Genomic DNA, 90,948 nt, shown 5'->3' with positions numbered 1-90,948 from the left:
ACTGGCCACATGAGGCGACAACGGGCATCAGGCATGCATTCCATTCGATCCGAAGGGGTGGGCGCTCAAGGGTCTCAGTCCCATAGACGGGAAACCATTCCCCATCGGTGACTTCTTCAGCGGCCTGCTAATCCCGCGCACAGGAAAAGGTTCGGAGTTGGGCCGAGACGATCTTGTTCCTGTTGGAGTGGACATCGAAATTAACTCTCACGGTGCGCCCCAATCGGTCGTTGCGCGCGATGCTTTGCCGTTCGACAGCAACGATACGCTGCGCGTGACGATCATTTTCGGTGCGATAGGATATCGCGCCGCGACATGCGATCAACACGCTGTCACTGCGGTTGGGATCATATTCTTCGGGGGACAGCTGGACACGGACGCTTACGCCACATTTTGTTATGCCGCTGTTGCCAAAGAGGGGTCGACGGCAATCGAAGTCGAGCTTGCTGACTCTGAGCGGCCCGGCCCGATTATAGGATGGATAGTGACCTGCCGCTGATCTTTCATCCAGCCGCGACCGGAGCCCGGCTATTGTATCCGCAGGTCTGCCCAAGAACTGCGTCGACAGCCACCCTTCGGCGGCGCCTCCATTGCTGTCCTGAACAAAGACCCACGCCCAATCCCCCTTGCGCTCAAGAATACTGACAACCGTTCTGCGGGGAAGGGTACGAATAACAGACGCCTCGGTATTCGGTGACGTGCGCAGATTCAGCGCCCGAGCGTCAACAAACGCGTATGTACCGATGTCCCGCGCAGAGGCCGTGATGCCGAAGCCCAAGTATGCGCAAACGGTAAGCGCCGCGACAAACCCGCGTGCAATGCTGGAACCTCCGCTCTTTTTCTCAGTCTTGCTACTCAACCAGACCATCTAAATCGGTCCCCACGTCAACGTGAGAAACTGCGCCGCCGCATTCGTTTCCGGGGCCTGCTTCCTGTATTGCGCAGAATGGTATTTCTGCGAGTCCGCAGAGGAGATTACATGCCCGTCCGGCCCGATCTGTAGCGTGAGCCGGCGCGTGTCCGCACTGTGGTGATTCCCGGAGATGTAGTCGTCCAGCGACCGGTCCACCTCCGCGGGGATTTCAGGCAGAAGGTCCATGACGGCGTCCTGGGCTGTCGCCGCGTTGATCCCCGGCTCGTCGTCATCTTGCGCCTGCGCGAAAGCGGGCATGGAGGACACAAGGAGCGCGCCAACCAAAGGGGCCCCGGCAAGCGCAATCAAGTGTTTCAGCATCGCTTTGCAGTATTTCAATGTCATAGCGCTTTCCTACCTTGGTGATGCGTCTTGAATGCGCTCCGCAGTCGATACTGCTGATCGCAACGGGAGGTGTTTTCTTGCAATGGCGGTCAGGGGCACAAGCCACCATCGGGCGGGAATTGCGGACCGCGCTGGCATTCGTAAGCCTCTGCACGGTATACTGTGGGCGTCTGAGCGTTCTCCCCCATCGGAATGACGATCAGCCGCCGCCAGATTGCGGCGACCGAGTCGTCCTTCATCCCGCCCCGGTGCAAAGCCGCATCCAGGACAGATTCCTGTGCAAGATCGATCTCGATCACCGCCTCAAGGAAGGGATCGGGCAAAGCGGGCGACTCGCGAAATCGCCCTATCTCGCGAAAATTGCTCTCAAGCGCCAGCTGGTCGATGGCAGCCGCGGGGGTCAGCAAGCCTGCGCGCGCGAACTGAAAGGGAACGGGTTCGCCATTCAGCGGCGCTTCCTGCGCCACGCTCCAAGGGGCGGCGCCGTCAATGTTCATGCCGGTCGAAAGGCAAGGACTCTTCAGACACCTCATATCCTGCGCCTGCGCGTCGGACAGCTCGGTCCGGCCCGCAGCTATTATGTCGGTTCGCGTCCCCTGGACCGGCCTGGTGACGAGGCGCCAGGACACATGCGGGCCGACGTCGAACGCTTCGGGAGGGCCGGCGTGTTCGTTCTCATATGAATTGAGGGCGTCCTGACGGATGGCCGATCCCAGGCTAAAGCGGTCGACCTGAATGAAGCTGACAGGATAGGGCTCGCCGCTCGCCCCATCCGGGTATTGCTCAATACCATAGGTGATGCGATAGCGGACCCGATCGCGCACGCCTTCAGTAGCTTCGAGAGCCAGAACCGCCATCGTCATCGGCCTGATCCGTGCGCTCGGCAAGAACACCGAGGCTTGCGAATTCGCCGGGTCGAGCGTGGAGAGGATCTGGTCGAGCACTTGCAGGGTATCCTGCGATTCATACCCCTCGAGAAATTGGGCAGACAACCGATCCAGCGGATCGTCCTCGCTCGATTGACCCGAAGTTTCAGGCAAAGCGGGCGCGGCATTATCGGCGGTGATGAAGCGTTGCGCGACCCAGCCGGCGCGCTCTGTGCCGGCATCGCGCATCAGGCACAATGGGGTCGGCAGAGCCTGCACCTGTGCGTCGGTCATCTTTATAAGGTGGCGCGGCGCATAGAAGGGTACGCAGGTGACCTGCTCCAATCCGCGTGCGTCGGGTGCGAATTTCTCGATCACCGGATAGTCGGTGCCCGGTCCCATGCGGACGTTCAGCACGTCATCTGCCGCGACACCGGTGACGTGCCATGAGTCCGGGCCGTGACCGTTTGTCTGTGCCGACGTGACACGGGCCACCGCGATAACAGCGACGATGGCAATGGAGAGACCCCGGCGTATCATCTATTTCACCTCCACGATGGACCGACCAAGCAATTCATGATCGGAAACATCCAGAAACCGGACTTCGTAAAGGCCCGCCTCATCCGGCATCGTTAGATCGAGGGCCTTTTCTACGCCGACCTTCTGGACCGAGATCCAGCTGAAATCCGGCTGATCTTTTCGGGCAAGCGCGATCCGCTGATCAGTGCTGTCGCTCTCCCCGGTCCATGTGACCTTGATTGTCGCGCCTGGCGCAGCGGTTTCCGGCACCGACAGACCCGCGCCATCGTCGAGTGGCGCATCGGCGCCAACCACTTCCAAAGGCGCGCTCGCCAGCGTGCGACGGCCCTGCTCGAGCACATAGCGCAACTCGTAGAGGCCCGGAGTGTCGGGGGCAGTCAGGCGGCCTTCGCTTGCCTCCTTGACGCGGATGTAATCGTTTGCCGTGCCTTCGTCTGCACCCATCGGAACGATCGTGACAAAGTCCCGCCCGTTGATCGAGCCCGACCAGCTTACATCCACGTCCGACTTGGCGCGCACAGTACCGGGTCCAGCGATTCCGACCTCGGCCTCGACCACCTCGACCGGAGCGCTTGCCAGCGTGCGGCGGCCCTGTTCGAGCGCATAACGCAGCTCGTAAAGGCCGGGTGTGCCGGGGGCGGTCAGGCGGCCTTCGCTGGCATCCTTGACGCGGATGTAGTCGTTTGCCGTGCCCTCGTCCGCACCTGCCGGAACGATGGTGATGAAGTCGCGCCCGTTGATCGAGCCCGACCAGCTGAAATCAAAGATGGCGCCGGTGGTAACCTGCTCGGGGCCGGTCAGCGTGACCTCGGCCTCGACCACCTCGACCGGAACGCTTGCCAGCGTGCGGCGGCCCTGTTCGAGCGCATAACGCAGCTCGTAGAGGCCGGGTGTGCCGGGGGCGGTCAGGCGGCCTTCGCGGGCATCCTTGACGCGGATGTAGTCGTTTGCCGTGCCCTCGTCCGCACCTGCCGGAACGATGGTGATGAAGTCGCGCCCGTTGATCGAGCCCGACCAGCTGAAATCAAAGATGGCGCCGGTGGTAACCTGCTCGGGGCCGGTCAGCGTGACCTCGGCCTCGACCACCTCGACCGGAGCGCTTGCTAGCGTGCGGCGGCCCTGTTCGAGCGCATAACGCAGCTCGTAGAGGCCGGGTGTGCCGGGGGCGGTCAGGCGGCCTTCGCTGGCATCCTTGACGCGGATGTAGTCGTTTGCCGTGCCCTCGTCCGCACCTGTCGGAACGATGGTGATGAAGTCGCGCCCGTTGATCGAGCCCGACCAGCTGAAATCAAAGACGGCGCCGGTGGTAACCTGCTCGGGGCCAGTTAACGTGACCTCGGGCAGGTCTGGTTCCGGGTCTGGTGTGGTCGACGGCACTTCTTCTATCTTTTCCGTCACCTGCGTCAGGGCATCGTTCAATTCAGCCGCATTTCTGGCGGAGACAAACATGCCGCCCGTGTTTTCGGCGATGCATGAAAGATTGGCGTTCTCATCCTTCTTCAGATCGAAGCCGACGACATGGGCGGTAAATTTCACGCCCTGTTTTGCAAGCCCCGCCGAGAGCGCACAGGGGTCGGCGTTGCAGGTCTCGACGCCGTCGGAAATCAACACGACGGTCGCAGGATTGTCGCGATAAGACATCAAATCGGCGGCTCGCTGCACGGCAGCGGAAATCGGCGTCTTGCCCACTGGTTTGATGTTGCCCACGGTATCGATGAAGCTCGCCTTGTCGAGCGGGCCAGGCGCGATCAGCGTCTCGATATCGGTGCAGTCGCCTTGACTGCGATGGCCATAGGCGACAAGGCCCAGATTTGTGCTTTCGTCCCAGTTGTCGACGAGATCGCCCAGCACGTCGCGGGCAATTTCCATCTTGCTGGTGCCATCTATCTGGCCCCACATGGAGCCAGATGCGTCATAGACGATGACAACGTCGTCCGCCGCCTTCAAGGGGGCGGCGGATGCCATGGTGCCAGCCATTGCCATCAGGGCCAGTCTCGGTGCGGTCAGTTTCATCTTCCGGTTCTCCATGTTCTGTTCGGCCAAGAGCGTCTTCGAAATGCTCACAGGGCACCATTGCGCCTTCAGGTCCGGTCCATTGCAGGACCGGACGCCGACGTATCTCCAACGGAGGCGTCGCCATCCCTGAGGTTCAGGTAGCCGTCGAGTTCGTCTCGGATATCGGAGGTAAGGGCGTCCGCGTGGGCAATGCGAGTGTAGAACAGGGTGAAGTAGATCACCTTGATCGCCGTCACCAGCCGCGCGAGGATCGCGTTGCCGATGAAGGTGAGGAAAATCAGCATAAAGAGCGGCAGCCAGTTGAACAGCGTCTGTTCGTCGAACGGCAGCGCGCTTGGAATGCTCCCGAACAGGTCCCCCAGCGGGCCGGCGGAGAACGCAGTTGGCATGACACCCCCGAATGCAAGGCCAAGGATGATGCCGAGGATGATCGCGATCAGATAGAGGGGGCCCAGAATGCTGCGCACGACTCCGGCCATGATGTCGATCCCGAAGACACCGGCCAATGTCTCGGGGACGTGATCCTTCAGCGAGCGGAGACGCTCGCCCCCTTCGCGGAAACTCAGCTTGTCGATGGCGAACACGGGCAGGAGGAAATGGTTGACCAGATCCCAGATCTCGACCAGCGCGCCAAGAACGAGCCGGACGAAAAGCCCGCCGTTCCCGCGCTTCAGGGCCACCCACGCGCCCGCCATGTCGATCAGCCCAAGGATCCGGGTGCGGCCTTTCAGGTCGGCGAGTTCCTTGCGTGCGTTCTGCACCGTCGCATCCCGTCCGCAGGCTGTGTCATAGACCAGTCGGCTCAACCGCAATTCCTGATGGTTGTAGTAGAAAAACTTGTAGATGAAGGCGACCACCATTGCCAAAAGCAACAGGGTGCCCGTCCCGCCCATGCCGGCGACGATGGCGGAGGTCCCGGCGAAGAATAGCACAACCACGAGGACAGCATACACGCTCATCCGGATGATGGGTGACAGGATGTCCTTGTCGCGACCAATAATGGTGAATGTGTTCTTGAGCAGGTAGCCCAGTTGTAAAAACTGCGCTCCCATTCCCGGTTTCTCGAAATCCATGAGGTATCCTCCGTCGCTTCTGTATTCTTTCACCCGGCGCATTGCGGCGGACTCAGGGCAGGTTGTGCCGCCCCGTTACTGGCGATCCGATGGCCCTGTAGGCTTCACCGGCAGCTTCTGACCGGCCCCGGTGCCCCTGGTATTTCCCCTCGGCGTAATGGGCTTTCTTGAAAATATCAGTATCCGAGTCGAAAAGACCGGCCTGAACATCGTTGATGCCGTCTTCATCGATCGCGAAGAACTTGAACCGGAGGCGCCTCTCGGCCTGGGGCAGTTTTGTCTCCGGCGCGTCCGACGCGCAGAAATCGGTGGTTGTGGCACCAGAATTGTCGACGCGGACGCGCCGCGTGGCAGAGCCTTCTGTCGTGACAGGCAGCAGGCGACCGTCCTCGTCGAGCAGGAGATTGACTTCGACGACCGTCGTGGTGTCGGGCGGAAAGACCCGGCAGGTCTTCACGCCCGTCAGTTCGATGGGGCAGCCCGGCTCACCTGGTAGAATTTCGGTTACCCCTTCGTCCGACTGGCGGGTTTTCGCCACGGATCGCAGAGCCGAGATATAGCGCCCGGCCTGATCCCTTGGCACGCCCAACTCGTCGGCGACAATGCCGATCACCTCGCGGCGCAGCGCCGGATCCACGGTCAGCCGGTCGTCGTCGGGTGAGCCGCTCTCTTGCTCTGGAGTGCTGCAGCCTTCCATATCGGGCGCGTGCCCGTCCACAAGCGTCATCTCGAAAATGACGCCGCCGTTCGAGCCCGGAATCAGGATCTGCCCCGTCAGGCGATCGGGGCTCCAGACATCAAACACGGCCGGCGCACCCTGATGCGACCCGACATAATGCGCGGGGTCGTTGGCACTTTGCTTGAGGGGAATCGCCCCATCGCCGTGAATCACCAGCGTGCGTCCGCAATCTTTCACGCCGATGCGAACCGGTTGCTTGCGATAGGGGTTGGGCACGCCCGTGACCTTGCCCTGGACGGGAGGCGACGCGCCGGTCACGGCAGATATATATTCCCCTTCGCAAACAGGCGTCGCTCCGGCGGCTTGGGACACCAGCACGGATGCAGAAAGTGTCAGAAATACCCGGCTGAATGTGGTTATCGTCATTTTCTCTTTCCTGTCTTGTCGTGGCGCGGTTTCTGACCGTGGGGCCGACCGGGCATCATTCGCCGTTCGAGGCACCGCTGCAGTCGTCGAGGACGGACTGGGCCAGCTTCTTGGCGACGGCTTTGTTCTTTTCGTTGTCAGCGCTTACGTCCACTTGTACGCTGAATTCGGTCGCTCCGGTCAGGACGTCGAGTTCCTTGGTGCGGATGTTCCACGCTGCGGCATCGCCGATATCGGTAACCGGCTCGAACATGATCCGCGCAGTGGCGGCACCCAGCAGCTTGTTGGCGATCTTGCGTGTCTTTTCATCCTCGTCTTTCATGTTTTCTTTGATCGCAGCCCGGGCTTTCTCGCGCTCCGCGGCAGTCATGTTGTGATGTGCGCGCTGGAACCGTTTGACGGGGTCGTTCGCATCACGGTCGTAGTAATCCGAATCCGTGTAGGCCTTGATGCCGCCCAGACTGATCATGTTCGGGATCGGGATTTCGATTTTCATGGTCGATCCACTCATCGTTCGAGTGCGATCACCGGGCCAAGAGTAGGAAAGCTCGTTCGAGCGCTCCTTGTCATAGTCGACCTCCACTTCTCCGGACGCGCCTTCCACATAGGGCACGATGAGCGCCATCGTAAGCAGTGTATCCAGCTCGCCAACGTGCTGTTGCAAGCAAACCTCCGTAGCAGAGGATGTTGCTGCCTGCGCTGCGTCCGATGGAAAACTACAGGCAGCAACGCTTGCGGCAATGGTAAAGGGTGCGATGAAATTTCGGTAGGTCATGGATTGTTTCCTTGTCGTTGCATGTGGATCTCGGCAACTTTCTAAAAGTCGCTCAGATCGAGGCTATCGAGGGCGTCGTACAAGGCACCGTTCGAGCCGCCTGTCGTCTCGAAGATCGGTGCGCCGGGTCTTATCGCGGCGGCCGCAGCGCCACCCTTCAGGCCGGCAGGGACACCGCTGATGGCCGGTCCGCCAAACAAGCTGTCGTCGTCGTAGCCGTTGTCGGTTGAATGCACGTTGAAGTGCCCCACCACCTTGTCGCGGCCCAGCGGGATGTCACACCGGCCGGAAGTCCGTTCGCGGAGGACGTCAAACTCGAACGTCCCCGCAATTCGGCCTTGTTCGGCCGCTTCCAGCGTCAACCGGCCCTCTGTGCAGAGGACGGGCTCGCATCCGGCCCGCGCGGCGCGCTTTCGGACCTCCTGCTGCTCTTCGACCGTCATGGTGCAGGCAATCCAGCTTTCAAGCTCTTGATCGGAGTCCGTCTGAAACCCACGGCGGGCCGCGTCGAAAAATGCCTTTGGCAAAACCTCCACATTGAACACCGGTGCCTCATTCTTGGGGAAGAGATCCCTGTTGACCGCACCGGGCACGCTTTGTGGACCACCGTTGCTGCCCTTCAGCGTGGCCGAAAGGAGCATTTGGCACATCTCGCCCTCGTTCTGGCCCACGAACGTTGCCTGGATGTCCGTACTCTGCCGGGCACGCGCTTTGGCGGCGGCGCGGTCCAACCCCGGTGTGGCGTCGGCGGTTTCAAGCGCGGCGCGCCTCTTTTCCAGCTCATTGCGCAACTGCACCGCCGTCCCGCCGTCCAGCACGCCCCCGCGCTCCGCCCTTTGGGTGATGATATCCAGTTTGTCCGCGGCCCCCTCCATGCTGCGGGAAAAATCGGACGTCGCTCGCTCAAAGTCGCGGCCCCTCTCGTGGGGGGTGACGAGATCGAAGAGGGCCCGCGCTGTCGCGTCTCCGCTGCAGGACCATTGCTTTGGGCCGCGCACGGCAAAGCCCGGCGGGAGCTCGTCGGCAATGGCGCCGATATCGCCGGATGACAACCCGCCGGTCACGTCGTCGCCGTAATAGCCTTCGACCTCCATGCGCAGGGAAAATTCGGCGCTTATCGTCGCGGTCGCGTCCTTGGCGACATTGGCGACGCGGACGAGGTATTCAGCGATGCCGCCCTCGGTCGGGTGGATTTGCTCAACATCCGTGTAGGGCGCGCTCCGGTCACTGGGTTTCTTGACGACGGTATCTTCGACGATGAGGTGCAGATCGTCACGATCCGTCCCGTCTGGTGTGTCAAGCGTGAAGCGGACCTTGTAGGGGATCGTACTGACATCCTGCGGGAGGCGTACCCTCACGCGCCACGCGCGCGATGCAAGCGGCTCCAGCGGGCCACCCGAGAGCGAGCTCGTCGTCGTGTGCAGGTCCGGCGTACCGAGTTCGACCTCCTGAAGGTCGCCATAGAAACGCTCTTCGGTGAGGTGCTGCGCCACGAACTGCGGATAAAGGTCATAGAGGCCATCGCGATACGCCCGGATTGCGTTGTATTCCGCTGCCGCCGCCTTCAGCCCGCTGTCGATATTGGCGATCCCGCCGTTGCTCCAGGGCTTCGTCCCTTCGAAGATGTATCGGGTATAGCCAACCCTCTCGCCATCGGTTCGCCCGATCATGTCGCCGATGGCATACCAGAAATACCATGTGCCATAGTCGCAGAACCAAGAGACCGTTTCCAGCGCCGTCATCGCGGGCCGCTTTGCGCGTTCTATGTGCGCGGCTGGCAGCGCGCCCATGTGAAGCGATTGATCGAACGTACGAACCCATGCGGCTCGATTCGATCCTTTGAACGGGTGGCCCCAGGAAACACCCTCCGTCCCTTCCAGCCAGCGGATCTGGACCATCGCTGCCGTCCCCTCGACCAGCCAGCTGAGATCGGTATCCTGCCTACCCCGGGGGCTGGGGCATTGCGGGATTTCGGGTGCCACTCCCATGGCCGGGTCGAGCGACGGGCTCATCCTGTCCTGAATCGCATGATAAAGCTCGTGGACGGCCGAGGCCTTCATCAACCTCCAGATCGGCGTATCGGCAGATAGCAACTTCGGGTTCGAGGTCAGCATCATCTCGCCATCCGCGCCGTGATAGGAGCCTGTGCCATCCGGATCGCGCTTTAGGCGGCCCAGATATGCCTCGCCCGGCCCTACGTTCAGGTCGTCATCCTCGGTTTTCTGGACTGGTTCCGGAAAGCCGAGGGATTGATACCAGATACTCGCCGCCTTCAGGGTGGTGCGGTGCGTCTCTGCCAGTTCGCCGCGCTCGCCGAGCGGCGGGACGTAGGTGTCCCATTCCTCGTATTTCTTGTGTGGCTTTTCGATCTCTGCGTTCATCACCACCCACTCGGTTGTGGGCCATTGCGCCCGGGCGGACGAGGAGATCATGAGCGTGAACAGAACCAGTGATAGAAGGCACTGACAGCGGCGCCTGAAGAGAGGGACGGGGTGTGTGTTCATGTCTTTATCTACCAAAATCCGGACTGCTTCCGTCGGGCCCATGCTCGATGAGATGCCGCCATCGACCGGGATCGCCGCCCCGGTCCGAACGAACTATTCATATTGCGGCTGGCCACCCTCTGCTCTGTCACGATCTCGCAAAGCTGGTCTTCCATCTCGTTGTCCAACATCGATCTACCACCTTAGGCTGGGTTTGCCTCTGTGTGGGCAGCCGCTGCCACGTTCCCGGCCCCCAAAGAACGCTCTTTCAACTTGCGGAACTTGGCCGACAACTGCTCCAGCTTGGCCTCCCACTCGGGATTGGGCTGCTGGCCTTCGATGGTTTTGAAATAGACCTGCATCATGCAGGTGATGGCGAAGGGCTCCAGCACGGCGGCCTTGACGCTCCAGGCAAAGAGCAGGGCAAAGACGACGCCCCCTGCGGCCCATGCGCCGGGCATGAGGTAGACGACCAACGCCGCAGGGGCGAGCATGACGATGAAGACAAGAAAGCTGAGGCCATAGACGACGATCGCCAGCCAAGCCGCGTTTTTTAACATCACCTTGTAGTTCTGCCCGTAGAGCACCAGCGCTTCCTTGGCCGACATCCAGGCGTTATTCGACCGGGTGCGAATCGCATAGGCGAGGATGACCTCGTCGATGAACCCGACCGCGATCTTCAGGAATGCGGCGAGGATACCGCCCAGTTGTTGCACACCGGGGATCGGCAGGATGGTCAGGATACCGCGCACCAGCCCGGTAATGGCCTTGATCACGCCCTTGATCAGTTGGTCGATGGCAAAAAGGACGCTGGCCTGTGCGAACCGTTCCTTGACCACCGCCGTCGCGTGGTGGATCTGGCTGCGCCCTTCGGGCATGGGCTGGTCATCGATTAATTCGATCAGCACCGCGACATGCCCGGCCTTGACGACATAGAGGATGTATTCGCGCGCCCAATACATGACCGCGCCGAAGATCCCGAAGCCTGCAAAGCCGCCCCACATCGTGCTGCTGGCGCGAAATCCCTCGTCGCCGAAGCCACCCACACCCCAGCCGACACCGGCCCCGACGCCCGTAACCAGGATGTATCCCACCGAGATCCCGAAATAAACGGCGATGCGCAAAAGGATGAATGGCAAGGTTCGCACCATCATCCCCAGCGCACTGCCTATGCTAAAATCCCACATGAAAAACTCCTTCCTGAAAATTTCTCTTTGAAATTCCGGTGCCGGTCCTGTCGGCGTATTCCTGATGCATCACGTCTCGCATTTGCTGTTGCCATATTTCGCCGCGCAGGCCCGCGCGGCGCAGGAGGCAATCTGCGGATCGCGCTGCCGCGCCTTGATGTCGACCGTCTCGATGTCAGTATAGGGGACCGACACGGTCTCCATGACCTGCTGGCAAGTAGTGACCGTTCCTGCGGTCGTGCAGGTTGATCGGCCTGTCGGACGCTCTTCGCTGCGGTATTTCGTGACGGCCTCCTGGCGGTAGACCGGCGGAATCTTCAGCAGCCATTCCGCCTCGCAATGCTTGCGCTCGGCCTGGTACTCGGGCGTGCCGCAACTGGACAGCGCGAACAGCCCGGTGACGCAAAGATAGAGGACGGATTTGTTGACTGCCGACATATGTTCTCTCCGGTATTCTGGCCGCGCTCGCTTCATTCGCGGATTTGAGCGATATTCAAATATGACCTGTCCGCATTCCGCCCCGTTCGTTCAGAGGGGGCGGCCAAATATTTTCACGCGTAAATTGTTTGCACAAACAAGCGCGTGCTGGTGAACTATTGCCGGACAACATGGGAGAAACGATATGCGGAGCCACGCGCATGCGGCGGTATGTGGTTTGATAGTGATGAGCGGAGCGGCCATGGCGGATCAGGACGATGTGATCCTTGAGGTGACGGGTAAAATTGCGGATGGCCCCGCCACGCTGGATCGCGCCGCTTTGCAAACCCTGCCGTCTGTCACGATCAACACCTCGACCGTCGTGACCGACGGCGTCCACGCCTTCTCGGGTGTTCTGATGCGTGATCTTCTGGATAGCCTGAATGCACAGGGCGATCAGGTGATGGCGATTGCCCTGAACGAGTATGCCGTGGGCATCCCCATGAGCGATTTCTACGACTATGACGTGATCGTCGCCTCTACCATGGATGGCAAGGCGCTGACGCGCGACGGAAAGGGGCCACTCTGGATCGTTTATCCTCGCGACGATCACGAGGCGTTGCAGGATATTCGCTATGATTATCGCTGGGTCTGGCAGCTCTGTCGACTTGATGTGCGATGAGACGGCGTCGCAGCCTCTGGCTGATTCTGCCGCTGGCCGCTGTCCTTGTGTTCGCGGTTCTGCTGTCATTTTCTCTCGTGCGTATGTTCGCCGTCCAGAACGCCATGCGTGTCGACGCGGAAAAGAACATGCTCTGGGTGTTTCACCAGAGCGACGTGGCCGCCCTGCGCCTAACCAAGACGGTTGCGCTGGTTGAACTGGGAGAGGCAGCGCAAGATGATCTTGCACTCTGGTTCGACATCTTGTCCGGTCGTATCTCCTTGCTCAATGACGGTCCGCAACGACGTTTCGTCGAAAAAATCGGATTTGGAGACGATCTGGACCGGCTGACCGACGCCCTTGTCACGATTGCGCCAATGATCGACGGCTTCACGCCCGAAGATGGCCCGCGTCTGCGCTCAGCACTGGCACCCTTTACGGCGGTCCTGGGCCGGGCGGCGAACGCATCGATGATCGCGGAATGGGACGAATTCGGCGGGCGGCTGGAGGTCTACCGCAAACAGCTACACCAGAACATCCTGTCGCTGATCGGGATCATGGTCGCGGGCGGCATCCTGACGGTCACGCTTGTCCTTGCGCTGCGTCAGTCGCGCGTGCGCAATCACATGTTGCGGCGCGAGCGGGATTTTTCTGGTCTGCTGATCTCGTCCAGCGGGGAAGGTATCCTTGCGGTGGACAGGGCTGCACGGTGCTCACTTTGGAACGACGCGATGGCGGGGATGGTGGGCAAAACGGCGGAGCAGGTCGAGGGGCGCCGCCTGTCCGACGTCGCTGGCTTCTTTGACATCCCGCCGGTGCGGGACGGCATGGCGGGCGCCCTTGCCGGAGAATCCTCACGGCTGACACTTCAGCCTCTGTTTTCCGGAGGGCGCGGCACGCCGCTTCATGTCGACCTGAGGTTTTTCCCAATGCGCAACGACGGCGTGATCCTTGGTGCGATCCTGTTCATGCATGACGCATCCGACCGCCATGCGGCCCAGCAAAAGGATGCCGAGGACCGCGACCGCCTGGAAGAGCTGGTCTCCGAACGCACGCGCGATCTGGACAGCGCGCTCAGGCGCGAAAGATCGGCAGCCGATCTCTATCACGATTTCGCCGCAATGGTGTCGCACCAGTTCCGCACGCCGCTGGCGGTAGCGGATTCGGCACTGCAACGTCTGATCCGGCGTGGCCCGCGCGCCGACGCCCGTGAAATGGCTGAACGTGCGGGCCGCGCACGCACCGCCATCGCCGGCCTCACGCGGCTGGTGGATAGCACGCTGGACGCCGCACGGCTGGACGCGGGTCAGATCGGTGCCCACCGGGAGGAATGCGACTTGAATGAGATCATGCAGATCGCCTGCAAACACCAGCGCGACGCCGCGCCGGACCGGCGGATCGAGACCAGACAAGCCCCCCCGGGACAGGCCACCGTGTTCTGCGATCCGGCCTTGGCCGAACAGATTTTGGAAAACCTGTTGTCCAACGCCGATAAATACGCCGTTCCCGAAACCACCTTATTCGTGACCCTGCACGGCGACGGTGAAAGCCTTTTCTGCGATGTTCACAATACTGCAAACCCCATTCCCTCCAAAGATCGGGCACGGTTGTTTGAGCGTAATCATCGCGGATCGAACAGTGTAGGCGTCGCAGGCACCGGCATCGGGTTGTTTATGGCGCGCACCTTGGCACGCATGCAAGATGGTGACGTCATCTTGCTGTCAGATGACGACGGTGTGACCTTTCGCATGACACTGCCCCGAGGCAGGGAGCCGCAGACATGATGCGTGCCGCGAGTTCCGCCCTGATCCTGGTTATCGAGGACGAAGAGGCGCTGCGGTGCGATCTCATCGAGGAATTGCAGGAGGCCGGATATCGCACCCTGGCTGCAAGGGACGGTCAGGTGGCACTGGATCTATTGGCCAGCACCGCGCCCGATCTGTTGCTCTGCGACATATCCATGCCTGGCTTGGACGGTTACCAGGTCCTGCGCTGGATGCGCAACGAGCGTCCCGAACTGAGCGCCACGCCATTCGTCTTTCTGACAGCCTTATCGGACCCTCGGGAGGTCATTGACGGCAAACGTCAAGGGGCTGACGACTACCTGGTCAAACCTATCGATTACGACCTGATGCTGGCCACTGTCGCGGCCCGCCTGCGTCAGGTTGATCGTATGCGTAGCCGCCATGAGGGCGAGATGGAAACGCTGCGCCAAGCGCTGACGGGATTGTCGGGCGACGATGTCAGCGGCGGCGCGGAGGCAGCGCTCGACCTCATTTCACTCGGGGTGGTGTTACTGGATGGGCGCGGGAAGCCGGTTCATATCAACCGCGCGGCTCATAAGATGGGCACCGATCCGGATTTCATTCAGACGGGGCCGGACGCGCTTAGCTCGCCTGATCCACTGTCTGATCGGGAATTGCAACGAGCCCTGCGTGAGGCGCTGAACACTGCAAAAGCCGGGAACGAGACGGTCGTCGGCGTGATGCTGCACCGACCGCAGGATGCCAGATACATCCCGGTGCTTATCTGCTCGCTTGCAGTGGAAAGAGACACACCGCCCGATCAGTCTCATGTCGCGCTGTTCCTTTCCGCCCCGGACCGTCGGAAACGCGTTCCAGGAACGCTGCTGATGGACCTGTTCGGCCTGACACCGACCGAAGCGCGGGTTGCCGGCGCGCTCGCCCACAGCACCCGTGCGGCCGATGTCGCAGCGGAGTTGGGCGTGTCGCAGACGACGATCTCATTTCACATGCGCAATCTGTTCCAGAAGACCGGCACAAACCGGCAGGCCGATTTGATCGCCCTGATCCTCGCAGGCCCAATGATGATACAGTCGGAATGAAATAAAAGCCGATCCATCATGGAAGTTGATTCGTAAATCTGAAGCCCCCCTTGAACTTAAAGCGGCGCTGTCAGACCAATTCGAACTCGTCTCAGGAAGGGCAGGGTTGCTGCCCCTTACGCCGTGCAGAGATTGCGCCACTCGGCAAGAGCGAGGGCGCGGTTCCGTTTGAAATTTGATCTTGAGTAGAGGCTGCGCTCCGAGTTGAACAGATTGTAGATAGAGGCGTGGATGGCGGCGAATTTCTGCAAACTTCGCACTCGTCTGAACCGCAACATCGCTCGCTCACGCCTTCGGAACGGCAGGTGCGAATTCTCGGCTCGATTGTTCAACCAACGCCGCGTTTCCTGTCGATCGGCATTTCCTATTGCCTTCATCGCAGCGCCGTACGAGCGCAGTCGGTCCGTGACAATGATGTCTGAGCGACCGTGCTTGCGCATTGCTTTCTTTAGGAATTTCAGCGCGGCTTTCTTGTCGCGTGTCTTGGTCACGAAACTTTCCAGAACTTCGCCTTCGTGATCAACGGCTCGCCACAGATAATGTCTCTCACCGTTGATTTTCACGAACATCTCATCCAGGTGCCAGCGCCAGCGGCTGGATTTCAATCCGGCCACACGGCGTTTGTTGATCTCGGCTGCGAACAGTGGACCGAGCCGATGCCACCAAAACCTCACAGCTTCATGGCTTACATCTATGCCGCGCTCATGCAGCAGATCCTCGACGTTCCGGAGAGACAAAGGGAACCGCACATACATCATAACCGCCAGGCGGATGATCTCGGGGCTCGTCTTGAAGTATTTGAAAGGGTCTCGGTTTTTCATCCGAGCAGGGTGGGGCGGCGCCAATTGTGTCTCAACCCGGTTTCCTCTGACAATGCCGTTCGTTTTGTTTCGTGACGTGATGGTTGCCATTTTCAACCCTTTCCTGTTGGGAAGGACGATGGGGTCGGCCGATTTTGCCCGGAAATCGGGGAGCAAAAAAATCTTGTTGGCGTTCCCGCAGGCTGGTGCGTGACGTCCTCCGACGCCGGTGCTACAAAACGCTCCTCGAGTGCTACAATTGTAGCACCGGCTGTCGAAATCGCCGCCAATAGTGGCGAATGATCGCAAATCGTAGCCGCTATCGACGGAGGACTATTCAGTGAAACAAGGGATTCGCAGCACGACTGATGCTTCCCGCCTGTCCGTCGCCCCGATGATGGACTGGACCGACAGGCATTGTCGGTACTTGCACCGGCTACTCAGTCGGCATGTGTTGCTCTACACCGAGATGGTGACTGCGCCTGCCTTGGTGCGTGGCGGTGCCTTGCATCTGCTTGAGCACAATCAGGAGGAGCGCCCGGTTGCGTTGCAGCTGGGCGGGTCGGACCCGAAAGAGCTCGCGCAGGCGGCGCGGCTGGGGGCGGCGGCGGGTTATGCCGAGATCAACCTCAACTGCGGCTGTCCGTCGGACCGGGTGCAGTCGGGCACGTTCGGGGCGATTCTGATGAGGGATCCGGGGCTTGTGGCACAATGCGTGACAGAGATGCGCGAAGCGGTCGATTTGGATGTGACCGTGAAATGCCGGATCGGGGTGGACGATCAGGACCCCGAGGAGGTGCTGCCGGAGTTTCTCTCACGGATCGTGGCGGCGGGTTGTGAGCGGGTGCAGATCCACGCGCGCAAGGCTTGGTTGCAGGGCCTCAGCCCCAAGGAGAACCGCGATATTCCGCCGCTCGATTACGATCTGGTGCAGCGAATGAAGGGGCTGTTTCCCAATCTTCACATCTCGATAAATGGTGGTATCACCCATCTGGATCAGGCGGTTAGCCTATTGGATGCAGGTCTTGACGGGGTGATGGTGGGGCGCGCCGCGTATCATCAACCCGCGGATATTCTCTGTGCGGCGGATCGGCGGATCTTTGGCACAAAGGGCCCGGACAGCACTGCCGAAGGGGCCGTACGCGCCATGCTTCCCTATATCGAGGGGCATCTGTCCAACGGTGGCAGGCTGAACCAGATCACGCGGCACATGTTGGGGCTGTTCGCAGGACGGCCGGGCGCGCGGAGTTGGCGCAGGACGTTGTCGGAGGGGGCGACACAGCCCGGCGTGGGGCCGGAGTTGGTCGAACGCGCGCTGTCCGACATCGAGGCAGCGGCGCGGGTTACGGCGTAACCATGGTGCGTCGAGGCCTCAGAATTCCGCGCCGCCGCCCTGTTGCCAAGGTTTCACGAGATTTCCGAACCGGGTGAATTGCGATTCGAAGCTGAGCTCGACCGTGCCGATGGGGCCGTGGCGCTGCTTGCCGATGATCACCTCGGCCTTGCCGTGCAGCCGCGCCATGGCCTCTTGCCATTCGGCCATCTTTTCCATCTCGTGATCACCCGGTTTCTCGCGTTCCTTGTAGTATTCTTCGCGGAACACGAACATCACCACGTCGGCATCCTGTTCGATGGAGCCGGATTCGCGCAGGTCCGAGAGTTGCGGGCGCTTGTCCTCGCGGCTCTCGACCTGACGCGAGAGCTGAGACAGGGCAAGGACCGGAATATCGAGTTCCTTGGCGATGGCTTTGAGGCCCATGGAAATCTCGCCGATTTCCTGAACGCGGTTTTCGGACGAGCCGCGCACAAGCTGAAGATAATCGACGATCAACAGGTCGAGCCCGTGGGTGCGCTTGAGCCGCCGGGCGCGGGCGGCAAGTTGCGAGATCGGGATTGCGGCGGTGTCGTCAATGAAGAGCGGGCAGGATTCGAGCGATTTGGCGGCCTCGACAAAGCGGCGAAACTCCTCTTCGTCCATGTCGCCCTGCCGGATCTTGTGTGAGGAAATCTCGGAGGCTTCGGCCAGGATTCGGCCCGCCAATTGCTCGGCGCTCATTTCCAGCGAGAAGAAGCCGACAACGCCACCATCCACCGCGCCTTGCGTGCCGTCGGGCCGGGTGCCCTTCTTGTAGGCGCGGGCGACGTTGAAGGCGATGTTGGTGGCCAGCGACGTCTTGCCCATCGAGGGACGTCCGGCAAGGATCAACAGGTCGGATTTGTGCAACCCGCCCAGCTTGCCATCCATGTCGAGCAGACCGGTCGAGACGCCCGCGAGCCCGCCTTCGCGCTGATAGGCCGCGTTTGCAACATTAACTGCGTCTGTTACCGCCTTGAGAAAGCTTTGAAAACCGGATTCAGACTGTCCCTGTTCGGCCAATTGGTAGAGCTTTTGCTCTGCCTCGACGATCTGGTCCTTGGGTTCGCTGTCGACATGGACGCGGGCGGCCTTGCCCGCGATGTCATGTCCGAGAGCGATCAGCTCGCGGCGGATCGCGAGGTCATAGATCATCTGCGCATAATCGCGCGCGGCATAGGTCGAGATCGCGGCCCCGGCAAGTTTCACAAGGTAATTCGCGCCGCCCAACTCCTGCAGACCCTCGTCATCGTCGAGAAAGGCGCGCAGGGTGACGGGCGAGGCAAGGTTGTTCTTGGCGATGCGCGCGGCGGCGGTCTCGAAGATGCGGGCATGGACCGGGTCATAGAAATGCTGCGGCCCGATGATGGCGGCGATGCGGTCATAAACATCGTTATTGGTCAGGATCGCGCCGAGGATCTGCTGCTCGGCCTCGATCGAATGGGGCATCGTCTCGGCGGCCTGAATCTCGGTGCCGGTTGGATTGAATACGCTGACCTCGTTCATGCCTACTGTCCCTGTCGTCTTTGTCTTTTTGGCGTTCGGGTGTTCTAAGCCAAAGCTTGCGCGCATGCCACATGTATAAGCCTGTGGAGGGTTGCCGGGATAACCCTCTGAACAAGCCGCCCCTGCATATTCTTGCCCCGCATTCTGTGGTGCGTGGCTGCTATGCTACCATATCTGGAAGGCGATTTCGATTCGCGATGCAGGTTATCCACCGCGCCGAAACAGGATTTTATTTCTTGTTTGCTTCCTGCCACTTACGGGGATCGCGCAGGAATTCCTCGACCTGATCGAGGGTGGCGGCGCTGAATGACGTCTGCTCGCGGGCCTCTGCCAGCACGTCCCACCAGGTGCACAGATGGTGAAGGGCGACACCGTGATCGCCGAGCGTTTTCTCGGTGTCGGGGAAGATGCCGTAATAGAAGATCACCGCCGTGTGCGCGCAACGGGCACCGGTCTCGCGGATGGCATCGACAAAGCTGAGTTTCGAGCCGCCATCAGTGGTGAGGTCCTCTACCAGAAGAACCCGCTGGCCTTCGTTCATCGCCCCTTCGATGCGGGCGTTGCGGCCGTAACCCTTGGGCTTCTTGCGGACATAGGTCATCGGCAGGGCCATGCGCTCGGCCACCAGTGCGGCAAAGGGAATGCCCGCCGTCTCGCCGCCCGCGATATTGTCGAACGCCTCGAAGCCTGCCTCGCGCATCACGGTGACGGTGAGAAAGTCCATCAGGGTGCTGCGGATGCGCGGGTAGGAGATGAGCCGCCGACAGTCGATATAGGTGGGCGACGGCAGGCCGGAGGCCAGCGTGAACGGCTCGTCCGCATTGAAATGCACCGCGCCGATCTCGAGCAGCATGCGGGCGGTGAGGCGGGCGATTTCGGCTTTGGGAGGGTAGGTGGCAGGGATCATGGCGTGGTCCTTGGGTTCGGCGCTGCGCTGAAGAGATTTGATGCCTCCGGCGGGAGTGTTTCGTGAACAGTGAAGATCAGTCCACCCGCCAATGCAGCGCATAGCCGGGGTTGAACACGCTGACGGGGCCGTCGCCGGTGTCGATCTTGTCGGGGTAGGGGACGGGGTCGTCCTTGGTCAGGGTGATCCGTGCCTCGTTCGGGGGTAGACCGTAGAAGGCGGGACCATTGAGCGAGGTGAAGCCTTCGAGGCGATCCAGCGCATCCTCCTCCTCGAATACATGGGCGAGGATCGACATGGTGTTGGGCGCGGTAAAGCAGCCGGCACAGCCGCAGGCGCTTTCCTTATTGGGGTCGGTATGGGGTGCGCTGTCGGTGCCGAGAAAGAAGCGTGCGTCGCCTGAGGTGGCGGCGCGGCGCAGGGCGAGGCGGTGGGTTTCGCGTTTTGCCACGGGCAGGCAATAATAATGCGGTTTGATCCCTCCGACAAGGATATGATTGCGGTTGATCACGAGGTGATGGGTGGTGATGGTGGCGGCGAGATCCTGCGCGTTGGATCGGACGTAGTCCACGCCGTCCCGCGTCGTGATATGCTCCATCACCACACGCAGCCCCGGCGTGGCGCGGCGCACAGGGTCGAGCACGCGGTCGATGAACACCGCCTCGCGGTCGAAGATGTCGATCTCCGGCTCCGTCACCTCGCCATGCACGCAGAGTGGCAGGCCGATCTCGGCCATCTTGTCGAGCACGCCGCGCACCTTGTCAAAGTCGCGCACGCCCGAGGCGGAGTTGGTAGTGGCCCCTGCGGGGTAGAGTTTGACCGCCGATATGAGGCCGTTTGCATGGGCGGCGGCGACGTCGTGCGCGTCGGTCTGCTCTGTCAAATAGAGCGTCATCAGGGGAGTGAACTCCATCCCTTCGGGCAGCGCCGCCATGATCCGGTCGCGATAGGCGCGGGCGTCGGCGGACGTGACCACCGGCGGTACGAGATTGGGCATGATGATGGCGCGCGCAAAATGGCGAGCGCTTTCGGGCAGGACGGCGCGCAGCATCGCGCCATCGCGCAGGTGCAGGTGCCAATCGTCGGGACGGCGGAGGGTCAGGGTCTGGCTCATGGCTTATGCGCATACACAATCGTGCGGGCCAAGGCCAGAGCGCAGGAGGCGTCAGGTGCCGCGCTCTTCGAGACGTGCTTCGGCCATGGCCAGAGCCTTGCGGAAGCGTGGCCCACCCACCCGACGTGAGAGCGCGTTGCGGCAATGCAGAATCGTCAGGCGATCGCGCTCATCGGCGACAAGGCGGCGCATCACATTGGCGAGATAGGGGGTCTCATCCCGGCGGGCGCGCCACATCCGGGCAAGAGCGAGCGGGGTGAGGTGATCTTCGCTCAGCGCCCCGATTACATGCGCAATCAGCCCCATGCGCGCAAGGCTCTGTTCGATCTGGTAGCCAAGGAACCGCGTGCGGAATTTCATCACATTCGCACGGGTAAAGAGTGCCGCGTGCATCGCGTCAAGCTCCACGTCCGGGTCGTAGAGCAGCACCGCCGTGCGGGCGGCGTCGAGCATGTCGGGGGCATAGCCATATCTGTCGGTAAAGGAGGTACGGCGCATATTCAGGTAACGGTCGTCCCATTCCGCAACGCGCGGGTCGAGCGTGGCCTGTGGGCTGAGCATGACCACCTTCGCCCCCGGTGCCGCCACAGAAAAGGCGGCCGCCGCATAGCCGCAGGGCCCCGCGCCGTAAAAGATCACCTGCTCGAACTCGTCGAAAAAGCCGTCATCTACAAGCCGGTCGAAATAGCCGTAGACCCGGGCGTCGCGGAACCAGGTCGCGCCATTGCCAAGCAGGCACAGATGCGACCAGCCCCGCGCCTTCGCGAGCGACCAGCCGAGCGGCTGCGCGCTATTCGAGGTGTCGGACAAGCGGTTGAAATTCTCGAATGTCACCAGAAGGGTCGGCTTGCGTTCAATCAGCAGGGCAGCATGTCGATCGCCCAGGGGCTGGCAATAGCCGTCATCACCTGCGAGCGTGTCGGTGCGCTCGATCCAGGCCTCCCAGTGCAGTCCGGAAAGGTCAGCCTCGAAAATGTCGGCGCTGTCGTGCATGTTTGTCCGAACCCTTGTTCTGCCCGGCGGGGCCATGCCACGCCTCAACATGGTAAACCTTGGTCCTGCAATGGGGCGAAACTTGGGAAAATCCAAGAGCTTTCCGCGCGGATTTGCGACCTTTGTGTGAGGTCGACGGCCTTGACCGCGGCGCAGTTGCGATGCACTTGATGAGCGCAGCCAAGATGCAGCGGAGGCGAAAGCGTGCAAAACCCCACATCCATCGGCGCAGTACAGGACATGCTGGCGGGACAGAATTATGTCTGCGGCCGCGCGCTCGGCACGGTGACGTATCTCTCGCTGACCCTGGGGCGGCCGCTGTTCCTAGAGGGCGAGGCGGGCACCGGCAAGACCGAGATCGCCAAGGCCATCGCCGCCGGCCTCGGACGTAGGCTGATCCGGCTGCAATGCTACGAGGGGCTCGATGCGGCCAGCGCCGTTTATGAATGGAATTTCGCCGAGCAGATGATCGCCATCCGCACCGCCGAGGCTGCGGGCGGCGTGGATCGCGGGCATCTCAAGGATGAGCTCTTCACTGAGGACTATCTGGTCGAGCGTCCGCTCTTGCAGGCGATGCGCCCACAGTCAGGGGGGGCGCCGGTGCTGCTCATTGACGAAATCGACCGCACCGATGAGCCCTTTGAGGCGTTCTTGCTGGAGGCGCTTTCGGATTTCCAAGTGACGATCCCGGAGCTTGGGACGATCCATGCACCCGAGCCGCCGATCGTGATCCTGACCTCGAATCGCACCCGCGAGGTGCATGACGCCCTCAAGCGCCGTTGCCTTTATCACTGGGTGGAGTATCCGACATTCGCGCGCGAAATCGAGATTCTTCAGGCCCGCGCACCTGAAGCGGCGGAGCAACTCAGCCGCGAGGTGGTGGCGTTCGTTCAGGCCCTGCGCACCGAGGATCTTTTCAAGAAACCAGGCGTGGCCGAGACCATTGACTGGGCCAAGTGCCTGCTGGCGCTCGACGTGATCAGCCTAAGCCCCGAGGTGATCGCCGACACGCTCGGTGCGATCCTGAAATACCAGGACGATATCGCGCGCATGCAAGGCTCCGAGGCCAAGCGCATCCTCGACGAGGTGCGCAGCACGCTGGCCCCCGCCTGATGTTTCTTTTTGGCAGAAATACTCCGGGGGTGTGGGGGCAGCGCCCCCACGTCATGCCATGACAGATTACGCCCCGCTCGAACTGCCCGACGACCCCAAGCTCACTCATAACATCGCCCATTTCGCGCGGGCGCTGCGGGCGGCCGGTCTGCCTATCGGCCCCGGTCGGGTGATCGATGCGGTGCGCGCGGTGGCCGCCGCCGGGTTCAGCAGCCGCGAGGATTTCTTTTACACATTGCGCGCCTGTTTGGTCACGCGGCCTGAGCATCTGACAGTTTTTGCGCAGGTGTTTCGCCTCTACTGGCGTGATCCGCGCTACATGGAGCATATGATGGCGATGATGCTGCCCGCCATCCGCGGCGTGCAGGAAGACCGCCGCGCGCAGGCCGCCGAAAAGCGTGCGGCTGAGGCGCTGCTCGATGGTGTGGCGCGCGACGCGCCCGAGATCGAGGAGCATGAGGGCGACGAGGTGCAGATCGATATCGACGCCTCGGCGACGATGTCGGGCGAGGAGCGATTGCGCAAACTGGATTTTGAGCAGATGAGCAATGCCGAGGTGGCGCAGGCCAAGCGCATGCTGGCGCGGCTGACCTTGCCGGTCAAACCCTTCGCCTCGCGCCGCGGGGTGGCAAGCCCGCAGGGCGCGCGGCTCGACATGCGCCGTAGTTTGCGCGGGGCGCTGCGCCACGGCGGCGAAATGCGCCGCATTCACCATAAGAAGCCGCGCGAGCGATGGCCCAATCTTGTCGTTTTGTGCGATATTTCCGGCTCGATGAGCCAGTATAGCCGCATGGTCTTGCACTTTCTCCATGCAGTCGCCAATCAGAAGGGGGCGGGCTGGGCGCGCGTGCATGCCTTCACCTTTGGCACGCAACTGACCAATATCACCCGCCAACTGGCGACGCGGGATGTCGATGCAGCCCTTGCCGCCGCCGGGAAACAGGCGCAGGATTGGGAGGGTGGCACGCGCATCGGGGCGTCGCTGCACGCGTTCAACCGCGACTGGTCGCGCCGGGTGATGGGGCAGGGGGCGGTGGTGCTCTTGATCACCGACGGGCTGGACCGTGACGCCCCCGAGGCGCTGAGCCACGAGATGGAGCGCCTGCACCTGTCGTCGCGGCGACTGATCTGGCTCAACCCGCTGCTCAGGTGGGAGGGGTTTGCGCCCAAGGCCCAAGGCATCCGCGCGATGCTGCCGCATGTGGATGCGTTCCGCGCGGGCCATTCCATCGCCACGCTGGAGGATCTGGCCCAGGCGATCTCGCGCCGCGACGACGATGGCGAAAAGGCGCGGCTGATGGCGGCTATGCAGGAGGGATGAGAGGATGGACCGTTTCGACGACATACCCGAAACCGTGCTCGCGTGGCACCGCGCGGGTAAGGGGGCGGCCTTGGCCACGGTGGTCGAGACCTGGGGCAGCGCGCCGCGCCGGGTCGGCAGTCAGCTGGCGATTTCCGGCGAGGGAGAGATCGCCGGGTCGGTCTCGGGTGGTTGTGTCGAGGGCGCGGTGGTGGTCGAGGCGCTCGACGCCATTGAAGACGCCCGCTCGGTGAAGCTGGAATACGGCGTCAGCGATGGCGATGCCTTTGCCGTGGGGCTGGCCTGTGGCGGCACGATCCGGGTGCTGGTGGAGCCGGTGGGCTCGGTCCTGCCAGAGGAATTGCTGGCCGATCTGGTATTGGCGCGCGAGGGGCGCGTGCCGGTGGCCTATGTGAGCGGTCCGGCGGGCCGCAGGCTGGAGCGCGACGGGCATGAGAGCCGCTTTCGGATGGATCGTTCGGGGTTCGATGAGGATGGCGAGACGTTTATTGCCATCCACAACCCGCCGCTGCGCCTGATCATTGTGGGTGCGGTCCATATCGCACAAGCCCTCGTGCCGATGGCCCGGATCGCGGGCTATGACCCGATCCTGATCGACCCGCGCGAGAGCTTTGGTAGCGAGGCGCGGTTTCCCGGTGAGACGGTGCTGCACGACTGGCCCGATGAGGGGCTAAGGGCTTTGGGCCTCGATCTGCGCACCGCGCTGGTGCTGCTGACCCATGATCCCAAGCTCGATGATCCTGCGCTGATCGAGGCGCTGCGCTCGGACGTGTTCTACATCGGTGCGCTAGGCTCGACCCGGACGCATGCCAGGCGCGTGGAACGTCTGACCGGGGCCGGGTTTTCCGAGGCCGAGATCGGGCGCATTCACGGGCCCATCGGCCTTGATATCGGGGCGGCGGGGCCGTCGGAGATCGCGGTGAGCATCCTAGCCGAGATGACCCGGGTTCTGAGGAAAGGCGCATGAAGTTTGGCCCGGTGCCGCTGGCGGAGGCGGAGGGCGCGATCCTTGCGCATTCCGAGCAGGTGGCGACGGGGCGGTTGCGCAAGGGCGCGGTGCTGGACGCGGGCGAGATCGCGGCGCTGGAACAGGCGGGCTATGACAGCGTGACCGTCGCGCGGCTTGAGGCGGGGGATCTGCACGAGGACGCCGCCGCCGAAACGCTGGCGCGCGCGCTGCACGACCGGGCTGCGGACATTGCCCGGGGGCAACCCTTCACGGGGCGAGTGAACCTGACGGCGAAGGCGCCCGGCGTGGTCTGTCTCGATGTGGGTGCGATCCATGCCGCCAATGCGGTGCATCCGATGGTCACCCTGGCCACCGTGCCCGACCACCATCAGATCCACGCAGGCGGGATGATCGCGACGGTCAAGATCATCGCCTACGGCGTGCCGGGCGCGGCGCTGGCGGCGGCGGCAGAGGCCGCGCGCGGGGCGGTGCGGCTGGCCACGGCGCGTTATGGCACGGTCAGCCTGATCGTCACGGACGTGCCCGGCGGGCCGGGGATCAAAGGCGTAGATTCGATTGAGGCGCGGGTCGCTGGCCTCGGCATGGAGATGGCCGAGACGGTGACCCGCCCCCACGACGAGGACGAACTGGCGCAGGCCATACGCGCGGCCAAGGGCGAGATCGTGCTGATCCTCACCGCCTCGGCCACGTCGGACCCCCATGATACCGCCCCGCAGGCGCTGCGCCTCGCGGGCGGTCGGGTGGAGCGGTTCGGCATGCCTGTCGATCCGGGTAACCTGTTGTTTCTGGGCGCACTCGGAGACAAACCGGTGATTGGCCTGCCCGGCTCGGCGCGCAGCCCGGTGCTGCACGGGGCCGACTGGGTGCTGGCACGGGTGGCCTGCGGACTGCCTTGTGGTGCCGCCGAGATTGCGGCGATGGGGGTCGGCGGTCTGCTCAAGGAAATCCCGACGCGCCCGCAGCCCCGACGCGGCCCGCGCGGCTAAGGCGCAAGAAACCGGGTTCTCAAGCGGCGGGAGGCATGCTTTAGTCGCATTGGACAGTCGGGCATAGGCGACTAGTGTCTAACTGGAAGCGACACATTATCGAACCGGGAGGAGCCAATGCCAGAGGTCAAGATGACCGTGAACGGCAAGCCAGCGTCGGGCCTGATTGAGGGCCGCACGCTTCTTGTCGATTTTCTGAGAGAGAAACTGGGCCTGACAGGCACGCATGTGGGCTGTGACACCAGCCAGTGTGGGGCCTGCGTGGTGCATGTGGGTGGCCGCGCCGTCAAGGCCTGCACGATGTTCGCCGCCGAAGCCGAGGGCATGGAGGTGAAGACCATCGAGGGGATGGCCGAGCCTGACGGCACGCTGCATCCCATTCAGGCCGCGTTCCAGAACCATCACGGGTTGCAATGCGGGTTCTGCACGCCCGGCATGGTGATGTCGGCGGCGGCGCTGCTCAAGGACAACCCCACGCCAACAGAGGCCGAGGTGCGCGACTACCTCGAAGGGAACCTGTGCCGGTGCACGGGCTATCATAATATCGTCAAGGCGATCCTCGCGGCATCCGGTCAGGATGTGAGCAAGATCGCGGCGGAATAAGCGGACAAGAGGGGGCGCTGCCCCCGCGCCTGCGGCGCTCCCCCGGAATATTTCGGGCAAGATGAAAATGCTGCGGGTTTGATGGGGGAGACCCCGGACCATTCAGGGAGGTCAAGACATGCCAAAGGACGGAGGCATCGGCGCCAGCACCAAGCGGCGCGAGGACGTGCGGTTTCTGACCGGCACGGGGAACTATACCGATGACATCAATCTACGCGGGCAGGCCTATGTGCATTTCCTGCGCTCGGACGTGGCGCATGGACGGCTCAACACCGTCGATACCAGCGCCGCCGAGGGGATGCCGGGCGTGATCCGGATATTCACCGGCAAGGATTTCGAAGGTATCGGCGGCCTGCCCTGCGGCTGGCAGGTGACCGACCGGCACGGCGAGGTGATGCAGGAGCCGGGGCACCCGGTTCTGGCGCAGGGCAAGGTACGTCATGTCGGCGATCCGATTGCCGCCGTGGTGGCCGAGACCCGCGAACAGGCGCGCGATGCCGCCGAGGCAATCGAGCTTGATATCGAGGAATTGCCGGCGGTGGTGGACATGAAGGCGGCGCTAGAGGACGGCGCGCCGAAGGTGCATGACGATCTGACTTCGAACCTCTGCTATGACTGGGGGTTCGTCGAGGAGAACAAGGCGGCGGTGGATGAGGCGTTCAAGTCCGCCGCGCATGTCACCACGCTGGAACTGGTGAACAACCGGCTGGTTGCCAACCCGATGGAGCCACGCGTCGCCGTGGGGGATTACAATCGCTCGACCGGGGATCACACGCTCTATACCACGAGCCAGAACCCGCATGTGATCCGCTTGCTGATGGGGGCCTTTGTGCTGGGTATCCCCGAGCACAAGCTGCGCGTGGTGGCCCCGGATGTGGGCGGCGGGTTTGGATCGAAGATCTTTCATTATGCTGAAGAGGCATTTTGCACCTTTGCCGCCAAGGCGCTCAACCGCCCGGTGAAGTGGACCTGCTCGCGCTCCGAGGCGTTCATTACCGATGCGCATGGCCGCGACCACGTGACGAAGATCGAACTGGCACTGGATGCCGAGAACAATTTTACCGCGCTGCGCACAGATACCTATGCGAATATGGGGGCGTACCTGAGCACCTTTGCGCCTTCGGTGCCGACCTGGCTGCATGGCACGCTGATGGCCGGGAACTACAAGACGCCGCTGATATACGTGAACGTCAAGGCGGTGTTTACCAATACCGTACCGGTCGATGCCTATCGCGGTGCGGGACGCCCCGAGGCGACCTATCAGCTGGAGCGCGTGATCGACAAGGCGGCGCGTGAGTTGGGGGTCGATCCGATCGCGCTGCGGCGGCAGAACTTCATCACCGAGTTTCCCTATGCGACGCCGGTGGCGGTGGAATATGACACCGGTGATTATCATGCCACGATGGACAAGCTGGAAGAGATCGGGGATTTCAAGGGCTTTGCAGCACGCCGCAAGGAGAGCGAGGCCAAGGGCCGCCTGCGCGGTCTCGGAATCAACTGCTATATCGAGGCCTGCGGCATCGCGCCGTCGAATCTGGTCGGGCAGTTGGGTGCGCGCGCAGGGCTCTATGAGAGTGCGACGGTGCGGGTGAATGCCACCGGCGGTCTGGTGGTGATGACCGGCTCACACAGCCATGGGCAGGGACATGAGACGTCTTTCGCCCAAGTGGTGGCCGAGATGATCGGCATCGACGCCGATCAGGTCGAGATCGTGCATGGCGACACCGCCAACACACCGATGGGTATGGGGACCTATGGCTCGCGCTCTATCGCCGTGGGCGGCTCTGCCATGGTGCGGGCGACCGAGAAGATCATCAACAAGGCCAAGAAGATCGCGGCCCATCTGATGGAGGCGAGCGAGGCCGATATCGAGCTCAAGGACGGGCAGTTCAGCGTCGCGGGCACGGATAAATCCGTGGCCTGGGGCGATGTCACGCTGGCCGCCTATGTGCCGCACAACTATCCGCTCGAGGATATCGAACCGGGGCTGGAAGAGACGGCGTTCTACGATCCGTCGAATTTCACCTACCCGTCAGGGGCCTATGCCTGCGAGGTGGAGGTCGATCCAGAAACCGGCCGCGTGACCATCGAACGCTTTGCCGCTGCTGACGATTTCGGCAATATCATCAACCCGATGATTGTCTCGGGGCAGGTGCATGGCGGAATCGGTCAGGGCATCGGTCAGGCGCTGCTCGAGGCGTGTGTCTATGACGAGAACGGGCAGCTGCAGAGCGGCTCTTACATGGATTATGCGATGCCGCGCGCCGATGATGTGCCGTTCTACGAGGTTGATCATTCCTGCCAGACGCCCTGCACGCACAACCCGCTCGGGGTCAAGGGCTGTGGCGAGGCGGGGGCCATCGGAAGCCCGCCCTCGGTGGTGAACGCGGTGATCGACGCGCTGCAATCGGGGGGCAAGAACGTCACCCATATCGACATGCCGCTGTCGCCGTCGCGCGTCTGGCAAGCGATGCAAGGGTAAGGAGAGCGATCATGTATGCATTCGATATCGAAAGGCCCACGCGGTTGACCGATGCGGTGAAACTGCTGAGCGATGCGACCGACAGCCAGCCCCTTGGTGGTGGTCAGACGCTGATTCCGGCGTTGAAGGCGAGGCTTGCCGCGCCGGAGCGTCTGGTTTGCTTGTCTGGCGTTGACGAGATCAAGGGCATCTGCACCGCCGATGACGGCGCGCTCTGCATCGGTGGGGGCACGTGCCATGCCGATGTGGCGGCAGGGGCGGGGGCCTATCCCGCGCTGGCAAGTCTCGCTGCCAATATCGGTGACCCGGCTGTGCGCAATCGCGGCACCATCGGCGGCAGCCTTGCCAATAACGACCCGTCGGCCTGTTACCCGGCGGCGCTGCTGGCGTCGGGGGCCACGGTCGTGACCACGAACCGCAAGATCGCCGCCGATGACTTCTTTGAAGGCATGTTCACAACATCGCTGGAGGACGGAGAGATCATTACCGAAGTGCGCTTTCCGGTGCCGGAAAAGGCGAATTACCAAAAGTTCGAGCAGCCTGCGTCGCGGTTCGCGCTGGTCGGTGTGTTCGTCGCAAAATATGCGGACGGAGTGCGGGTGGCCGTGACCGGCGCGTCGGAGGACGGAGTCTTTCGCTGGTCCGAGGCGGAGGCGGCGCTGTCGTCTGATTTCTCCGCTGGTGCTATAGAGGGGCTGAGCCTGCCGGGTGATGGCATGATCAGCGACATGCATGGCTCGGCTGACTACCGCGCGCATCTGGTGGGCGTTGTGACTCGCCGGGCGGTGACGGCGGCGGGCTGAGGCGGTTTACGCGAGGAGAATGCGCCGCGTTCCGGGAGGGGCGCGGCCTTTTTTGGTGCGGCACGGCGATGCGCGGCGGCCTTTGGCCGCGTTTCGCGCAGGGTGCTTCAATCGGATGTTCGAAACAGGCCAATTCCGCGCTCCAATCAAGTCTTTCGGGGCGCGTTACCGCTCAATATCCGCTCCACCGGATCGCAGACCCTCTCCGGGTCCTTCTCATGCGCACGGTGCCCCAGGCCGGTTAGATGCGTGACCATACAGTTGGGCAGGCGCCGTGCGGTGCGGTCGGAGACCTCGGGCGGCACGGCAAGATCATTTTCTCCGGTAATCAGGTGGCAGGGGCGGTCACGCTCTCCAGCCGCTGGAGCAGGCCGTCAATATCCAATTTCGACATCATCCGCAGGGTGCCGTCAACATGGCAGAGATCCGAGATCAGCCTAGCATAGAACGCCAGCCCCGGGTCGTCGCGCCGCGATCCCGCCCCCTCGATCAGCCGCCTTGCGCGGTCGAGCCAGCCTTGCGGCAAGATGCGGTGGCGTGCGCTCGGTCATGGGCAGAATCAGACGGGCGGGTTGAGTGGCCAGCCCCGCCTGTCAGACCAGACGCCCTCGGGCCAGCCTCGCGGCGATACCGATCAGACCGTGGCGCCCGAGGGCGATGACACGTTCTGTGCATTGAGCCCGGTGCCGCATCTGGGCCATGCAAATCCGGCGGATTGGCAGGCCGAGGCGGAACCAAACCGCCAAAAGGCGCAGAAGGTTCTGGAGGAGCAGCTATTGCCTGCTCTATCTGACATGGGTCAGCGTGGCTGGTGCGCTCAACGTCTCGGTCCTGCGGCTCAACCATGATGAGGCGCGCTGATGGCGCGCTTTTAACCTCCCAATTGTGCGATTTCGCGACGAATGTCGCTGCGGCGGCTAGCCATTGCGCCGAGCGGATCCATCGCGGCGTCGAGGGCGAGCATGTTTTGCAGGGCGGTATCGGCGGCGCGCAGTTTTTCCACGGTGCCGCGGCCTGCCGTTCCCATGCGCATCTCCGCGAGGGCGCTTTCATGCAGCGCCGTGCCGCGCACCGCGAGGGCTGCGGCGCGGTCTGAGCCGGTGAGGTCCGAGGCAAGCGTGGCCGCGACCTGCGCCGCTTCGTCATACCGCCCGTCGCGCAAGAGCGCATGCGCGTATTCCAACCGCAGACGCGGTTCGAGCGGGCCGGCATTGGGCAGGAGTGCGCCATAGCTTCGGATCGCGCTGTCGTAATTTCCCGCTTCCAGCGCCTTGCGCGCGTTACTGTATTTGCGCTGGAATTCCGCACCCTCACTGACCACACCGGGCTCGCAGGCCGCGAGAGGGATCGAAAATACCGCTGCGATCAATAGCTTGCCTGTGAAGTGCATTCTCGAAACCTGTCCCGCGTTTTTTTCACGTTTCTATCACGCCGCTGTGACGGCGGGCCATGAAAAAACTGCGGGCTCGACAAAAATTACATCTATGAGGCATTCCTGCGTCGCGTGCGGTTTACCGTAGCACGGCGGCTTCAAATCGGTTAACATTGTCGCGAGCAGAAATTTGGCACGGCGGTATCGTCGTCACCACGGGCAATCCATGTCACTCAACGATAGTATTGAATCGTAACATGAAATTCTGTCGAGCATTTGTGCTTCTACTCGGGCTGTGGATGGCCGGTACACTGCCAGCGCAGGCGCAGGTCTCGCTTGATCTGAGGGATGCAAGCCTGCGGGATTTCGTGCAGATCGTCGCGCAATCGACCGGTCGTAATTTCATTCTCGACGACCGGGTGCAAGGCAGTGTCACAGTGGTCGCGCCGAACGAGGTCTCGCCCTCGGCGATCTACGAGATTTTCCTGAACGTACTCGAACTCAACCGTCTGACCATTATCGAGGGCGACACGACCGACCGGATCGTGCCCATCGACGTGGCGCGCGAGCTGGCACCCGGAGAGGATCGCGCGCAGCTCGGTGGTGCCTTCGAGACCCGGGTGATCGTGGTGCGCAATAGCCCGGTGGACGAGATTGCAGAGGTTATCCGTCCGCTTCTGCCCGGCGAGGCTGTGATGTCGGTGGTGCCAGAATCGGGCCTGATGATCCTGTCCGACCGGCGCGAGAATTTCCAGCGCATCGTGCAGCTTGTCGACCGGCTCGATACGCCGAGCCGCAATTCGATCGAGACGATTCCGCTGCGCAGTGGCAAGGCGTCGGAAATGCTGGGTGTTATCAATGCCTTGTCGATCACGCCGCAAGGCTCGAGCCTGTCAGCCGATCCGCGCTCCAATGCGCTTATCGTATCGGGGACACCGGAATTCCGTGATCGCGTGCGCAATGTCGTGGCCGAGTTGGACAAGCCGCAGCGCAGCGTCTCGACCGAGGTGGTGCGCCTCAACTATTCCGATGCCGAGGATCTCGCCGACGTGATTCGCCAGAGCTTTGGCGGGCAGGCGGCGTCGGGTGGCGGCGCTGACGGTGCGGTGGCCGCCAGCACCAGCAACGGCATAACCGTTGTGGCCGAGAAACAGCAAAATGCCCTGATCATCACCGCCCCCGCAGACCGGATCCGCTCGATCGTCGCGGCGGTTCAGGGACTCGATGTTCGACCCGATCAGGTTCTGATTGAGGCGGTGATTTTCGAGCTCTCGGTCGAAAGTTTTTCCGATCTGTCGGTGCAATTCGGCGGTGTTATCGAGGATGCCACCGTGGGGGGGGTTGAGTTTGCCCTTCAGGGGCGGCCGACGCTGACCAGCCTTGTGACCACCGTGCTCAGCGGGGGCGAGCCGACGGGCGGTGGCACCGGCGGCAGCATCGCGGCCTTCGACCGCAGCGGCATCGGCGGCTTTCTGGCGGCCCTTGCCTCCGAGACCTCGACCAAGCTGCTGTCGACACCGTCTATCCTGACGCTGAACAACCGAGAGGCCGAGATCATTGTCGCGCAGAACGTGCCCTTCGTCACCGGCAGCTTTTCGACCGTGGGCGACAGCGCCATTCCCGAACAGCCGTTCCAGACTATCCAGCGGCAGGATGTGGGGCTGACGCTGACCGTCACGCCGCAGATCACCCGCGACAGGACTGTGCGGCTGGAACTGCGGCAGGAAGTGTCGAACCTGACCAATTCTGCCTCTGCCGCCGGAAGCGAGATCACCGCAAAGCGCGAATTGTCGACCAATGTGCTGGTGCGTGATGGCAATGTGATCATGCTGGGTGGATTGCTCGAAAACGGCTCTGGGTCGGTCAATCAGCGGGTGCCGGGGCTGAGCGAACTGCCGCTTCTGGGGCGTCTCTTCAAGGGACGTTCGGTGTCGCAGACGCAGCGGATTCTGCTGGTCATGCTACGCCCGCGCATCCTGTCGACCGATGACGAGGCACGCGCGCTGAGCCGCAGGCTTGCGCGGGAGGCCAAGCGTGCGAGCGAACATATCGCGCCCGCCGATGATGGCACCTATCCGCGCGTGCCGGATTCGAGCTTTCCCTTTGACGGGGCCAATCTCGATCAGCCGTTCGATGCGGATTTCATCGACAAGGCGGCGCGCGAGCGGCGGTTTCCGCCCCTGCCGTCGCGGTTGAGTTTCTCGGATCGCTGACATGGCCATGCCGCTATTGCCTTTCACGATGGCCCGCGATGCGCAGGTGCTGGTCGAGGGCGGGAGGTTGCTGGCAGGGCCGAATGCCACCGCGCTCGGCCTGCGCGAGGCGCGGCGGCGCGCGGGCGGTCCGCTTGCGCTGGAGCGGGTCGAGAGCGAGGCGTTCGAGGCGCAACTGGCCGCACTCTATCAGGATGGCAGCGGCACCGAGAGCGACGACGACGGCTTTACCTTCGACCTTGAAGAAGGATCGGGCGGCGGGCGCGGTCCGCGCGACCTGCTGGAGGATGGCGAAGAGGCCCCGGTCATTCAACTGGTGAACCAGCTTTTGCGCCGGGCGGTACGGGCCGCGGCCTCGGATCTGCATGTGGAGCCGCATGAGAACGGGCTGCGCGCCCGGATGCGCGTTGATGGCATGCTGCAATCGGTGCTCGACCGCAAGGATCTGCCGGTGCGCCGGGTCGTGTCGCGGCTCAAGGTCATGGCGGGGCTCGATATTTCCGAAACCCGCTTGCCGCAGGACGGCCATATAGCGCTGCGCCTCGGTGGTCGGGCCATCGACGTGCGCGTCTCGACCCTGCCGGGCAATTACGGTGAGCGGGTGGTGATGCGGGTGCTCGACCGCTCGGCGGGTCTGATGCCGCTCGAACAGCTTGGCCTGCGTGCCGATCAGGAGGCGGTGCTGCAACGCATGGCGGAACGGCCCAACGGCATCATCCTTGCCACCGGGCCGACCGGCTCGGGCAAGACGACGACGCTCTATTCGCTGTTGCAGCTGGCCAATGACGAGATCCGCAATATCCTGACCACCGAGGACCCGATCGAGTATGACCTGCCCGGCATCAGTCAGAGCCAGATAAACGCCGAGATCGGAATGACCTTTGCCGCCGGCTTGCGCGCAGCTTTGCGGCAAGACCCCGATATTATCCTCGTGGGCGAGATCCGCGACCACGAGACGGCGAGCGTGGCGGCACAGGCGTCGCTGACCGGGCATCTGGTGTTCTCGTCCCTGCACGCCAACGGGTCGGTGGGCGCGGTGGTGCGCCTGCGCGACCTTGGGCTTGACGATTTCCTCATCGCCTCGACCCTGCGCGGGGTGATCGCGCAGCGGCTCTTGCGCAAGCTTTGCACGTCCTGCCGCGCGCCGGTGGCGCCCGATGCGGATGCAATACGGCATTTCCAGATGGCCGGGCTCGATGTGCCCGCGCAGCATTACGAGGCGCGCGGCTGTGATCTGTGCAACGGCACTGGCTATGCGGGTCGGGTGGGCGTGTTCGAGATCCTCGACGTGTCCGAGGAGTTGCGCGCCGCGATTGATGCGGGGTCCTCCGAGACCGAGATGAAGCGCGTCGCCGTGGCCCCCGATCAGACGCTCTTTGGCCAGTCGCTCTATCAGGTGGCGGCGGGTAAGACGAGCCTTGCCGAGGCGCTGCGCGTGGTGGGCGACGCGCTGTGAGGGCGTTCAGCTACACCGCCTTTACCGCCGACGGGGCCAGGAAACGCGGTACGCTTGTGGCCGAGAGCGAAACGCAGGCCGCCGATATCCTGCGGGGGGAGGGCCTTTTTGCCGAGGATATCACCGCCAAGCGGCAGGGCGGGGGGATCACGCTGACGCGTTCGCGGCGTACGAGGCTCAATGCCGATATGCGCGCAGTCTTTACCCGGCAGATGGCGGTGCTCTTGTCGTCGGATCTGTCTGCCGAGATGGCGCTGGAGACAATTCGCTCCTCGGGCACATCGCCGGTGATCGAGGCCGCGGCGGCCGAGGCCAAGGCGGCGCTGATGGACGGGCAGCCGCTGTCGACCTCGCTTGATATGGCGAATGCGGGCTTTCCACGGTTTTTCATCGCGGCGGTGCGCGCGGGCGAGACCTCGGGCGATGTGGCGGCGGTCTTCGAGGGGCTGGCGGAATACCTCGAAAACGTCGGCACGGACCGCGCGCAACTGGCCACCGCGTTGATTTACCCTGCTTTCGTGGCGGCCGTCTCGCTTCTGGTCTGCGGCATCCTGATGGTCAATGTCGCCCCCGAAATTGCCGCGATGTTCGCGGTGACTGGGCGGCCCCTGCCGCCGCTCACGCAATTCGTCATGGGGGTGAGCGATTGGATACAGACGCATTGGATCGCGCTTGGCATCGGTGTGGCGGGCAGTGTTTTCGGCCTGATTACCGCGCTGCGCATCCCCTCGGTGCGCGACCGCTGGCATGGCATGGCGCTGCGCCTGCCGGTGATCGGGCGGCTCTTGCGGCTGTCGGCGGCGGCGCAGTATCTGCGCACGCTGGCGCTGGTGATCTCCAGCCGTCAGGCGGTGGTGGATGCCGTCACGTCGGCGAGCGACGTGCTGGTGATCCGCCGGTTCCGCGACGAGGCGCTTGATCTGGCCGAGGCCGTGCGCTCTGGCGAGAGCCTGAGCCAGGGGCTGGTGCGGATGAGCCTTATTCCCCCCGTCTGCCGTCAACTTGTTGATGCCGGTGAAAAATCTGCGCGATTGGGCCGGATGACGGAACGTGCAGCGGTGCTGGTCGAGACATGGCTCACCAATGAACGCAAGCGCGTCTCGGCGCTGATCGACCCGCTCCTGATGATGGTGGTGGGCGGACTTGTGCTGGTGATCGTGCTGGCGATCCTGCTGCCGATCTTTGATCTGCAATCCGCCGTCGGTTAACCGACGCGGTAGGGCAGCACCCCGCGCTCGTCCGGTGTGACCTGTAGCCGCCGTTCCAAGGGCGGCACCGAGCGTTGGTGACATTCAGTGCGCTCGCAGATGCGGCAGGAAATCCCGATAGGCTCAAACGCGCGGGCATTGGTCACATCGAGATCGTCGGCATAGACCAGATCGCCCGCATGCTTGACCTCGCACCCGAGCGCGATGGCAAAGCGGCGCACTGGTGCGCCGAAACTGCCGCCCGGTTTGCTGACATCGCAGGCGAGGCTGATATAGCGCACCCCGTCCGGTGTTTCGGCCAGTTGCCGCAGGAAACGGCCCGGGGTTTCAAACGCACGATGCACGTTCCAGAGCGGGCAGGCCCCGCCGAAGCGCGCGAATTGCAGGCGCGTGGCGGAATGGCGCTTGGTGATCGTACCCGCCTGATCGACCCGCACAAAGAAGAACGGTATGCCCTTGGCCCCGGGGCGCTGTAGCGTCGAGAGCCGGTGACAGATCTGTTCGACCGACGCGCCAAACCGCATGGCGAGGATTTCCAGATCGTGCCGCACCTCTTGTGCTGCCGTCAGAAACCGACCGTAGGGCATGAGCGCCGCCCCCGCGAAGTAATTGGCGAGGCCGATCTTGGCGATGGACCGCGCGCCCTCGGACTGGAAGCGCGCGAAATCGAGCGTCGCCTCCAGCAGTTGATCCTGCGTCAGAAGTGCGAGTTGCAGAAGTAGCTGAAAGCGCCGGGTCTCGGGGGCGGCGCGGGTCGAAAGCGTCAGCAGCCCGGTGGTCCGGTCGTAATGGCGCAGGGTGGGGGTATCCGCCTCGGTCACGGTGACGCCGATTTCTCTCAGGCGGCGCAGGGCCAATGTATCGATCTCGGCGCGCGCGCCACCTTCCGCAAAGCGTTCGGCGGCACGGTCGACCGCGTCGATATAGTTGTCGCAATAGTGGAAAAAGTCGCGCACCTCGTCCCAGGCGCTGGTTTGGCCGCGTGCATCCTCGCGGCCCAATGCCTCGTCAAGCGAAGCCAGCCGTTCATGCGTCTGGCGATAGGCGCTGTGTAGTTCGAGAAAGGCGCGCGCTAGGGCCGGGGCATTCGAGGCGGTGAGCCGCAGATCGGCTAGGGGAGGGGGATCGCCAAAGACCGGATCGGCCAGCGCCTCGCGCATGTCGCTGACCAGCCGTTCGGCATCGCCGGTACTGAGTTCTGTGACGTCAAAGCCGAATTCCTGCGCGAGGGCCAGAACCACGGTGGTGGAGACCGGGCGGTTGTTGTTCTCCATCTGGTTGAGATAGGGAAGGGACACGCCCAGTTTGGACGCGAAATCCTTTTGCGTGAGGCCGAGCCGCTGCCGCGTCTCGCGCAGCTTGGCCCCGGCATAGAGTTTCTGTGTTGCCATGAATGCCCCGGTTTTTGCAGATTTGCGATGCTGCAGAGTAGGTTTGCAAAGCGATTTGGGCAAGCAAAAGGCGCGTCGGGTCAGGGCGATGTGGTTTTATCTAAAATGTTCGATTGGGATAAGAAAATGGCGAATACGATGATAAAATTCAATATTTTTATCTAAAAATCTATACTAAGCGCCAATCCTGGGCCCCAGACACAGCAGCGGTTCGCTGGATTTCTCGACCTCGTAAAGCTCCGACATGGCGGTGTCACCGGCAAAGCGGGCGATCAATCCGTTGCCGGTGCGCTCAAAGCTCCAGCATTGCGGATCAGGCCGGTTCTCGTAGACAAAACAGATCAGCTCGTCCTGTTCGTACCAATATCCCTCCTGGCACTCGCCATCTAGGAACGACCAGCGCACGCGACGGCCGTCGAGATATTCCTCACCGCCATAGGCCTGCCCGCCCGCGCCGTAATGGAAGGTATGGCCGCGCGTGTAGGCATCAAATTCCGCGGCGCGCATCTGCGCATGGGCCGGGGTGCCGAGGGCGGCGATGACAAGGATCAGGGCTCGCATGGCGTCAGCTTGCCAGATCGCGCGGCGCCTCGCCAGAGGGAACCTGCCCGCGCCAGCGCGCCGCGCGCGGGTCCATGATCCGCCGCCAGAGCGGCGGCACCAGCGCAATTACCGCCATCACCGGAAGGGAGTGCGGCAGTACCGGCATTTGACCGGGGTCCAGTTGCAGCGCGGGATAGGGGCGCTGCGGGGTGACGTGGTGATCGGAATGGCGCGGCGCATTCAGCGTCATAGCCGAGGAATACCAATGCGGCGCGTTCCACGAATGCTGCGGACCGACCGGTTCCTTGCGGCCGTTCGGCCCCACAGTGCGGCGCAGCCCGTAGTGCTGCACGTAATCCGACAGCAGGATCTGGATCTGGGCATAGCCTGCGATGAAGCAAAGCGCGGCCAGCCCGCGCCAGCCGAAGAGCGCGCCGCTGACCAGCAGGAGCGCCGCCGCGCCGCCGAGATAGAGCGCGTAAGGGTGACGCCAGGCTGCGCGCGTGCCATGGCGTCGTGTCTCGGCCCGCAGCCCGGCGCGAAAGGCTGAGGGCCAGGCCCGTGCCATGTAGCAGTAAAACCCTTGGCCCGGACGGGCACTGCACGGGTCCTCGGCGCTTGCCACATGGGGGTGGTGAACATGCAGATGCGCGCTCGCGTGGTGGCCGAAGAGCAGCGAGGTATAGATGAGCCGCCCAAGCCGCCGCTTGCCCCGCCCGGCGCGGTGGATCAACTCATGCGCGACCGGATGCGCGATCTGTCCGCTCACGAGGCCTACGGCGATGGCAAGCAAGGCCCTCTCCGTGAGGTTACGCCCGCTGTCACCCGCGACGCCCCAGAGCGCGAGGGCCAGCACCCAAAAATGCACCAGTCCAAGCGCGACCAGCAACCAGTCGGCCGCCGGAAACTCTGCCTCAGGGTCGGGATTGGGGCGTTGCAGGGCGATCAATCGGTCGAACGCGAAGACCAGCACGGTCACATAGCCGACGGCCAGCCAGCCCCACGGACCGCCCTGAAATGCGGCGAGTGCGATGAGAAGCATCGGCAGGGTGGTGGCAATGGCAAAAAGAGACATACGCTTGGCCCGCTTGTCATGCTGGGGTCTTAGGTCAATATGAACGCGATATTTGCGGCGCGCAAAAGGCAAAACCGGCGGGATTTCGTGATATTCTTGGCCCGGAACGCATCTGACAGGGCAAATGTCGTTTTTGATCCCGCAGAGCAGGAAGGGGGGCGGTATCCATCGTCTTGGCAAAAGTGAGGATGAGGACATGGCACTGGATGAGCGCAAAGGCGTTTGGAAATCAGGCAAGGGCAAGGGGCGGCGCACGCCCAAGGGCCGCCAGCTCGAGGATCAGGCATGGGAGGAGGTGCGCGCGCTGTTGGGCGACGGGCCACGGCGGCGGGATCTGCTGATCGAGTACCTGCATCTCATTCAGGATGAATACGGCCATCTCTCGGCCGCGCATCTGCGCGCATTGGCCGAGGAATTGCGCGTCGCGCAGGCCGAGGTCTACGAGGTCGCGACCTTCTACGCGCATTTCGACGTGGTCAAGGAAGGCGAGACGCCGCCGCCTGCGCTGACCATCCGGGTCTGCGATTCGCTCAGCTGTGAGCTGGCCGGGGCACAGGCGCTCAAGGAGGCGCTGGAGGACGGCATGGACCCGGCGCAAGTGCGCGTGCTGCGCGCGCCCTGCATGGGCCGCTGCGATACCGCGCCAGTGCTGGAACTCGGTCACAACCACATTGATCACGCCACGCTGGAAAAGGTGCAGGCGGCGATTGCGGCGGCGGATACCCACGCACACATCCCGGAATATCAAGACTTTGCGGCCTATACCTCTTCTGGTGGCTACAGCAAACTCGCCGAACTGCGCACGAATGGCGATTTCGAGACGGTGCAGCAGATCCTGCTCGATTCGGGGCTGCGCGGTCTTGGCGGGGCGGGCTTTCCGTCGGGCAAGAAATGGGGCTTTGTGCGCACCGAGAAGGGCCCGCGCTATCTGGCCGTGAACGGTGACGAGGGCGAGCCGGGCACCTTCAAGGATCGCTACTATCTGGAGCGTGAACCGCATGTCTTTCTCGAAGGTATGCTGATCGCCGCATGGGCGGTGGAGGCCGAGCGTTGCTTTATCTACATGCGCGACGAGTACCCCGCCGTTCTGGAGATTTTGCGGCGTGAGATCAAAACCTTGGAAGACGAAGCTATTGTCGCAGAGGGTTATATCGAACTGCGCCGCGGCGCGGGGGCCTATATCTGCGGCGAGGAATCGGCGATGATCGAATCGATCGAGGGCAAGCGCGGGTTGCCGCGTCACCGGCCACCTTTCGTCGCACAGGTCGGGATCTACAACCGCCCCACGCTCGTCAACAACGTGGAAACTCTCTATTGGGTGACGCGGGTGCTGCGCGAGGGTGGCGAGATCCTCTCCGGCGTGGAAAAGAACGGGCGCAAGGGGCTGCGCTCCTACTCGGTTTCGGGGCGGGTGAAAAACCCCGGCGTGCATTTGCTGCCAGCAGGGTCCACCATCACCGATATCATCGAGGCGGCCGGTGGCATGCTCGATGGGCATACGCTGAAGGCTTACCAGCCGGGCGGGCCGTCCTCGGGTCTGCTGCCTGCGTCGATGGATGACGTGCCGCTGGATTTCGACACGTTGCAGCCGCACGGCACCTTTATCGGCTCAGCCGCTGTTGTTGTGCTGTCGGACCATGATCGCGCGCGCGATGCCGCGCTCAACATGCTGCGGTTCTTCGAGGATGAAAGCTGCGGGCAGTGCACGCCCTGCCGGGTCGGCTGTGAAAAGGCGGTCAAGCTGATGCAGGCCGACACCTGGGATCAGCCGCTTCTGGCAGAGTTGTGCACGGCGATGGCCGATGCCTCGATCTGTGGTCTCGGTCAGGCCGCGCCGAACCCGATTCGCCTGACGATGAAGCACTTCGCCGACGAAATCTGAGGCCGACGCAGTCTTCCATATCCCGCCGATCCGCATTAGGTCAGGGGTGACACGCGGATCGGAGGGCGCATGGCGTTTTTCTCGAAACTCAAGGAACGGCTGTTCAAGTCCTCGTCCAAGCTGGACGAGGGGCTGGAGGCCATTGTTGAAGATGGCGGCGAGCCGGAGACCCCGCCCCGCCCCGAGCCAGAGCCGGAGACCCCAACGCCGCCCCGGCCCGAGCCTGAGCCGCCCGTCATACCGTCGCAGCCGAATGAGACCCCGCCGCCGACCCCGGTAGAGCAGCCGATCGAGCGACCCCAGGAGGTACCGCAGCCCCCCCCCGAGGCCATCGCCACCCCCGCGCCGATGGAAATCCCCGATGATCTGCCTGCCGCTGCCCCGCGCGCGGGCTTTCTCGGTCGGCTTCTGGGGCGCGGCGAAGAGCGGGTCATCACCCGCCGCGCGCTGGACGATGACATGCTCGAAAGCCTCGAGGAACTGCTGATCACCGCCGATATGGGCGTTGAGACCGCGATGCGCGTGACCGCCAATATGGCCGAGGGGCGGATGGGAAAGCGGCTGTCTGCTCGGGAAATCAAGGAGTCGTTGGCGCACGAGATCACCCGGATCATGGAGCCGGTGGCGCGCCCGATGCCGATCTATGCCAAGCGCCCTCAGGTGGTGCTGGTGGTGGGCGTCAACGGATCGGGCAAGACCACGACCATCGGCAAGCTGGCCAGCCAGTTCAAGGCCGCCGGAAAATCCGTGGTGATCGCGGCGGGCGATACATTCCGTGCCGCCGCCGTCGAACAGTTGCAGATCTGGGGCGAGCGCGCCGGCGTGCCGGTGCTGACCGCGCCCGAGGGATCGGACCCCGCCAGCCTTGCCTATGACGCCATGACAAAGGCCGAAGCCGATGGCGCGGACCTTTTGATGATCGACACGGCGGGCCGCTTGCAGAACCGCGCCGACCTGATGGAAGAGCTGTCCAAGATCGTGCGCGTGATCCGTAAGAAGGACCCCGACGCGCCGCATAACACCCTGCTGGTGCTCGATGCCACGACCGGTCAGAATGCGCTCAGTCAAGTGGAGATCTTCCAGAAGCTCGCCGATGTCTCGGGCCTTGTGATGACCAAGCTCGACGGCACCGCACGGGGCGGTGTGCTGGTGGCGCTTGCCGACAAGTTCGGACTGCCCATCCATGCCATCGGGGTGGGCGAGCAGATCGACGATCTCGCCCCCTTTGATCCCGAGGAATTCGCCGCAGCGCTCACGGGACTTGATGTGCAATGATATTCAGATCGGTCACGTCACCGCGACGTGTGCCCCGTTATTTTCGCTCCACCAGGCGCAGCGCATACAGCACCACGAGCACGATCACGGTTGCCATGGCCGCAAGCGGCATCTGCCCCGAGCCGCAGGCCAGCCCGATTGCGCCGGCCAGCCACATGGATGCGCCGGTGGTGATGTTGTGGACCTCGCCTCCCGAGGAAAAGATGATACCGGCGGCCAGAAAGGCGACGCCCGCGGTCACCGCCTCGATCAGCCGCAGGGGATCGACCCGCAACGCATCCTCGGGCCCGAAGGGCAGGGCGGCGAGTTGCTGGCTGACCAGGATGAAAAGACAGGCCGCCATCGACACCAGCATATGCGTGCGCAGGCCCGCCGGTTTCCGCTTGCTTTCACGCTCGGCCCCGATCACGGCCCCGAGGGCGAGCGCCGCGACCAGACGGGTGGCGGCAACGAGTGGCGGCACGGCGCTGAATGTGCCTGACAGCTCGTTGGTGATAGTCTCGATCACATGTTGGTCCATGCCGCCTTTCCTTCGTGCTGCCTGCCACCCTAGCACGACCTGTCGCGATGATGCGAGGCAGGTCGCATGAGCGACTGGCTGATCTCGCTCGAGGGCACCGAGGCGGGCCGTAACCTTGCCATGGTGCTGGCGCTGGCTGCGGCCTTCCTGCATGCGGTGTTTGGCGCGTTGCAGAAGGGGCGGCATGATCCGTGGCTGAGCCGAGGGGCGATCGACCTCAGTTATTGCATCATGGCCGCGCCCTTCGCGCTCTTCGTCGCGCCCTGGCCCGAGGCGCATATGTGGCCGATCTTTGCAGGCGCGGTACTGATTCACATCGGCTACAAGATCCTGCAGGCGATGGCCTACACCAAGGGTGCCTACACGGTCGTCTATCCGGTGGTGCGCGGCACCGGGCCGCTCTTCACCGTGATCGGGGCGTGGTTCATCTTCGGCGAGCTTTTCACGCCGGTGCAATGGACGGGCATTGCGGTGCTGCTCTGTGGCATTTACGGGCTTGCGGTCTATAACCTGCGCACGCTGACGCTCGACCGCGAGACCATGCCGCTGGCGCTTGGCCTTGCCGTGGCGACGGGGCTGTTCGTGGCGCTCTATACGACCTATGACGCGTACGGCATCCGTGCGGCGGCCGATCCCTTTACCTTTCTCGCGTGGTTTTTCTTCCTCGATGGGATGAGCATCCTGCCGATTGCCGGGCTGCGGTGGCGAAACATGGTGGCGAGACCCGCGATTGGCCCGCTGGCGCTGCGCGGTGTCTCTGGCGGGCTGGTGGCGTTCTTTTCCTTCGGGTCGATCATGCTGGCCACGCGGCTCGACAAGGTGGGCGAGGCGGCGGTGCTGCGCGAGACCTCGACCGTCTTTGCCGCGCTGATTGGCTGGTTGGTGCTCAAGGAAACCGTGGGGCCGCGGAGGATCGCGCTCATGGGGTTGATTGCCACCGGGGCGGTCATAGTTGAATTCGGCGGATGAACGCGCGACAAGCGGGTAAAACAACAGGCAAGGCGAGTGCGATGATCGAGAAAACCCCACCCAAATGGGCCAAGCCGGTTCTGGAGTTCGGACCCCTGCTGGTGTTCTTCGCCGCCTATTTGTGGCTCAAGGACCGTGTGTTCACGATCGGTGGTATCGACTATGACGGGTTCATCGTCGTCACCGCCGGGTTCATCCCGATCTTTCTGATGTCGATGGCGCTGTTGTGGAAACTGACGGGCCATCTGTCGCGGATGCAGATCGTCACCGCCGTGCTGATCGTCGTCTTCGGCGGGCTCAGCGTGTGGTTCAACGATCCGCGCTTTTTCAAGATGAAGCCGACGATGATCTACCTGCTGTTCGGCGGGGTTCTGGGTGTCGGTCTCATGCGCGGGCAATCCTGGTTGCAGGTGGTGATGGAAGGGGTGATGCCGCTGACCGATCGGGGCTGGATGATCCTGACGCGGCGGTTGATGCTGTTCTTCTTCGGTCTGGCCGTTTTAAACGAGGCGATCTGGCGCACGCAAACCGAGGAAATCTGGGTCTATTTCAAGACGTTTGGCTTGACGGCGGCGATCTTTGTATTCTTCATGACGCAAAGCCGCCTGTTCCGCGATCATGGGACCGAAGAGGATGACAAGGGCGCGTGAGAGAGTGGCCTCGATCTGCCATTGACGCCTGCTGCCAATGCGCGACTTATTTCCGAAACGGCACGGGGTTGCAGCAAGTGACGTGCAGATGCCTCTGTAAGGTCCTATTCCGGTGGCCCCCCGAGCGACTCGCGCCATGTCACATGTGCTTGCAACTCTTCGGAGGTGACCGGCGCATCCGTTTCGATCATCCGGGTCAAGAGCCGCGCCGCCGCCGCCCCCATGGCGCGGTGCGGTACATGGACCGTCGTCAGGGCGGGATCGACCACCGAGGCAATGTCGATATCGTCAAAGCCGGTGATTGATACCTCCCCCGGCACCGACAGCCCGAGCGCGCGGGCACGTTTGACCGCGCCGACGGCAAGCACATCGTTGCCGCACATCACCACCGTGGGGCGCGGGTGGGTCTGCATCAGCGCCTCGAAGGCATCGCCGCCGGTCTCTATGCCGTAGTCGGTCTCGATCACCGGCAACCTCGCGACCGATAGCCCGCGCGCTGTCATGGCGTCGCGGATGCCCCCGACCCGGGCGCGGGCGCGGTCATTGTCGGCCAGCGGTGCCGTGATCACCGCGATTTCACGATGACCCAGATCTAGAGTTTTCTCGGCAAGCACCCGCATCGCGCCACGATTATCGAAGCCGACCGAGACAGCCGACTGCGCCGGATCATAGGCCCATGTGACCAGCACCGGCAGGCCGCGCTGGTACAGGAATTCGGTCACCTGAGGTGCCCGGTCATGGCCGATCAGCATGATCCCGTCCGCTCCGCGCGCCACCAGCGAGCGGATCTGTTCTGCCTCGACCTCCTGTCGGTAGGACGAGGAGGCGACAAGCAACTGATAGCCAAGCGTGCGCAACTCTTCCTGAAAGGCCTGAAGCCCGCGTGCGAAAATCGCGTTCTCCATCGTCGGGATGACCGAACCGATGGTGCGCGTGCGCCGCGACGCCATGGCGCGCGCGCCGAAATTAGGCGCGTAGCCGAGCCTGCTCACGGCCTCCATCACGCGCAGGCGGGTGAGTTCGGAGACCTTGTCGGGCGTGTTGAGACAGCGTGAGACCGTTGCGGTCGAGACCTGTGCTGCGCGCGCGACATCCTCGAGCGTCGGGGCAGGGTGGGGATCGGTTATCGGGGTCATCTTCGGATTTTCCAAATCCCTCATGCGCGATTTATGAACGAGCAGCCTTTAGCCTCGGATCACGGGAAACCAAATGAAAGCGCTTGCAATATTCTAATGCAAGCGCTTACATCGAAGCAAGAACCGATTCCGTCCGGGAGGAACATCCATGGCGCTCGTGCTTGCGATCCTGAGTTTTGCCGCTTTTACAGCGAATGTCGCGCTTGGCGCGTCGGGTGTGGCCGTGCCGCTGAGTGATGTCGGAGAGATGCTGGTTCTGGTCGCCGCGTCGACGTTTTTCGTCGTGGCGATCCTGAAGAAAGAAGCCGACAGACGGAACAAGTCAGACGGCTGATCGTCGAAATGGGAGGAGATGATCTTGGATACTGAACGCAAGGAACTCGACTCGGCCGCGCGCCGGAATTTCCTGAAACTCGCAAGCACCGGCAGCTTTACCGCAGCCCTCGTGGCGGGTGCGGGGGGCATGCTGTGGTCGAGTGAGGCCGTGGCACAGACCGCCAAGGAGGAAAGCGATCGCGAACGCGCCGCTGATCACATCATGACGCTGGCGACGGAATATGTGATCGGCACGTCGCGCGCCTATCCGATGATGCAGCTTGATGTGAAGGAAAACCTTCAGAACGCTTCGAACGGCAAGATCTATGTCAAGCTGGCCCCCGGCGGGCAGCTGGGCGTCGGATCGGCGCTCGCGCAGAAGGTTCAGGGCGCCACGGTCAATGCCGGTCAGTTCTCGTTGTCGAATTTCGCGCCCTTCGCGCCGACGGTGGACCTAATCAACATGCCGTATTTCTGTGGTGCCAATCAACGCTTCGTGAACCTCGTGACCTCGGATATCTGGAAGAAAGAGGTCAATGCGCTGGTCGAGGCGCGTGGCTTCAAGCCGATGTTCTATTTCTGCATCGACCCGCGCGTGATGGCAGTGCGCAAGGGTGGCGGTGGCGCGATCATGACGCCCGGCGACCTTCAGGGCATCAAGTTCCGCGTGCCCGGTTCCAAGATGCTGCAGCAGTTTTACCGCATGGGCGGGGCCAACCCCACACCGGTGGCCTGGGGCGAAACCCCTTCGGCGATCAAACAGGGTGTGGCCGATGCGCTCGACCCGGCGGTGGGCGCGCTCTATGCCTTCGGGTTCAAGGACATTCTCAGCCATGTGACCTTTACCCAGGCGGTGCCCGACAGCCAGACCTATGCCTGCAATCTGGAATGGTTCAACGGTCTGCCCGGCGACGTGCAGGAGGCGATCGAATGGGCCTCGGAGATGAGTTTCCAGCAGAACCTTGCCAAGGTGCCCTCGGCGCGGACCTATGCCATGGCCGAAATGCGCAAGTCGGGCGTGGAGTTCCATTCGCTGAGCGACGACCAACTGGCCGAGTGGCAGGACACGGTGGGCTATCAGCGCTCCGAATGGGACGGCTACAAGACCGAGCTTGCAGGCTCGATGGAGGTGTTCGACAAGTTGGTCGAGGCTGCCGGTACGCAGAGCCGCTACTACGTTCACGACGCCTGAGCCCTGCGGGGGGCGCGGTTGCGCGCCCCATCAGCCCAATGCCCGTGCCCCTGCGCGGCGGTCTTGCCGCGCGGGTGGGCCCCGACTGACCACGCCCGAGGAGAACGCCCATGTCCATCCTGCGCCGCCTTGACCGCGACGCCGAACGCTGGCTGCTTCTGGTCTTTTACGTGATGCTGGTTGTCACCATGGCGGTCGAGGTGATCCGGCGTGAAGTCTTTTCCTACTCCTCGGTCTGGGGCGAAGAGATCGTGCGCTATTCCTTCATCTACCTCGCCTGGATCGGGGCCGCTGCGGCGGTCAAGGAACGCGCGCATATCCGGATCGATGTGGTGATGCATTACCTTGGGCCACGGCCTAAGGCGCTGCTTTATATCTTCGGCGATCTGGTAATGGTCGCGGTTGCGATGGTGGCGCTTTACTGGTCGTGGGAGGCAGTGCTGGTTTCGGCCAAGTTCGGCTCGGTCAGCGCTGGGCTGCGGGTTTCGATGGTGTGGTTCATCATGGCGGTGCCCGTCGGCTTTGCCCTCATGCTCTTTCGTCTCGTGCAATCGCTGCTGCGGGATTTCAGATCGCTCCGGGACGGCACGCCCGTCTTCGAGGGCGACAAACTCTTTGATTGAGGGCGCGCGATGCTTTGGGGTGCGATGGAACAAACCGTGGAGCTGGGGTGGGATTTTTACCTTCCGGTGATACTATTCGTCGGTTTGATCGCGCTCGCTGTACCGGTCTGGGCCGCCATCGGATCGGCGGCGATCATCATGCTGGTGATGTCGGGCGATCTACCGCTCAGCCTTGTGGGCGAGAGCCTGTTCACCGGCATCGACGCCTTTGCGCTCACGGCCGTGCCGCTGTTCATCCTGACCGGCGATGTGCTGGTGCGCACGGGGTTGAGCCGCAAGTTCCTCGACGTGGCCGAGGCGCTGACCTGCTTTGCCAAGGGGGGCTTCGGCTCGGCCACGGTGCTGGTCTGCGGGATGTTTGCGGCGATTTCGGGGTCGGACGCTGCGGGGGCGGCGGCGGTCGGGCGGATGACCATCGACCGGCTGGTGGAATCTGGCTATCCGCGCCCCTACGCCTGCGCGCTGGTGGCGGCAGGCGCTTGCACCGGCATCCTCATCCCGCCCTCGATCGCGTATATCATCATTGGCCTCGTGCTGGGGATTTCGGCCTCGACCCTCTTCATGGCAGCACTCATTCCCGGGCTTGCGATCCTTCTGTCGATCCTTGTGAGCAATATCATCGTCAACCGGATCTACGATTACGAGGGTGGCGGCATGCTGTCCTTTGGCGAATGGCTGAGCAATCTGGGGCGCGCGCTCAGCTCAGGCTGGTATGCGTTCATCGTGCCTGGGATCATCTTTTACGGCATCTTTTCCGGGCGGCTCACGCCGACCGAGGCGGGGGCGACGGCGGTCGTGGTGACGATCCTCATGGGGTTCATACTGCGCACGCTGAGCCTTGCGGATTTCCCCGCGATGCTGGTGAGTTCGGCCAAGGTCAACGGGGTGATTCTGCCGATCATCGCCTTTTCGGCCCCGTTGGCCGAGGCGCTGGCGATCATGGGCGTGCCGCAGGGGTTTGTCACCGCCGTCACCGGCCTGACCGATGAGCCGTGGCTGCTGATCCTAATGATGATCGGCATCCTGATCGCGGCAGGCTGCGTGATGGAAACCACGCCCAATATCGTGATTCTGGCACCGATCCTGAAACCGCTGGCCGACAATATCGGCATGAACGAAATCCAGTTCTGCATCATGATGATCACGGCGCTTGGCGTGGGCTTCATCACGCCGCCTCTGGGGCTTAACCTTTTCGTCGTCTCGGGCATCACCGGCGAGTCGATCCTGCGGATTGCGTGGCGCGCGGTGCCCTTCGTTCTGGGCATGTTTGTGGTGGTCTTGCTGATTGCCTATGTGCCCGCCGTCTCAACCACGCTTTTGCCTGACATCTACAAATAGGACCTGTTTACATGGCTCTGGAATATCTCAAGAAAGCTAGCCTCACCTCCGCCTCCAATGCGGGCGACGTGCATGATACGGTCATCGCCATCCTCAACGATATCGAGGCGGGGGGCGACAATGCGGCGCTGGAATATGCTGCGAAGTTCGACAAATACGAGGGCAACGTCCTGATGACGCAAGCCGAGATCGAGGGGGCCTGCGCCCTTGTCCCTGAAAAGCTCAAGGCCGATATCCGTTTTGCCCATGACAATGTGCGCCGCTTTGCCGAGATGCAGAAATCGACCGTTGCCAATGTCGAGCACGAGGTGGTGCCGGGCATGATCGCGGGGCAAAAGGCGATCCCGGTGGACGCGGCGGGATGCTATGTGCCGGGTGGACGCTATAGCCATATCGCGAGCGCGATCATGACTGTGACCACCGCCAAGGTCGCGGGTTGCCGCCATATCACCGCCTGTTCACCGCCGCGCCCGGATGTGGGCGTGAACCCGGCGATTGTCTATGCCGCGCATATCTGCGGGGCGGATCAGATCCTTGCCATGGGCGGCGTGCAGGGCGTGGCGGCGATGACCTTTGGCCTCTTCGGGCTGCCGCGTGCCAATATCCTCGTGGGGCCTGGAAATCAGTTCGTCGCCGAGGCCAAGCGCATTCTTTTTGGCCGGGTGGGCATCGACATGATCGCCGGGCCGACTGACAGCCTTATCCTCGCCGACAGCAGTGCCGATCCGCATATCGTGGCGACGGATTTGGTGAGCCAGGCCGAACATGGTTACAACTCTCCCGTCTGGCTGGTGACCGATGATCGCGCGCTGGCAGAGGACGTGATGGCCCGAGTTCCCGGATTGATCGCCGATCTGCCGGAGCTGAATGCCGAGAACGCTGCCGCCGCGTGGCGTGATTATGCCGAGGTGATCCTCTGTGCCGACCGCGAGGAGATGGCGGCCACTTCCGATGCCTATGCGCCCGAACACCTGACGGTGCAGGCCGGGGATCTTGATTGGTGGCTGGATCGGCTGACCTGCTATGGCTCGCTGTTTCTGGGCGAGGAAACGACGGTGGCCTATGGTGACAAGGCGGCTGGCACCAACCATGTGCTGCCCACTTCTGGTGCGGCGCGCTATACCGGCGGGCTGAGCGTGCATAAATACATGAAGATCGTCACATGGCAGCGGGCCACGCGCGAGGGGGCGAAATCCATCGCCGAGGCGACGGCCCGCATCTCGCGCCTTGAAGGGATGGAGGGGCATGCCCGCGCCGCCGATGTTCGGTTGGCCAAGTATTTCCCCGATGAAACCTTTGATCTGACCGCCAATGGCTGACGACATCTTCAGTGTGAAGGGCAGGGTTGCCTGTGTCACCGGGGCGAGTTCCGGTCTGGGGCGGCATGCGGCGCTGGTACTGGCGCGTGCGGGTGCGCACGTCGTGGGTGTGGCCCGGCGCGAGGACGCCTTGCGAGATTGGGCGGCAGAGGCCGGCGTTCATGCGGCCTATGTCGCGGCGGACGTGGCAGACCGCGACGCGTTGCCCGAGACCGTGGCCGCGATCCGCGCGCCGTTCGGTGCGCCGCAGATCGTGGTGCATGCGGCGGGAGTGAACACGCGGCAGGCCGCCGATGAGGTCACGCCCGAGGGCTGGGACGCGACGCTTGCCCTCAACCTCACTGCGCCGTTTTTCCTGACGCAGGCGCTGGTGCCCGGCATGCGCGCGGATGGCTGGGGGCGGGTGGTCAATTTCGCCTCTCTTCAGACCACGCGTGCCTTTCCCGGTGGCATCGCCTACGGGGCGAGCAAGGCAGGGATCGCGCAGCTGACCCGGGCCATGGCCGAGGCCTGGTCGCGCGACGGCATTACCGCCAACGCCATCGGGCCGGGATTTTTCCCCACTGAATTGACGCAGGCGATCTTTGGCGACGCGGAGCGTGCGGCAAGGAACGCGGCGCAGACCTGTATCGGGCGCAATGGTGATCTGTCTGATATGGACGGGCCGCTGCTGTTTCTATGTTCCGAGGCGTCGCGTTATGTCACCGGGCAGGTTCTGATGGTCGATGGGGGGTTTACTGCGAAATGAAGGCACTGATCTATGAAGGCCCCGAAACCCTTGTGATGCGCGATGTGCCGGATGCTGGAGCGCGCGCGGGTGAGGAGCTGATCCGGGTGTCTGCGGTGGGCATTTGCGGCTCGGACATGCATGCCTATCTGGGCCATGACGCACGCCGCCCCGCGCCGCTTATCCTGGGGCATGAGGCGGCAGGCGTGATTGTGGGCGGGCCGCGCGCGGGGGAACGGGTGACGATCAACCCGTTGGTGACTTGCTCGGTCTGCGATGCCTGCCGCGCGGGACGCGAGAACCTGTGCGCGGCGCGGCAGATCATCTCGATGCCACCGCGCGAGGGGGCTTTTGCCGAATACGTCGCGATGCCCGCGCGGAACCTTGTGTCAGTGCCGCCCGATGTGGCGCTGGCAAAGGCCGCGCTGGCCGAGCCGCTGGCCGTGAGCTGGCACGCGGTACGGCTGGCCATTGCGGCGCGTGGGCCGGGCGTGCCAGAGGCCGCATTGGTGATCGGTGGTGGGGCCATCGGGCTGGCGGCGGCGCTGGCGCTGGTGGCGCAGGGCGTGGTTGATGTCACCCTATCCGAGCCGAACCCGGCGCGCCGGGCGTATCTGGCCGAGTGCTGCGCGCTGCATGTGGTGGAAGAGGCAGCAGGGCAGTTCGGTCTGGTGATCGACGCCGTGGGCTATGCCGCGACCCGGGCCGTAGCCTCGGCCTGTGCCGCGCCGGGCGGGGTGATCGCGCATGTGGGATTGGGTGAGGATTCGGGCGGGCTCGATATCCGGCAGATGACCTTGCAGGAAATCACCTTCATCGGCACCTATACCTATACCGCGCAGGATTTCTGTGACACAGCACAGGCGATCTATGACGGGCGGCTTGGCCCCCTCGACTGGACCGAGACGCGAGGGCTGTCGGACGGGGCCACGGCCTTTGCCGATCTGCGAGCGGGCCGAGTTGCCGCGCCCAAGATCATTCTTGATCCCGCCGGGTAGCGCGCGGGGCATCTGAAAAGGAGTCGACATCATGTATAAACGCATTCTCGTGCCGATGGCCCTCGACCACGGGCTTTCGCCGGAAACCCTCGAGATTGCCCGCGCACTTTTGCACGATGGTGGAGAGATCATCGCGCTGCATGTCTACGAGACACCGAGCGGCGCGGTCGGGGCTTATCTTGACGAAGAGATGGTGCGCGCCGGGTTCGAGATGGCGCGTACGCGCATGGCCGAAAAACTGGCGGAGCATCCGGAGGTCAAACCGGTGCTCAAGAAGGGCCACAGCTATCGCACGATCGTGGATTATTCCACCGAGATAAAGGCCGACTGCATCGTCATCGGTTCGCACAAGCCGGGGCTTCGGGATTATTTCCTTGGCTCGACCGCCGCGCGGGTCGTGCGGCATGCGCCCTGCGCGGTGCATGTGACGCGCTGATCCCTTGGGCCGCGCTGCGCATATCCACAGCGCCGAGGATGCGCGCCGTCTGGCCCGCCGCCGCCTGCCGTGGATGGTGTTTGACTACATAGACGGCGCGGCGGGGCGCGAGACAGGCGCGGCGCGCAATCGCGCGGCATTGGATGCGATCCCGCTGACCCCGCGCATCCTGCGCGATGTGAGCGCGCGTGATCTGAGCGTGCCACTGTTTGCCGGGCGGGCCGGGCGGCCTTTTGGCATTGCGCCGATGGGGATGTGCAACCTGTCTGGCCCCGGTTCCGACCTGATGCTGGCGCGGCTGGCAGCGCGCGAGAATGTGCCTTTGGGCGTGTCAACTGTGGCCTCTACCTCCTTGGAAAGACTTATTGAAGTCGCCGAGGGGCAGGCGTGGTTTCAGCTCTATTTCAGCGGCGATGGCAGCGGCACCTTTCGTTTGGCCGAGCGCGCGCGCGATGCGGGTTATGAGGTGCTGATCCTGACCGTGGACGTGCCGGAACTGGGCCGTCGCCCGCGCGAATTGCGCCACGGCTTTACCATGCCGTTCAGGCTTGGGCCGAGGCAATTTCTCGATTTCGCGCTGCACCCGTCATGGTCGCTGCGCACGCTTTTGCATGGCCGTCCGGAGATGGCGAATTTCCAGAGGCCGGGCTATGCCTTTGATCGCACCGAAAGTCGGGCGCGCGCCACCTGGGACACGCTGGCGCGGCTGCGCGAGATGTGGCCGGGCAAGTTGGTGGTCAAGGGGGTGCTGGAAGTTGAGGATGCGGTGCGGCTGGCGGCCTCGGGTGTGGATGCCATCCAGGTCTCCAGCCATGGCGCGCGCCAACTTGAGAGCGCGCCGCCGCCCATCGAGGCGCTGGCGCGCATCCGTGCTGCGGTCGGGCCGGAAATGCCGCTTTTCTATGACAGTGGGCTGCGCTCGGGTGAGGATGTCCTCAAGGCGCTGACCCTAGGGGCCGATTTCACCTTTCTGGGGCGCATCCTGCAATTCGCCATCGCGGCGGCAGGTGAGGAGGGGTTACAGCGGCTCTGGGAGGTGCTGAGCCTGGAATTGAGCGCGGCGATGGCCCAGACCGGTCGGGTGTCGTTGGGGGCTCGGTCGCCGGGCTGAGGCGGCGTACGCACCGGTTTACTTTCCTTAAACCTTTCGGGGTCTGATCCTCATCAAGCGGGCAAGAGGCCTGAACGGATGTGGGATCAAGGAGAGCGGGACGATGATACTGGATTTCTTCCGGCAGGGTGGCGAGGCTCAGGCGCAGGCGGTCCCTGAGCAGAAGGCGAGCGCGACGGGCCGGGTCGTCGCCTGGGGTGGGGCCGGGCGCGTGGCCTGGAGCCCGCGCGACGTGGTGAGCCTTGCGCGCACGGGCTTTGCTGGCAATCCGGTGGGGTTTCGCTGTGTCAAGATGATCGCCGAGGCCGCCGCCGCCTTGCCGCTGATCCTGCAGGATGCCGAGCAACGCTTTGCGGTGCATCCGGTCCTGCGCCTGATCAAGATGCCGAACCCGGCGCAGGGGCGGGCGGAGTTGTTCGAGGCGCTTTATGGTCAGCTGCTCTTGACCGGCAATGCCTATGTCGAGGCCGTGGGCGCGGTCGGCGTGCCGGTGGAATTGCACGTGCTGCGCTCTGACCGGATGAGCGTGGTGCCGGGTGCGGATGGCTGGCCTGTCGCCTATGAATATGCTGTGGCGGGCCGCAAGCATCGCTTTGATGTTTCCGACGGCGCATCTTCAATCTGCCATATCAAGAGCTTTCATCCGCAGGATGATCATTACGGGTTGTCGCCCTTGCAGGCGGCGGCGCAGGCGGTGGATGTGCACAACGCCGCGAGCCGTTGGTCGAAGGCGCTCTTGGACAATGCCGCGCGGCCGTCGGGGGCGATCGTCTACAAGGGGGCCGAGGGGCAGGGTGCGCTGAGTTCGGACCAGTATGACCGGCTGGTGGGCGAGATGGAAGCGCATCATCAGGGCGCGCGCAATGCAGGCCGCCCGATGCTGCTGGAAGGCGGGCTGGATTGGAAGCCGATGGGGTTCAGCCCGTCGGACATGGAATTCCAGAAGACCAAAGAGAGTGCGGCACGCGAGATCGCACTGGCATTCGGGGTGCCGCCGATGTTGCTGGGGATACCCGGCGACGCGACATTCGCCAATTACCAGGAGGCGAACCGGGCGTTTTACCGGCTGACTGTGTTGCCATTGGCGGCCCGTGTCACGGCGGCGGTGGCGGCATGGCTGGCGCGGATGGCCGGTGAGGCGTTCGAGCTGCGCCCCGATCTCGATCAGGTGTCGGCGCTGTCGGCGGAGCGTGATACGCAATGGGCGCGGGTGGCGCAGGCTGAATTCCTGACCCCGGCGGAAAAACGCGAGTTGCTGGGCCTGCCCGCCCTGGCGCAGGGGGATGCGGATGGCTGAGGGCGCGCCACCGTCGCGCTACGGGTTCGAGCCCTTTGATTGCGCACCCGCGCTGCGGCTGGAGGCGCATGAACGGGTCTCGGAGTTGCAGGTGACGGCGATGCAGCAGCGGCTGGAGCGGCTGGAAGCGGCGCTGGAACGGTTGGAGCGGCGGTTGTGGCTGGCGGTTTACGGCGTGGTCGCGGCGATTCTGGTGCAGGCGTTTCAGCCGATACTCGCGGCGTTGCCGTGAGTTTGAAAACGAAAGGATGAGGTCGATGGAGAACGGACTTGAGCGCAAGTTCGCGCGACTTGAGGGCGCGGCGCTGAGTGTCAGCGACGAGGGGCGGATCGAAGGCTATGCGAGCCTGTTCGACGCGCCCGATCAGGGCGGCGACGTGGTGGCCAAAGGAGCCTATGCCGCGAGCCTCAAGCGGTTGGCCGCTGAGGGGCGGCGCGTCAAGATGCTGTGGCAGCACGATCCGTCGCAGCCGATCGGCATCTGGGATGAGGTGCGCGAGGATGCGCGCGGTCTTTATGTCAAGGGCCGGTTGTTGGAGAGCGTGGCGCGCGCGCGAGGCGGTGGCGCTGATCGCGGCGGGGGCGATTGACGGGCTGAGCATCGGCTACCGGACCCTGCGCGCGACCAAGAGCGACAAGGGCCGCAGGCTCTTGCAGGAACTGGAGCTATGGGAGGTGTCGCTGGTGACCTTTCCGATGCTGCCCAGTGCGCGGGTGGCGGCCAAGGGTGAACGCCCGGAGGACGAGACTTTGCGTGATTTGGCGGCCGTGTTCGACGCGGCCCGCCGGGAGATGGCGCGGACGTAGACCCCGCGCGACCAGACCAAGCTGAAGGGAAGAGCGATGACAACCCAAGCGCAGGCTCGGGCCGGGGAAGATCTGTCTCCGGCGGCAGAGGTAAGCACCGCCGTGGTGGGGTTCCTGAGAGAATTCAAGGGCTTTCAGTCCGACATTCACAAACGACTTCAACAGCAGGAAGAGAAGATGACCATGTTTGAACGTAAGACAATCGCCATGGCGCGTCCGCATCTGGCCGCCGCCACCGACGCGGGCGCCCCGCATCGCAAGGCGTTCGACGCCTATCTGCGGGCAGGCGATGATGACGGGTTGCGCGGGCTGGAGCTTGAGGGCAAGGCGCTCAACACTGCGGTCGCCGGTGAGGGCGGCTATCTGGTCGATCCGCAGACCGCCGAGACGATCCGTTCGGTGCTGAGTTCGACCGCATCGATTCGTGCCGTCGCCAACGTCGTGGCCGTCGAGGCGACAAGTTTTGACGTGCTCATTGACCATGCCGATGTGGGCCATGGCTGGGCCACCGAGACCGGCCCCGTGGCCGAGAGCGACACGCCGGTGATCGACCGTATCAGCATCCCGCTGCACGAGTTGAGCGCGCTGCCGAAGGCGTCGCAGCGGCTGCTCGATGACAGTGCCTTTGATGTCGAGAGCTGGCTGGCGGGGCGCATCGCCGACAAGTTCGCGCGCGCCGAGGCGGCGGCTTTCATCGCGGGTGATGGGGTGGACAAGCCGCGCGGGTTCCTGACGCATCCGGCGATCGACAACGACGTATGGGCCTGGGGCAATCTGGGTTATGTGCCCACCGGCGTGGATGGTGATATCGGCGGGCCTGATCCGATCATCGACCTGGTTTATGCACTGGGTGCGCAATACCGGGCCAATGCCACGTTCGTGATGAATTCGCGCACTGCCGGGGCCGTCCGCAAGATGAAAGATGCCGACGGGCGGTTCCTGTGGTCGGACGGTCTGGCCGCCGGAGAGCCTGCGCGCCTGCTGGGCTATCCGGTGCTGATCGCCGAGGACATGCCGGATATCGCGAGCGGCGCGGATGCCATCGCGTTCGGTGATTTCGGCGCGGGCTACACGGTGGCCGAGCGGCCCGATCTGCGGGTGCTGCGCGATCCTTACAGCGCCAAGCCGCATGTGCTGTTCTACGCGACCAAGCGCGTGGGCGGCGATGTGAGCGATTTCAAGGCGATCAAGCTTTTGCGCTTCGCCGTCTCGTAAGGGGCGGTGATCGGGGCGGGGGCGGTTTGGCCCCCGTCCGGGGCGCGCGTGGCCTTTGACAGGGCGTTGTTCAGTCACCCCCCTCCGTCTGTGCAACGCCGGGCGGCGCGCGCCTCACTGATCGGAGGGGTCCGGGATATATGGAGTAGGTCCATGATGTTGATGGAAGAGACCGCGGTGCCCCTGGCCGCGCTGCCGCTGGCGGAATTCAAGGCGCATCTGCGGCTGGGGACGGGGTTTTCGGATGGCGATATCCAGGACCCCGTGTTGGAGAGTTTCCTGCGGGCCGCCCTGGTGGCGATCGAGGCGCGCACCGGCAAGGTGCTGCTGGAGCGGGAGTTTTCCTGGGTGTTGAGCGCCTGGTCCGATGCCGTGGGGCAGGCGTTGCCGGTCGCACCGGTGACTGCGATCCTGCGGCTGACGTTGCGCAATCGCGACGATGAGGAAGAGGTGATCGCGCCCGCGCTCTACCGGCTGGAGCGCGACGCGCATCGCCCGGTGTTGCGTCCGGCGGGCACGTTCCTGCCGTCGATTGCGCCGGGTGGCGTGGCCGAGATCGTGTTTCGTGCGGGTTATGGCGCGGCATGGGGCGATCTGTCGTCGGATCTGGCGCAGGCGGTGCTGATGCTGGCGGCGCATTACTATGAATATCGGCATGAAACCGGGCTGAGCGGCGGCTGCATGCCCTTTGGTGTGTCGAGCTTGATCGAGCGCTATCGCACGGTGCGTCTGCTGGGTGGGGGGGCGCGGTGATGGCGGTGCGGCTCAACCGGCCCCTCGTGCTGGAGGCGGCGGCGCGCAGCCCCGACGGAGCGGGCGGGTTTATCACAACCTGGGAGGTGCGCGGTACGCTCTGGGCCGATTTGCGTGCCCGCACGGGGCGCGAGGCTGAGGGCGAGGGGGTGAGCGTGGCGCGGGCGGCGTTTCGGATCACCGTGCGCGCCGCGCCGCAGGGCAGCCCGCAGCGCCCGGAGCCGGGGCAGCGGCTGCGTGATGACGGGCGGGTGTTCACCATCCTGTCAGTGACCGAGCAGGATGCAGAAGGGCGGTTGCTCACGCTCTGGGCCGAAGAGGAGGTGGTGACATGAGTTACGGCGTGGCAGCGGCGCTGCAACAAGCTGTGTTCGAGCGGTTGCGCGGGGATGCGGCGCTGGCCGCATATCTGGGCGATGCGATCTATGACGCGGTGCCCAAGGGTGCCGTGCCGCCGCTTTACGTCACGCTCGGCCCCGAGGACGCGCGCGCGCGCGGCGATGGCACTGCGGCGGGCGCGTGGCACCGGCTGACGGTGACGGTGGTCAGCGAGGCGGCCGGGTTTCTGGAGGCAAAACAGGTGGCCGGTGCCGTGAGCGACGCGTTGGAGGGGGTGGAGATGACGCTGACCCGGGGCCGCGCCATAGCGATGCAGTTCTGGCGCGCCCGCGCCCGGCGCGAGACCCGTGGCAGCCGTCGCAGGATCGACCTGACTTTTCGTGCGCGTGTCGATGACGGCGCCTAACCCAAGCATAATGGAGTAAGACCAATGGCAGTGCAGAACGGCAAGGACCTGCTGATCAAGATCGACCTCAACGGCAGCGGCAATTTCCAGACGGTGGCGGGGCTGCGGGCCACGCGGGTGAGTTTCAACGCCGAGAGCGTCGATGTGACAAGCCTCGAATCCGCCGGGGGCTGGCGCGAATTGCTGGCGGGTGCCGGTGTGAAATCGGCGAGCATCAGCGGCTCGGGCATCTTTCGCGATGCGGCGAGTGACGAGCGCGCGCGGCAGATCTTCTTTGACGGGGAGATGCCGGATTTCCAGGTGGTGATCCCGGATTTCGGTACCATTGAGGGGCCGTTTCAGGTGACCGCGATCGAATATGGCGGCACCCATGATGGCGAGGCGACCTATGAGCTGGGTCTCGCCTCGGCGGGGCGGCTGAGCTTTACGGTGTTGTGAGCGCGATGGCGAACCCCTGGGAAGGCGAGGTGGCGCTGGTGATCGGCGGTGAGCGGTATGTGATGCGGCTGACGTTGGGGGCACTGGCCGAGTTGGAGACGGCGCTGAGCCAAGGCTCGCTGGTCGATCTGGTTGCGCGGTTTGAGGAGGGCGCGTTTTCCACCCGCGACGTGCTGGCGCTGATCGTGGCGGGGCTGCGCGGTGGCGGCTGGCGCGGCTCAACGTCGGATCTGCTGAGCGCCGAGATCGAGGGCGGGCCGCTGGCGGCGGCGCGGGCGGCGGCGGAATTGCTGGCGCGGGCCTTTTCCTTGCCCGAGGCGCAGGGATGAGTGCGCGGTTCGACTGGCCTGCGCTGATGCGCGCCGGGATGCAGGGCCTTGGCCTGCGCCCGGCAGAGTTCTGGGCGCTGACCCCTGCGGAACTGCGCCTGATGCTGGGCGAGCGGGGGGGCGTACGCCCGATGGCACGCGACGGGCTGGAGGCGCTGCTGCGCGCCTTTCCCGACAAGCAAGGAGAGATGAGCGATGGATGAACTGGAGCGCGCTGACGATCTGGAGGCGCAGATCACCGCCCTTGACGATGCCCTTGGGCAGGCGACCGGCATGGCGGCGGCGTTCAACGCGGAACTGGGTCGGGTACGGGGCGGTTTCGCAAGCGCGGGGCAGGATGTGCAGACGCTCGACCGGGGGCTGAGCCGGGGCCTGCGCTCGGCCCTGCGGGGCGCGGTGGTGGAGGGTGATGGCCTGTCGGACAGCCTGCGCCGGTTGGCGACGATCATGGTCAACACCGCCTTCAACGATGCGACGCGGCCCGTGACGGATCAGCTGGGGGGGTTGATCGCGCAGGGCGTGGGCGGCCTTGTGCAGGGTTTGTTACCTTTTGCCAAAGGGGCAAGTTTCTCGCAGGGCCGTGTGCAGCCTTTTGCCAATGGTGACGTGGTGAGCGGGCCGGTGACGTTTCCGATGCGCGGCGGCACCGGGTTGATGGGCGAGGCGGGGCCGGAGGCGGTCATGCCGCTGTCGCGCGGTCCTGACGGGCGGTTGGGCGTGCGCGCGCAGGGCGGCGGCGGTGTCAGCGTGGTGATGAATATCCAGACGCCCGACGTGGACGGGTTTCGCCGCAGCCAGGGGCAGATCGCGGCGCAGTTAGGTCGGGTGATCGGGCGCGGCGGACGCAATCGCTGAAAGGGAGCGGGACATGGGATTTCACGAGGTCAGATTTCCGGCAAGCCTGAGTTTCGGCTCGCTTGGCGGGCCGGAGCGGTTGACGGATATCGTCACGCTCGCCAACGGGTTCGAGGAGCGCAATACGCCCTGGGCGCAGGCGCGCAGGCGCTATGACGCGGGGGTGGCGCTGCGCTCGCTCGACGATGTCGAGGCGCTGATCGCGTTTTTCGAGGCACGGCGCGGGCAGTTATTCGGGTTTCGCTGGAAGGACTGGACCGATTTCAAATCCGGCGTGGCCCGGGCCACGCCGGATTACCGCGATCAGGAGATCGGGACCGGCGATGATGCGACGGTCGCGTTTCAACTGGTCAAGACCTATCGCTCGGGCGAGCAGGTGGCGGTGCGGCCCATCGTCAAGCCGGTGCAAGGCAGCGTGCGCATGGGGCTGTCGAATGTCGAGATGCGCGAGGGCGTGCATTACGAGGTCGATACCACGACCGGCGTCGTCACCTTTTCCGAGCCGCCCAATCGCGATGTGGCGATCACTGCGGGCTATGAGTTCGACGTGCCGGTGCGGTTCGATACCGACCGCATCCAGACCAGTCTTGCCAGTTTTCAGGCCGGTGAGGTGCCCAATGTGCCGTTGGTGGAGATCCGGATATGAGCGGGCTGTTGGCGCATCTGGGCACCGGGGTGACGACGACCTGCCGTTGTTGGGCGTTGACGCGGAGCGACGGGGTGATGATGGGGTTCACCGATCACGACCGGGCATTGGCGTTCGAGGGGATCGCGTTCCGCCCCGATACCGGGCTGAGTGCCTTGGCCTTGCAGCAGACGACAGGGCTGTCGGTGGACAATACGGAGGCGTTGGGTGCGCTTAGTGATGCGGCGATTCGCGAGGCAGATATCGAGGCCGGGCGCTATGACGGGGCGGAGTTGCGCGCCTGGCTGGTGAACTGGCAGGACGTGGACGCGCGCGGGCTGATCTTTCGCGGAACGATGGGCGAGTTGCGGCGCGCGGGCGGGGCCTTTGAGGCGGAGTTGCGCGGGCTTACTGACGCGCTCAACGTGCCACTGGGGCGGGTGTTCCAGAAGAGTTGCAGCGCGGTTCTGGGGGATCGCGATTGCACGTTTGATCTCGATACGCCGGGATATGTTGCGGAGCGGCCTGCCGAGGTGGTGGAGGAGAACCGCGTGTTTCGCTTTGCCGAGATGGGCGGGTTTGAGGAGGACTGGTTTCGGCATGGGGTGATCCGGGTGTTGAGCGGGGCGGCCACGGGTCTGATCGGGCTGATCAAATGCGACCGTATGGAGGGGGCGGGCCGGGTGATCGAGCTTTGGCAGCCCTTGGGCGCGCAGGTGGTGGCAGGCGATGCGCTACGGATCGAGGCGGGGTGCGACAAGCGGATGCAGACCTGTCAGTTCAAATTTGACAACCTTCTGAACTTTCAGGGTTTCCCGGATATTCCCGGCGATGACTGGACGATCACCGATCCCACCAAGAGCCCGGCGCTGGACGGCGGGAGCCGCCGCAGATGAGTGGGCCGGGCGCGCGGATTGTCACGGCGGCGCGGGGCTGGCTGGGCACGCCTTATCGGCATCAGGCGGCCTGTCGCGGGGCGGGTTGCGATTGCCTGGGGCTGGTGCGCGGGGTCTGGCGCGAGGTCAAGGGGGCCGAGCCCGAGCGCCCGCCCGCCTATTCGATGGACTGGTCTGAGCCGGCGCGAGAAGAGGCGCTGTGGCAGGCTGCTGCGCGGCACCTGCGCCCCAAGGCGTTGCGCGATGAGGCGATTGGCGATGTGATCCTGTTTCGCATGCGCGACGGCTCTGTCGCCAAGCATCTGGGCATCGTGGCCCGCACCGGCGCGCGGGCGACGTTCATCCACGCCTATTCAGGGCATGGAGTGGTCGAGACCGCACTGAGCGCGCCCTGGCGGAGGCGCATCGTGGCGCGATTTCAATTTCCCGAGGAGGGCTGAGCCATGGCAACCATTTTGTTATCCGCCGCAGGGGCGGCGATTGGCGGGGCAGTGGGTGGCTCGGCCCTTGGGCTGTCGTCGGTGGCGATCGGGCGGTTCGCCGGGGCGGTTATCGGCCGCTCGATCGATCAGCGACTGCTGGGGCAGGGTTCGGAAGTGATCGAGACCGGCCGCGTCAGCCGCTTGCGCCTGACTGGCGCGGGCGAGGGTGACGCGATCAGCCAGGTTTACGGGCGTATGCGCGTGGGCGGACAGGTGATCTGGGCCACGGAGTTTCGCGAGAACGTCACCGTGATGCAGGGCAGCAGGGGCGGCGGCAAGGGCAATCCGCGCCCGGCCACGCCCGACACGCGACAAATCAGCTATTCGGTGAGCCTCGCACTCGCGCTTTGCGAGGGGGAGATTTCCCGGGTGGCGCGGGTCTGGGCGGATGGCACCGAGGTGTCGTTCTCGGGGCTGAACATGCGCGCCTATCCCGGCACGCGCGACCAACTGCCCGACCCGCTGATCGAGGCGGTGGAGGGGGCGGGCAACGTGCCCGCCTATCGCGGCACCGCCTATGTGGTGATCGAGGATCTGGACATCTCGCAATTCGGCAACCGCGTGCCGCAGTTCAGTTTCGAGGTCTGCCGCCCGTCGCAGGCGGGTACACCCGGCGCGGATCTTGATCCGGTGCGCGCGGTGCGTGGTGTGGCCTTGCTACCGGGCAGCGGGGAATACGTGCTGGCAACCACCCCGGTCACGATGAACTTCGGGTTCGGCGCATCGGGGATCGCCAATGTCAACACGCCCTCGGGGCAGCCGGATTTCGTGACCGCCCTTGAGGGGTTGACCGGGGAGTTGCCCGCCTGTGGGGCCACGTCCTTGATCGTAAGCTGGTTTGGGGATGATCTGCGCTGTGGCGATTGTCGCATCCGCCCGCGCGTGGAGCAAAAGCAGTTCGATGCCTCAAACATGCCGTGGGAGGTTTCGGGGCTGCTGCGCGCGCAGGCGGGCGAGGTGCCGCGCGATTCCGACGGCCGCGAGGTCTATGGCGGCACGCCCACCGATCAGGCGGTGATAGAGGCGATTCTGGCGTTGCAACAGGCCGGGCAGGAGGTGCTCTATTACCCGTTCATCCTGATGGAGCAGATGCCGGGCAATGGGTTGCCCGATCCGTGGAGTGATGCCGAAGATCAGCCGGTGTTGCCCTGGCGCGGGCGGATCACAACGTCGAAAGCGCCGGGGCAGGACGGCAGCCCGGATCAGACGGCGGCGGCAGAGGCCGAGGTGGCGGCGTTTTTCGGCACCGCGCGGGCGGCGGATTTCACCGTGACGCCGATTGCGGCACAGCCGGTGGAGCAGGCGGGCACAGGGGTGCTCGACCTGCTGAGTTTCGGCGGCGCGGTCAAGCGGAGCCCGGTGGGGTACAACGGGCCGAAGGAGTGGTCCTACCGACGGTTCATCCTGCATCAGGCGGCGCTTTGTGCTGCTGTGGGCGGGGTCGAGAGCTTTTGTATCGGCTCGGAAATGCGGAGCCTGACGCAGATTCGGGGGGCGCAGAACAGCTTTCCGGCGGTGGCGCAGCTGGTTGATCTTGCCGCCGAGGTGCGGGAGTTGCTCGGGTCGGAGGTGAAGATCAGCTATGCCGCTGATTGGTCGGAATATTTCGGCTATCAGCCGGGGGGCGGCGACCGGTTTTTTCATCTCGATCCGCTTTGGTCGGACGCCAATATCGACTTCATTGGGATCGACAATTACATGCCGCTCAGCGACTGGCGCGAGGGGTACGAGCATATTGACGCGCAGGACTGGCCGTCGATCCATGACCTTGACTATCTGCAATCGAATATCGAGGGTGGCGAGGGCTATGACTGGTTCTATCCCAGTGCCGAGGCACGGGCCGCGCAGCGCCGCGTGCCGATCACCGATGACGCCTATGACGAGCCGTGGCTCTGGCGGTTCAAGGATATGCGGGGCTGGTGGGAGAACCGGCATTTCGACCGGGTGGGCGGCATGCGCGCGCCCGAGCCGACCGCATGGGTGCCGCAATCCAAGCCGATCCGCTTTACGGAATATGGCTGTGCGGCGGTGGATAAGGGCACAAATCAGCCCAACAAGTTTCTCGACCCGAAATCGTCGGAATCGAGCCTGCCGCAGCATTCTACAGGGCAACGGGATGAGTTGATCCAGTTGCAATATCTGCGCGCGATGGCGGGCTATTGGAATGATCCCGTGCATAACCCCCTGTCCGAGGAGTTCGAGGGGCGCATGCTGGACATGGATCATGCCTATGTCTGGGCCTGGGATGCGCGGCCCTATCCCTATTTTCCAGCCAATCTGGAACTGTGGTCGGATGGCGAGAACTATGCGCGCGGGCATTGGATCTCGGGCCGGGTGAGCGGGCGCAGGCTGGCCGATGTGATCGCCGAAGTCACCGGGCGCGCCGGTGTGACAGCGCTGGAGGCATCGGCCAATCTGGGTTTCGTGCGCGGCTATCTGGTCGATCAGGTGAGCGAGGCACGATCGGCTTTGCAACCGTTGATGCTGACGCATGGGGTGGACGCGATCGAGCGCGGCGGCGTGCTGCAATTTCGCCGCCGTGACGGGCGGGCGGATCACGCGGTCGATCTGGCGCGCGTGGTGCGCGACCCCGAACTGGGCGGCGTGATCGAGCAGACGCGGGGCAGCGACCTGGAACTGGCGGGCCGGGTGCGGCTGCGCTTTCTTGAGGCGGACGCGGATTTCGAGGCGGTTTCGGAAGAGGCGATCCTTCCGGATGACGCGACCCACGCGGTGGCCATGTCCGAGATGCCGCTGGCCTTGACGCGGGCCGAGGGGCGGCAGGTGGTCGAACGCTGGCTGTCCGAGATGCCGCTGGCCTTGACGCGGGCCGAGGGGCGGCAGGTGGTCGAACGCTGGCTGTCCGAGACACGGGTGTCGGTGGACATGCTGCGCCTGACGCTACCGCCGTCGCAACTGGCGACCGGGGCGGGGGATGTGATCGCGTTGCCCGAGGCCGAGGGCGGCGCGCGGTATCGCATCGATCGGGTCGAGCAGATGGGCAATGCGCAGCGTATCGATGCGGTTCGGATCGAGCCCGAGAGTTTCCGCCCCATCCTGATCGGCGACAACCCGACGCGGCTGCGCCCGTTCCGCGCACCGGGGCCGGTGACGCCGCTGTTTCTTGACCTGCCGCTGCTGACCGGCGAGGAGGTGCCCCATGCGCCGCATATCGCCATCACCGCCGATCCCTGGCCGGGCACGGCGGCGGTCTATTCCTCGGACGAGGATGCCAATTACCGGCTCAATACCCTGATCGCCGCGCGCAGCACGGTGGGGTTGACCGAGACGCCGCTCTTCCCGGCGCGCAGCGGGCTTTTGGATCGGGGCGAGGGCCTATTCGTGCGGATGCGTCACGGCACGTTGGAGAGCGTGAGCGAGGCGGCGCTGCTCAACGGGGCCAATCTATGCGCCATCGGCGATGGCATGCCGGGGGGATGGGAGCTGTTTCAGTTTCGCGATGCGGAACTGGTGGCCCCCGAGACCTATATCCTGCGGCACCGGCTGCGCGGGCAGTTGGGCACCGAAGCGGCCGAGACGTGGCCGATGGGCTCGATCCTCCTGCGGCTGGATGGTGTGCCGCAGCAGATCGAACTGACCGAGGCGCAACGGGGGCAGGCCCGGCATTACCGGATCGGGCCGGGCGCGCGCCCGGTAGATGATCCAAGTTTCGGTCATGCGGTGATCGCCTTTGACGGGTTGGGCCTGCGGCCCTACGCGCCGGTGCATCTGCGGTTGGTCGAGGAGGGGGGTGACATCCGCGTGACCTGGATCCGGCGCACGCGCATCGGCGGCGACCGGTGGGACACGCCCGAGGTGCCGCTTGGCGAAGAGAGCGAGGCGTATCTTCTGCGGGTGCGGCGCGGGGCGCAGATCTTGCGCGAGGTCACGGTGCCGGTGGCGGAATGGATCTATACCGAGGCCGACCGGGCCGCAGATGGGCCGGATACTGGCAAGCGGATCGAAGTGGCGCAGATCTCGGCCAGTTTCGGGCTTGGGCGGTTCGCGACGCGGGAATTTTGATTTGGGTCGCCGAATGGGAGGCATGTTGGGCTTGGAGGGGTCCTTGACGGTTTCAGAGTTTGGCCGCGCGGTGCCCGCCCGAGGGCGGTTGGGCGCTGCGCGACGATGCCTGTGGCACTTTGAGTCAGCGCATTGATGTTAGAGGCAAGCGACCGCTTGTCTTATGCTGACACACCGGTGCGCAATCAATCGGTGACTTGGGTGGATCAGCTGGCTATAGTGCCGCCATCAACGCCGCAAGAAGCGTGTCGAGGCACATGGTCCACCTGCATCCCCTGTTAGAGCGCTGGTCGCGCGCGATGAACCGTCTTGCGGCGCGCCGCGCGGCGCTGCGTCGGCCCGCGACCGCCTTCATCTCGCAGCCCGAGCCGCGCAGCATCGGCTATCTTGCACGCGGGCGGCAGCTTTGTGCGGGGAATTTCGTCTTTGCAGGCCATCTTGTGCAAGCGCCAGGCGTCTCGATTTGGGATATCGAGCCGCCCGATGCCGCCTTCGCGGCCGAACTGCATGGTTTTGCGTGGCTCGACGATCTGGCCGCCGCAGGGGACGCGGCGGCGCGCGAGCGGGCGCAGGCCTGGCTAGGGGAGTGGATCGCGCGCTATGGCAAGGGCGCGGGGCCGGGATGGACACCGGATCTGACCGGTCGACGTCTGATCCGGTGGATTTCTCAGGCGCTTTTTCTCTTGCGCGGACAGTCGTCCGAGGCGTCCGCACCGTTCTATCGGTCACTGGCGCAGCAGACGGCGTTTCTGGCGCGACGCTGGCAGGCAACGGCCCCTGGGCTGCCCCGGTTCGAGGCGCTGACCGGGCTCATTTATGCGGGCGTATCGCTGGAGGGGATGCAGGAGCTGACAGAGCCTGCGCGCGCCGCGCTCTCGCGCGAATGCGAACGGCAGATCGACACGGCGGGCGGTATTCCGACACGCAATCCCGAGGAGTTGCTGGAGGTGTTCACGCTGCTCACCTGGGCCGCGCTGGGCCTGAGCGATTCGGGGCAATCGGCGGCGGATGCGCATTGGCGTGCGGTGGAGCGGATCGCCCCCACGCTGCGCACCCTGCGCCATGCCGATGGCGCGCTGGCGCGGTTCCACGGCGGGGGCCGGGGCCTCGACGGGCGGCTCGACAGCGCGCTGGCCTCAAGCGGGGTCAAGACGCGCAAGCCCGACGGGCTGGCCATGGGCTTTGCCCGGCTGAGCGCCGGGCGCACCAGCGTGATCGTGGATGCCGCGACGCCGCCCAAGGGCATGGCGTCGGCGGGCGCGCATGCCTCGACGCTCGCTTTCGAGCTCACCTCCGGGCGGCGACCGGTGATTGTCAATTGCGGCTCGGGCGCCAGTTTCGGGGCGGAGTGGCGGCGCGCGGGCCGCGCGACGCCGTCGCATTCGACCCTCGTGCTGGCCTCGGGATCGAGCGCGCGACTGAGCAATGATCCGCGCCATCCCGACTGGCTGAGCGAGGCACCGGAGGATGTGCCGGTGAACCTGACGAAGCTGCCAGACGGGCTGCGCTTCGAGGGCGCACATGACGGCTATCTGCGCGGTCACGGCCTGACCCATGTGCGCAATCTCGATCTCGCGGCTGATGGCCGGGGATTGGCGGGCGAGGACATGCTGCTGGCGGTAGAGGAGACGGACAAGCGCCGTTTCGATCGCGCGCTCGATGGTACGCGGTTGCACGGTGTGCCCTATGACATCCGGTTTCACCTGCACCCCGAGGTCGATGCCTCGGTCGATTTGGGCGGCACGGCGGTGTCGATCGCGCTGCGCAGCGGCGAGATCTGGATATTTCGCGCCGATGGAAAGGCCGATTTGTCCTTGCAACCGAGCGTCTATCTTGAAAAAACGCGCCTCAAACCGCGTGCGACCAAACAGATCGTTCTCTCGGGGCGTGCGTTGGGATATGCGAACCGCATGAGATGGTCCCTGGCCAAGGCGAAGGATACTCCGGTCGGCATCCGCGATGTCGCCGAGGATGTGCCCGAGGCCGGGACCGAGGACTGAAACCGTGAACCGCCCAAGGCAGGACAGACACCCGATGACCGATCTAGCGCCCGTGACCCGCGCCCTCCTCTCCGTATCCGACAAGACCGGCCTGGTCGAGCTGGGCCGCGCCCTCGCTGCGCGGGGGGTCGAGTTGCTCTCGACCGGGGGCACCGCGCGCAGCTTGCGCGAGGCGGGGCTGACGGTGCGCGACGTGGCCGAGGTGACGGGGTTTCCCGAGATGATGGACGGGCGCGTCAAGACGCTGCATCCGATGGTGCATGGCGGTTTGCTGGCGCTGCGCGACAACGCAGATCACATCGCGGCGATGGAGACGCATGGCATCGCACCCATCGACCTGCTGGTGGTGAACCTCTATCCGTTCGAAGAGACCGTGGCGAAGGGCGGCGATTACGATGCCTGCGTCGAGAATATCGATATCGGCGGCCCTGCGATGATCCGGGCGGCGGCCAAGAATCATGCCTTTGTCAATGTGGTGGTCGATGTCGAGGATTACCCGGCCCTGCTGGCGGAACTTGACGTGCAGGACGGGCAGACGCGCTATGCGTTCCGGCAACGGCTGGCCCAGGTGGCCTATGCGCGCACGGCGGCCTATGACGCGGCGGTCAGCACCTGGATGGCGGATGCCATTAACGAGCCTGCCCCGCGTCGCCGGGCCGTGGCGGGCACGCTAGCGCAGACCCTGCGCTATGGTGAGAACCCGCATCAGGCGGCGGCCTTCTACGTCGATGCCTCGGACCGGCCCGGTGTTGCCACCGCGCGGCAGGTGCAGGGCAAGGAACTGAGCTACAACAACATCAACGACACCGACGCGGCCTTTGAACTGGTCAGCGAATTCGCGCCGGGCGACGGCCCCGCCTGCGCCATCATCAAGCATGCCAACCCCTGTGGCGTGGCGCGGGGTGCCTCGCTGCTGGAGGCCTACAAATCCGCCTTCGACTGCGACCGCACCAGTGCCTTTGGCGGGATCATCGCGCTCAACCAGCCGCTTGACGGGGTCACGGCGGAAGAGATCGCAGGGATTTTCACCGAAGTGGTGATCGCGCCCGGGGCGGATGACGCGGCCGTGAGTATTTTTGCCAAAAAGAAGAACCTGCGATTGCTCCTGACCGAAGGTCTTGCCGATCCGGCGAGGGCGGCGCGGATGATCAAGCAGGTCGCAGGCGGCTATCTGGTGCAGGACAAGGATAGCGGGCAGATCGGCGCGGATGACCTGCGCGTCGTGACCAAACGCGCGCCGACCGACGCCGAGATGTCGGATATGCTGTTCGCGTGGAAAGTGGCGAAACACGTGAAATCCAACGCCATCGTCTACGCGCGGGACGGCGCCACGGTGGGCATTGGCGCAGGCCAGATGAGCCGCGTCGACAGCTGCCGGATTGCCGCGCGCAAATCGCAGGACATGGCCGAGGCGCTTGGTCTTGCGGTGCCTCTTACGCAAGGCAGCGTCGTGGCCTCGGACGCGTTCTTTCCCTTCGCCGACGGGCTGCTGACGGCGGCAGAGGCGGGGGCGACGGCGGTCATCCATCCCGGCGGCTCGATGCGCGACGACGAGGTGATAGCGGCGGCGGATGCGGCGGGGCTGGCGATGGTGCTGACCGGCATGCGCCATTTCAGGCACTGAGCGATCGGATGCGGGCGCTCTACTGGACGGCCTTTTGGGTGTTCCTGCTTGATCAGGCGACGAAATACATCGTGGTGCATGCGATGGACCTGCGCATGCTGGGTCGGATCGACGTGCTGCCCCCGTATCTCAACCTGCGGATGGCATGGAATTACGGGATCAATTTCGGGCTCATGGCCGGGGACAATCCGATCACCCGTTGGGTGCTGATCGCGGTGGCCCTACTGATCTGTGGCGCGGTGCTGTGGTGGGTGCATCACGAACCCGCGAGTCGGTGGCAGAAAATCGCCGCCGGGTTTCTGGTCGGTGGCGCGCTCGGCAATGTGATCGACCGGCTGATCTATGGCGCGGTGGCCGATTTTCTCAACATGTCGTGCTGCGGAATCGACAATCCCTATGCGTTCAACTTGGCCGATATCGCCGTTTTCGTGGGTGCCTTCGGGCTGGTTCTGCTGCCGGGGGCGAAAAAGCCCTCGTGACCTCTGCCGTGGAATGCGATAAAGAGCCGGAAAGCTGCAAGGGAATGGCAATGAAGATGCCGCGCAAGACCGTTCTGATCCTTCTGGCCGCCAGCATCGTGGCGGGCTGTACCGGGCGTGACGGCGACGTGACGCTGACACGGCTGCGCAATACCGGCAATGGCCCGGACGAATTCTCGATGATCCCTGGCAAGCCGCTGGAGACGCCAGAGGACCTCTCGGCGCTGCCGGTTCCGACGCCGGGCGCGCCCAACCGCACCGATCAGGATCCGCTTGCGGATGGCATTGCGGCGCTTGGTGGCAATCCGGCGGCGGTGGCCGCGCAGGCCCCGGCGGCGAGCAACGGTGCATTGATCAACCGGGCCAATCGCTATGGCGGCAGGCAGGATATCCGCCAGGCCCTTGCCGAAGAGGATCGCGAGCAGCGCCGCGCCTACGGTCGGGTCAATGTGCTGCGGATTCTTCCCGGCGACGATTACGTGCACGCCTATAGTGGCGACTGGCTCGATCCCTATGCAGAAGAGCTGCGCCTGCGCCGTCGCGGTATCGTGACCCCCGCGAGCCCGCCTCCGCTCGAAGAGTGATGGTTGAAACCCGGCGGGCAAGGCGTATCTTTAAACTGACATCGTCCTGATCGACCGGAGTTTCCTCAATGCGACACCTCACCGGCTGGCTGATTGCCGCGCTGACCTTGTTTCTTCCCGTGACCGCCGGAGCGCAGACCGCCGAGCAGGTCACCTCTTTCACGCTCGACAATGGCATGCAGGTGGTAGTGATCGAGGATCATCGCGCACCCGTGGTCACGCAGATGGTCTGGTATCGTGCCGGCTCGGCGGATGAGCGTCCGGGCGTCTCGGGTGTCGCCCATTTCCTCGAACATCTTCTGTTCAAGGGCACCGAGACGATGGAGCCGGGCGAGTTCTCTGCCACGGTCGCGCGCAATGGCGGCTCCGACAATGCCTTTACCAGCTATGATTACACCGCCTATTTTCAGCGCATCGCCGCCGACCGGCTCGAGCTCGTGATGAAGATGGAGGCCGACCGCATGGTCAACCTGCAACTCGACGAGGGTGATATCGCGACCGAGCGGGACGTGATCATCGAAGAGCGCAACCAGCGGGTCGAGAACAACCCCGGTGCGCTCTTTCGCGAGCAGAAGAACGCGTCGCAATATCTCAACCATCGGTACGGCGTGCCGATCATCGGCTGGCGGCACGAGATGGAGGCGTTAGATCTTGATGCCGCGCTGGAGTTCTACGAGATGTATTATGCGCCCAACAACGCCGTTCTCGTGGTGGCCGGGGACGTGACACCGGACGAGGTGCGCGGCCTCGCCGAGACCTATTACGGCGTCATCCCCGCCAATCCAGACCTGCCCGTGCGCGCCCGCCCGCAGGAGCCGCCGCAACTGGCCGAGCGACGCCTGACGATGCGTGACGCGCGTGTCTCGCAGCCCTATGTCACCCGCTCCTATCTGGCACCCGAGCGCGACAGCGGCGCGCAAGCGGAGGCCGCCGCGCTGACGCTTCTGGCAGAGTTGCTGGGCGGCGGGCAGACCTCGTTCCTCAGCGAGCGGCTGCAATTCGACGAGCAGGTCGCGGTGCAGGTGGGCGCATGGTATTCGGCCACCTCGCTCGATGACACGACCTTCGATCTGGCGATCGTGCCCGCGCCTGGGGTGACGCTGCAGCAGGCCGAGGACAAGCTCGACGAGGCGGTGCTTGCGTTTCTCGAGACCGGCCCCGACGCTGAAGCATTGGAGCGCATCAAGATGCAGCTGCGCGCCGAGGAAATTTATGACCGTGACGATGCTGCCGGGTTGGCGCGGCGCTATGGTGGCGCGCTGACCCGCGGGCTCACCGTCGAGGATGTGCAGGCCTGGCCCGACATCCTGCAAGAGACCACGTCAGATCAAATCATGCAGGCCGCACGCCGTGTACTGGACCGTAGCCAATCGGTCACCGGCTGGCTGATGGCCCCGGAGGTGACCCAATGATCCGTGTACTGCTAAGCCTGTTTCTGGTGATCGCGGCACTGCCCGCGCGCGCCGAGGTCGATATCAAGGAGGTCACCACGCCGGGTGGTTTGAGCGCCTGGCTGGTCGAGGATCACTCGATCCCCTTCGTGGCGCTTGAACTTCGGTTTCGCGGTGGCGCGTCGCTCGATCGCGAGGCCAAGCAAGGGGCGACCAACCTGATGGTCGGGCTCCTCGAGGAGGGGGCCGGGGACATGGATGCCCAGGGCTTTGCCCGGACGCGCGATGCTTTGGCTGCCAAGTTCAGCTATGACGTCAGCGACGATGCAGTTTCGGTCTCGGCGCGGATGTTGACCGAAAATCGTGCGGCGGCGCTCGACCTGCTCCGCGCGAGCCTGGTGGAGCCGAGCTTTGCCCCTGACGCGGTGGAGCGGGTGCGCCAGCAGGTGCTGTCGGGGCTGCGCTCGGCGCAGACTGATCCGCGCTCGCTTATGAACAAGGCGATGGATCGGTTGGTGTTTGGCGATCATCCCTATGGAAGCCAGCTCGAAGGCACGATCGCCAGCGTCGAGTCGCTGACCCGCCAGGATATCGCCGCCGCCCATGCGCGGGCGCTGACCCGCGACCGCGTCTATATCAGCGCCGTGGGTGACATCACCGAAGCGGAACTGGCCATCCTGCTCGACGGTCTGCTGGGCGATCTGCCACAAGAGGGCGCGCCGCTGCCCGCTCCGGCGGATCTTAACCTGCCCGGCGGTATCGAGGTGGTGCCGTTCGAGACGCCGCAATCGGTCGCGGCCTTTGCGCAGCCTGGCGTAGACCGCGAGGACGCGGATTTCTTCGCCGCATTCGTGCTCAATCACATCCTTGGCGGGGGCGGCTTTGAAAGCCGGTTGATGACCGAGGTGCGCGAGAAGCGCGGGCTGACCTACGGGGTCTATTCCTACCTCGCGGACAAGGATGCCGCACAGCTCTGGATGGGGTCGGTCGCCTCCGCCAATGACCGGATGGCCGAGGCGATCTCGGTCATCCGAGACGAGTGGGCGCGCATTCGCGAGAAGGGTGTCACGGCAGAGGAATTGCAGGACGCCAAGACCTATCTCACCGGGGCCTTTCCGTTACGCTTCGAGGGCAACGGGCCGATAGCCGCGATCGCCGTGGGAATGCAGATGGATGGCTTGCCGCCTGACTATATCGCCAACCGCAACGACATGGTGAATGCGGTCACGCTGGATCAGATCAACCGGGTGGCGCGCGAGCGGCTCGATCCCGAGGCGCTGACCTTCGTGGTGGTGGGACAACCCGATGGGCTGGACGGGCAGGTGAACTGAGCGAGCGCCGCCGAACGGCTCACGGGGTGATCATCTGGATGCCGTCGAGGCGCTGGATCTCATAGATATCTTCGTCGTATAGTTCGGTAAGGCGGGTGACCACGTCCTCTGTCCAGCCGGGTACATCGAGCTCTTCCTCGATTGCCGCCTCGTCCGCGAACTTGTCGAGAAAGGCGGCGATCACGCGTCGCTTCTGCACCTCGGTCATGCCCGGATGGCTGTCGACATAGGCGTTGAAGCGTTGCAGGCCAGGTTTGGTCATGATCTCCGACAGCAGTGCGAATTCGCCGGTGATCGGCACTGTGGCGTCAATCCCGGCCATCTCGCGCACGATCTGCGACCAGATCATCGGCGTGTCCTCGTTGCACCAGACGGTGATCGGCAGGTCGGGATGGGCGTTGCGGATGCGCGCGATCAACTCGGACCAGCGGATCGCGGTCGGATCGTTGTCATCGAGCATCCGCGCGACGGAGCTATACGGCGTGCCGTGCAGCAACGCTGGTAGAAACATCGCCGGGTTGCGCAGGCCGAAAAAAAGCTCCAGCCGGTCGTCGGCAAAGATTTGGCGAAACTGGCTCAGACGTTTATCCGCTGCCGGATAGAGGATCGGACCGGCCACCGCCATTTTCGGTGTCCCGAAGAACCCGTGATTGGATAGGACCAGCCGGTCGGTGACATCCTCGGTGCTGATCGCATCGACCACCACCTCGCGCGCCTCGTCAGAGAGCGGGCCCTTCTGGGCGAGTTGCAGGATGTCGCGCAACAGCTTGTGATAGCTGACGGTGGGCGGCACGTTGGTGCCAAACCGGGCCAGCGTCTCGCGGTTTGACGCGAGGCAGGTAATCAGCCTGCCCTCATCGGTCATGTGTGCGCCAGCGTGAAGTGCGACCTGCATCGGTTGTCCTGTATCCTGTTTGCTGTGGCGGCCAATATAGGCGGTTTTGTCCCGAGCGAAACAGCATTCCCACCACGGGTGGCGAAAACCCCGTTATCCGCTGACCCAGACCACGGATGGGCTGTGGCGGAACATATGACTGCTATCGCACCGCCCTGGATGCACGGACCGTTGACACTTTGAGATGATCGGCGCTCTTACACCACGCCGTGGGTCGCTATCCGACGGCGGTCACGCGAAACGCACTCCGACACTGATGACAGTCCGGGTCAATTCGCCGCCGTAAATGAAGCCGCTCTGTGTTCGATACCTGCGATGACATCGTCACACGATGCTGCGAGGCATGGAACGTCTTTGCAAACGATCCCGAGCGTGTCCGTTCAATCAGTGACCGCGAATAGGCAAAAACGGTCAATCTATAGGGCCGTTGGTATGAGACCTCTTGCTCGGTGGATCGTAGATGTGATCCGCCGCAGATTCCCCGACAGGACGGTCCCGGCGATTGCCACGCGGGGCCGTTATGGTTTGCGCCGCTTGGGCGGGGTACTGCCGCCGAACCCCGGCCGCGATTTCGAGGGTGCGCCCTTGGGCTTAGGCTTGGGTTTGCCCGGCTTGCCGGGTTTTCCGGGCGTGCCCGGCGGGGTGAACCGCTTGGAGGTATCGCTAGCCGGGTTGCGCTTGGGCTTGGCCGGTGCCGCAGGGGCCTCGGGGCGCGGCGCGGGCTTGGCCTTGGGCTTGTCAAAGGGTTTGGCCCCCGGCTTGCCGGGCGTCTTGGCATAGGCGGGCTTGCCCGGTTTCTTGTCGGCCCATGGCTTTTTCTCGGCCGGTTTAGGCGCGTCTGAGCGGGGTTTGCGCGCGGGCGTTACCGCGCCGCTCTCGACTGCCTTTTCCAGACGGTCGGGCTTGAGGGCCGGTCGTGCGCGCGGTTTGGGCGCGGGTCGGGATGTGTCCTTGTCACGCGAGGCGCGGTCGGGGCGCGGTGCGCGCGTGTCCCGGTCTTGGCGCGGGGCACGCGGGGCGGGGCCGAGATCGGGGGCACCGTCGATCTTGCGCGCGGTGATCCCTTCGTCAAGCGCGCCATTCGCGCCGAGGGCTGACTGAAAACCGGCCACCGCCGCGTCGCTTAGCTCGACAAAGGTCTCCTTGTCCTGCACCCGAATCGCTCCGATGGCGGATTTGTCGAGGTTCCCGGCCCGGCACAGGAGCGGCAGAAGCCAGCGGGCCTCGGCCCGGTCGCCGGCCCCGACCGAGAGCGCGAACCATGTGCTCGGCCCGAACGGCGCGCGCTCGCGTGCGGGCGGCGCGGCATCGGGCGCGCTCAGATCCTCGGGCGCGGACCAGCGAGACTGATAGAGCCGCAGATAGGCGGCGGCGATCTGTTGCGGGCTGTGCAGCGTCAGGAGTTCGTCGGCAAAGGCGGTCTCGGTCTCGGACGGGGCCTCGGCCCAGACCGGGTCGGCCAGAAGCCGTGCGCGGTCCTGTGCTTCGATATCCTGTGCTGTGGGGGGCGTCGTCCATTCCGCCGTGATCTTGGCGAATTTTAGCAGGCGTTCGGCCTTCTTCACCGCCTTCACAGGCACGATCAGCGCCGAAACGCCCTTGCGCCCGGCGCGGCCCGTGCGGCCTGAGCGGTGCAGCAGCCCCTCGGAATTGGTGGGCAGTTCGGCATGCACGACGAGATCGAGATTGGGCAGGTCGATGCCGCGCGCGGCGACATCGGTGGCGACGCAGACGCGTGCGCGCCCGTCGCGCATTGCCTGAAGCGCATGGGTGCGCTCGGATTGGCTGAGCTCGCCCGAGAGTGATACCACGGCAAAGCCGCGATTGGCGAGGCGTGCGGTCAACCGTGCCACCATCGCGCGGGTATTGGCAAAGACGATGGCGTTCTGCGCGTCGTGATACCGCAGCAGGTTGATCACCGCGCCCTCGGCATCCTGCGGCGCCACGCGCAGCGCCTGATAGGCGATGTCGCTGTGCTGCTTGGCGCCGGTCAGCGTGGTCACCCGCGTTGCGTCGCGCTGGAATTTCTCCGCCAGCTTGGCGATCATCGGTGGTACGGTGGCTGAGAACATCAGCGTGCGTCGGCCCTCGGGGGCCGCCGCCAGCATGAATTCGAGATCCTCGCGAAACCCCAGATCGAGCATTTCGTCGGCCTCATCCAGCACCACGGCGCGCAGGCTGCCCATGTCGAGCGCGCCACGATTGATGTGATCACACAGCCGCCCCGGTGTGCCCACCACGATGTGCGCGCCGCGTTCCAGCGCGCGGCGTTCGTCGCGGGCATCCATGCCGCCGACGCAAGAGACCAGCCGCGCGCCGGTCTCGGCATAAAGCCAGCTCAGCTCTCGCATCACCTGCAGCGCCAGTTCCCGCGTGGGCGCCACGATCAGCGCCAGAGGGGCGGAGGCGGGGGGCAGGCGAGGCGCGTCCCCCATCAGCGTCGAGGCGATGGCGAGGCCGAAGCCCACGGTTTTGCCCGAGCCGGTCTGCGCCGAGACCAGTAGGTCGGCCTGCCCGAGGGATGCATCGGTCACGGCTTCTTGAACGGGGGTGAGCGTGTCATAGCCGCGTGCGGTAAGAGCGGAAGAGAGGGTCTGGGGGATCATCAAAAAAGGGGCCTTGAGCATGAGTCGCGCGCCCGTGGCGCAAGCCGCGACGCATAGCTGAGCCGCGCGGCAATGTATATCGCAAATCGCCCCCCTTGTAGAGCCCACACGAATGCGCCACCTTGGCGGCAATCCCGAAATGCGAACAGGAGTGCAGAGTATGCCCGTCAAGAACCGTTTTGCCGAATTGCACGGCGACATCACCGAATGGCGACGCGATATCCACGCCCATCCCGAAATTCTCTACGAGACGCACCGCACCAGCGCGCTGGTGGCCGAGAAGCTGGAGGCTTTCGGCTGTGACGAGGTCGTGACCGGCATCGGGCGCACCGGCGTTGTGGGGGTGATCAAGGGCAAGTCCACCGGCTCGGGCAAGGTGATCGGGCTGCGCGCGGACATGGATGCGCTGCCCATCCACGAGGCGACGGGAGTGGACTATGCCTCTAAGACCCCCGGCGCGATGCATGCCTGCGGCCATGACGGACATACCGCGATGCTGCTTGGCGCGGCGCGCTATCTGGCCGAGACGCGCAATTTCGACGGCACCGTGGTGGTGATCTTCCAGCCTGCCGAAGAGGGCGGGGCAGGCGGCAAGGCGATGTGCGATGACGGGCTGATGGAACGGTTCGGTATTCAGGAGGTCTACGGCATGCACAATTGGCCGGGCCGCCCGGTAGGCAGCTTCGCAATCCGTCCCGGCGCGTTCTTCGCCGCGACCGATCAGTTCGATATCGAGGTCACCGGCAAGGGCGGTCACGCCGCCAAGCCGCAGGAGACGGTCGACCCCACGGTGATGGCCGCGCATATGGTGACGATGTTGCAGACCATCGCCAGCCGCAATGCCGACCCGGTCGATCAGGTGGTGGTCTCGGTCACCTCGTTCCAGACCTCGTCGAACGCGTTCAACGTGATCCCGCAATCGGTGCATCTGCGCGGCACCGTGCGTACGATGAGCCCCGAGATGCGTGATCTGGCTGAAACCCGTCTGCGTGCGATTTCCGAGCATGTCGCGGCGGGCTTTGGCGGGCAGGCCGAGGTGACCTATCATCGCGGCTATCCGGTGATGGTCAACCACGAGGAACAGACCGAGTTTGCGGCTGCGGTCGCGGCCAAGGTGAGCGGCGACTGCGCCGAGGCGCCTCTGGTGATGGGCGGCGAGGACTTCGCCTTCATGCTGGAGGAGCGCCCGGGCGCTTATATCCTCGTTGGGAATGGGGATACGGCTATGGTGCATAACCCCGACTACAACTTCAACGACGAGGCAATCCCGGCCGGGTGCAGCTGGTGGGCGGGCATCGTCGAAGAGCGGATGCCGACCTGAGCGGCGCGCCGTCGGATTTGAGTATTTGTAGAACGGTGAAAGAGGGGCGGGGATCATCCCGCCCCTTTCCGCATCAGCTCGACGTGGGCAGGCAGGTATTGGTCGCGCTATCCCAGGTCGTGCCTTGGGCGCAGGAAAGCGCCTGTTTCTGTTTGCCATAGCTGCATCCCGCCGCGGCGAGCGAGGGCAGGGCTACGAGGGCGAGGGCGGCAAGTCCGACTGTCAGTTTCATGAAATGTCTCCCTGTTGAACAGGGTTTCGGTCTATCACGATTTTCCGAAGACTCGCGCGAAAATCGTGTCCACATGCTTGGTGTGATAGCCAAGGTCGAATTTTTCTTCAATTTCGGCCGGGCTGAGCGCCGCCGTCACCTCGGGGTCAGCCAGCAATTCGGTCTTGAAGTCGCAGCCTGTCTCCCAGACCTTGAGCGCGTTGCGCTGCACAAGGCGGTAGGCGTCCTCGCGGCTGACACCGGCCTGCGTGAGGGCAAGCAGGACCCGCTGCGACATCACGAGGCCGGGAAATTTGTTCATGTTGGCCAGCATGTTGTCAGGATAAACGATCAGCTTGTCGATGACACCTGTCAGTCGTGCGAGGGCGAAATCGAGGGTCACAGTGGCGTCGGGGCCGATCATTCGCTCGACCGAACTATGTGAGATGTCGCGCTCGTGCCAGAGCGCCACGTTCTCCATCGCCGGGATCACCATCGAGCGCACCATGCGCGCGAGCCCCGTCAGGTTCTCGGTCAGCACCGGGTTCTTCTTGTGCGGCATGGCAGAAGAGCCCTTTTGCCCCATCGAGAAGAACTCGGCCCCTTCCAGAACCTCGGTGCGTTGCATGTGGCGGATTTCTACCGACACGTTCTCGACGCTCGACGCCACAACGCCGAGCGCGGCGAAAAAGGCCGCGTGGCGGTCGCGGGGGATGACCTGCGTGCTGATCGGCTCCGGCTTTAGCCCCAGCCTGGCGCAAACATGGTCCTCGACCCGCGGGTCGACATTGGCGAAGGTGCCGACCGCGCCCGAAATGGCCCCGGTCGCGACCTCGTCGCGCGCGGTGCGCAGGCGGGTCAGGTTGCGGTCCATCTCGGCATAAAAGCGGGCAAAGGTCAGCCCCATCGTGGTCGGCTCGGCATGGATGCCGTGGCTGCGCCCGATGCGGATCGTGTCCTTATGCTCATAGGCGCGGCGTTTCAGGGCGGCCAGCAGCCCCTCCATATCCGCGATCAGGATATCGGCGGCGCGGGTCAACTGGATGTTGAAACAGGTGTCGAGCACGTCCGACGAGGTCATGCCCTGATGCACGAAGCGCGCTTCGTCGCTGCCCACATGCTCGGCCAGATGGGTCAGAAAGGCGATCACATCGTGTTTCGTCTCGGCTTCGATCTCGTCGATGCGCGCGACGTCGAATTCGACATCCTTAGCTGTCCAGACAGCTTTCGCATTCTCACGCGGGATCACGCCCAGATCGGCCATGGCGTCACAGGCATGCGCCTCGATCTCGTACCAGATGCGGAATTTGGTGGCGGGCTCCCAGATGGCGACCATATCGGGGCGGGAATAGCGGGGAATCATCGGCGGTCCTTGCAGATTGGTGTGGAAAGCGGTTGAGCGCGCTTGTAGTGGCTAAGGGACAGCACGGCAAGGCGGGGGCGAGGGCGGCGCATGCGGCCAAGACGATTGCAGGATTTCGAAGGGGCGTGGTCGTTCACGCGCGAGGTGGCCGAGGCGGATGGGTGCCGTGCCACCGTGACGGGCCGCGCGGTCTGGGTGCGCGACAGTGCGGGGCTGGCCTATACCGAGACCGGCGAGATGCGGATCGAGGGCCATGTGCCGATGCAGGTGGAGCGGCGGTATTCTTGGGACAGCGATCTGGCGGTGTCTTTCGAGGATGGCCGGTTTTTCCATCATGTGCCACCCGAGGGCGGAGAGACCGCGCATTGGTGCGACCCGGATCAATATGACGGCATCTATGATTTTGACAATTGGCCGGAGTTCAGCGTGACATGGCGAGTGCGTGGCCCACGCAAGGATTACCGCATGGTGACATGCTACAGACCGGAGGACGAATGACCGAGATATTGCAGCAACGCCTGCCCTATGACGTGGAGGCCAAGCGCCCGCTGCCGGGCATCGCGCCGCTCGATATGGCGGAGTGGCTCTTGGTGGACGAGGCATTCAGCGCGCAAATGGCTGAACGTGCGCGGTTATTGTCGGAGCGGCGCGACGATGTGCTGGCCGTGACCGACGGGGCGGCGCCCGCGATGGCCGAGCTTTTGCAATATGTGCTGGACTGGCTGGCAGAGAACGGAGCGGGCTACGTCATTTCCGCAAAAGAGGTGCGACGCCCCGATGGTGTGAGCGTGGCCATTGACCGCGACGATCCGATGGGCACCCTGGGGCATCTGGTGCAGGAGGATCTCTGCCTGCTGGAACGGCGCGGCGCGGAACACGTGCTGACTGCGGCGGTGCTGTGCTTTCCGGCGAGTTGGCGGCTGGCCGAGAAGATCGGCCGCCCCTTGACCGCGATCCATGTACCGGTGCCGTCCTATGATGACGGCATCGCGCGACGGGTGCAGCGGCTGTTTGACGGGGTGCAGCCTGGCCGCCCGCTCTGGCGGTTCAACGCGCTCTACTATGCCGAGGCGACGCTGCATCAGCCGCGACAGCGTGTGCAGCCGGAAGAGGCGATGAAGCTGCCCTTCCTGCGCTCGGAGCGGCAATGCGTGCTGCGCATGCCCGAGACACGGGCCTGCGTTTTCTCGATCCACAGCTACGTGATCGCACGCTGAGGCGGGGCTTAAATGCCTAGTGTCGAAGCAGGACTTTGCCGACCCCGCAGCTAGCCGAACAGCAACGGCTGCGCCTCGCGCAGGGTCGTGTAGGTCAGGAGCGCGGCTCCCACGGGCGGGGCATGCAGGAACAATGTCAGCCCGAAGGTGATGATTGTCAGCCGCATCGGCACCGAGGCGGGGCGCGGAAAAGACCGTACCTCATCCGGGTCCACGGCGCCGTCAGCCCAATTTTCCGCGTCGCGTGCGCGGCGCTTTCTGCGGCGCGTGGCGTTGGGTGTCTTTGGGGCGGTCGCCGTCAACAGGTCAAAGGTGTGGTCGATCAGCGCCGACCCGACGGGCAGCCCGGCGGGGCCGTTCAATTGCGCATCGAAGGGCAGGTATTCGCGCACCCGCTCGACCGCGCGGCGCAGTAGCGTGTCATATGCCGCCGGGTCGAGCGCCGCGCGCGACCTGCGCCCGGGCTGTCCGACCGCGATCACGAGGTAATGCGGCCGTTGCGCTTTTTGTGCGGGTAACCAGCCGAGCGCGATGCGCACGCTTTCGCGGTCGATGATCGCCACGTCCTCGCCATCCCATGTCAGGCGGCGCACCTGGGTGGCCAGCGCATGCGAGGCGATGTCGAACTCCTCCACGATATCGGGGAAATCCATATCCGGAGGCGCGTGATATTCAAGGGCGGTGATCCCGCCGAAATTCTGTCTGCTCATGTCATGCCTCGATGGTTCTGGGTCAAGGTGAACCGCACATTTTTGGCACTCGTAACGATTGCCGTCCGCGAACAGGTTGCGAAGGGCGGGGCCGTCATGATCCGCTTCCGACTATCCGCGCCGCCATCAGCGCGATCGCCTGTTGATAGACCGTAGCCGCGTTCCATTGCTCGATCACGGCGAAATTGGGCTGGCCCGCGGCATATCCCTCCCCGGGGTGCCAGCCTTGCTGACGCAGGAAATGGGCGGTGGAGGCCATCGCATCGGTCAGGTTGTAGAGATCGACCCGACCGTCGCCATTGCCGTCCACACCGTAGCGCAGTGCGTTGCCGGGCAAGAACTGCGTATGGCCCAATTCGCCGTGCCGCGCGCCCTTTGTCTGACCGGTGATGCTGCCGCGATCCACCAGTTTCAGCGCTCCGATGGCATGCGGGCGAAAGAAATCGGAGCGGCGGCAATCATAGGTCAGCGTAACGATGGCCGAAACCACCGAAGTGTCGCCCATGAAGCCACCGAACGCAGTTTCCATGCCGTGAATCGCGATGAGAACCCCTGCCGGCACACCGTATTGCCGCTCCAGCGCGTCATAGAACACCGCGTCACGGGTGCGACGTTTGCGGCCCTGCGCGACGATGGTGTCGGCCCCGCGCACTTGCATGAATTTCTCCAGGCTGTAGCGAAAGCTCTTCTGATTGCGGTCCGCAGCGATGGTGCCGGTGGCGTAGCGCGCGCCCTCCAGGGCCTGAATCCCACGTGCGCCCACGCCCTCGGCGGCGGCCTCGTGCTTGAACGCTGCCTTCCAGTTCTCGAATCCCTGGGCGGTATTCCCACAGGTGGCGGCCATCGCGGCCGATCCTCCTGTCAACCACAGCCCGAGCCCGAGCGCGTGCGCCACGCGGCGGATCACGACAGGTTTTTTCATCGCACCTCTCCTCAACGGATTGCCTTTGCGGGCGATCCTATCGTGCCTGGCGAACAGCACCAAGCGCGCTGAGGGCAGGGCGCGTGTCATATCCCGAGGCCTCGCACCATATCGACGGCTTCGGCCATCGCGCCGCTGGCCTGCAAAGACATGAACAGGCCCGTGAGCGCCGCGGTCTGCGAAGCCAGTCGTAGGTTTTCGCCGCGCAACAGATTGAACACCATCAGCCCGGCGGCAACCGGCAGCGCGAAGATCGCCAGAGTAAAAGTCATCATCCAGACGCTGAGCCGCAGCGGTGCGGTCTCTTCGCGGATACCGTCCGACGGGTCGGGTAGATCCTCCGGCTCGGGATCGCAAAATGCCGCGCGCAGGCTGCGCAGGCGCTCGGCATCTTCGGCGCTATGGTTCTTGCCATGCGGAATACGGCCCTGAAGCCCGGTGTAGGCATCTTCGACATTGGGCAGACGGTCTCGCCCTCGCCGCATGCGGGTCCGGACGCGCTCGTTCTCCTGCGGCGGTGTGATCGCGGCGCGGAACTCGGCCCGGGTCAACAAGGCCCCCGGCTCGATCCATTGAACGAAATCCGGGGCCAGCGGGACATGCAGAGCGGCCAGCGCATAGGCCATGATCGCCTGATAGGGTTCCGCATCCGCCCAGGGCGGGCCGAATTCGCGCATCAGCGTCACTTCGATATAGTGATCGGCCGGAACGTCCAGCCGGTCTACATGCCGTTTGCGCTCGATCTGGATACGCAGGTCGAACTGATCCGTTCGCAGGAGTGCGGCATCCTCCGACAGACATTTCTGCATCGTCACCTCTTCGCCGAGCTGGTCCAGAGTGTGGGCGATCCGCTTGCTGATCGCGATTATATCGAGTGCTCTCATACCGAGAAATACTAGCCCTGCCGTAACCTTTTGAGTCGTATGGGTCATGGGACGGGTCCATTCGTTAGTTCACACTCTTAAGTTGATCTGAGAAAGCGGAACCAGTTTGTTTCAAATGAGGATACATTTAGGCAGTCTTCACGTTTTTGTGTTTTTGGTTCCAGAACGGCAACGGTGTGGGGGCATGAAAAAGGGCGCCCCTGTCGGGGGCGCCCTTTGACTGTCGGGGCAGGCCGTAATCGGTCTGCAGGCTGGCTTAGCAGCTGTAATACATCAGGAATTCGACCGGATGTGGCGTGTGCTCGTAAAGCTCGATCTCTTCCATCTTGAGGTCGAGATAGCCGTCAATCTGATCCTTGGTGAAGACGTCACCGGCAAGCAGGAACGCATGATCGGCACGTAGTGCATCAAGGGCCTCGCGCAGGCTGCCACAGACGGTGGGGATGCCTTCAAGCTCTTCGGCGGGCAGGTCGTAGAGGTTCTTGTCCATCGCCTCGCCCGGGTCGATCTTGGACTTGATGCCATCGAGACCGGCCATCAAGAGCGCGGCAAAGCACAGGTAGGGGTTTGCCGACGGATCAGGGAAACGCGCCTCAACACGCTTGGCCTTGGGGCTCTCTGTCCACGGAATACGCACGCAGCCCGAACGGTTGCGGGCCGAATAGGCGCGCAGTACCGGGGCCTCGAAGCCGGGGATCAGGCGCTTGTAGCTGTTGGTCGAGGGGTTGGTGAAGGCATTGAGCGTTTTCGCGTGCTTGAGGATGCCGCCGATGAACCACAGGGCCTCCTGGCTCAGATCGGCGTACTTGTCACCGGCAAAGAGCGGCTTGCCGTCCTTCCAGATCGACATGTTGACATGCATGCCGGTGCCGTTGTCGCCATAGATCGGCTTGGGCATGAAGGTCGCGGTCTTGCCATAGGCCTGTGCGACATTGTGGATGACATATTTGTATTTTTGCAGCTCATCGGCCTGCGTGGTCAGCGTGCCGAAGATCAGCCCCAACTCGTGCTGGCACGATGCCACCTCGTGGTGATGCTTGTCGACCTTCATGCCGAGACGCTTCATTGTGGACAGCATTTCCGAGCGGATATCCTGCCCGTCGTCGATCGGGTTCACCGGGAAATAGCCGCCCTTGACGCCGGGGCGGTGGCCCGTGTTGCCCATCTCGTATTCGGTGTCGGTGTTCCAGGATGCGTCGAGCGCGTCGACCTCATAGGACACCTTGTTGATCGAGTTCGAGACGCGCACATCGTCGAACAGGAAAAATTCCGCCTCGGGGCCCCAGTAGGACACATCGCCGATACCTGACGCCTTCAGATAGGCCTCGGCCTTTTCGGCGGTGCCGCGCGGATCGCGGTTGTAGGGCTCGCCGGTATCGGGCTCCACCACCGAGCAATGGATGCAAAGCGTCTTTTCGGCGTAGAACGGATCGACATAGGCGCTGTCGAATGCCGGCATCAGCTTCATGTCCGAGGCTTCGATCGATTTCCACCCTGCGATGGACGAGCCGTCGAACATGAACCCTTCCTCGAGGAAGTCCTCGTCGACCTGATCGGCCATCACCGTCACATGTTGCAGCTTGCCGCGCGGGTCAGTGAAGCGGATGTCGACATACTCGATATCCTCGTCCTTGATCTGCTTGAGAATCGCGTCTTTGCTCATTCTCTTCTTCCTTTTCTTGTTGGGAAATGGGTTAGAGCGCGTCCGGTCCGGTCTCGCCGGTGCGGATGCGGATTGCCTGTTCGACGGGGCTGACGAAAATCTTGCCGTCGCCGATCTTGTCGGTCTTCGCGGCGTCGATGATGGCCTCGATGGCGGCATCGACCTGATCGTCGTCAAGCACGACGTCGATCTTTACCTTGGGCAGGAAATCCACCACGTATTCGGCCCCGCGATATAGTTCGGTATGTCCCTTCTGGCGGCCGAACCCCTTGACCTCGATCACCGAAAGGCCCTGAATGCCTGCTTCCTGCAACGCTTCCTTCACCTCGTCGAGTTTGAAGGGCTTGATGATCGCTTCGATCTTTTTCATGGGCGCGGGCCTCCTCGGTTGTCGTTTCGCAACGTGCAGACCACTTCTCAGCGGGGGTCTCAATCGGTTACAGTCGCTCCAGCGTCGTTCCTAAGGGGGCACCATGGGTGATGCCTAATAAATGTGCAAGTCGCCACATTATGTGGCGAAATTGAATCGAGAAAGGGCCAGGAATGCACGCACTCCTCACAGCCGCCCAAATGCGCGCCATTGAACAGGCCGCAATCGACTCGGGCACGGTCACCGGGCTTGACCTGATGGAGCGCGCCGGGCGGGGCGTGGTCGAGGCGGTGTTCGAGGCATGGCCGGATCTGGCGCAGGCCCCCCACAAGGCACTCGTGCTTTGTGGTCCCGGCAACAATGGCGGCGACGGGTTTGTGGTGGCGCGGTTGCTGAAGGACTGGGGCTGGGAGGTCGAGGTGTTTCTCTATGGCGATGCCGCCAAGCTGCCGCCGGATGCGAAGGCGAATTTCGAGCGCTGGCGATACCTGGGCGCTGTCGCGGATCTGGCGTCGGTCTCGGCCAGCCACGCTGAGCATTCGGCTCTCGTCGTCGATGCGGTTTTCGGGACGGGGCTTGCCCGACCCGTAGAGGGCCATCTAGGGCAGATCCTGCGCGCGTTTGACAGCCTTCGGGCCAAGCCAGTGCGGGTGGTCGCGGTGGACATGCCGTCCGGTCTCTGCGCCGATAGTGGCCGACCGCTCGGTGCCTGTGCTAGGGCGGACCTGACCGTCAGCTTTCACGCGGCCAAACTGGGACATTATCTATCAGACGGTCCCTGTCGGACAGGAAAACTCATCGTCAAGAGCATCGGCCTTGAGGGCAGCGGCGGGTTACCGGCCGGCGGCCGCTCTCCCGCAGTGCCGCTGCAAGATTTGGTCCGGTTGGTTAAAGACGGTTCTTCCGCGCATATGGCCAAGTCCTCGGAAACCCACAAATATTCCCACGGCCATGCCCTGATCCTGACGGGTGGCGCGGGTCGAACCGGTGCCGCGCGGCTGGCGGCGCGGGGGGCGTTGCGCATCGGGGCGGGGCTGGTGACGCTCGGCGTGCCAGGGTCGGCGCAGCAGGAGGTGGCCTGTCAGATCACCGCACTGATGTTGCGGCGGGTGGAGCATGGCGAGGCTCTGGCAGAGGTGCTTGCGGACAGCCGTTTGAATGCTTTGTGCCTTGGGCCGGGGCTGGGGGTGACACGGGCGCGGGAATTGGTGCCCGTGGCCCTTGGCGGGGGTGACCCCCGCCCGACGGTCCTGGATGCGGACGCACTGACCGCATTCAAGGACGCCCCGGAGACCCTCTTTGCCATGTTGCACGAGACCTGCGTGCTGACGCCGCATGGCGGGGAATTCGCCCGCCTGTTCCCGGACATCGCGGCAGAACTGGCCACGCCTGCCACAAAGGGCCCGGCCTATTCCAAGCTGGACGCGACGCGCGCGGCGGCGGAGCGGGCGGGTTGTATTGTTCTTTTCAAGGGGCCCGATACGGTGATCGCCGCACCGGACGGGCGCTGTGCAATCAACTCGGCTCAGTATGACCGGGCGTCCCCTTGGTTGGCGACGGCCGGATCGGGCGATGTGTTGGCGGGGTTCATCACTGGGCTTCTGGCGCGCGGGATGCCCCCCGTTCAGGCGGCCCGAAGCGCCACCTGGCTGCATGTGGAATGTGCGCGTGCCTTTGGCCCTGGCCTGATTGCCGAAGACCTGCCAGAGGCCGTCCCGGGTGTCTTGCGCGCCGCTGGCTTGTAGCGCCGGGCGCTTCAGGCTGTCCGGTGCGCCGCCACGGTCTGAGGGCCAGTCGCGAGTTCGAGCCCGTCCACATAGAGAACATGCGCACCGTCGAAACCGAGATCGCAGGTCACGATCTCGCGTGCCGGTTCCAGCGTCACGAATTCACCGTCGACCAGACGCGAGACGGGGACCAGCGCCTGATCCGCACCGAACAGCGCCTTGGCGCGCCAGTCGCGCACCAGGATCGACTGACCGGCGGGCAGGACCACGTCACGCTCGGGTCGGGTATGGCCAAGGGAGCCGGCCAGAATGCGCACCGCGCGGCAGGTGACACGCCGCATCTCGATCCTTGTCAGCGGCACCGCGCCGCGATCACGGGTGATGACGCGCATGCCCGGACGTAGATCGCCGACGCAGATCTCGCCGTTCAGGGTTAGGATGATACTGTCGGCGCACAGACCGCCGCAGTCCACAGGGGGAATGACGGCCAATTCGCCGTCCGACCGCCCGACCGTTTTCGGTTTCATGGCGTTTCTCGCTTTGTTACTGCCTCTTTATTTGCTCAGAATATGGCAATTTTCGGTTAATGTCGCGCCTTTTTTTCAACACATCCATCGACGGCGCGCGCGCGTTTTCTGCTCGCATCCGGTGCAGCGCTTTGCTAGAGAAGCCCGCAGTCGGGCGTTTCAACACGCTCGGGTCAGTGCGGGTGTGGCGAAATTGGTAGACGCACCAGATTTAGGTTCTGGCGCCGCAAGGCGTGGGGGTTCAAGTCCCTCCACCCGCACCATTCTGGCTAGCCATGCCCTTTTTTTGTTGATGATGTGCGCTGTGCTGCGTGGCTGGCCCGCAATCTGGCCCGCCAGTCGATCGACAAAGGTTTCGAGGTCGCGGACGCGCCAGACGGTGGTTTCGTCCCACTGGATAGGGGCCGGACAGCGCCCCGTCTGCGCGCGCGCGTAGAGCGTGCTTTGGATGATTCCCAGCGTTGCGGCGGCTTCATTGGTGCGGACAAGAAGGGTGGCGGGCATGGGTCCGTCTACTGCAACGTGCGTAGACAGCGGCGCGTGGTCTGCGAAATTGCACCATAAAATTTCAATGGTGGCACTTGAAGGTCGCGCTTGTCCGTTCACCCGATAGCCCGGGCGGCCATGACCCCGCCCCAGGCCGATAGCGCGGTGAGTGCCGAGCCCCAGGCCATGTCGGCTGCCACCATCGCGGCGTGCCATCGCGCAGTGCCGGCCAGCCCGCGAACCAGATCACGCCGGCCATGTAGATGAGATAGAACAACACGGCCGGGAGGGGCCGTATGCCCGGGCGGAGCGTTTCGCCCAGATGCTGAGCGAAGAGCGGCTGCATGACAGTCGAGAGCATGATGGCGTCGGCGACCAGGAAGATCGCGCCGGTGACGAGGACGAGGACGAGTAGGGACATGCGTTTCTCCTTTGCAGGGCTTCACGTAGGTCACCGAGGAAGCCCGTCCACGACGGGTGATGGTGGCAGCACCGCATGGCGTCTGTCGTCCGCTCAGCTGGATTCGAGCCCCGGTACGGGAAACGCACAGCCGATGGCGGACAAGCTAGTGAGCATTGCAGCGCCGAAGTCATGGGCCCTGATGCCGTCACAAGACGAAGGCGTAAAGCACCACCCAGAGCGACAGCATCCCCCCGCAGAGCACCGTGTAGACCCCATTCCAGACCAAGCCGACACGTTGCGCGCTGATGCCCCCGAAGGAGCCGATCAGCAGCGTCGTCGCGGTGAAGGGCGAACTGGCCCCGCTCAGCGCCCATCCCGCCGCCAGGGACACAACGATGGCCGTCGGCGCCACGCCGAGGGTCTCGGCCCCGGGAATGAGCGGCGCGATCAGCGTCACCGCCAGGATCGGGTTCATCCCGAGCTGCCCGACCAGCGGAATTAACCAGACAAAGCTCACCAGCAGCAACCAGGGCGGCAACATCGACAGATCAAGCCCTGCGCGCTGCATCAGCGGCACGAGCAGCGCCGAGCCGACGGTGCCGATATACCCCGCCATCATCAAGAGCGTCAGCTCCTCGCGATAGCCCGGTAGTTCCCGGGTCACGTAGTCACCGACCCGCCGCGCCACTGACTGCAAAGGTGCTTGCCCCCAATGCTGGATCAGCATCCACACCAGCGCGATCACCGGCACGATGACCACCACCAGCCCGACGATTCGCACATCCGTGATGGCCGAGAGACCGATCACGCTGACCACCAGCACCGCGAGTAGGGCCAGCAGCGGCAACATCAGCGCCCAGGATCCCTCCGGTGTCTGTCGCCGGGGTGTCACGCTCAGCCGTGGCTTGAACGCTGTGTCGAGACCCCAACCGATCCCCGCCAGCAGCGCCGAGGACACCAGCCCCGGCACCAGCGCCTGCGACCAGGTCGCGCCCGGCACCACACTGATCGAGATCGCCATGGCAAAGGACAGCGGCGACCAGGGCAGGGTCGACACGAAGGCCCGCTGGATCGCCAGCAGCATCCGCCGGATACGGTGGCCGCGCACCTCCGGATCGGGCTCGGTCTCGGCATTGGCCAGCGCCAGTGCCCCGAGCAGCTGGATCGCGCCGTAATTGAGCAGCAGCGCAAAGCCCTGCCCGCCGGCAGTCAGTGCCGCGTAGCGGCGCCCGGGGCGCTGCGCCGACAGGAACCGCCCAGCCGCCTGCACCGCCGCCGAGGTCTGCGCAACATTGCGCAGCGTCGAGAGCGCCGAGAAGAACGCCGCGATGAACGCCGCCGAGCGCAACCCGTCCAGAACAACCAGCTGCCAGCCCGACGCGTGCATACCGAGCGCCACGGTCAGGCCAAGCGCCACCGCGACGAAGACCTTGCGCGAGGCCCGGACCTGCGCCGCCAGAATGGCAACAAGCAGCAGCACGAGCGCGGGTTTCGCCGGGGCCATCCATGCCGCGACATGCCACTCGTGCAGGATCACGAGACAGGTGATCGCGACCAGCAGCATGCCGGTCGTCAGATCGACCCGATTTTGTATCTGCTTGTCCACTTCGAAGACCCCACTGGCTCTCTCACCCTTGTGCCCTCTGGCGCGCCGGGCAGCAAGGGCGAGCCACCAGGATCACGCGCGGCATGCAAGGATTGAAGTGGTCCCACCTTTTCGGACATGTTTGCAGCTTTTCTAAGGTGTATCGGGTTTAGGTTTCATGCTGCTTCTTGTTGTTCCAAGCCTACCCAATATGCGTCGTCAGGCGTCTGCCGATCAAGGGCGGAATGGGGCCTTTT

85 protein-coding genes, 1 tRNA gene and 3 pseudogenes are annotated in these 90,948 nt (G+C 64.0%); 55 read left to right on the top strand and 34 right to left on the bottom strand.

Features of this window, described 5'->3' with window-relative positions:
* The first annotated feature begins 157 nt into the window (after positions 1 to 157).
* Complete coding sequence (locus BHD06_RS24400) at positions 158 to 499, top strand: hypothetical protein (protein ID WP_254892447.1); 342 nt, start codon at positions 158 to 160, stop codon at positions 497 to 499.
* 63 nt (positions 500 to 562) lie between these two features.
* Here the strand turns inward: BHD06_RS24400 and BHD06_RS24800 are convergent.
* From BHD06_RS24800 to BHD06_RS16505, 10 genes and pseudogenes are all read right to left on the bottom strand, one after another.
* A pseudogene (locus BHD06_RS24800) lies at positions 563 to 868 on the bottom strand (SH3 domain-containing protein); the annotation flags it as partial.
* Positions 869 to 1,258, bottom strand: a complete 390-nt coding sequence (locus BHD06_RS16545) for a hypothetical protein (protein WP_080458087.1) — start codon at positions 1,256 to 1,258, stop codon at positions 869 to 871.
* An 89-nt stretch (positions 1,259 to 1,347) separates the two neighbouring features.
* Positions 1,348 to 2,664: a hypothetical protein gene (locus tag BHD06_RS16540; RefSeq protein WP_080458086.1), complete on the bottom strand. Its 1,317-nt coding sequence runs from the start codon at positions 2,662 to 2,664 to the stop codon at positions 1,348 to 1,350.
* Positions 2,665 to 4,677 (bottom strand): VWA domain-containing protein, encoded by a 2,013-nt coding sequence (locus BHD06_RS16535; protein WP_176214383.1) that lies wholly within the window; start codon positions 4,675 to 4,677, stop codon positions 2,665 to 2,667.
* 68 nt (positions 4,678 to 4,745) lie between these two features.
* Positions 4,746 to 5,753: a hypothetical protein gene (locus BHD06_RS16530; protein ID WP_080458084.1), complete on the bottom strand. Its 1,008-nt coding sequence runs from the start codon at positions 5,751 to 5,753 to the stop codon at positions 4,746 to 4,748.
* 52 nt (positions 5,754 to 5,805) lie between these two features.
* Complete coding sequence (locus BHD06_RS16525) at positions 5,806 to 6,858, bottom strand: hypothetical protein (RefSeq protein WP_080458083.1); 1,053 nt, start codon at positions 6,856 to 6,858, stop codon at positions 5,806 to 5,808.
* A 55-nt stretch (positions 6,859 to 6,913) separates the two neighbouring features.
* Positions 6,914 to 7,633, bottom strand: a complete 720-nt coding sequence (locus BHD06_RS16520) for a hypothetical protein (RefSeq protein ID WP_139784769.1) — start codon at positions 7,631 to 7,633, stop codon at positions 6,914 to 6,916.
* A gap of 41 nt (positions 7,634 to 7,674) precedes the next feature.
* On the bottom strand, positions 7,675 to 10,179 hold the full coding sequence (locus BHD06_RS16515; RefSeq protein WP_139784768.1) for a hypothetical protein: 2,505 nt from the start codon (positions 10,177 to 10,179) through the stop codon (positions 7,675 to 7,677).
* Between the two features lie 140 nt (positions 10,180 to 10,319).
* On the bottom strand, positions 10,320 to 11,303 hold the full coding sequence (locus tag BHD06_RS16510; protein ID WP_080458080.1) for a hypothetical protein: 984 nt from the start codon (positions 11,301 to 11,303) through the stop codon (positions 10,320 to 10,322).
* A gap of 69 nt (positions 11,304 to 11,372) precedes the next feature.
* Positions 11,373 to 11,741 (bottom strand): hypothetical protein, encoded by a 369-nt coding sequence (locus BHD06_RS16505; protein WP_080458079.1) that lies wholly within the window; start codon positions 11,739 to 11,741, stop codon positions 11,373 to 11,375.
* A 241-nt stretch (positions 11,742 to 11,982) separates the two neighbouring features.
* On the opposite strand from BHD06_RS16505, the gene BHD06_RS16500 reads away from it, so the two are divergent.
* The 3 genes from BHD06_RS16500 to BHD06_RS16490 are packed head-to-tail and all read left to right on the top strand — an operon-like array spanning position 11,983 to position 15,226.
* Positions 11,983 to 12,402, top strand: coding sequence for a molybdopterin-dependent oxidoreductase (locus tag BHD06_RS16500; protein ID WP_080458078.1), 420 nt, complete (start codon positions 11,983 to 11,985; stop codon positions 12,400 to 12,402).
* Positions 12,399 to 14,165, top strand: a complete 1,767-nt coding sequence (locus tag BHD06_RS16495; protein ID WP_080458077.1) for an ATP-binding protein — start codon at positions 12,399 to 12,401, stop codon at positions 14,163 to 14,165. The genes BHD06_RS16500 and BHD06_RS16495 overlap by 4 nt, the downstream gene beginning before the upstream one ends.
* Positions 14,162 to 15,226, top strand: a complete 1,065-nt coding sequence (locus tag BHD06_RS16490; protein ID WP_080458076.1) for a response regulator — start codon at positions 14,162 to 14,164, stop codon at positions 15,224 to 15,226. Before BHD06_RS16495 ends, BHD06_RS16490 begins: the two co-directional genes overlap by 4 nt.
* 116 nt (positions 15,227 to 15,342) lie before the next feature.
* On the opposite strand, the gene BHD06_RS16485 is transcribed toward BHD06_RS16490, so the two are convergent.
* Positions 15,343 to 16,047 (bottom strand): IS6 family transposase, encoded by a 705-nt coding sequence (locus BHD06_RS16485; protein ID WP_080458075.1) that lies wholly within the window; start codon positions 16,045 to 16,047, stop codon positions 15,343 to 15,345.
* 319 nt (positions 16,048 to 16,366) lie between these two features.
* Here BHD06_RS16485 and dusA point away from each other — a divergent pair, with 319 nt between their 5' ends.
* The gene (gene dusA / locus BHD06_RS16480; RefSeq protein WP_080458074.1) at positions 16,367 to 17,380 is read left to right on the top strand and encodes a tRNA dihydrouridine(20/20a) synthase DusA; all 1,014 of its coding nucleotides are present in this window, start codon (positions 16,367 to 16,369) and stop codon (positions 17,378 to 17,380) included.
* Between the two features lie 18 nt (positions 17,381 to 17,398).
* Here the strand turns inward: dusA and BHD06_RS16475 are convergent, their stop codons facing one another.
* The 4 genes from BHD06_RS16475 to BHD06_RS16460 all read right to left on the bottom strand — a co-directional run bounded on the left by BHD06_RS16475 (position 17,399) and on the right by BHD06_RS16460 (position 21,900).
* Positions 17,399 to 18,886, bottom strand: coding sequence for a replicative DNA helicase (locus tag BHD06_RS16475; RefSeq protein WP_080458073.1), 1,488 nt, complete (start codon positions 18,884 to 18,886; stop codon positions 17,399 to 17,401).
* Between the two features lie 229 nt (positions 18,887 to 19,115).
* Complete coding sequence (locus BHD06_RS16470; RefSeq protein ID WP_080458072.1) at positions 19,116 to 19,793, bottom strand: orotate phosphoribosyltransferase; 678 nt, start codon at positions 19,791 to 19,793, stop codon at positions 19,116 to 19,118.
* Between the two features lie 76 nt (positions 19,794 to 19,869).
* A complete protein-coding gene (gene pyrC / locus BHD06_RS16465; RefSeq protein WP_080458071.1) occupies positions 19,870 to 20,907 on the bottom strand; it encodes a dihydroorotase in 1,038 nt (345 codons plus the stop codon).
* Between the two features lie 51 nt (positions 20,908 to 20,958).
* A complete protein-coding gene (locus tag BHD06_RS16460; RefSeq protein WP_080458070.1) occupies positions 20,959 to 21,900 on the bottom strand; it encodes a phosphoadenosine phosphosulfate reductase in 942 nt (313 codons plus the stop codon).
* 204 nt (positions 21,901 to 22,104) lie between these two features.
* On the opposite strand from BHD06_RS16460, the gene BHD06_RS16455 reads away from it, so the two are divergent.
* The 7 genes from BHD06_RS16455 to BHD06_RS16425 all read left to right on the top strand — a co-directional run bounded on the left by BHD06_RS16455 (position 22,105) and on the right by BHD06_RS16425 (position 30,178).
* The gene (locus BHD06_RS16455; protein WP_139784767.1) at positions 22,105 to 23,013 is read left to right on the top strand and encodes a MoxR family ATPase; all 909 of its coding nucleotides are present in this window, start codon (positions 22,105 to 22,107) and stop codon (positions 23,011 to 23,013) included.
* Positions 23,014 to 23,071: 58 nt separating this feature from the next.
* Complete coding sequence (locus BHD06_RS16450) at positions 23,072 to 24,334, top strand: VWA domain-containing protein (protein WP_080458068.1); 1,263 nt, start codon at positions 23,072 to 23,074, stop codon at positions 24,332 to 24,334.
* 4 nt (positions 24,335 to 24,338) lie between these two features.
* The gene (locus BHD06_RS16445; protein WP_080458067.1) at positions 24,339 to 25,301 is read left to right on the top strand and encodes an XdhC family protein; all 963 of its coding nucleotides are present in this window, start codon (positions 24,339 to 24,341) and stop codon (positions 25,299 to 25,301) included.
* Entirely contained in the window at positions 25,298 to 26,290 is a 993-nt protein-coding gene (locus tag BHD06_RS16440) for a molybdopterin-binding protein (RefSeq protein ID WP_080458066.1), read from the top strand. Before BHD06_RS16445 ends, BHD06_RS16440 begins: the two co-directional genes overlap by 4 nt.
* 117 nt (positions 26,291 to 26,407) lie before the next feature.
* Positions 26,408 to 26,893, top strand: a complete 486-nt coding sequence (locus tag BHD06_RS16435) for a (2Fe-2S)-binding protein (RefSeq protein WP_080458065.1) — start codon at positions 26,408 to 26,410, stop codon at positions 26,891 to 26,893.
* Positions 26,894 to 27,011: 118 nt separating this feature from the next.
* On the top strand, positions 27,012 to 29,375 hold the full coding sequence (locus tag BHD06_RS16430) for a xanthine dehydrogenase family protein molybdopterin-binding subunit (RefSeq protein WP_080458064.1): 2,364 nt from the start codon (positions 27,012 to 27,014) through the stop codon (positions 29,373 to 29,375).
* Between the two features lie 11 nt (positions 29,376 to 29,386).
* Positions 29,387 to 30,178, top strand: coding sequence for a xanthine dehydrogenase family protein subunit M (locus BHD06_RS16425; protein ID WP_080458063.1), 792 nt, complete (start codon positions 29,387 to 29,389; stop codon positions 30,176 to 30,178).
* Positions 30,179 to 30,506: 328 nt separating this feature from the next.
* Here BHD06_RS16425 and BHD06_RS23815 read toward each other — a convergent pair whose 3' ends face one another.
* Positions 30,507 to 30,704 (bottom strand): hypothetical protein, encoded by a 198-nt coding sequence (locus BHD06_RS23815; RefSeq protein WP_080458062.1) that lies wholly within the window; start codon positions 30,702 to 30,704, stop codon positions 30,507 to 30,509.
* Positions 30,705 to 30,807: 103 nt separating this feature from the next.
* Here BHD06_RS23815 and BHD06_RS23100 point away from each other — a divergent pair.
* Positions 30,808 to 31,014: pseudogene (locus tag BHD06_RS23100) on the top strand (hypothetical protein); the annotation flags it as partial.
* Positions 31,015 to 31,049: 35 nt separating this feature from the next.
* On the opposite strand, the gene BHD06_RS16410 reads toward BHD06_RS23100, so the two are convergent.
* Positions 31,050 to 31,568: a tetratricopeptide repeat protein gene (locus BHD06_RS16410; RefSeq protein WP_080458060.1), complete on the bottom strand. Its 519-nt coding sequence runs from the start codon at positions 31,566 to 31,568 to the stop codon at positions 31,050 to 31,052.
* A 281-nt stretch (positions 31,569 to 31,849) separates the two neighbouring features.
* Here BHD06_RS16410 and gspD point away from each other — a divergent pair, with 281 nt between their 5' ends.
* From gspD to BHD06_RS16395, 3 genes are read left to right on the top strand one after another with little or no spacing between them, the layout of a single operon-like run.
* A complete protein-coding gene (gene gspD, locus BHD06_RS16405; RefSeq protein ID WP_254892446.1) occupies positions 31,850 to 33,763 on the top strand; it encodes a type II secretion system secretin GspD in 1,914 nt (637 codons plus the stop codon).
* A 1-nt stretch (position 33,764) separates the two neighbouring features.
* Positions 33,765 to 35,219: a GspE/PulE family protein gene (locus tag BHD06_RS16400; protein WP_080458058.1), complete on the top strand. Its 1,455-nt coding sequence runs from the start codon at positions 33,765 to 33,767 to the stop codon at positions 35,217 to 35,219.
* Positions 35,216 to 36,427, top strand: a complete 1,212-nt coding sequence (locus BHD06_RS16395; RefSeq protein ID WP_080458057.1) for a type II secretion system F family protein — start codon at positions 35,216 to 35,218, stop codon at positions 36,425 to 36,427. The genes BHD06_RS16400 and BHD06_RS16395 overlap by 4 nt, the downstream gene beginning before the upstream one ends.
* Here BHD06_RS16395 and BHD06_RS16390 read toward each other — a convergent pair.
* The 3 genes from BHD06_RS16390 to BHD06_RS16380 form a co-directional block, all read right to left on the bottom strand.
* Positions 36,424 to 37,818: a short-chain fatty acyl-CoA regulator family protein gene (locus BHD06_RS16390; RefSeq protein ID WP_080458056.1), complete on the bottom strand. Its 1,395-nt coding sequence runs from the start codon at positions 37,816 to 37,818 to the stop codon at positions 36,424 to 36,426. The genes BHD06_RS16395 and BHD06_RS16390 overlap by 4 nt on opposite strands.
* 174 nt (positions 37,819 to 37,992) lie before the next feature.
* Positions 37,993 to 38,379 (bottom strand): hypothetical protein, encoded by a 387-nt coding sequence (locus BHD06_RS16385; RefSeq protein ID WP_080458055.1) that lies wholly within the window; start codon positions 38,377 to 38,379, stop codon positions 37,993 to 37,995.
* A gap of 4 nt (positions 38,380 to 38,383) precedes the next feature.
* Positions 38,384 to 39,436, bottom strand: coding sequence for an alkane 1-monooxygenase (locus BHD06_RS16380; RefSeq protein ID WP_080458054.1), 1,053 nt, complete (start codon positions 39,434 to 39,436; stop codon positions 38,384 to 38,386).
* Between the two features lie 196 nt (positions 39,437 to 39,632).
* On the opposite strand from BHD06_RS16380, the gene BHD06_RS16375 reads away from it, so the two are divergent.
* Together BHD06_RS16375 and ftsY are read left to right on the top strand one after the other, a co-directional pair.
* Positions 39,633 to 41,318: an NAD(P)H-dependent oxidoreductase subunit E gene (locus BHD06_RS16375; protein WP_080458094.1), complete on the top strand. Its 1,686-nt coding sequence runs from the start codon at positions 39,633 to 39,635 to the stop codon at positions 41,316 to 41,318.
* A gap of 69 nt (positions 41,319 to 41,387) precedes the next feature.
* Positions 41,388 to 42,593: a signal recognition particle-docking protein FtsY gene (gene ftsY / locus BHD06_RS16370; protein WP_080458053.1), complete on the top strand. Its 1,206-nt coding sequence runs from the start codon at positions 41,388 to 41,390 to the stop codon at positions 42,591 to 42,593.
* 37 nt (positions 42,594 to 42,630) lie between these two features.
* Here ftsY and BHD06_RS16365 read toward each other — a convergent pair whose 3' ends face one another.
* Positions 42,631 to 43,113, bottom strand: coding sequence for an MgtC/SapB family protein (locus tag BHD06_RS16365; RefSeq protein WP_254892445.1), 483 nt, complete (start codon positions 43,111 to 43,113; stop codon positions 42,631 to 42,633).
* Between the two features lie 66 nt (positions 43,114 to 43,179).
* Between BHD06_RS16365 and BHD06_RS16360 the strand changes: the two genes are divergently transcribed.
* Both BHD06_RS16360 and BHD06_RS16355 read left to right on the top strand, forming a co-directional pair.
* The gene (locus BHD06_RS16360) at positions 43,180 to 44,082 is read left to right on the top strand and encodes an EamA family transporter (RefSeq protein WP_080458052.1); all 903 of its coding nucleotides are present in this window, start codon (positions 43,180 to 43,182) and stop codon (positions 44,080 to 44,082) included.
* Between the two features lie 41 nt (positions 44,083 to 44,123).
* Complete coding sequence (locus BHD06_RS16355; RefSeq protein WP_080458051.1) at positions 44,124 to 44,732, top strand: inner membrane-spanning protein YciB; 609 nt, start codon at positions 44,124 to 44,126, stop codon at positions 44,730 to 44,732.
* A 104-nt stretch (positions 44,733 to 44,836) separates the two neighbouring features.
* Here the strand turns inward: BHD06_RS16355 and BHD06_RS16350 are convergent, their stop codons facing one another.
* A complete protein-coding gene (locus tag BHD06_RS16350; protein WP_080458050.1) occupies positions 44,837 to 45,868 on the bottom strand; it encodes a LacI family DNA-binding transcriptional regulator in 1,032 nt (343 codons plus the stop codon).
* A gap of 148 nt (positions 45,869 to 46,016) precedes the next feature.
* Here BHD06_RS16350 and BHD06_RS16345 point away from each other — a divergent pair, with 148 nt between their 5' ends.
* The 30 genes and pseudogenes from BHD06_RS16345 to BHD06_RS16200 all read left to right on the top strand — a co-directional run bounded on the left by BHD06_RS16345 (position 46,017) and on the right by BHD06_RS16200 (position 73,801).
* Positions 46,017 to 46,202, top strand: coding sequence for a hypothetical protein (locus tag BHD06_RS16345; protein WP_080458049.1), 186 nt, complete (start codon positions 46,017 to 46,019; stop codon positions 46,200 to 46,202).
* Between the two features lie 24 nt (positions 46,203 to 46,226).
* Complete coding sequence (locus BHD06_RS16340; protein WP_139784766.1) at positions 46,227 to 47,375, top strand: TRAP transporter substrate-binding protein; 1,149 nt, start codon at positions 46,227 to 46,229, stop codon at positions 47,373 to 47,375.
* Positions 47,376 to 47,485: 110 nt separating this feature from the next.
* Entirely contained in the window at positions 47,486 to 47,998 is a 513-nt protein-coding gene (locus tag BHD06_RS16335; RefSeq protein WP_080458047.1) for a TRAP transporter small permease, read from the top strand.
* Positions 47,999 to 48,007: 9 nt separating this feature from the next.
* A complete protein-coding gene (locus BHD06_RS16330) occupies positions 48,008 to 49,336 on the top strand; it encodes a TRAP transporter large permease (RefSeq protein WP_080458046.1) in 1,329 nt (442 codons plus the stop codon).
* An 11-nt stretch (positions 49,337 to 49,347) separates the two neighbouring features.
* Positions 49,348 to 50,655 (top strand): histidinol dehydrogenase, encoded by a 1,308-nt coding sequence (gene hisD / locus BHD06_RS16325; protein ID WP_080458045.1) that lies wholly within the window; start codon positions 49,348 to 49,350, stop codon positions 50,653 to 50,655.
* Positions 50,648 to 51,403 (top strand): SDR family NAD(P)-dependent oxidoreductase, encoded by a 756-nt coding sequence (locus BHD06_RS16320; RefSeq protein WP_080458044.1) that lies wholly within the window; start codon positions 50,648 to 50,650, stop codon positions 51,401 to 51,403. The genes hisD and BHD06_RS16320 overlap by 8 nt, the downstream gene beginning before the upstream one ends.
* On the top strand, positions 51,400 to 52,380 hold the full coding sequence (locus tag BHD06_RS16315) for a zinc-binding dehydrogenase (RefSeq protein WP_080458043.1): 981 nt from the start codon (positions 51,400 to 51,402) through the stop codon (positions 52,378 to 52,380). Before BHD06_RS16320 ends, BHD06_RS16315 begins: the two co-directional genes overlap by 4 nt.
* Before the next feature lie 31 nt (positions 52,381 to 52,411).
* On the top strand, positions 52,412 to 52,816 hold the full coding sequence (locus tag BHD06_RS16310) for a universal stress protein (protein WP_080458042.1): 405 nt from the start codon (positions 52,412 to 52,414) through the stop codon (positions 52,814 to 52,816).
* Between the two features lie 4 nt (positions 52,817 to 52,820).
* Complete coding sequence (locus BHD06_RS16305; protein ID WP_080458041.1) at positions 52,821 to 53,927, top strand: alpha-hydroxy acid oxidase; 1,107 nt, start codon at positions 52,821 to 52,823, stop codon at positions 53,925 to 53,927.
* Positions 53,928 to 54,030: 103 nt separating this feature from the next.
* On the top strand, positions 54,031 to 55,224 hold the full coding sequence (locus BHD06_RS16300) for a phage portal protein (protein WP_080458040.1): 1,194 nt from the start codon (positions 54,031 to 54,033) through the stop codon (positions 55,222 to 55,224).
* Complete coding sequence (locus BHD06_RS16295) at positions 55,217 to 55,456, top strand: hypothetical protein (RefSeq protein WP_080458092.1); 240 nt, start codon at positions 55,217 to 55,219, stop codon at positions 55,454 to 55,456. The genes BHD06_RS16300 and BHD06_RS16295 overlap by 8 nt, the downstream gene beginning before the upstream one ends.
* A gap of 16 nt (positions 55,457 to 55,472) precedes the next feature.
* Positions 55,473 to 56,031 (top strand): annotated as a pseudogene (locus BHD06_RS16290) (HK97 family phage prohead protease).
* 36 nt (positions 56,032 to 56,067) lie between these two features.
* Complete coding sequence (locus tag BHD06_RS16285) at positions 56,068 to 57,246, top strand: phage major capsid protein (protein ID WP_080458039.1); 1,179 nt, start codon at positions 56,068 to 56,070, stop codon at positions 57,244 to 57,246.
* A gap of 153 nt (positions 57,247 to 57,399) precedes the next feature.
* Entirely contained in the window at positions 57,400 to 57,999 is a 600-nt protein-coding gene (locus BHD06_RS16280) for a head-tail connector protein (protein WP_080458038.1), read from the top strand.
* Entirely contained in the window at positions 57,999 to 58,334 is a 336-nt protein-coding gene (locus BHD06_RS16275) for a head-tail adaptor protein (RefSeq protein WP_080458037.1), read from the top strand. The genes BHD06_RS16280 and BHD06_RS16275 overlap by 1 nt, the downstream gene beginning before the upstream one ends.
* Entirely contained in the window at positions 58,331 to 58,744 is a 414-nt protein-coding gene (locus BHD06_RS16270; protein ID WP_080458036.1) for a DUF3168 domain-containing protein, read from the top strand. Before BHD06_RS16275 ends, BHD06_RS16270 begins: the two co-directional genes overlap by 4 nt.
* Positions 58,745 to 58,768: 24 nt before the next feature.
* Positions 58,769 to 59,182 carry a phage major tail protein, TP901-1 family gene (locus tag BHD06_RS16265; protein WP_080458035.1) on the top strand — a complete coding sequence of 138 codons (414 nt, stop codon included), beginning with the start codon at positions 58,769 to 58,771 and terminating at the stop codon, positions 59,180 to 59,182.
* A gap of 5 nt (positions 59,183 to 59,187) precedes the next feature.
* The gene (locus BHD06_RS16260; RefSeq protein WP_080458034.1) at positions 59,188 to 59,511 is read left to right on the top strand and encodes a gene transfer agent family protein; all 324 of its coding nucleotides are present in this window, start codon (positions 59,188 to 59,190) and stop codon (positions 59,509 to 59,511) included.
* On the top strand, positions 59,508 to 59,714 hold the full coding sequence (locus tag BHD06_RS16255) for a rcc01693 family protein (RefSeq protein WP_080458033.1): 207 nt from the start codon (positions 59,508 to 59,510) through the stop codon (positions 59,712 to 59,714). The genes BHD06_RS16260 and BHD06_RS16255 overlap by 4 nt, the downstream gene beginning before the upstream one ends.
* Positions 59,707 to 60,366 carry a phage tail tape measure protein gene (locus tag BHD06_RS16250; protein WP_080458032.1) on the top strand — a complete coding sequence of 220 codons (660 nt, stop codon included), beginning with the start codon at positions 59,707 to 59,709 and terminating at the stop codon, positions 60,364 to 60,366. The genes BHD06_RS16255 and BHD06_RS16250 overlap by 8 nt, the downstream gene beginning before the upstream one ends.
* Before the next feature lie 13 nt (positions 60,367 to 60,379).
* The gene (locus tag BHD06_RS16245; protein ID WP_080458031.1) at positions 60,380 to 61,012 is read left to right on the top strand and encodes a DUF2460 domain-containing protein; all 633 of its coding nucleotides are present in this window, start codon (positions 60,380 to 60,382) and stop codon (positions 61,010 to 61,012) included.
* Entirely contained in the window at positions 61,009 to 61,887 is an 879-nt protein-coding gene (locus tag BHD06_RS16240; RefSeq protein WP_080458030.1) for a DUF2163 domain-containing protein, read from the top strand. Before BHD06_RS16245 ends, BHD06_RS16240 begins: the two co-directional genes overlap by 4 nt.
* On the top strand, positions 61,884 to 62,327 hold the full coding sequence (locus tag BHD06_RS16235) for an NlpC/P60 family protein (protein WP_080458029.1): 444 nt from the start codon (positions 61,884 to 61,886) through the stop codon (positions 62,325 to 62,327). Before BHD06_RS16240 ends, BHD06_RS16235 begins: the two co-directional genes overlap by 4 nt.
* A 3-nt stretch (positions 62,328 to 62,330) precedes the next feature.
* Complete coding sequence (locus BHD06_RS16230; protein WP_080458028.1) at positions 62,331 to 66,392, top strand: glycoside hydrolase/phage tail family protein; 4,062 nt, start codon at positions 62,331 to 62,333, stop codon at positions 66,390 to 66,392.
* A 257-nt stretch (positions 66,393 to 66,649) separates the two neighbouring features.
* Positions 66,650 to 68,392: a heparinase II/III family protein gene (locus tag BHD06_RS16225; protein ID WP_080458027.1), complete on the top strand. Its 1,743-nt coding sequence runs from the start codon at positions 66,650 to 66,652 to the stop codon at positions 68,390 to 68,392.
* A 34-nt stretch (positions 68,393 to 68,426) separates the two neighbouring features.
* Positions 68,427 to 70,016: a bifunctional phosphoribosylaminoimidazolecarboxamide formyltransferase/IMP cyclohydrolase gene (gene purH, locus BHD06_RS16220; RefSeq protein ID WP_080458026.1), complete on the top strand. Its 1,590-nt coding sequence runs from the start codon at positions 68,427 to 68,429 to the stop codon at positions 70,014 to 70,016.
* A gap of 8 nt (positions 70,017 to 70,024) precedes the next feature.
* On the top strand, positions 70,025 to 70,495 hold the full coding sequence (gene lspA / locus BHD06_RS16215; RefSeq protein ID WP_080458025.1) for a signal peptidase II: 471 nt from the start codon (positions 70,025 to 70,027) through the stop codon (positions 70,493 to 70,495).
* 50 nt (positions 70,496 to 70,545) lie between these two features.
* Entirely contained in the window at positions 70,546 to 71,079 is a 534-nt protein-coding gene (locus BHD06_RS16210) for a DUF3035 domain-containing protein (RefSeq protein ID WP_080458091.1), read from the top strand.
* A 68-nt stretch (positions 71,080 to 71,147) separates the two neighbouring features.
* Positions 71,148 to 72,491, top strand: coding sequence for a pitrilysin family protein (locus tag BHD06_RS16205; RefSeq protein ID WP_080458024.1), 1,344 nt, complete (start codon positions 71,148 to 71,150; stop codon positions 72,489 to 72,491).
* On the top strand, positions 72,488 to 73,801 hold the full coding sequence (locus BHD06_RS16200; RefSeq protein WP_176214381.1) for a pitrilysin family protein: 1,314 nt from the start codon (positions 72,488 to 72,490) through the stop codon (positions 73,799 to 73,801). The genes BHD06_RS16205 and BHD06_RS16200 overlap by 4 nt, the downstream gene beginning before the upstream one ends.
* Positions 73,802 to 73,820: 19 nt before the next feature.
* Here the strand turns inward: BHD06_RS16200 and BHD06_RS16195 are convergent, their stop codons facing one another.
* Together BHD06_RS16195 and BHD06_RS16190 are read right to left on the bottom strand one after the other, a co-directional pair.
* Positions 73,821 to 74,696, bottom strand: coding sequence for a hypothetical protein (locus BHD06_RS16195; RefSeq protein ID WP_080458023.1), 876 nt, complete (start codon positions 74,694 to 74,696; stop codon positions 73,821 to 73,823).
* Positions 74,697 to 75,214: 518 nt separating this feature from the next.
* On the bottom strand, positions 75,215 to 77,302 hold the full coding sequence (locus BHD06_RS16190) for a DEAD/DEAH box helicase (protein ID WP_080458089.1): 2,088 nt from the start codon (positions 77,300 to 77,302) through the stop codon (positions 75,215 to 75,217).
* Between the two features lie 160 nt (positions 77,303 to 77,462).
* On the opposite strand from BHD06_RS16190, the gene BHD06_RS16185 reads away from it, so the two are divergent.
* Positions 77,463 to 78,623: a M20 aminoacylase family protein gene (locus BHD06_RS16185; RefSeq protein WP_080458022.1), complete on the top strand. Its 1,161-nt coding sequence runs from the start codon at positions 77,463 to 77,465 to the stop codon at positions 78,621 to 78,623.
* 73 nt (positions 78,624 to 78,696) lie between these two features.
* On the opposite strand, the gene BHD06_RS23810 is transcribed toward BHD06_RS16185, so the two are convergent.
* Positions 78,697 to 78,855 carry a hypothetical protein gene (locus BHD06_RS23810; protein ID WP_176214380.1) on the bottom strand — a complete coding sequence of 53 codons (159 nt, stop codon included), beginning with the start codon at positions 78,853 to 78,855 and terminating at the stop codon, positions 78,697 to 78,699.
* Positions 78,856 to 78,889: 34 nt separating this feature from the next.
* Positions 78,890 to 80,197, bottom strand: a complete 1,308-nt coding sequence (purB, locus tag BHD06_RS16180; RefSeq protein WP_080458021.1) for an adenylosuccinate lyase — start codon at positions 80,195 to 80,197, stop codon at positions 78,890 to 78,892.
* A 90-nt stretch (positions 80,198 to 80,287) separates the two neighbouring features.
* On the opposite strand from purB, the gene BHD06_RS16175 reads away from it, so the two are divergent.
* A complete protein-coding gene (locus BHD06_RS16175) occupies positions 80,288 to 80,695 on the top strand; it encodes a DUF6314 family protein (RefSeq protein WP_080458020.1) in 408 nt (135 codons plus the stop codon).
* Positions 80,692 to 81,414 (top strand): DUF3445 domain-containing protein, encoded by a 723-nt coding sequence (locus BHD06_RS16170; protein ID WP_080458019.1) that lies wholly within the window; start codon positions 80,692 to 80,694, stop codon positions 81,412 to 81,414. The genes BHD06_RS16175 and BHD06_RS16170 overlap by 4 nt, the downstream gene beginning before the upstream one ends.
* A 50-nt stretch (positions 81,415 to 81,464) precedes the next feature.
* Here BHD06_RS16170 and BHD06_RS16165 read toward each other — a convergent pair whose 3' ends face one another.
* The 5 genes from BHD06_RS16165 to BHD06_RS16145 all read right to left on the bottom strand — a co-directional run bounded on the left by BHD06_RS16165 (position 81,465) and on the right by BHD06_RS16145 (position 85,963).
* Positions 81,465 to 82,124 (bottom strand): hypothetical protein, encoded by a 660-nt coding sequence (locus tag BHD06_RS16165; RefSeq protein ID WP_080458018.1) that lies wholly within the window; start codon positions 82,122 to 82,124, stop codon positions 81,465 to 81,467.
* A gap of 94 nt (positions 82,125 to 82,218) precedes the next feature.
* Positions 82,219 to 83,046, bottom strand: coding sequence for a lytic transglycosylase domain-containing protein (locus BHD06_RS16160; RefSeq protein WP_080458017.1), 828 nt, complete (start codon positions 83,044 to 83,046; stop codon positions 82,219 to 82,221).
* Between the two features lie 86 nt (positions 83,047 to 83,132).
* On the bottom strand, positions 83,133 to 83,978 hold the full coding sequence (locus BHD06_RS16155) for a hypothetical protein (protein WP_139784764.1): 846 nt from the start codon (positions 83,976 to 83,978) through the stop codon (positions 83,133 to 83,135).
* A 208-nt stretch (positions 83,979 to 84,186) separates the two neighbouring features.
* Positions 84,187 to 85,593, bottom strand: coding sequence for a type I glutamate--ammonia ligase (gene glnA / locus BHD06_RS16150; protein ID WP_080458015.1), 1,407 nt, complete (start codon positions 85,591 to 85,593; stop codon positions 84,187 to 84,189).
* Positions 85,594 to 85,624: 31 nt separating this feature from the next.
* Positions 85,625 to 85,963, bottom strand: a complete 339-nt coding sequence (locus tag BHD06_RS16145; RefSeq protein ID WP_080458014.1) for a P-II family nitrogen regulator — start codon at positions 85,961 to 85,963, stop codon at positions 85,625 to 85,627.
* 173 nt (positions 85,964 to 86,136) lie between these two features.
* Here BHD06_RS16145 and BHD06_RS16140 point away from each other — a divergent pair, with 173 nt between their 5' ends.
* Positions 86,137 to 87,708, top strand: coding sequence for an NAD(P)H-hydrate dehydratase (locus tag BHD06_RS16140; protein ID WP_080458013.1), 1,572 nt, complete (start codon positions 86,137 to 86,139; stop codon positions 87,706 to 87,708).
* Positions 87,709 to 87,719: 11 nt separating this feature from the next.
* Here BHD06_RS16140 and BHD06_RS16135 read toward each other — a convergent pair whose 3' ends face one another.
* Positions 87,720 to 88,217, bottom strand: coding sequence for a Hint domain-containing protein (locus BHD06_RS16135; protein ID WP_080458012.1), 498 nt, complete (start codon positions 88,215 to 88,217; stop codon positions 87,720 to 87,722).
* Between the two features lie 178 nt (positions 88,218 to 88,395).
* On the opposite strand from BHD06_RS16135, the gene BHD06_RS16130 reads away from it, so the two are divergent.
* Positions 88,396 to 88,480: transfer RNA gene (locus BHD06_RS16130), tRNA-Leu, on the top strand.
* Positions 88,481 to 88,785: 305 nt separating this feature from the next.
* Here the strand turns inward: BHD06_RS16130 and BHD06_RS16125 are convergent.
* Both BHD06_RS16125 and BHD06_RS16120 read right to left on the bottom strand, forming a co-directional pair.
* Positions 88,786 to 89,124: a DUF2177 family protein gene (locus BHD06_RS16125; protein ID WP_307718134.1), complete on the bottom strand. Its 339-nt coding sequence runs from the start codon at positions 89,122 to 89,124 to the stop codon at positions 88,786 to 88,788.
* Positions 89,125 to 89,311: 187 nt separating this feature from the next.
* Positions 89,312 to 90,712: a hypothetical protein gene (locus tag BHD06_RS16120; protein ID WP_080458011.1), complete on the bottom strand. Its 1,401-nt coding sequence runs from the start codon at positions 90,710 to 90,712 to the stop codon at positions 89,312 to 89,314.
* Positions 90,713 to 90,948: the final 236 nt, after the last annotated feature.

The sequence above is a fragment of the Roseovarius sp. A-2 genome (assembly GCF_002072155.1).
Lineage (GTDB): Bacteria > Pseudomonadota > Alphaproteobacteria > Rhodobacterales > Rhodobacteraceae > Roseovarius.
This window is presented reverse-complemented; position numbering and strand designations above follow the sequence as displayed.

Excerpts from the sequence above, each read along its gene's own strand:
- BHD06_RS16545 (WP_080458087.1), bottom strand. The coding sequence starts at position 1,258 with ATGACATTGAAATACTGCAAAGCGATGCTGAAACACTTGATTGCGCTT.
- BHD06_RS16540 (WP_080458086.1), bottom strand. The coding sequence starts at position 2,664 with ATGATACGCCGGGGTCTCTCCATTGCCATCGTCGCTGTTATCGCGGTG.
- BHD06_RS16535 (WP_176214383.1), bottom strand. The coding sequence starts at position 4,677 with ATGAAACTGACCGCACCGAGACTGGCCCTGATGGCAATGGCTGGCACC.
- BHD06_RS16530 (WP_080458084.1), bottom strand. The coding sequence starts at position 5,753 with ATGGATTTCGAGAAACCGGGAATGGGAGCGCAGTTTTTACAACTGGGC.
- BHD06_RS16525 (WP_080458083.1), bottom strand. The coding sequence starts at position 6,858 with ATGACGATAACCACATTCAGCCGGGTATTTCTGACACTTTCTGCATCC.
- BHD06_RS16520 (WP_139784769.1), bottom strand. The coding sequence starts at position 7,633 with ATGACCTACCGAAATTTCATCGCACCCTTTACCATTGCCGCAAGCGTT.
- BHD06_RS16515 (WP_139784768.1), bottom strand. The coding sequence starts at position 10,179 with ATGGGCCCGACGGAAGCAGTCCGGATTTTGGTAGATAAAGACATGAAC.
- BHD06_RS16510 (WP_080458080.1), bottom strand. The coding sequence starts at position 11,303 with ATGTGGGATTTTAGCATAGGCAGTGCGCTGGGGATGATGGTGCGAACC.
- BHD06_RS16505 (WP_080458079.1), bottom strand. The coding sequence starts at position 11,741 with ATGTCGGCAGTCAACAAATCCGTCCTCTATCTTTGCGTCACCGGGCTG.
- BHD06_RS16500 (WP_080458078.1), top strand. The coding sequence starts at position 11,983 with ATGGCGGATCAGGACGATGTGATCCTTGAGGTGACGGGTAAAATTGCG.
- BHD06_RS16495 (WP_080458077.1), top strand. The coding sequence starts at position 12,399 with ATGAGACGGCGTCGCAGCCTCTGGCTGATTCTGCCGCTGGCCGCTGTC.
- BHD06_RS16490 (WP_080458076.1), top strand. The coding sequence starts at position 14,162 with ATGATGCGTGCCGCGAGTTCCGCCCTGATCCTGGTTATCGAGGACGAA.
- BHD06_RS16485 (WP_080458075.1), bottom strand. The coding sequence starts at position 16,047 with ATGAAAAACCGAGACCCTTTCAAATACTTCAAGACGAGCCCCGAGATC.
- BHD06_RS16475 (WP_080458073.1), bottom strand. The coding sequence starts at position 18,886 with ATGAACGAGGTCAGCGTATTCAATCCAACCGGCACCGAGATTCAGGCC.
- BHD06_RS16470 (WP_080458072.1), bottom strand. The coding sequence starts at position 19,793 with ATGATCCCTGCCACCTACCCTCCCAAAGCCGAAATCGCCCGCCTCACC.
- pyrC (WP_080458071.1), bottom strand. The coding sequence starts at position 20,907 with ATGAGCCAGACCCTGACCCTCCGCCGTCCCGACGATTGGCACCTGCAC.
- BHD06_RS16460 (WP_080458070.1), bottom strand. The coding sequence starts at position 21,900 with ATGCACGACAGCGCCGACATTTTCGAGGCTGACCTTTCCGGACTGCAC.
- BHD06_RS16450 (WP_080458068.1), top strand. The coding sequence starts at position 23,072 with ATGACAGATTACGCCCCGCTCGAACTGCCCGACGACCCCAAGCTCACT.
- BHD06_RS16445 (WP_080458067.1), top strand. The coding sequence starts at position 24,339 with ATGGACCGTTTCGACGACATACCCGAAACCGTGCTCGCGTGGCACCGC.
- BHD06_RS16440 (WP_080458066.1), top strand. The coding sequence starts at position 25,298 with ATGAAGTTTGGCCCGGTGCCGCTGGCGGAGGCGGAGGGCGCGATCCTT.
- BHD06_RS16435 (WP_080458065.1), top strand. The coding sequence starts at position 26,408 with ATGCCAGAGGTCAAGATGACCGTGAACGGCAAGCCAGCGTCGGGCCTG.
- BHD06_RS16430 (WP_080458064.1), top strand. The coding sequence starts at position 27,012 with ATGCCAAAGGACGGAGGCATCGGCGCCAGCACCAAGCGGCGCGAGGAC.
- BHD06_RS16425 (WP_080458063.1), top strand. The coding sequence starts at position 29,387 with ATGTATGCATTCGATATCGAAAGGCCCACGCGGTTGACCGATGCGGTG.
- BHD06_RS16410 (WP_080458060.1), bottom strand. The coding sequence starts at position 31,568 with ATGCACTTCACAGGCAAGCTATTGATCGCAGCGGTATTTTCGATCCCT.
- gspD (WP_254892446.1), top strand. The coding sequence starts at position 31,850 with ATGGCCGGTACACTGCCAGCGCAGGCGCAGGTCTCGCTTGATCTGAGG.
- BHD06_RS16400 (WP_080458058.1), top strand. The coding sequence starts at position 33,765 with ATGGCCATGCCGCTATTGCCTTTCACGATGGCCCGCGATGCGCAGGTG.
- BHD06_RS16390 (WP_080458056.1), bottom strand. The coding sequence starts at position 37,818 with ATGGCAACACAGAAACTCTATGCCGGGGCCAAGCTGCGCGAGACGCGG.
- BHD06_RS16385 (WP_080458055.1), bottom strand. The coding sequence starts at position 38,379 with ATGCGAGCCCTGATCCTTGTCATCGCCGCCCTCGGCACCCCGGCCCAT.
- BHD06_RS16380 (WP_080458054.1), bottom strand. The coding sequence starts at position 39,436 with ATGTCTCTTTTTGCCATTGCCACCACCCTGCCGATGCTTCTCATCGCA.
- BHD06_RS16375 (WP_080458094.1), top strand. The coding sequence starts at position 39,633 with ATGGCACTGGATGAGCGCAAAGGCGTTTGGAAATCAGGCAAGGGCAAG.
- ftsY (WP_080458053.1), top strand. The coding sequence starts at position 41,388 with ATGGCGTTTTTCTCGAAACTCAAGGAACGGCTGTTCAAGTCCTCGTCC.
- BHD06_RS16365 (WP_254892445.1), bottom strand. The coding sequence starts at position 43,113 with ATGGACCAACATGTGATCGAGACTATCACCAACGAGCTGTCAGGCACA.
- BHD06_RS16360 (WP_080458052.1), top strand. The coding sequence starts at position 43,180 with ATGAGCGACTGGCTGATCTCGCTCGAGGGCACCGAGGCGGGCCGTAAC.
- BHD06_RS16355 (WP_080458051.1), top strand. The coding sequence starts at position 44,124 with ATGATCGAGAAAACCCCACCCAAATGGGCCAAGCCGGTTCTGGAGTTC.
- BHD06_RS16350 (WP_080458050.1), bottom strand. The coding sequence starts at position 45,868 with ATGACCCCGATAACCGATCCCCACCCTGCCCCGACGCTCGAGGATGTC.
- BHD06_RS16345 (WP_080458049.1), top strand. The coding sequence starts at position 46,017 with ATGGCGCTCGTGCTTGCGATCCTGAGTTTTGCCGCTTTTACAGCGAAT.
- BHD06_RS16335 (WP_080458047.1), top strand. The coding sequence starts at position 47,486 with ATGTCCATCCTGCGCCGCCTTGACCGCGACGCCGAACGCTGGCTGCTT.
- BHD06_RS16330 (WP_080458046.1), top strand. The coding sequence starts at position 48,008 with ATGCTTTGGGGTGCGATGGAACAAACCGTGGAGCTGGGGTGGGATTTT.
- hisD (WP_080458045.1), top strand. The coding sequence starts at position 49,348 with ATGGCTCTGGAATATCTCAAGAAAGCTAGCCTCACCTCCGCCTCCAAT.
- BHD06_RS16320 (WP_080458044.1), top strand. The coding sequence starts at position 50,648 with ATGGCTGACGACATCTTCAGTGTGAAGGGCAGGGTTGCCTGTGTCACC.
- BHD06_RS16315 (WP_080458043.1), top strand. The coding sequence starts at position 51,400 with ATGAAGGCACTGATCTATGAAGGCCCCGAAACCCTTGTGATGCGCGAT.
- BHD06_RS16310 (WP_080458042.1), top strand. The coding sequence starts at position 52,412 with ATGTATAAACGCATTCTCGTGCCGATGGCCCTCGACCACGGGCTTTCG.
- BHD06_RS16300 (WP_080458040.1), top strand. The coding sequence starts at position 54,031 with ATGATACTGGATTTCTTCCGGCAGGGTGGCGAGGCTCAGGCGCAGGCG.
- BHD06_RS16295 (WP_080458092.1), top strand. The coding sequence starts at position 55,217 with ATGGCTGAGGGCGCGCCACCGTCGCGCTACGGGTTCGAGCCCTTTGAT.
- BHD06_RS16285 (WP_080458039.1), top strand. The coding sequence starts at position 56,068 with ATGACAACCCAAGCGCAGGCTCGGGCCGGGGAAGATCTGTCTCCGGCG.
- BHD06_RS16280 (WP_080458038.1), top strand. The coding sequence starts at position 57,400 with ATGATGTTGATGGAAGAGACCGCGGTGCCCCTGGCCGCGCTGCCGCTG.
- BHD06_RS16275 (WP_080458037.1), top strand. The coding sequence starts at position 57,999 with ATGGCGGTGCGGCTCAACCGGCCCCTCGTGCTGGAGGCGGCGGCGCGC.
- BHD06_RS16270 (WP_080458036.1), top strand. The coding sequence starts at position 58,331 with ATGAGTTACGGCGTGGCAGCGGCGCTGCAACAAGCTGTGTTCGAGCGG.
- BHD06_RS16265 (WP_080458035.1), top strand. The coding sequence starts at position 58,769 with ATGGCAGTGCAGAACGGCAAGGACCTGCTGATCAAGATCGACCTCAAC.
- BHD06_RS16260 (WP_080458034.1), top strand. The coding sequence starts at position 59,188 with ATGGCGAACCCCTGGGAAGGCGAGGTGGCGCTGGTGATCGGCGGTGAG.
- BHD06_RS16255 (WP_080458033.1), top strand. The coding sequence starts at position 59,508 with ATGAGTGCGCGGTTCGACTGGCCTGCGCTGATGCGCGCCGGGATGCAG.
- BHD06_RS16250 (WP_080458032.1), top strand. The coding sequence starts at position 59,707 with ATGGATGAACTGGAGCGCGCTGACGATCTGGAGGCGCAGATCACCGCC.
- BHD06_RS16245 (WP_080458031.1), top strand. The coding sequence starts at position 60,380 with ATGGGATTTCACGAGGTCAGATTTCCGGCAAGCCTGAGTTTCGGCTCG.
- BHD06_RS16240 (WP_080458030.1), top strand. The coding sequence starts at position 61,009 with ATGAGCGGGCTGTTGGCGCATCTGGGCACCGGGGTGACGACGACCTGC.
- BHD06_RS16235 (WP_080458029.1), top strand. The coding sequence starts at position 61,884 with ATGAGTGGGCCGGGCGCGCGGATTGTCACGGCGGCGCGGGGCTGGCTG.
- BHD06_RS16230 (WP_080458028.1), top strand. The coding sequence starts at position 62,331 with ATGGCAACCATTTTGTTATCCGCCGCAGGGGCGGCGATTGGCGGGGCA.
- BHD06_RS16225 (WP_080458027.1), top strand. The coding sequence starts at position 66,650 with ATGGTCCACCTGCATCCCCTGTTAGAGCGCTGGTCGCGCGCGATGAAC.
- purH (WP_080458026.1), top strand. The coding sequence starts at position 68,427 with ATGACCGATCTAGCGCCCGTGACCCGCGCCCTCCTCTCCGTATCCGAC.
- lspA (WP_080458025.1), top strand. The coding sequence starts at position 70,025 with ATGCGGGCGCTCTACTGGACGGCCTTTTGGGTGTTCCTGCTTGATCAG.
- BHD06_RS16210 (WP_080458091.1), top strand. The coding sequence starts at position 70,546 with ATGAAGATGCCGCGCAAGACCGTTCTGATCCTTCTGGCCGCCAGCATC.
- BHD06_RS16205 (WP_080458024.1), top strand. The coding sequence starts at position 71,148 with ATGCGACACCTCACCGGCTGGCTGATTGCCGCGCTGACCTTGTTTCTT.
- BHD06_RS16200 (WP_176214381.1), top strand. The coding sequence starts at position 72,488 with ATGATCCGTGTACTGCTAAGCCTGTTTCTGGTGATCGCGGCACTGCCC.
- BHD06_RS16195 (WP_080458023.1), bottom strand. The coding sequence starts at position 74,696 with ATGCAGGTCGCACTTCACGCTGGCGCACACATGACCGATGAGGGCAGG.
- BHD06_RS16190 (WP_080458089.1), bottom strand. The coding sequence starts at position 77,302 with ATGATCCCCCAGACCCTCTCTTCCGCTCTTACCGCACGCGGCTATGAC.
- BHD06_RS16185 (WP_080458022.1), top strand. The coding sequence starts at position 77,463 with ATGCCCGTCAAGAACCGTTTTGCCGAATTGCACGGCGACATCACCGAA.
- BHD06_RS23810 (WP_176214380.1), bottom strand. The coding sequence starts at position 78,855 with ATGAAACTGACAGTCGGACTTGCCGCCCTCGCCCTCGTAGCCCTGCCC.
- purB (WP_080458021.1), bottom strand. The coding sequence starts at position 80,197 with ATGATTCCCCGCTATTCCCGCCCCGATATGGTCGCCATCTGGGAGCCC.
- BHD06_RS16175 (WP_080458020.1), top strand. The coding sequence starts at position 80,288 with ATGCGGCCAAGACGATTGCAGGATTTCGAAGGGGCGTGGTCGTTCACG.
- BHD06_RS16170 (WP_080458019.1), top strand. The coding sequence starts at position 80,692 with ATGACCGAGATATTGCAGCAACGCCTGCCCTATGACGTGGAGGCCAAG.
- BHD06_RS16165 (WP_080458018.1), bottom strand. The coding sequence starts at position 82,124 with ATGAGCAGACAGAATTTCGGCGGGATCACCGCCCTTGAATATCACGCG.
- BHD06_RS16160 (WP_080458017.1), bottom strand. The coding sequence starts at position 83,046 with ATGAAAAAACCTGTCGTGATCCGCCGCGTGGCGCACGCGCTCGGGCTC.
- BHD06_RS16155 (WP_139784764.1), bottom strand. The coding sequence starts at position 83,978 with ATGACCCATACGACTCAAAAGGTTACGGCAGGGCTAGTATTTCTCGGT.
- glnA (WP_080458015.1), bottom strand. The coding sequence starts at position 85,593 with ATGAGCAAAGACGCGATTCTCAAGCAGATCAAGGACGAGGATATCGAG.
- BHD06_RS16145 (WP_080458014.1), bottom strand. The coding sequence starts at position 85,963 with ATGAAAAAGATCGAAGCGATCATCAAGCCCTTCAAACTCGACGAGGTG.
- BHD06_RS16140 (WP_080458013.1), top strand. The coding sequence starts at position 86,137 with ATGCACGCACTCCTCACAGCCGCCCAAATGCGCGCCATTGAACAGGCC.
- BHD06_RS16135 (WP_080458012.1), bottom strand. The coding sequence starts at position 88,217 with ATGAAACCGAAAACGGTCGGGCGGTCGGACGGCGAATTGGCCGTCATT.
- BHD06_RS16125 (WP_307718134.1), bottom strand. The coding sequence starts at position 89,124 with ATGTCCCTACTCGTCCTCGTCCTCGTCACCGGCGCGATCTTCCTGGTC.